Annotated in this window: 105 protein-coding genes (2 of these 105 running past the window's edge); 51 read left to right on the top strand and 54 right to left on the bottom strand. The window is 61.6% G+C overall.

The window, feature by feature from the left end:
* From AD665_RS05450 to AD665_RS05425, 6 genes are all read left to right on the top strand, one after another.
* Positions 1-389 carry the 3' portion of a hypothetical protein gene (locus AD665_RS05450; protein ID WP_024780196.1) on the top strand. 58 nt of this gene lie to the left of the window's left edge, so the window shows 389 of its 447 coding nt (coding positions 59-447); its start codon lies off the left edge, out of view; the stop codon is at positions 387-389.
* A gap of 1 nt (position 390) precedes the next feature.
* Positions 391-969, top strand: coding sequence for a hypothetical protein (locus AD665_RS05445; RefSeq protein ID WP_024780195.1), 579 nt, complete (start codon positions 391-393; stop codon positions 967-969).
* 65 nt (positions 970-1,034) lie between these two features.
* Positions 1,035-2,033, top strand: coding sequence for a hypothetical protein (locus AD665_RS05440; protein WP_024780194.1), 999 nt, complete (start codon positions 1,035-1,037; stop codon positions 2,031-2,033).
* A 66-nt stretch (positions 2,034-2,099) separates the two neighbouring features.
* Positions 2,100-2,780, top strand: a complete 681-nt coding sequence (locus tag AD665_RS05435) for a C39 family peptidase (RefSeq protein WP_024780193.1) — start codon at positions 2,100-2,102, stop codon at positions 2,778-2,780.
* Between the two features lie 60 nt (positions 2,781-2,840).
* Positions 2,841-3,587 (top strand): hypothetical protein, encoded by a 747-nt coding sequence (locus tag AD665_RS05430; RefSeq protein ID WP_053191281.1) that lies wholly within the window; start codon positions 2,841-2,843, stop codon positions 3,585-3,587.
* 187 nt (positions 3,588-3,774) lie between these two features.
* Positions 3,775-5,058 carry a transporter gene (locus tag AD665_RS05425; protein WP_024780191.1) on the top strand — a complete coding sequence of 428 codons (1,284 nt, stop codon included), beginning with the start codon at positions 3,775-3,777 and terminating at the stop codon, positions 5,056-5,058.
* Between the two features lie 130 nt (positions 5,059-5,188).
* Here the strand turns inward: AD665_RS05425 and AD665_RS05420 are convergent, their stop codons facing one another.
* Positions 5,189-6,514 (bottom strand): sigma-54 dependent transcriptional regulator, encoded by a 1,326-nt coding sequence (locus AD665_RS05420; protein WP_024780190.1) that lies wholly within the window; start codon positions 6,512-6,514, stop codon positions 5,189-5,191.
* Between the two features lie 340 nt (positions 6,515-6,854).
* Here AD665_RS05420 and AD665_RS05415 point away from each other — a divergent pair, with 340 nt between their 5' ends.
* The 3 genes from AD665_RS05415 (at position 6,855) to nhaB (ending at position 10,215) form a co-directional block, all read left to right on the top strand.
* Positions 6,855-7,121 carry a hypothetical protein gene (locus AD665_RS05415; RefSeq protein ID WP_024780189.1) on the top strand — a complete coding sequence of 89 codons (267 nt, stop codon included), beginning with the start codon at positions 6,855-6,857 and terminating at the stop codon, positions 7,119-7,121.
* A 199-nt stretch (positions 7,122-7,320) separates the two neighbouring features.
* A complete protein-coding gene (locus AD665_RS05410) occupies positions 7,321-8,610 on the top strand; it encodes a hypothetical protein (RefSeq protein ID WP_053191279.1) in 1,290 nt (429 codons plus the stop codon).
* Positions 8,611-8,712: 102 nt separating this feature from the next.
* Positions 8,713-10,215 carry a sodium/proton antiporter NhaB gene (gene nhaB / locus AD665_RS05405; RefSeq protein WP_024780187.1) on the top strand — a complete coding sequence of 501 codons (1,503 nt, stop codon included), beginning with the start codon at positions 8,713-8,715 and terminating at the stop codon, positions 10,213-10,215.
* A 69-nt stretch (positions 10,216-10,284) separates the two neighbouring features.
* Here nhaB and AD665_RS05400 read toward each other — a convergent pair whose 3' ends face one another.
* The 3 genes from AD665_RS05400 to gnd are packed head-to-tail and all read right to left on the bottom strand — an operon-like array spanning position 10,285 to position 13,624.
* Entirely contained in the window at positions 10,285-11,106 is an 822-nt protein-coding gene (locus AD665_RS05400; RefSeq protein WP_024780186.1) for a Cof-type HAD-IIB family hydrolase, read from the bottom strand.
* Positions 11,103-12,623 (bottom strand): glucose-6-phosphate dehydrogenase, encoded by a 1,521-nt coding sequence (gene zwf / locus AD665_RS05395; protein WP_053191276.1) that lies wholly within the window; start codon positions 12,621-12,623, stop codon positions 11,103-11,105. Before zwf ends, AD665_RS05400 begins: the two co-directional genes overlap by 4 nt.
* Positions 12,620-13,624 carry a phosphogluconate dehydrogenase (NAD(+)-dependent, decarboxylating) gene (gene gnd / locus AD665_RS05390; protein ID WP_268934872.1) on the bottom strand — a complete coding sequence of 335 codons (1,005 nt, stop codon included), beginning with the start codon at positions 13,622-13,624 and terminating at the stop codon, positions 12,620-12,622. Before gnd ends, zwf begins: the two co-directional genes overlap by 4 nt.
* A gap of 315 nt (positions 13,625-13,939) precedes the next feature.
* Between gnd and AD665_RS27565 the strand changes: the two genes are divergently transcribed.
* Entirely contained in the window at positions 13,940-14,113 is a 174-nt protein-coding gene (locus tag AD665_RS27565; RefSeq protein ID WP_162843604.1) for a DUF6026 family protein, read from the top strand.
* A gap of 305 nt (positions 14,114-14,418) precedes the next feature.
* Positions 14,419-16,158: a phosphoethanolamine transferase CptA gene (locus AD665_RS05385; RefSeq protein ID WP_024780183.1), complete on the top strand. Its 1,740-nt coding sequence runs from the start codon at positions 14,419-14,421 to the stop codon at positions 16,156-16,158.
* A 72-nt stretch (positions 16,159-16,230) separates the two neighbouring features.
* Here AD665_RS05385 and AD665_RS05380 read toward each other — a convergent pair whose 3' ends face one another.
* From AD665_RS05380 to AD665_RS05365, 4 genes are all read right to left on the bottom strand, one after another.
* A complete protein-coding gene (locus AD665_RS05380) occupies positions 16,231-16,725 on the bottom strand; it encodes a GNAT family N-acetyltransferase (protein WP_024780182.1) in 495 nt (164 codons plus the stop codon).
* 67 nt (positions 16,726-16,792) lie between these two features.
* On the bottom strand, positions 16,793-17,914 hold the full coding sequence (zapE, locus tag AD665_RS05375; protein WP_024780181.1) for a cell division protein ZapE: 1,122 nt from the start codon (positions 17,912-17,914) through the stop codon (positions 16,793-16,795).
* Between the two features lie 203 nt (positions 17,915-18,117).
* Positions 18,118-18,459, bottom strand: coding sequence for a nuclear transport factor 2 family protein (locus AD665_RS05370; protein ID WP_053191273.1), 342 nt, complete (start codon positions 18,457-18,459; stop codon positions 18,118-18,120).
* Positions 18,460-18,510: 51 nt separating this feature from the next.
* Complete coding sequence (locus tag AD665_RS05365; RefSeq protein WP_024780179.1) at positions 18,511-19,227, bottom strand: helix-turn-helix transcriptional regulator; 717 nt, start codon at positions 19,225-19,227, stop codon at positions 18,511-18,513.
* Between the two features lie 158 nt (positions 19,228-19,385).
* On the opposite strand from AD665_RS05365, the gene AD665_RS05360 reads away from it, so the two are divergent.
* Positions 19,386-19,856 (top strand): LEA/WHy family protein, encoded by a 471-nt coding sequence (locus tag AD665_RS05360; RefSeq protein WP_024780178.1) that lies wholly within the window; start codon positions 19,386-19,388, stop codon positions 19,854-19,856.
* Between the two features lies 1 nt (position 19,857).
* Here AD665_RS05360 and AD665_RS05355 read toward each other — a convergent pair whose 3' ends face one another.
* Positions 19,858-20,781 (bottom strand): carbon-nitrogen hydrolase family protein, encoded by a 924-nt coding sequence (locus AD665_RS05355; RefSeq protein WP_053191271.1) that lies wholly within the window; start codon positions 20,779-20,781, stop codon positions 19,858-19,860.
* An 86-nt stretch (positions 20,782-20,867) separates the two neighbouring features.
* Here AD665_RS05355 and AD665_RS05350 point away from each other — a divergent pair, with 86 nt between their 5' ends.
* Complete coding sequence (locus AD665_RS05350) at positions 20,868-21,776, top strand: LysR substrate-binding domain-containing protein (protein WP_053191269.1); 909 nt, start codon at positions 20,868-20,870, stop codon at positions 21,774-21,776.
* A 3-nt stretch (positions 21,777-21,779) separates the two neighbouring features.
* On the opposite strand, the gene AD665_RS05345 is transcribed toward AD665_RS05350, so the two are convergent.
* A complete protein-coding gene (locus AD665_RS05345; RefSeq protein WP_003181187.1) occupies positions 21,780-22,034 on the bottom strand; it encodes a hypothetical protein in 255 nt (84 codons plus the stop codon).
* A 162-nt stretch (positions 22,035-22,196) separates the two neighbouring features.
* Here AD665_RS05345 and AD665_RS05340 point away from each other — a divergent pair, with 162 nt between their 5' ends.
* A complete protein-coding gene (locus tag AD665_RS05340) occupies positions 22,197-22,514 on the top strand; it encodes an ElaB/YgaM/YqjD family protein (RefSeq protein WP_053191266.1) in 318 nt (105 codons plus the stop codon).
* A 151-nt stretch (positions 22,515-22,665) separates the two neighbouring features.
* On the opposite strand, the gene AD665_RS05335 is transcribed toward AD665_RS05340, so the two are convergent.
* Positions 22,666-23,697 carry an Ldh family oxidoreductase gene (locus AD665_RS05335; RefSeq protein ID WP_053191264.1) on the bottom strand — a complete coding sequence of 344 codons (1,032 nt, stop codon included), beginning with the start codon at positions 23,695-23,697 and terminating at the stop codon, positions 22,666-22,668.
* 217 nt (positions 23,698-23,914) lie between these two features.
* Between AD665_RS05335 and AD665_RS05330 the strand changes: the two genes are divergently transcribed.
* The gene (locus AD665_RS05330) at positions 23,915-28,729 is read left to right on the top strand and encodes a dermonecrotic toxin domain-containing protein (protein ID WP_053191263.1); all 4,815 of its coding nucleotides are present in this window, start codon (positions 23,915-23,917) and stop codon (positions 28,727-28,729) included.
* Between the two features lie 165 nt (positions 28,730-28,894).
* Positions 28,895-29,275, top strand: a complete 381-nt coding sequence (locus tag AD665_RS05325; RefSeq protein ID WP_024780172.1) for a fe2+ zn2+ uptake regulation protein — start codon at positions 28,895-28,897, stop codon at positions 29,273-29,275.
* Positions 29,276-29,278: 3 nt separating this feature from the next.
* Here the strand turns inward: AD665_RS05325 and AD665_RS05320 are convergent, their stop codons facing one another.
* Positions 29,279-29,467, bottom strand: coding sequence for a hypothetical protein (locus AD665_RS05320; protein WP_024780171.1), 189 nt, complete (start codon positions 29,465-29,467; stop codon positions 29,279-29,281).
* Between the two features lie 544 nt (positions 29,468-30,011).
* On the opposite strand from AD665_RS05320, the gene AD665_RS05315 reads away from it, so the two are divergent.
* The 6 genes from AD665_RS05315 (at position 30,012) to AD665_RS05290 (ending at position 39,182) form a co-directional block, all read left to right on the top strand.
* A complete protein-coding gene (locus AD665_RS05315) occupies positions 30,012-31,229 on the top strand; it encodes an MdfA family multidrug efflux MFS transporter (protein WP_053191261.1) in 1,218 nt (405 codons plus the stop codon).
* A gap of 28 nt (positions 31,230-31,257) precedes the next feature.
* Positions 31,258-32,385, top strand: coding sequence for a LuxE/PaaK family acyltransferase (locus tag AD665_RS05310; RefSeq protein ID WP_053191258.1), 1,128 nt, complete (start codon positions 31,258-31,260; stop codon positions 32,383-32,385).
* A 1-nt stretch (position 32,386) separates the two neighbouring features.
* The gene (locus tag AD665_RS05305; RefSeq protein ID WP_053191256.1) at positions 32,387-34,795 is read left to right on the top strand and encodes an acyl-CoA reductase; all 2,409 of its coding nucleotides are present in this window, start codon (positions 32,387-32,389) and stop codon (positions 34,793-34,795) included.
* Positions 34,796-34,849: 54 nt separating this feature from the next.
* Positions 34,850-36,124 (top strand): phenylacetate--CoA ligase family protein, encoded by a 1,275-nt coding sequence (locus AD665_RS05300; RefSeq protein ID WP_053191254.1) that lies wholly within the window; start codon positions 34,850-34,852, stop codon positions 36,122-36,124.
* Positions 36,121-37,065, top strand: a complete 945-nt coding sequence (locus AD665_RS05295) for a GNAT family N-acetyltransferase (protein ID WP_053191252.1) — start codon at positions 36,121-36,123, stop codon at positions 37,063-37,065. The genes AD665_RS05300 and AD665_RS05295 overlap by 4 nt, the downstream gene beginning before the upstream one ends.
* A 122-nt stretch (positions 37,066-37,187) precedes the next feature.
* On the top strand, positions 37,188-39,182 hold the full coding sequence (locus tag AD665_RS05290) for a methyl-accepting chemotaxis protein (RefSeq protein ID WP_024780165.1): 1,995 nt from the start codon (positions 37,188-37,190) through the stop codon (positions 39,180-39,182).
* Between the two features lie 234 nt (positions 39,183-39,416).
* Here AD665_RS05290 and AD665_RS05285 read toward each other — a convergent pair whose 3' ends face one another.
* On the bottom strand, positions 39,417-40,424 hold the full coding sequence (locus tag AD665_RS05285; RefSeq protein ID WP_053191250.1) for a hypothetical protein: 1,008 nt from the start codon (positions 40,422-40,424) through the stop codon (positions 39,417-39,419).
* A gap of 110 nt (positions 40,425-40,534) precedes the next feature.
* Here AD665_RS05285 and AD665_RS05280 point away from each other — a divergent pair, with 110 nt between their 5' ends.
* Positions 40,535-41,146, top strand: a complete 612-nt coding sequence (locus AD665_RS05280; protein WP_231995026.1) for a TetR/AcrR family transcriptional regulator — start codon at positions 40,535-40,537, stop codon at positions 41,144-41,146.
* 55 nt (positions 41,147-41,201) lie between these two features.
* On the opposite strand, the gene AD665_RS05275 is transcribed toward AD665_RS05280, so the two are convergent.
* The 4 genes from AD665_RS05275 to AD665_RS05260 form a co-directional block, all read right to left on the bottom strand.
* Positions 41,202-42,656: an amidase gene (locus AD665_RS05275; RefSeq protein ID WP_080686290.1), complete on the bottom strand. Its 1,455-nt coding sequence runs from the start codon at positions 42,654-42,656 to the stop codon at positions 41,202-41,204.
* A 12-nt stretch (positions 42,657-42,668) separates the two neighbouring features.
* A complete protein-coding gene (locus AD665_RS05270; RefSeq protein ID WP_053191246.1) occupies positions 42,669-43,943 on the bottom strand; it encodes an MFS transporter in 1,275 nt (424 codons plus the stop codon).
* 11 nt (positions 43,944-43,954) lie between these two features.
* Entirely contained in the window at positions 43,955-44,887 is a 933-nt protein-coding gene (locus tag AD665_RS05265; RefSeq protein WP_053191243.1) for a SphA family protein, read from the bottom strand.
* A gap of 71 nt (positions 44,888-44,958) precedes the next feature.
* The gene (locus AD665_RS05260) at positions 44,959-45,915 is read right to left on the bottom strand and encodes a helix-turn-helix domain-containing protein (RefSeq protein WP_024780961.1); all 957 of its coding nucleotides are present in this window, start codon (positions 45,913-45,915) and stop codon (positions 44,959-44,961) included.
* A 179-nt stretch (positions 45,916-46,094) separates the two neighbouring features.
* Between AD665_RS05260 and AD665_RS05255 the strand changes: the two genes are divergently transcribed.
* Positions 46,095-47,105, top strand: a complete 1,011-nt coding sequence (locus tag AD665_RS05255) for a GlxA family transcriptional regulator (protein WP_173668664.1) — start codon at positions 46,095-46,097, stop codon at positions 47,103-47,105.
* A 36-nt stretch (positions 47,106-47,141) separates the two neighbouring features.
* Here the strand turns inward: AD665_RS05255 and AD665_RS05250 are convergent, their stop codons facing one another.
* Positions 47,142-48,080 carry a LysR family transcriptional regulator gene (locus tag AD665_RS05250; RefSeq protein ID WP_053191241.1) on the bottom strand — a complete coding sequence of 313 codons (939 nt, stop codon included), beginning with the start codon at positions 48,078-48,080 and terminating at the stop codon, positions 47,142-47,144.
* 354 nt (positions 48,081-48,434) lie between these two features.
* Between AD665_RS05250 and AD665_RS05245 the strand changes: the two genes are divergently transcribed.
* From AD665_RS05245 to AD665_RS05235, 3 genes are all read left to right on the top strand, one after another.
* Positions 48,435-49,085 carry a response regulator transcription factor gene (locus AD665_RS05245; protein ID WP_053191239.1) on the top strand — a complete coding sequence of 217 codons (651 nt, stop codon included), beginning with the start codon at positions 48,435-48,437 and terminating at the stop codon, positions 49,083-49,085.
* Positions 49,086-49,185: 100 nt separating this feature from the next.
* Positions 49,186-49,563 (top strand): response regulator, encoded by a 378-nt coding sequence (locus AD665_RS05240; protein ID WP_024780965.1) that lies wholly within the window; start codon positions 49,186-49,188, stop codon positions 49,561-49,563.
* A gap of 550 nt (positions 49,564-50,113) precedes the next feature.
* A complete protein-coding gene (locus tag AD665_RS05235) occupies positions 50,114-51,316 on the top strand; it encodes an NAD(P)/FAD-dependent oxidoreductase (protein ID WP_024780966.1) in 1,203 nt (400 codons plus the stop codon).
* A 286-nt stretch (positions 51,317-51,602) separates the two neighbouring features.
* On the opposite strand, the gene AD665_RS05230 is transcribed toward AD665_RS05235, so the two are convergent.
* Positions 51,603-52,061, bottom strand: coding sequence for a metallophosphoesterase family protein (locus AD665_RS05230; RefSeq protein ID WP_053191237.1), 459 nt, complete (start codon positions 52,059-52,061; stop codon positions 51,603-51,605).
* Positions 52,062-52,183: 122 nt separating this feature from the next.
* On the opposite strand from AD665_RS05230, the gene AD665_RS05225 reads away from it, so the two are divergent.
* The 3 genes from AD665_RS05225 (at position 52,184) to AD665_RS05215 (ending at position 58,689) form a co-directional block, all read left to right on the top strand.
* Positions 52,184-53,752, top strand: a complete 1,569-nt coding sequence (locus AD665_RS05225; protein ID WP_024780968.1) for a sensor domain-containing diguanylate cyclase — start codon at positions 52,184-52,186, stop codon at positions 53,750-53,752.
* A gap of 120 nt (positions 53,753-53,872) precedes the next feature.
* Positions 53,873-55,873: a peptidase U32 family protein gene (locus AD665_RS05220; protein WP_053191235.1), complete on the top strand. Its 2,001-nt coding sequence runs from the start codon at positions 53,873-53,875 to the stop codon at positions 55,871-55,873.
* A gap of 1,076 nt (positions 55,874-56,949) precedes the next feature.
* Positions 56,950-58,689, top strand: coding sequence for a dipeptidase (locus AD665_RS05215; RefSeq protein ID WP_053191233.1), 1,740 nt, complete (start codon positions 56,950-56,952; stop codon positions 58,687-58,689).
* A gap of 158 nt (positions 58,690-58,847) precedes the next feature.
* Here the strand turns inward: AD665_RS05215 and AD665_RS05210 are convergent, their stop codons facing one another.
* A complete protein-coding gene (locus AD665_RS05210; RefSeq protein WP_033034908.1) occupies positions 58,848-59,075 on the bottom strand; it encodes a DUF3079 domain-containing protein in 228 nt (75 codons plus the stop codon).
* Between the two features lie 188 nt (positions 59,076-59,263).
* Here AD665_RS05210 and AD665_RS05205 point away from each other — a divergent pair, with 188 nt between their 5' ends.
* From AD665_RS05205 to AD665_RS05190, 4 genes are read left to right on the top strand one after another with little or no spacing between them, the layout of a single operon-like run.
* Complete coding sequence (locus AD665_RS05205) at positions 59,264-59,794, top strand: iron transporter (RefSeq protein WP_053191231.1); 531 nt, start codon at positions 59,264-59,266, stop codon at positions 59,792-59,794.
* 59 nt (positions 59,795-59,853) lie between these two features.
* Positions 59,854-60,156 carry a cupredoxin domain-containing protein gene (locus tag AD665_RS05200; protein WP_053191309.1) on the top strand — a complete coding sequence of 101 codons (303 nt, stop codon included), beginning with the start codon at positions 59,854-59,856 and terminating at the stop codon, positions 60,154-60,156.
* Positions 60,157-60,178: 22 nt separating this feature from the next.
* Entirely contained in the window at positions 60,179-61,033 is an 855-nt protein-coding gene (locus AD665_RS05195; RefSeq protein ID WP_053191229.1) for an FTR1 family iron permease, read from the top strand.
* The gene (locus AD665_RS05190) at positions 61,021-62,382 is read left to right on the top strand and encodes a 4Fe-4S binding protein (protein WP_053191227.1); all 1,362 of its coding nucleotides are present in this window, start codon (positions 61,021-61,023) and stop codon (positions 62,380-62,382) included. Before AD665_RS05195 ends, AD665_RS05190 begins: the two co-directional genes overlap by 13 nt.
* 273 nt (positions 62,383-62,655) lie before the next feature.
* Here AD665_RS05190 and AD665_RS05185 read toward each other — a convergent pair whose 3' ends face one another.
* From AD665_RS05185 to AD665_RS05130, 12 genes are all read right to left on the bottom strand, one after another.
* Positions 62,656-64,275 (bottom strand): methyl-accepting chemotaxis protein, encoded by a 1,620-nt coding sequence (locus AD665_RS05185; protein ID WP_053191225.1) that lies wholly within the window; start codon positions 64,273-64,275, stop codon positions 62,656-62,658.
* Between the two features lie 112 nt (positions 64,276-64,387).
* Positions 64,388-65,083, bottom strand: a complete 696-nt coding sequence (locus tag AD665_RS05180) for an anaerobic ribonucleoside-triphosphate reductase activating protein (protein WP_033034906.1) — start codon at positions 65,081-65,083, stop codon at positions 64,388-64,390.
* A complete protein-coding gene (nrdD, locus tag AD665_RS27990) occupies positions 65,080-65,241 on the bottom strand; it encodes an anaerobic ribonucleoside-triphosphate reductase (RefSeq protein ID WP_024780381.1) in 162 nt (53 codons plus the stop codon). The genes AD665_RS05180 and nrdD overlap by 4 nt, the downstream gene beginning before the upstream one ends.
* A 29-nt stretch (positions 65,242-65,270) precedes the next feature.
* Entirely contained in the window at positions 65,271-67,286 is a 2,016-nt protein-coding gene (locus AD665_RS05170) for a ribonucleoside triphosphate reductase (protein WP_053191224.1), read from the bottom strand.
* A 262-nt stretch (positions 67,287-67,548) separates the two neighbouring features.
* Positions 67,549-68,541 carry a GTP 3',8-cyclase MoaA gene (gene moaA, locus AD665_RS05165; RefSeq protein WP_053191222.1) on the bottom strand — a complete coding sequence of 331 codons (993 nt, stop codon included), beginning with the start codon at positions 68,539-68,541 and terminating at the stop codon, positions 67,549-67,551.
* Between the two features lie 25 nt (positions 68,542-68,566).
* Positions 68,567-69,511, bottom strand: a complete 945-nt coding sequence (locus AD665_RS05160; RefSeq protein ID WP_053191220.1) for a peptidylprolyl isomerase — start codon at positions 69,509-69,511, stop codon at positions 68,567-68,569.
* A 10-nt stretch (positions 69,512-69,521) separates the two neighbouring features.
* On the bottom strand, positions 69,522-70,202 hold the full coding sequence (gene narI, locus AD665_RS05155) for a respiratory nitrate reductase subunit gamma (RefSeq protein ID WP_024776635.1): 681 nt from the start codon (positions 70,200-70,202) through the stop codon (positions 69,522-69,524).
* A complete protein-coding gene (narJ, locus tag AD665_RS05150) occupies positions 70,195-70,950 on the bottom strand; it encodes a nitrate reductase molybdenum cofactor assembly chaperone (protein WP_024776634.1) in 756 nt (251 codons plus the stop codon). Before narJ ends, narI begins: the two co-directional genes overlap by 8 nt.
* 2 nt (positions 70,951-70,952) lie before the next feature.
* Entirely contained in the window at positions 70,953-72,488 is a 1,536-nt protein-coding gene (narH, locus tag AD665_RS05145; protein ID WP_053191219.1) for a nitrate reductase subunit beta, read from the bottom strand.
* Positions 72,489-72,498: 10 nt separating this feature from the next.
* Positions 72,499-76,266 (bottom strand): nitrate reductase subunit alpha, encoded by a 3,768-nt coding sequence (locus AD665_RS05140; protein WP_024776632.1) that lies wholly within the window; start codon positions 76,264-76,266, stop codon positions 72,499-72,501.
* 226 nt (positions 76,267-76,492) lie between these two features.
* Entirely contained in the window at positions 76,493-77,890 is a 1,398-nt protein-coding gene (locus AD665_RS05135; RefSeq protein ID WP_024776631.1) for a NarK family nitrate/nitrite MFS transporter, read from the bottom strand.
* Positions 77,868-79,169, bottom strand: a complete 1,302-nt coding sequence (locus tag AD665_RS05130; protein ID WP_392397226.1) for an MFS transporter — start codon at positions 79,167-79,169, stop codon at positions 77,868-77,870. Before AD665_RS05130 ends, AD665_RS05135 begins: the two co-directional genes overlap by 23 nt.
* Before the next feature lie 304 nt (positions 79,170-79,473).
* On the opposite strand from AD665_RS05130, the gene AD665_RS05125 reads away from it, so the two are divergent.
* The 3 genes from AD665_RS05125 (at position 79,474) to AD665_RS05115 (ending at position 83,032) form a co-directional block, all read left to right on the top strand.
* Positions 79,474-81,273 carry a HAMP domain-containing protein gene (locus tag AD665_RS05125; protein ID WP_053191215.1) on the top strand — a complete coding sequence of 600 codons (1,800 nt, stop codon included), beginning with the start codon at positions 79,474-79,476 and terminating at the stop codon, positions 81,271-81,273.
* Positions 81,270-81,917, top strand: coding sequence for a two-component system response regulator NarL (gene narL / locus AD665_RS05120; RefSeq protein WP_033034064.1), 648 nt, complete (start codon positions 81,270-81,272; stop codon positions 81,915-81,917). Before AD665_RS05125 ends, narL begins: the two co-directional genes overlap by 4 nt.
* 437 nt (positions 81,918-82,354) lie before the next feature.
* Positions 82,355-83,032, top strand: coding sequence for a Crp/Fnr family transcriptional regulator (locus AD665_RS05115; protein WP_053191213.1), 678 nt, complete (start codon positions 82,355-82,357; stop codon positions 83,030-83,032).
* An 82-nt stretch (positions 83,033-83,114) separates the two neighbouring features.
* On the opposite strand, the gene AD665_RS05110 is transcribed toward AD665_RS05115, so the two are convergent.
* The 8 genes from AD665_RS05110 to norR all read right to left on the bottom strand — a co-directional run bounded on the left by AD665_RS05110 (position 83,115) and on the right by norR (position 90,190).
* Complete coding sequence (locus tag AD665_RS05110) at positions 83,115-83,489, bottom strand: putative zinc-binding protein (protein ID WP_053191211.1); 375 nt, start codon at positions 83,487-83,489, stop codon at positions 83,115-83,117.
* A gap of 1 nt (position 83,490) precedes the next feature.
* Positions 83,491-83,964 carry a ubiquinone anaerobic biosynthesis accessory factor UbiT gene (gene ubiT / locus AD665_RS05105; RefSeq protein ID WP_024776625.1) on the bottom strand — a complete coding sequence of 158 codons (474 nt, stop codon included), beginning with the start codon at positions 83,962-83,964 and terminating at the stop codon, positions 83,491-83,493.
* On the bottom strand, positions 83,958-84,848 hold the full coding sequence (locus tag AD665_RS05100; protein ID WP_053191209.1) for a U32 family peptidase: 891 nt from the start codon (positions 84,846-84,848) through the stop codon (positions 83,958-83,960). The genes ubiT and AD665_RS05100 overlap by 7 nt, the downstream gene beginning before the upstream one ends.
* A 10-nt stretch (positions 84,849-84,858) precedes the next feature.
* Positions 84,859-85,854 carry a ubiquinone anaerobic biosynthesis protein UbiU gene (gene ubiU / locus AD665_RS05095; protein WP_024776623.1) on the bottom strand — a complete coding sequence of 332 codons (996 nt, stop codon included), beginning with the start codon at positions 85,852-85,854 and terminating at the stop codon, positions 84,859-84,861.
* Positions 85,855-85,935: 81 nt separating this feature from the next.
* The gene (locus AD665_RS05090) at positions 85,936-87,138 is read right to left on the bottom strand and encodes a molybdopterin molybdotransferase MoeA (RefSeq protein ID WP_033034062.1); all 1,203 of its coding nucleotides are present in this window, start codon (positions 87,136-87,138) and stop codon (positions 85,936-85,938) included.
* Positions 87,139-87,179: 41 nt separating this feature from the next.
* Entirely contained in the window at positions 87,180-87,734 is a 555-nt protein-coding gene (moaB, locus tag AD665_RS05085) for a molybdenum cofactor biosynthesis protein B (protein ID WP_024776621.1), read from the bottom strand.
* Between the two features lie 88 nt (positions 87,735-87,822).
* Complete coding sequence (gene pdxH, locus AD665_RS05080) at positions 87,823-88,470, bottom strand: pyridoxamine 5'-phosphate oxidase (protein ID WP_024776620.1); 648 nt, start codon at positions 88,468-88,470, stop codon at positions 87,823-87,825.
* Positions 88,471-88,657: 187 nt separating this feature from the next.
* Complete coding sequence (gene norR, locus AD665_RS05075) at positions 88,658-90,190, bottom strand: nitric oxide reductase transcriptional regulator NorR (protein ID WP_024779149.1); 1,533 nt, start codon at positions 90,188-90,190, stop codon at positions 88,658-88,660.
* A 160-nt stretch (positions 90,191-90,350) separates the two neighbouring features.
* Between norR and ytfE the strand changes: the two genes are divergently transcribed.
* Positions 90,351-91,028 (top strand): iron-sulfur cluster repair protein YtfE, encoded by a 678-nt coding sequence (gene ytfE / locus AD665_RS05070; protein WP_024779148.1) that lies wholly within the window; start codon positions 90,351-90,353, stop codon positions 91,026-91,028.
* 127 nt (positions 91,029-91,155) lie between these two features.
* On the opposite strand, the gene AD665_RS05065 is transcribed toward ytfE, so the two are convergent.
* Positions 91,156-91,596 (bottom strand): hypothetical protein, encoded by a 441-nt coding sequence (locus tag AD665_RS05065; protein WP_053191207.1) that lies wholly within the window; start codon positions 91,594-91,596, stop codon positions 91,156-91,158.
* A 22-nt stretch (positions 91,597-91,618) separates the two neighbouring features.
* Positions 91,619-92,809: an NnrS family protein gene (locus AD665_RS05060; protein ID WP_053191205.1), complete on the bottom strand. Its 1,191-nt coding sequence runs from the start codon at positions 92,807-92,809 to the stop codon at positions 91,619-91,621.
* A 573-nt stretch (positions 92,810-93,382) separates the two neighbouring features.
* On the opposite strand from AD665_RS05060, the gene AD665_RS05055 reads away from it, so the two are divergent.
* Both AD665_RS05055 and AD665_RS05050 read left to right on the top strand, forming a co-directional pair.
* Positions 93,383-94,066, top strand: a complete 684-nt coding sequence (locus tag AD665_RS05055) for a Crp/Fnr family transcriptional regulator (protein ID WP_024779145.1) — start codon at positions 93,383-93,385, stop codon at positions 94,064-94,066.
* The gene (locus tag AD665_RS05050; RefSeq protein ID WP_053191203.1) at positions 94,063-94,263 is read left to right on the top strand and encodes a hypothetical protein; all 201 of its coding nucleotides are present in this window, start codon (positions 94,063-94,065) and stop codon (positions 94,261-94,263) included. The genes AD665_RS05055 and AD665_RS05050 overlap by 4 nt, the downstream gene beginning before the upstream one ends.
* An 11-nt stretch (positions 94,264-94,274) precedes the next feature.
* On the opposite strand, the gene AD665_RS05045 is transcribed toward AD665_RS05050, so the two are convergent.
* The 6 genes from AD665_RS05045 to AD665_RS05020 form a co-directional block, all read right to left on the bottom strand.
* The gene (locus AD665_RS05045) at positions 94,275-96,113 is read right to left on the bottom strand and encodes a nitric oxide reductase activation protein NorD (RefSeq protein WP_024779143.1); all 1,839 of its coding nucleotides are present in this window, start codon (positions 96,111-96,113) and stop codon (positions 94,275-94,277) included.
* A 77-nt stretch (positions 96,114-96,190) separates the two neighbouring features.
* A complete protein-coding gene (locus AD665_RS05040) occupies positions 96,191-97,618 on the bottom strand; it encodes a cbb3-type cytochrome c oxidase subunit I (RefSeq protein WP_053191201.1) in 1,428 nt (475 codons plus the stop codon).
* A 3-nt stretch (positions 97,619-97,621) separates the two neighbouring features.
* Complete coding sequence (locus AD665_RS05035; RefSeq protein WP_053191199.1) at positions 97,622-98,062, bottom strand: c-type cytochrome; 441 nt, start codon at positions 98,060-98,062, stop codon at positions 97,622-97,624.
* A gap of 236 nt (positions 98,063-98,298) precedes the next feature.
* Positions 98,299-98,556, bottom strand: coding sequence for a cytochrome C oxidase subunit IV family protein (locus AD665_RS05030; RefSeq protein ID WP_024779140.1), 258 nt, complete (start codon positions 98,554-98,556; stop codon positions 98,299-98,301).
* A gap of 12 nt (positions 98,557-98,568) precedes the next feature.
* The gene (locus AD665_RS05025; RefSeq protein WP_024779139.1) at positions 98,569-99,153 is read right to left on the bottom strand and encodes a cytochrome c oxidase subunit 3 family protein; all 585 of its coding nucleotides are present in this window, start codon (positions 99,151-99,153) and stop codon (positions 98,569-98,571) included.
* Positions 99,137-99,940: a CbbQ/NirQ/NorQ/GpvN family protein gene (locus AD665_RS05020; RefSeq protein WP_053191197.1), complete on the bottom strand. Its 804-nt coding sequence runs from the start codon at positions 99,938-99,940 to the stop codon at positions 99,137-99,139. The genes AD665_RS05025 and AD665_RS05020 overlap by 17 nt, the downstream gene beginning before the upstream one ends.
* A 198-nt stretch (positions 99,941-100,138) precedes the next feature.
* On the opposite strand from AD665_RS05020, the gene AD665_RS05015 reads away from it, so the two are divergent.
* The 11 genes from AD665_RS05015 (at position 100,139) to AD665_RS04965 (ending at position 109,527) form a co-directional block, all read left to right on the top strand.
* Positions 100,139-101,818: a cytochrome D1 domain-containing protein gene (locus AD665_RS05015; RefSeq protein ID WP_024779137.1), complete on the top strand. Its 1,680-nt coding sequence runs from the start codon at positions 100,139-100,141 to the stop codon at positions 101,816-101,818.
* A gap of 24 nt (positions 101,819-101,842) precedes the next feature.
* The gene (locus AD665_RS05010; RefSeq protein ID WP_024779136.1) at positions 101,843-102,154 is read left to right on the top strand and encodes a c-type cytochrome; all 312 of its coding nucleotides are present in this window, start codon (positions 101,843-101,845) and stop codon (positions 102,152-102,154) included.
* A gap of 262 nt (positions 102,155-102,416) precedes the next feature.
* Positions 102,417-102,746 (top strand): c-type cytochrome, encoded by a 330-nt coding sequence (locus AD665_RS05005; RefSeq protein ID WP_053191195.1) that lies wholly within the window; start codon positions 102,417-102,419, stop codon positions 102,744-102,746.
* Positions 102,743-103,921, top strand: coding sequence for a cytochrome D1 domain-containing protein (locus AD665_RS05000; protein ID WP_053191193.1), 1,179 nt, complete (start codon positions 102,743-102,745; stop codon positions 103,919-103,921). Before AD665_RS05005 ends, AD665_RS05000 begins: the two co-directional genes overlap by 4 nt.
* Positions 103,922-103,923: 2 nt before the next feature.
* Entirely contained in the window at positions 103,924-104,382 is a 459-nt protein-coding gene (locus tag AD665_RS04995) for an Lrp/AsnC family transcriptional regulator (protein ID WP_053191191.1), read from the top strand.
* Entirely contained in the window at positions 104,379-104,891 is a 513-nt protein-coding gene (gene ahbB, locus AD665_RS04990; protein ID WP_053191189.1) for a siroheme decarboxylase subunit beta, read from the top strand. Before AD665_RS04995 ends, ahbB (AD665_RS04990) begins: the two co-directional genes overlap by 4 nt.
* Positions 104,884-105,327, top strand: coding sequence for an Lrp/AsnC family transcriptional regulator (locus AD665_RS04985; RefSeq protein WP_024779131.1), 444 nt, complete (start codon positions 104,884-104,886; stop codon positions 105,325-105,327). Before ahbB (AD665_RS04990) ends, AD665_RS04985 begins: the two co-directional genes overlap by 8 nt.
* A complete protein-coding gene (gene ahbB, locus AD665_RS04980) occupies positions 105,302-105,835 on the top strand; it encodes a siroheme decarboxylase subunit beta (protein ID WP_024779130.1) in 534 nt (177 codons plus the stop codon). Before AD665_RS04985 ends, ahbB (AD665_RS04980) begins: the two co-directional genes overlap by 26 nt.
* 152 nt (positions 105,836-105,987) lie before the next feature.
* Complete coding sequence (gene nirJ / locus AD665_RS04975; RefSeq protein ID WP_024779129.1) at positions 105,988-107,169, top strand: heme d1 biosynthesis radical SAM protein NirJ; 1,182 nt, start codon at positions 105,988-105,990, stop codon at positions 107,167-107,169.
* 25 nt (positions 107,170-107,194) lie between these two features.
* Positions 107,195-108,034: a uroporphyrinogen-III C-methyltransferase gene (gene cobA / locus AD665_RS04970; RefSeq protein WP_053191187.1), complete on the top strand. Its 840-nt coding sequence runs from the start codon at positions 107,195-107,197 to the stop codon at positions 108,032-108,034.
* A complete protein-coding gene (locus AD665_RS04965) occupies positions 108,031-109,527 on the top strand; it encodes a nitrite reductase (RefSeq protein WP_053191185.1) in 1,497 nt (498 codons plus the stop codon). Before cobA ends, AD665_RS04965 begins: the two co-directional genes overlap by 4 nt.
* Before the next feature lie 81 nt (positions 109,528-109,608).
* Here the strand turns inward: AD665_RS04965 and AD665_RS04960 are convergent, their stop codons facing one another.
* The 6 genes in view from AD665_RS04960 to nosR are tightly spaced (at most 52 nt apart) and all read right to left on the bottom strand, a layout consistent with a single transcriptional unit that may run on beyond the window.
* Positions 109,609-110,136, bottom strand: a complete 528-nt coding sequence (locus AD665_RS04960; RefSeq protein ID WP_053191183.1) for a nitrous oxide reductase accessory protein NosL — start codon at positions 110,134-110,136, stop codon at positions 109,609-109,611.
* Positions 110,137-110,167: 31 nt separating this feature from the next.
* Complete coding sequence (locus AD665_RS04955) at positions 110,168-110,998, bottom strand: ABC transporter permease (protein WP_053191182.1); 831 nt, start codon at positions 110,996-110,998, stop codon at positions 110,168-110,170.
* Entirely contained in the window at positions 110,995-111,912 is a 918-nt protein-coding gene (locus AD665_RS04950) for an ABC transporter ATP-binding protein (RefSeq protein WP_053191179.1), read from the bottom strand. Before AD665_RS04950 ends, AD665_RS04955 begins: the two co-directional genes overlap by 4 nt.
* A complete protein-coding gene (locus AD665_RS04945; RefSeq protein ID WP_053191177.1) occupies positions 111,909-113,228 on the bottom strand; it encodes a nitrous oxide reductase family maturation protein NosD in 1,320 nt (439 codons plus the stop codon). Before AD665_RS04945 ends, AD665_RS04950 begins: the two co-directional genes overlap by 4 nt.
* A gap of 26 nt (positions 113,229-113,254) precedes the next feature.
* Entirely contained in the window at positions 113,255-115,174 is a 1,920-nt protein-coding gene (nosZ, locus tag AD665_RS04940; RefSeq protein ID WP_053191176.1) for a TAT-dependent nitrous-oxide reductase, read from the bottom strand.
* Positions 115,175-115,226: 52 nt separating this feature from the next.
* Positions 115,227-115,343 carry the 3' portion of a transcriptional regulator NosR gene (gene nosR / locus AD665_RS04935; protein WP_053191175.1) on the bottom strand. Its footprint extends 2,058 nt past the window's final position, so only the last 117 of its 2,175 coding nucleotides appear in the window; its start codon lies off the right edge, out of view; the stop codon is at positions 115,227-115,229.

The following is a 115,343-nucleotide window of genomic DNA, read 5'->3' as shown; positions in this document are numbered from 1 at the left end:
CGCTGCTCAGCCTGCCAGTACAGGCCGAAGGCAACGGCGTCATCGTCCTCAACCGGGACGTACAGCCCGTCCATATCGGTCGCAACGGTGGTAAGGACCCCTACCCGACCACCGTCAACGCCAACCCTTCCGATCGAATCAGCCAGGCGACCATCAGCACCGAATTGAGCGACGGCGAATTTGCCAGCGTCGCCAGCGGCTCGTCGATCCGCAACACCCTCAATACAAATACCAGCGTGCAAGGCCTGAATGTCGTGACCAACCCCAACGGCATGCCCGGCATGAACGCCGGCCACGGTGGCGGCAGCGGAGGTGCGATCTCAGGCACCATCAACCGCTCGCTGAGTTCCGGCCTGGCGCCGCTGGGTCGTCTGGCTGGAGGTCGCTGACATGAGAGCGACCCTGTTCCTGCTCGCCCTGCTCGGCTCATCCACGGTATTCGCCGATCCAGGTGTGGCGGTGGTCAGTAGCGCCAACCTGCAGGATTCCGGCAGCCGTTATACCGGCAACTTCAACATCAACCAGGCGGCGGGCGACCGAACCCAGCAAACCAACGCTCGGGCCATCGCCATCGGCACCGGAGCCCAGGCCAGCACCCATGTGCACCAGCGGTTGGACACCCCTGCCGATTCCTCCATGAACGCGACCGCCCGCATCGGCGGCAGCTCTTTCAGCAACGGCAACGGTGTGCTGGGCGTCAACCAGTCCGCCGGGGCCAACAATCAGATGGCCAATGTCATGCGGGTGGGCATCAGCGCCCAGCCGCAGAGCATTGACGACAGCGCGCTTTCTCAACAGAACGTGGCGTTGTTACCGAACTCAGGAGCAACTGGCACCCCAACCGGCAGCCGCCAGGTCGTCACCGGCGACCAGGCCTTCACCGGCAGCCGAGGGGTAATCCAGGTGAACCAGAGTGCCGGGGTGGGGAACCGTATGGCCAACACCCTGAGCATCCGGGTTGCAGACTGACCCGGGCAGTAAACCCATAAGAAAGTACCGACACACTTAACCAACGACACGCAAGGAGAAACACCATGAAACCAACAATGGCACTTAAACCATTGGTTTTCGCTCTCGCCGCTGTGATGGCAATGGCCGCACAGGCCGGTGGAAACGATAACAATCACGGCAACGGGCATGGTCATGGCAATGGCAACCATGGCAGCCATGACCCCCAAGGCCCGACGCTGGATCAACTGCTCTCCATCAGCGCCGGTGCTGGGGCTACGGTGCTGGATGAGCAGAACAGCGACGGCAACGTGGTGACCAACCAGGCCACCAAAAACACCGCTGAAGCCAAGGACTCACTCAATGGCAGCAACGGTAACATGGGCGCCAACGTCGCGGCCGGCGACGGTAACCAGCAAGACAACGCGGCCGCCCTGGCGACTGCAGACGAAAGCTTCATCTTCGGTTCGGCCGTGTCCATGTCCAGTGCCACCCAAGTCAATAACAACAACTACGTCAAAAACAACTCGACTCAAAACAACGCCTCGCTCACCAACGCGGGCAACAACGGCTCCGGCAACATCGGCATCAACGTGACAGCCGGCAATTTCAACCAACAGAAAAACAACCTGGCCATCGCCGTATCAGGTGGCCGTGTTGCACAAGCCTCGGCCGCAGCCGACCAGACCTCCACCGGCCTGGTGGTGGACAACAAGGGCGTGAAGACCTACAAGACCGACACCCTCACCAGCACCTATGAAGCCTCCGGCACATTCAAGGCCAAAGGCACCGGCACCGCCGAAGACGACAACCATGGCGGCTGGGACAACAAAGGTGGCTATGGCGGCGGTCATGATGACGACAAGTTCAAGTTCTCCGCCGTGGGCACTTTCGAACTGGCCGGCAGCAACACCCAGCAAGTGCTGACCCGCGATGGCTGGAAAAACCCAGTGATCAACAACGCCACCATGAACAACTCCATGAACGGCTTCTCCGGCAACGGCGGCGCCAACGTGTCGGCGGGCGTGGGCAACCAACAGAGCAACTCGCTGTCCATCGCTGCTGGCTGCAAGGCCTGCATGTAACTGCGCATGAAATGGGGCCCCGGCAACGGGGCTTCTTTTCCTGGGTTTCCACAAGGCGTATCGATCATGCGTGCGACTGCTCTTTCCCTGCTGCTTTGCATGGCTTGTGTCACCGAAGCTGCGCAAATGCCGGTCGCTGCCCTGCCCGGCGGCATGCTGGTCTACAAGCCGGTACAAAGCGTGCGCGAGCGCAAGTTCAGCGACATCGTCGAGCAGAAAACCGATTTCAGCTGCGGTGCCGCCGCGCTGGCCACGGTACTGCGCCAGGCCTATTGGCTTGATGTCGATGAAGAGCATGTCATCAAGGGCATGCTGGTCAATGCCGACCAGAACCTCGTACGTACCCAGGGCTTTTCCATGCTGGACATGAAGCGCTACGTGGAAAGCATCGGCATGCGCGCCCGAGGCTATCGGATACCGCCAGAAAAGCTCGAAGCCGTGACGATTCCGGTGGTGGTCCTGATGGAAATACGTGGCTACAAGCACTTCGTGGTATTGCAGCGGGCCGACAAGCAATGGGTCTACATCGGCGACCCGGTACTGGGGCACAAGCGCTACGCCCACGACGATTTCGTCAAAGGCTGGAACGGCATCGTCTTCGCCATCGTCGGTCCAGGCTACGACAAGACCAACGCACTACGCAGTCCTCCGCAGCCGTTGACGGCACGTAACAAGCTGGACGGGTTCAACCCGGTCAAGGATGCGGAACTGATGGATTTCGGTTTCATCCAGAGCGACTTTTTTTAAGTCGCCGACCTACTGCCAACGATTAAGTACACAAGGAGCAGGATGCTCCGGGAGCGGGACATGAAAACGTCACACTGGCTGTCGCTGGCCTGTTTGGTCGCGACCGCGTCGGGCTATGCCCATGCCGGATTCAAACCCATCGAAATCAAGGACCAGGAGCTCGCCGAGCTGCGTGGTCGTTATGTCATGCCCGGGCGGGTCATCAGCTTCGGCATCGTCATGAGCAGTACCTGGCGCAACGCCAGCGGTGACCTGATCGGCGCGAGCAGCTCCATGCAGATCCAGGCCTCCACCGTCAAACCCGAGTTTTACGTTTCCACCATCAAGCAGACCGGCAACGGCAGCGCTCCGGAACAGGGCAGCGGCAACATTACCGGTGGTGCAGGTCTTGGGACGAGCCAGGGCGTGACCCAGAGCGTACGCGCTGCCGGCGACGGCAATACCGCCTACAACAATGTCAGCATCAACGTGAAGGAAAGCCACCAGCCCCCCGCCCTCGTTCCTTCCCAAGGGCAGTTACTGACTAGCGGCCAGACCATCAGCGGCAGCAACGCCGCCGGAAGCGTCGCCGTAACCGCTACCGGCAGCGGTATACGGATGGCGATCCAGGCCAGTCACAACCAGGGCAGCGCCCTGCAGCAAGTCGCCCAGGGTGGCCTTTTGCAAAATACCCGCCTGCTGGGCAACAGCAACCTGGTCAACAACATGACCCAGCTCAATGTAGTACTCAACAACAACGGCCCCAGTGCCGGGGCGCTGGACTGCAACCTGACGCAGCTGCGCGGCCTGCGCAACCTCGGGTATTGAACTAGGCTCTGTACGAAAAGTTTTGAGACGAAGGTCAGGCAAGACGAAAACAGCCGAGCAAGCGCAGTGTACTGGAGTACATGAGCATTCCGAGGCTGTTTTCAACGCAGCATGAACGAGTACCAAGGCTTTTCGTACAGAGCCTAAGCTGCTTTTCGACCACTGAGCAAATAGGGACGGCATTTTCATGTATCGATCCGTATCGTTGCGCGCTGTAATGTGTCTGAGCACCTTGTTCCCGGCAACCCTGCTGCAAGCGGCACCGGATGCGGACATCGAGGCATTGAAGCAGGAGCTGCTCGAGCTCAAGCAACGATACGAGGTCCAGCAGAAAGCCCTGGCGGTACTCGAACAACGGGTTCGCCAGGTGGAAGACCAGCCTGCCGCCCCACCGCCCAAGCGCCTGGTCAAATCCCCGGCCGACATGAAGGGTAACCAGAACGTGGCCGGCGGGGGCGCGGCAACGGCTGGAGGCAGCGGCTACGGGCAGTCCCTGGCGGACGACTCGCAGCCGGCCCAGAGCGTCTCCAACCTCTATGACGAGGCCAGCGGCTTCTTTGGCGGCGGCAAATTCAGCTTCGAGACCGGCGTGACCTATTCGCGCTACGACACCCGGCAACTGATCCTCAATGGTTTCCTGGCCCTGGATTCGATTTTCCTGGGCAACATCAACCTGGACCGGATCAAGGCCGACACCTGGACGCTGGACCTCACCGGCCGCTACAACTTCGACAATCGCTGGCAGTTCGACCTCAATGTGCCGGTGGTCTACCGGGAATCCACGTACCAGTCCGGCGGGGCCAATAACGGGGCGGCCGGTGTTACCAGCGAAGAAACCGTCACCCGCGACCCCACCATTGGCGATGTCAATTTCGGCGTTGCCTACAAGTTCATGGACGAATCGATCAACACCCCCGACGCGGTGGTGACCCTGCGCGTCAAAGCCCCTACCGGCAAGGATCCATTCGGGATCAAGCTGCGCCAGTCCCCGAACAACACCAACCTGTTCGTACCTGAGGATCTGCCCACCGGCAATGGCGTGTGGTCGATCACTCCCGGGCTTTCCCTGGTCAAGACCTTCGACCCGGCCGTGCTGTTCGGCACGCTGGCCTACACCCATAACTTCGAAGAGTCGTTCGACGACATCAGCTCCACCGTCAACCAGAAGGTGCCGGGCAAGGTGCGGATCGGCGACAGCTTCCAGATCGGCGCAGGCCTGGCCTTCGCATTGAACGAAAAAATGAGCATGTCGTTCTCGGTCTCAGACCTGATCCAGAAGAAAAGCAAACTCAAGCAGGACGGCGGGGATTGGGAGTCAGTGGTCTCCAGTGATGCCAATGCCGGCTACTTCAACATCGGCATGACCGTCGCCGCCTCCGACAACCTGACCATCGTGCCCAACCTGTCCATCGGATTGACCGACGATGCGCCGGACTTCAGCTTCAGCCTCAAGTTTCCGTATTACTTCTAGCCCAGGACGGGCACCTTGTGGGAGCGAGCCTGCTCGCGATAGCGGTGGATCTGTCACGAAAGAGGTGCCTGCGCTACCGTCATCGCGAGCAGGCTCGCTCCCACAGGTTGCAACCTTGCTTCAGGATGATTCAGCGAATCTGATGCTTGTGCAGCAGACGATAGAACGTTGGCCGGGACACACCCAGCACCCGGGCCGCGACGCTCAGGTTATCACTGTGGCGGTTGAGTACATCGCTCAGTGCCTGGCGCTCGGCGCGGGTCTTGTAGTCTTCAAGGGTGCCCATCGGTGCCGCGATCCCATGGGGACTGGCCAGGCCAAGATCGCGGGCTTCGATCTGCCGTCCCTCGGCCAGCACCAGGCCGCGTCGGACACGATTGGCCAGTTCCCGGACATTGCCCGGCCAGTCGTGCATGCCCATCGCCACCAGCGCATCCTCGCTGAAGCTGCGGGGCCGGCGGCCGGTTTCCTGGCTGTAGAGATGGGAAAAGTGACTGGCGAGCATCGACAAGTCGCCGTGGCGTTCACGCAGAGGCGCCATCACCACTTGCAACACGTTCAGGCGATAGTACAGATCTTCGCGAAACAGCCGCTGCTCGATGGCCGCCTCCAGATCCACATGAGTGGCCGCCAGTACCCGGACATCGACTGCAATCGGCTGGCTGCCACCGACCCGCTCGATATGTTTTTCCTGCAGGAAACGCAGCAGATTGGCCTGCAGCTCCAGCGGCAGATCACCAATCTCATCCAGAAACAGAGTCCCGCCGTGGGCCGCTTCGATGCGTCCGATCTTGCGCTGGTGAGCGCCAGTGAACGCTCCTTTCTCGTGGCCGAACAATTCGGACTGGATCAGATGTTCGGGAATGGCGCCACAGTTGATGGCAATGAACGGCTTATTGCGACGCAGGGACTGTGAATGCAGCGTGTGCGCCACCAACTCCTTGCCGGTACCGCTCTCGCCACGGATCAAAACCGGCGACTCGGTGGGCGCCAATTTACTCAGCAACTTGCGCAACTCGCGAATTGGCCGACTGTCGCCTAGCAGTTCATGTTCGGGCAGTTGGACATGAACCGAGCCCTGCCCACGCAGACGCGCCATGCCAAACGCCCGACCCAGTGTCACCTGGACCCGTGATACATCGAAGGGCAGCGTATGGAAGTCAAAAAACCATTCGCAGACAAAATCACCCACATTCTTCAGACGCAGCACTTCCTGGTTGAGCACCGCGATCCACTCGGTACCGCTACGGCTGATCAATTCCTTGACCGCTTCCGGGCGTTCCAGATGAAAAGGCTGCAACCTCAAAAGGCCTACGTCGCACGTTCGATCGCCGGCATGTTCCAGAGAGCAACTCTCTACCGCCCAACCAATGGTGCGTAACCCCGGCAACAGACGATGGCAATCATCGCAGGGATCAACCACGAGCAGACGACGTGACGTACTGGCTTCGACCATGACTGATCCTTGGCGCCAAAAATAGGAAATATGATTAGAAACAGTCGTTTGGCGAACCTGCATGTAACAGTAGCAAGAAGTTGACACACCCTTGTATCAATTGATTATTGGAATCATCTGAAAGTGGTTATAAGCCAGCGTATCGTTAGTTGCCCGGCCGAAAATCTTTCACGATGCTTTCAAACAAAAGCCTCTTTGCCGGGTCTGAAAGAAAATCGAAATTTATTCAAGAATTGTGTGACCTGAACCACGGTCCGGAACATCAGTACAAGTAACCCGCCGCACGGTCCGCCCAACCGACGGCAGATCATCTGATTGGGCACTTTTATGAGAGAACGCCATGAACGCCCCGCTCCGTATCAACGAAGCTCTTTTGATTGCCGACCGCGCATTTAAACCTTTCCAGTGCGTGGCCTGGGCCCCTCAAGATGGCAACGGCGAATTGAGCCTGACCGTCGTCGACCGCACCAATACTCATATTGGCCGCACTCAGATTCCAAGCAGTGCCTATACCGATCCAGTCCAACTGGCGAATCTGTTGAAACAGGCCCGAGCCGAACTGAGCCAGGAAGGCTACAAGTTGCAGTCCTGGTCCATGCCTGAATAAACATCCTCTTTTTTCGTATACAGTCCGAGCCTGTATTGATAGCAGGCTTGGTACTGAGTCGAAAAGTCATTGCTCTGGCACGATCCGCAGCTGTTTGTTCGAGGTCTGGCAGTTGTGCGCTGCCACATTCAGGGATTGAATGTTGCCCTCATGCAGTCATCGCCCCTCCGGGCCGGTCGACGCGCAAGGAGAGGCATGCATGCTCAATCAATTCGCGCCTGAGCTTCCAGCGGCAGTGGTACACGCCGGCCAGCTGGATGCCGACTTTGCCAACAATGGCAAGGCAATGGTTCATTTCTCCGGCAGCACCTCCAGCCTGACCACCGGGCTGACCCTTGACCGTCTCGGAAAAATTCTGGTGGCAGCCAGGATCGAGACTTCGCTTGGCAGCCGGTTCGGGCTCGCACGGCTCAACCACGATGGCTCGACCGATCAGGGCTTTGGAATCGGTGGCTGTGTAGTCGGTTCTTTCGAGCACGGCTTCGAAGCAACAGCAGGCAAAGTGACTGAATTGCCCGACGGAAAGATTCTGTTATCCGGCCTGCATTATGAAAACGCTGACCGCACCCTCCCCGCCCTGGCTCTGTTCGATCAACAAGGCCGTCCTGTTTCTGGTTTCGGCAACGCCGGACAACAAGTGATCCGGATTGAAGGCAATCTCTCCCAAGGTCTGCGCGACCCCTGGCTGCCACCAGGCATGCAGGGCCTCGAAGCCAGCGACATGCGCGTGCAAACCGATGGCCGGATTCTCTTACTGGCCAACCATCATTATCAACGGTCCGACCATGTCGGCATCCTGATCCGACTGCTGCCGGACGGCGCACTGGACACTTCATTCAACCGAGGTGGTTTTGTCATGGTCCGGCGCCTGCTGAAAAACACCTGGCTGAGCTGTCTCACTGTCCAGGCCGACGGCAACATCGTGGTGGGTGGCGCCATCGATCTGCCTCAGCAAGGCTTGATGGTCCGTTATGATCCAAGCGGCAGACTCGATGATAGTTTCGGCGAGAACGGCTTCCTGTCCGTCTCGGCCAAAGAGCGCAGCGTGATGATCAATCAGATCGTTCAACATCAGAACGGTGATCTGCAGGCGTTCGGCGGCAGTCGCGACCCTATGCATTGCCTGTCCCTGAAGGTGCATCAGGACGGCAAGCCGGATCATCACTGCAACCAGGGGCAGTACAGGCTCCTGGAGATCGGACGCAACGCCAGTCAGTGGACCGCCGCCCAGGTTCAATCCGATGGCAAACTGGTGACTGCCGGAACCACCATCGGTGGTATCGAGACCGACTTCGTACTGGCCAGGCATCTGCCGGACGCCAGCCTCGACCCGACCTTCGGCCAGGGCAAAGGCTGGGTTCGCACGCGACTCGGCTACAGCCTGGACACCGCCACTTCTCTTGCGGTACAGGTCAACGGAAAAATCCTTGTGGGAGGCCATTCCCTCTTCGGTACCCACCGTGCCATGGTGGCTCGGTATTGGGCCTGACTTGGCAAATATCGACCGCGATTAAAGCGGTATGAATTCCTACGCTTGATATTCCGCATTGCTTACGGCAATTTGCGCGCTTCTAAATAAAAGGAGCAGCCGATGTCCGGTTCCATGACTCAGGCTTTCGCCCACAACTTCCTTGGGCACTCACCGCGCTGGTACAAGGCGTGCATCGTCACCTTCCTGATCATCAATGCCCTGGTACTCTGGACCCTCGGCCCGGTTGTGGCGGGCTGGATGCTGGTCGTGGAGTTCATCTTCACTCTTGCCATGGCCCTCAAGTGCTATCCATTGATGCCCGGCGGGCTGTTGATGATCGAGGCCCTGGCAATGGGCATGACCACTCCCAAGGCGCTGTACGATGAGTTAGTGCACAATTTCCCGGTGATCCTGCTGCTGATGTTCATGGTGGCCGGGATCTACTTCATGAAGGATCTGCTGCTCTTCCTGTTCTCCCGCCTTCTATTGGGCGTCCGCTCCAAGACACTGCTGGCCCTGCTGTTCTGCTTCCTCGCTGCGTTTCTGTCGGCCTTTCTCGATGCATTGACCGTCACGGCGGTGATCATCAGCGCCGCGGTGGGTTTCTACTCGGTTTATCACCGCGTGGCTTCGGGGAATGACCCCCGCCAGGACGCCAGCGTCGATGAAGACCACGCCCTGGCTTCATTGCACCATCAGGATCTGAATCAGTTCCGGGCATTTTTGCGCAGCCTGTTGATGCATGGCGTCGTCGGTACCGCGCTGGGTGGGGTATGCACCTTGGTGGGCGAGCCGCAGAACCTGCTGATCGGTCATGAAATGGACTGGCACTTCGTGGAATTCTTCCTGGAAGTCGCTCCCGTCTCGCTGCCGGTACTGGTGGCCGGGCTGGTGACTTGCATGGCACTGGAAAAGCTGCGCTGGTTCGGTTACGGCACGCTGCTGCCGGATAACGTTCGCGCCGTACTGGCCGACTACGCGGAGCAGGACAACCGCGAGCGCAACTCACGCCAACGCGCAGCCCTGGTTGTCCAGGGTATCGCCGCACTGATCCTGATCGTGGCCCTGGCCCTGCATGTCGCCGAGGTCGGCCTGATCGGCCTGGCGGTCATCGTACTGATCACCGCGTTCACCGGCATCACCGATGAGCACCGACTGGGCAACGCGTTCAAGGACGCGATGCCGTTCACCTCGCTGCTGGTGGTGTTCTTTGCGGTGGTGGCGGTGATTCACGATCAGCAGTTGTTCACGCCACTGATCCAATGGGTACTGGCCCTGCCCGCCGATCAGCAGCCCGGCATGCTGTTTATCGCCAACGGCCTGCTGTCGGCCATCAGCGACAACGTGTTCGTGGCAACCATCTACATCACCGAAGTGAAACAGGCCTTCATCTCCGGCCACATGAGCCGCGAACAGTTCGAGACCCTGGCGGTGGCGATCAATACCGGCACCAACCTGCCCAGCGTTGCCACGCCTAACGGTCAGGCCGCCTTCCTGTTCCTGCTGACCTCGGCCATTGCACCGCTGATTCGCCTGTCCTACGGTCGGATGGTGTGGATGGCCTTGCCCTATACCGTGGTAATGGGTGGCTTGGGGTGGTTTGCGGTGACGTATTGGCTGTAATGGAATAACCAGAGGCCTGCGCAGAACCTGTGGGAGCGGGCTTGCTCGCTCCCACAAAGGTCTGCGGGGTTATCGGGGCAGGATGTAGCGCTCGATCGCCAGCGCCGCGCCATCCTCGGTAACGGCTGCGGTGATCACATCGGCCTGGCGCCTGATCGCCTCCTCTGCCTGCCCCATGGCAATCGACAGGCCCGCGCGATGGAACATCGCCGGGTCATTGCCGCCGTCCCCCATGGCCGCCGTCTGCTCCAGCGGTACGCCCATGAATGCCGCCAGGGTCGACAGCGCCTCCCCCTTGTTGGCTTGTATCGCCGTAACGTCCAGGTAGATCGGTTGCGAACGAGACACCTGGGCCTGCCCCTTGAGCAGCGGATGCAGACGGGCCTCCAGTTCAACCAGAAGGCCGGTGTTGGCGCTGGTGGCGACGATCTTGTCGATGCGTTCCAGGTAGGGCTCGAAACTCTCGACTTCGAGAGGCGGATAACCCAGGCCACGGGTTTCCACCGGCACCATCGGCCCGTTGGCGTCAAGCACCAGCCAATGGTCATCTGCAAACACCCAGACCTCGATGCCGGGCTGGTCGGCGTACAGCGCCAGGGTCGTCAACGCTACCTCGGGTGGCAGGTAGTGCACGGCAAGGAAACTGCCGTCCGGATGCACCAGGGTGCCGCCGTTGAACGCCGCCGTGGGCAAGTCGACACCCAGGGCTTCGATCTGCTGCAGCATTGCCCGAGGTGGTCGGCCGGTAGCGAGACTGAACAACACGCCCGCCTCGCGCAGGGAACGAACGGCTTCAATCGTGCGCGGGTTGAGACTGTGGTCGGGCAGGAGCAGCGTGCCGTCCATGTCGCTGAGCAGAAAACGGATGGGGCGTTTCACTTGATCACTCATCCGAGGTCATGCCAGGCGCGACCATCGCGCGTCAGCAAGTCGTCTGCGGCCGCCGGGCCGTCTTCTCCGGCCTTGTAGGGCTGGACGGTCGCGTCCTGTTGCCAGGCATCGAGAAACGGCTGCACGGCACGCCAGCCATTCTCGATGTTGTCGGCGCGCTGGAACAACGTCTGATCGCCGGTGAGGCAATCGTAGATCAGGGTTTCGTAACCCGTGGATGGCTGCATTTCGAAGAAATCCTTGTAGGCGAAGCCCAACTCTATATTCGCCATGTCGAGGGCCGGCCCCGGCCGCTTGGCCAGCAGATCGAACCACATGCCTTCGTTGGGCTGGATCTGTATCTTCAGGTAGGTCGGTTGCAACTCCTCGACTTCGGTGTCGCGAAACTGTGCGTACGGCGCCGGCTTGAAACAAATGATGATTTCCGTGTCCCGAACGCTCATGCGTTTGCCGGTACGCAGATAAAACGGCACCCCCACCCAACGCCAGTTGTCGATCATGACCTTCAGCGCAACGTAGGTTTCGGTGCCGCTGTCGACCGCCACGTTGGCTTCCTGGCGGTAACCGTCCACCGGCTTGCCATCGATTGCACCGCCGGTGTACTGCCCACGTACCGAATTGGCGCGAGCCTGCTCCACCGACCAGGGCCGGATGGCCCCGACCACCTTGGCCTTCTCCCCCCGTACGGCGTCGGCACCGAAAGCAGCCGGCGGTTCCATGGCCACCATCGCCAGTAACTGGAACAGATGGTTGGGCACCATGTCCCGCAGGGCACCGGTGTGCTCGTAAAAACTGCCACGGGTTTCCACCCCCACGGTTTCGGCGGCGGTGATTTGCACGTGGTCGATGTAATGATTGTTCCAGAAAGCCTCGAACAAGCTGTTGGAGAAACGGCTGACCAGGATGTTCTGTACGGTTTCCTTGCCCAGGTAATGGTCGATCCGATAGATCTGCTTCTCGCTCATGACCTTGAGCAAGCAGGCATTGAGAGCTTCGGCGGTGTGCAGATCCGAGCCGAACGGCTTTTCGATCACCACCCGCCGAAAAGCATCAGCCTGCTCCTCAAGCAACCCGACCGCACCAAGGCGGCGGACCACTTCACTGAAAAAACGCGGCGCGGTCGCCAGGTAGAACACCGCATTGCCGGTACCACTGGCAGCGATCTTCGCCGCCAGTGCTGCATAGGTGCTGTCGTCGAGGAAGTCACCCTGCACGTAACTGATACCCTTGGCCAAGCGGGCCCACAGCAGCGGGTCGAGCGCACGGCTGGCATCGCCGCCCTTGCGCGCCGCTTCGTGACGGATGAAGTCCTCGAGTTTCCTGGCGAAGTCCACGTCGCTGATGGCGTTGTGATCAACGCCGATGATCTGCAGTCCATCTCCCAGCAACCCGTCACGGCTGAGGTGGTAGAGCGCTGGCATCAGCAGGCGCTTGACCAGGTCACCATGGGCACCGAACAGGAACAAGGTGGTCGGTGGTGCGGGTTCTGCCTTGGACTTCCTGCCGATCGAGGTCATTTTTTCGGCGTCTCCACATGGCCGCCGAAGCCGAAACGCATGGCGGACAGCATTTTATCACCGTAGGTGCTCTGCTGACGGGAACGGAAGCGGGCGAACAGCGAGCTGGACAACACTGGTACCGGCACCGCTTGCTCGATGGCCGCCTCGATGGTCCAGCGCCCTTCGCCGCTGTCGGCCACTTCACCGGAAAAGCCGTCCAGTTTCGGATCGCTTGCCAGGGCATCGGCGGTCAGGTCCAGCAACCAGGAAGAAACCACGCTGCCGCGCCGCCAGACTTCGGCGATATCGGCCAGGTTGAGATCGAAACGTTGCTCCGGCGGCAGGCTTTCGCTGGACTTGGTCTTGAGGATATCGAAGCCTTCGGCGAATGCCTGCATCATGCCGTACTCGATGCCGTTATGGATCATCTTCACGAAATGCCCGGAACCTGCCGGGCCAGCATGGATATAGCCACGCTCGGCGCGATCGTCGTCGGACTTGCGGTCACGGGTGCGGGGTATATCGCCAATGCCCGGCGCCAGGCTGTCGAACAGCGGATCCAGGCGCTTTACCACCTCGGCGTCGCCACCGATCATCATGCAATAACCACGTTCCAGGCCCCAGACGCCGCCGGAAGTGCCCACATCCATGTAGCTCAAGCCTTTTTCCGACAGCGCCTGGGCGCGACGGATATCATCCTTGTAATACGTGTTACCGCCATCGATGATCACATCGCCTGGCTCCAGCAGCTCGCTGAGGGCGTTGATGGTGTCTTCAGTTGGCGCGCCGGCCGGCAGCATGACCCAGACCGCCCGTGGCTTTTCCAGACCAGCCACCAGCGCCGGCAGGTCCGCCACGCCCGTGGCGCCTTCCTGGGCCAGGTTTTCGACGAACGCGACGTTGCGGTCATAGACCACCGTGGCGTGCCCATTGAGCATCAGGCGCCGCGCAATATTGCCGCCCATGCGGCCCAGTCCAATAATCCCGAGTTGCATGTGCTGATGCTCCCTACTACAAATAAAGGTAAGTCAAAGGTTTAGTGGCTTGTGTGGCTAATTCGTATACTCGACTTAACCGTACAGGCCACTCGCTTCGAAACGGTTTGGCTGCGACTAGTGGAGGTTAGTCCAGAGCCTTGCTGCATAGTTTCCGGTTAATTCGTGCGATCACAAGGGGGATAACGCTTCAATCCCGGTCGAAGGCACGGCGACCATGAAAAATAAAAAAGTTCCATTCACGAGCAAAAGAAATCAGAATCGGCGCCGATAGTAGAGGTGTCGACCAAAAAGCTGGCGACATCTCTATAGTTGATGTAGCCATTTGCGAGGTGAGCAATGGACCCAGTCGTTACCGCACGTCCTCCCCAAACCCTTTACGTGACCATTCGTCGCGACGAATTGCGCCTTCTCAAGGAAGAACGCGATCTGCTGCTCGATGAAGTGACCCAGCTGCGCATGCAGCTGCAGCACGCCCAACTCTCCCACCAGGGCCAGGCCCTGGCTCGATAACTGCCCCTTGGCGAAGCCTGCGATCTTTTGCTCTTGATCTCGCTCGAGACTCAAGTGTCGATGGAAAGATCGCAGCCTCGCTCCGCTCGGCAGCTCCTGCGACGATATTCTTGCACCCGGCAGGGATAATTCCCTTCACCTCACGTGCATTCGCGTCTGAACCACCAATCCATAACCGGAAACTCACAAAGTTTTCACAACGCTCCCAGGATACTCCCCGCCTTTAGGGTGCTCGGCGCATGCCTGGGGTTGCCATCCGGTGCCAACAGCTTCGTCGGTGTAGATAAAAAAGGCTGGAGCGCTTGATGAGTCTGTTCAAACGCAGCAAAACGACTGCGAAAGGTTTCGATTGGGCCGGGTTCGGCTGGCTGTTCCTGTTCTTCTGGTATTTCTCGGGTATTACTCAACTGCTTATCCTGTTGAGCGATACTTCCGGCTTCTCCGGGTTTCGCCAGGCATTCATCATGAGTGCGGTGTGGCTCGCGCCCATGCTGCTTTTTCCTGCCCGGACCCGCCTGCTCGCTGCGCTGATCGGTGTAGTGCTATGGGCCTGCTCCATGGCCAGCCTGGGTTATTTTTTCATCTATCAGCAGGAATTCTCCCAAAGCGTCATCTTCATCATGTTCGAATCGAACGTGGCTGAAGCCGGCGAATACATGACACAGTATTTTGCCTGGTGGATGGTACCGGCGTTCCTCGCTCATACCGCCGTGGCGTATTTCCTCTGGACGCGCCTGCGTCCGGTGTACCTGCCCCGTGGCCAGGCCCTGGTAGCGGCAATTGTGATCCTGGGTGCCGTCATCGGTTACCCGCTTGTCAAGCAAACCCAGCGCGTCGGCACCCTGGCCGGCGGCCTGGAGAAACTCGAAGACCGCATCGAGCCGGCCGTACCTTGGCAGATGCTGGTGGCGTACCGTCGTTACAGCGAGCAGTTGGCAAACATGCAAGGCATGTTGCACAGCGCCAGCAAGATCGAGCCACTGCGTAATCTCAAGGACACCATGGCCAACCAACCGGCGACCCTGGTGCTGGTGATCGGCGAGTCCACCAACCGTCAGCGCATGAGCCTGTATGGCTACCCGAGAGAAACCACGCCGGAGCTGGACAAACTCAAGGACCAACTGGCGCTCTTCGACAATGTGATTACGCCACGTCCGTACACCATCGAAGCGCTGCAACAGGTGCTGACATTCGCCGATGAGCAACATCCGGACCTGTACCTGACGACGCCTTCGCTGGTCAGCATGATGAAGCAGGCGGGCTACAAGACCTTCTGGATCACCAACCAGCAGACCATGACCAAGCGCAACACCATGCTCACGACGTTCTCCCAGCAGGCCGATGAGCAGGTGTACCTGAACAACAACCGCAATCAGAATGCTGCGCAGTACGATGGCGACGTAATTGCTCCATTCAACAAGGCGCTGGCCGATACTGCTCCGCGCAAGCTGATCGTGGTACATCTGCTCGGTACTCATATGAGCTACCAGTACCGGTACCCACCGACCTTCAACAAATTCACCGACCGTCAGGGCGCTCCGGCGGGCCTGCGCGACGATCAGGTTCCCACCTACAACAGTTACGACAATGCGGTGCTGTACAACGACTTCGTCGTCTCCAGCCTGATCAAGGACTACGCCAAGAGCAATCCCAACGGTTTTCTGTTGTACCTGTCGGACCACGGTGAAGATGTATTCGACTCAGCGGATCACGCCACCCTTGGCCGCAATGAAGGCAAGCCCACTGCGCCGATGTACACCATTCCTTTCATGGCCTGGGCCTCACCCCAGTGGCGCGAAACCCATGACTGGAACTTTGCCGGGGACCTGTCACGGCCTTACAGCAGCTCTCAGCTGATCCATACCTGGGCAGACCTGGCGGGCTTGAGTTTTGATGAGCTGGACCGCAGCAAGAGCCTGGTCAGCACCGACTTCCAGGCCCGACCACTGTTGATCGGCGATCCGTATCAACGCCAGCACAAGGCGCTGATCGACTTCAGCCTGATGCAGCCCAAGGCGCCGACGGCCAAGCTGGTGCAGCAGTAAAGTAACCGCGCAGCACCGAGTGTGGGAGCGGGCTTGCTCGCTCCCACAGGGGATCCGGTGCAATGGACATTGCTATAGGGGCTTGGTCCAGAACAGCATGCGGCCGTGGGCCGGGTCGAACATGCCGGCGGCGAAGCCGAACTTCGAATAGCTGGCCTGGGCCACGGCATTGCCTTCAAGCACCTCCAGGGTGATCTTGCAGCAACCGCGCTGGCGCGCGATGTCTTCGACTTTCTGCAGCATCTTCTGGCTCAGGCCCAGGCCGCGAAACGCCTTCATGACGGCGACATCATGAATATTCACCAGCGGACGGCAGGCAAAGGTCGAAAAACCTTCAAAACAATTGACCAGCCCCGCCGGCTCACCGTTGACGAAAGCCAGCACGCTGAACGCATGGGGACGCTTGGCCAGTTCTCCCGGCAGATGCAGCAGGACTTCTGCAGACAGCGACTGGCCGCCGCCCATGGGGTCCTCCGCATAGCCATTGAGCACGTGACAGATCGCTTCCGCGTGAACCGGATTGGTGTAGCTGGCTTGCAGTACGAGAACGTCCTTGGCTTCTTCCATGATCTTGCATCTCTCTTCGCGGGTACGGCGGATAGTACCGACGGATGGAACCGTCGGCGGGTACGGATCAGGCGGGCTGACCGAAACGTTGCATCTGCATTTCCTGGAGGCGACTGAGGGTACGGCGAAACGGGAATTGCAGATAGCCCTTGGTATACAACTGGTCCATCGCCACCTCGGCCGAAAGACAGAGCGGCACCTTGCGATCGTAGCATTCGTCGACCAGGGCAATGAAACGTCGCACACCGTCGTCGTGGACCGACAGTTGCGGCAGCTCTCGATCCCCCGCCTCGACCCGCTCGACACCATCTTCCGTACCGCGGGCAATACGCCCTTCTCGCTGCTCGGCACTCAGGCAGGGCACATCGCTGAGCAGAATGACCTTGTAGCGATCGCACAGCCCCATGAAATCCAGGGCCGAGAACGGCTGCTCGCACAGATCCGGGTAGCGGCTCCAAAGCACCGTATCGCTGGCCTTGACCGGCTCCAGGAGGCGATGACCGACAGTCACCGGGCCTCCGCTGGATTGCTGCCCTGCACTCAACCGTTCGAAGATCTCACCCAACGGGTCGGGTTGCCCGGCTCCCCTTAGCCAGTAACGCTGCTGCACCGCGCCAGGGTGTTGGCGATGATCCTGCCAGCCGTTCACCGGCACGACATGCATATGCTGCTTGATCGCGGTGATGGTCGGCAGGAACCGTTCGCGGTTGTGGCCGTTGGCATAGAGTTCTTCAGGCGGCAGGTTCGAGGTGCTCACTACCACCATGCCCAACTCGAACATGACCTGGAACAGGCGTCCAAGGATGATCGCATCGCCAATGTCGGTGACAAACAACTCATCGAAACACAGCACCCGCACTTCCCGGCTCAATTCCCTGGCCAGGGCCTGCAACGGGTCCGGCGTGCCTGTGAGCTGGAACGAACGCTGGTGCACCCAGGCCATGAAGTGATGGAAATGCTGACGACGGGCAGGAATCTGGAGGGTTTCATGGAAACGGTCCATCAGCCAGGTCTTGCCACGTCCCACGGGGCCCCAGAGATACACCCCCTTGATCGAGTTGCAGCCCTCACGCAATGCCTTGTGGCATTGCTCCAAGGTCATGATCGCCAACTCCTGGGCCTCATCCTGGACAAAACCGTGATGTTCAATGGCATGCTGCCATGCACTCAAGGGGGAGTCGAAAGTCATGCGGCCCGGGTCCGGAGGAGGAAGGGCCTGAGTATGCCATGCCAACAGCCCCCAGTGAGCGGCCCTACCCATGAATCAACTCGAACCCCTTGGCGAGTGGGGCCTGTAGGAGCTGTCGAGTGCAACGAGACTGCGATCCTTGCGCTGCCAATTGAATTCGGAGCGAAGGATCAGGATCAAGAGATCGCAGGCTTCGCCAGCTCCTACGTGGAGATATCCAGCCGGGTGATCTTCCCCTGCTCATCGAGCCGGAAGGTATACCGCAACTCCAGCGGACTGCCGGGGAAGGTCCCCGAGATCAGATTGTGAACCAGCACCTTGCCCGTGCGTTGCTGCACGTTGAGCACCTCAACCCGTGGCTGGAAGCGGCGGGAGGTATCTTCCATCCATTGGATGATGGCCTGGGTGCCAGCCCGATGCTGGCCTTCATCGAAGACATTGGCATCCTCGGCAAAAAAACGCGCCACCGCCGAGCTGTCACGGGCATTGGCAGCCTCGATGTAGCCAGCGATGGCCGGGGCCAGGGAAGAGACGGGATTTGACATGGTATGGCTCCTTGTTTTATCGAACTGGCACCATGCTAGAACAACCCCATGTCAGTTCTTGTCAGGAGTGAAGCGCCCGTTTTCGTCCAGTTTCATCGACTTCATCCAGGCCCGCAGCAAGTCGCTGCGCCTGCCGGGATAGCGCTCACCCTGCTCGGTAGCGGAGGCAATCCGGTCGGTGCGGAAAGTCCGATAGGCACCCCGCAGTTCGCACCAGGCCACCACTACCCGCGCCTCGTTGAAAAAACCCAGGGCAAGAGGCCAGACCAGCCGCTGGCTTGGGGTATTGTTCACGTCGGCGTAATCGATGTGCAGTTTCGCCTGGGTGCGGATGGCCTGGCGATATACGTTCAGTTCCACCGTATTCTGCGGGTACCCATAGCCTGGCGGCCCGGGCAACACCGTGGGATTGCGCAAGGCATCCCGCACGTCGGGGGCCAACACCGCGGCGACCTTCGCCAGGGCGTCGGCGGCAGCCTTGCCCAGCACCTCATCGCCGCGCTGATCCACGTAGCGCAAGCCCAGTACAATGGCCTCGATTTCATCCGCGGTGAACATCAGCGGCGGCAGGAACAGGCCGCTGCGCAATACATAGCCGATGCCCGCCTCACCCTGAATCGGTGCCCCAAGAGCGGAAAGCTCGGCAATGTCGCGGTAGAGCGTGCGCTCGGATACCTTCAGCTCTGCCGCCAGTGTCGCGGCGGTGACCGGGCAGCGCTTGCCGCGCAAGACTTGCAACAAAGTGAGCAGCCGAGTGGTACGGGACACGATGGGCGATCCGAATGAAAAGTTGCTGCAGATTAGCAGACGCTGTTGTCAGAAACTGTCAGGAGCCCAGCGCCCATCTGGATCGAGAACAGGATGGACTTCGCGCGTCCTTGGGGTTGTGGGTTATCGTGACCAAAATTCACAGTGAGAGTACGCCCATGCGCAGAATTCCCGCCCTGTTCCTTTTACTGACACTGCTCAGCCTGAGCGCCTGCGCCCTCTTCCCGCATCGCGATCCCTTGAATATCAACGTAGTCGGCATCGACCCCTTGCCCAGCCAGGACCTGGAGATGCGTTTCGCCGTGAAGCTACGCCTGCAGAATCCCAACGAAACCGCCATCGAATACAACGGCGTGGCGCTGGACCTGGAGGTCAACGACCGCACTCTGGCGACCGGGGTCAGCGACCAGAGTGGCTCCATTCCGAGGTTTTCCGAAGCAATATTGAGCGTCCCCGTGAGCATTTCGGCATTCTCGGTGCTACGCCAGACCCTCGGCCTGAGCCAGGCCCAGGGTCTGGATAATCTGCCCTATGTGCTCAAGGGCAAACTCTCCGGGGGATTGTTCGGCACCATGCGCTTCATCGACCGCGGCACTCTCGACTTGCCGGAGTCCGCGACGACCTGGTAACTCATGCGGTGAACCGAACGCCTGGCCGGGCCCGCTCATCCACGACCAGTTCGAATACGTCCGGCCTGGCGTAATGACCGACCACGTCATAGTCATAACGTGCCCGTACCAGATCATCGGTGTCGATCTCGGCGGTCAACAACCCCGCCGCGTCTTTCAGCGGCCCGGCCAGCACATCCCCCATGGGGCCGATGATCACGCTGCCCCCCGCGATCAACGGACGGTCCGCCGGCCAGTGCTCGACATCGATGCCCAACGCCTGAGGCGAGGCCTGGACCTGACACGCACTAACCACGAAGCATCGCCCCTCATGGGCAATATGACGCATGGTCACCTGCCACATCTCCCGCTCATCCACCGTCGGCGCGCACCACACCTCCACGCCCTTGGCATACATCGCGGTGCGCAGCAGCGGCATCATGTTTTCCCAGCACACCGCCGCGCCGAGCCGACCGACCTGGCTATCGATAACAGGCAACGTCGAACCATCGCCCTTGCCCCAGATCAGCCGCTCGGTGCCGGTGGGCATCAACTTGCGATGCTTGGCCACCAGCCCCGCATCGGGTTCGAAATACAGCGCCGTGCAATACAGGGTACTGCCGGCATGTTCGATGACCCCCAGCACCAGACTGGCTCCCGTGCGCGCCGAAAGGCCGGCCAAGGCCTCGGTTTCGATACCCGGGACCTCGATGGCATTGGCAAAGTAGCGGGCGAATGCCTCACGCCCCTCCGGCAGGCGGTATCCCAGCCGGGTCCCGAACCCTTCTCCCTTGGGATAGCCACCCAACAGGGCTTCAGGCATCACCACCAGGCGCGCGCCGGCCTGGCTTATGGCGTCTTCGTAGGAAAGGATCTGCGCCAGTGTCTCGGCCTTGCCGCCAGGCAAGGAACCGATCTGCAGGGCAGCCACTATGGATTTAGGCATGGGTGTTGAACTCCTTGGTCATCAGGTGTTGCCGATTCTCAGGCGTCGACCGATCATGAATAAAGCCCCATGCATTGCTAAACGATATGAACAACATGAATATCACTGATATCGATCTGAATCTGCTCAAGACCTTCGAAGCCCTGCACGACGAATCCAGTGCCAGCCGCGCCGCTTTGCGCCTGGGGGTGACCCAGTCGGCCATCAGCGCGGCTTTGCGCAGGCTGCGCAATGTGTATGACGATCAACTGTTCGTGCGCACCGGTCGAGGCCTGGCACCAACCCTGCGGGCCAATCAACTCAAGCCAGTGATCAGCGATGCCTTGGACAAATGCCGCCAAAGTCTGGCGATGATTGATCCGGATACCACTCATTACGACGGCCGCTCGGTCATCGTCGGCCTGTCCGACGACTTCGAACTGGCCTATGGGCGCCGGCTGATCGAGGAAGTGGCGCGACGGGCGCCGGGGTTGCGCCTGATTTTCCGCCAGACCCACAGCCAGATCGTCGGTCGCAACCTGATGGAGCGAAATTTCGACCTGGCGATCACGGCGGGTGGTTTCACGGAACGGTTGCTCAGCCGCCTGGTATTGGGCGAAGGCGATTATGCCTGCCTGGCCGATCCGGACAGCCTGGAGGAGGGCCAGCAGACACTAAGTATGGAAGCGTTCGTGGGCCGCGAACATCTGCTGGTGTCATCGGGTGGTTTCATCGGCATCACCGACGAAGGACTGGCCGGGCTCGGCCTGAGCCGCAGGGTGTGTGCCTCGACCACGCATTTTGCCGCGCTACCGTTTCTGCTCAAGGGCAGCCGGGCCGTGGCGACCATTCCGGAGCATGCCGCGCGGAGCATCGCGGCACTCTGTGACCTGGCGTTGCTGCCCTGCCCCCTCGCCTTGCCACGTTATCCCATCGAACTGGGATGGCGCACCCACACCCAGGTGGATCCGGCAGTGGTCAAGGTTCGCGAGGCCATCGTCATGACCTTTTCGTGAGGTCTATTTGTTGGCGGCCATCAGCCGATTGACCTCACTGCGCACCATGTTGGCGTACTCCGGGGGCGACATGCCGTCCAGCTCGGCACGTACCCACTCAGCCCATTTGCCTTTGCGCTTTGAGCGTTCGCCAAACAACCGGGCAGCGTCGCCCTTGGCCTTGCCCAGGTTGTTCTGCCACAGCTCGAACAGTCGGGATTTTTCGTCTTCCAGTGCGGCACGCTCGGCCAGTGGTTTGTCAGCCAGATTGAAGCTCATGGAAATTACCTGTTGCATAAATAGGCGACATCTTACACCTTGAAGGGAAACGCCTTAACCATCATTTATGCTTGGCCATGCTGACACGGCCAGCCCCTCTGCAACTTTTGCACAAGCGCACCACTCCACTGTTCACGGTAATCATCAGTAAGGAGTAATTCGATGGCTCGTAGACCCACCGCGCAAGCGAACGGAGAGCAAATCAAGGATCAAGTGTTCAGTGAACTGAAGGCCTTGATCGAAGATTCGGAAAAACTGCTCAAAAGCAGCGACTCGCTGGTCGGTGAAGAGGCCGAGAACCTGCGGGGCCAGATCTCCCAGAAATTGCAGCAGGCCCTGGACTCGGTTGCCAGCGCACGGGAACGTACCCGGCCCATGGTCGATGCCACCGAACTCTACATCGGTGGCCATCCCTGGCAAACCGTGGCGATTTCCGCCGGTTTCGGGCTGGTGGTGGGCTTGCTGCTCGGACGGCGTTAAGCACCAAACCCGTGGGAGCAAAGCTTGCTCGCGATAGCGGCGGACCAGCCAATACAGTTCGACTGACTGGCCCCATCGCAAGCAAGCGTTGCCCCCAAGGCTTGTGGTTTAAAACCGACTGTTATCAGGCAACCATTCCTTCGCCTTCGGATTATATCCCCGCCAATTCCCGCAGCTGTTGCAATGTCTGCTCATCCAGCGCAATCCCATGCTGGTCGCAATGACTGCGTTCCCGATGCCGGCGATCTCCTGGTAACCGCCGCAACCCCACTCCCTGCATCTGCCGGACCAGCTCCTGGCTGCGCTCGGCGAAGTTCTGCCCGGCGGCCTTGCTCGGGTCAATCACGATCAGCAACTGCCCAGTCCATGGCGTCTTGGCCCCCGGATGGTTGTTCCAGTCGAACTCGAACGAGAAATTGCCGCCGGTCAGGGCCGCCGCCAGCAGCTCTACCATCATCGACAACGCCGATCCCTTGTGCCCGCCAAACGGCAACAGCGCTCCGCCTTCGAGAATCGCTTTTGGGTCACAGGTCGGTTGACCGAGGCTGTCCACCCCCATGCCTGGCGGCAACAACTCACCCTTGCGCGCGGCAATCTGCACGTCGCCATGGGCGATGGCGCTGGTGGCCAGGTCAAATACAATCGGCTCGCCGCCGGCCCGTGGCGCGGCGAAGGCAATGGGATTGGTACCGAACAACGGACGGTCAGCACCGTGGGGTACCACGCACGTCATGCTGTTGACCACGCTCAACGCCACCAGCCCTTCGTAGGCAAACGGCTCGACATCCGGCCAGAGGGCGGCGAAGTGATGGGAATTGCGGATAGCCAGCACGGCGATACCGGCGCTGCGCGCCTTCGCCACCAATAACGACCGCGCAGCAGCCAGGGCCGGCTGGGCAAAACCGTTTCCGGCGTCCACCCGGACGAAGCCCGATGCGACGTCTTCAACTACCGGCACAGCCTGGCCATTGACCCAGCCGCTGTTCAGCGTCGAGACATAGCCAGGAATACGAAATACCCCATGGCTGTGGGCACCGTCGCGCTCCGCGCGGGCGCAATTTTCAGCCAGGGTGCGGGCGACGTCGGCCGAGGTGCCATGGCGCAGGAAAATCTTCTCCAGCAGCCCCACCAGGGCATCTAAGGAAAGGGGGCCGGAACCGGCATGATCGGATAGCGCGGACATCTGAAGCTCCAGAATGATTGTTGGAGGTAGCCACAGTGAAGGAGGAACGACCCCGGATTAAACACTGCTTCAGCCGCGTACTGTCAATCTTTTCACCGCCGGCATGTTTGAAGCTTCGCGTGCGGTAACTATGTACCACCTTCCCCCCTTCATCGTTCTCTAGTCTGGCCGCTTCCATACATGTGCCGCCTCATGGCGCCTTGATCGAGAAGCAACGATGACCCGTGAGACCACGCCACTGCTATTGCCCGCCATCCTGAACGCCAACCGCCTGGACGAACTGAGCGCAACCCATGGATTGACGCAAACCGACCTCGACTGGTTGCGCCACGCAGCCCTGCCCAGCCACACGCTGCGCGCTGCGCAAACGCCATCAATGTGTGCCGAAACCATTCTGCTCCACGCCGGAGGCCAGGCCCCTATCCCGCTGGCCGGCTGTTTTACGCTGACAAGTTTGCCAGAAGCCGGCACCTCGCCCCCCAGGCCTGCGTTCCTCTACACCCCCCAGGGCGGGATCGAGAAATTCGACCGCCCGGAGGCACTGCAAACCCGGATCGATCAGATGCTCGCAACCCCTGCCGAGCGTGACGACCTGTTCCAGCTCCTGTCCATTTCCCAGCGTGCCGAACTGAACACCAGCATCGCTATCAGACAGTCCCGGCGCACCATGGACGCAGGTGTATCCAAGACCCAGGTCGAATCCATTGAGCACGCTCAACACCTCAATGCGCTGACCATGGTGAATGAGCTGATCAAACTGCCCTCACTGACCTCAATGCTTGACCAGGTATTGAATGAGGTCCTGGCGAACCTTGACCATCGACAGACCCGCATGGCAATCACCATCGATGCGGGGCTGGGCGATCCGACCATGGGCAAGGTGACCAACAACCTGTCACTGTCCGAGGCGGTTCTGCTGTACTTCCACCATCAGGGCCGGCCCGCCCGGCATGACGTCGATTTCATCCATCCGCACATCACCGTATCGCCCCACAACTCGCGGCAATGGGAGAGCCTGCTACGGGTCACCGCTGGAAACCTGATCCCCAAGCTCACCGATTGCATCAATGCCTATTGGAGCGCCCCCGGCCCGTTCCATCTCTCACGCCGGGCGCTGCTTGCGCAGGTTCTCAGCGATGCCCTGCGCGCAAGCATCCTGAGTAAACGGGAGCAAGGGCAACTGAGCGACGCACAAAGCCAGGAGCTGCTCCGAGTGTTCGGGTCATCCCGCCAGGACGAGACGCCGCTGTTCATCGAATCGATTCGTCTCTGGGAATATGAGCCACTCCATGTCGAGCTTGCCGGTTCACTGATGATCAGTGGCAAGGGGCATTACCTCTACCGACCCAGTCATGGGTTGCAGAAGGTCGACCATTACCGGGGGTTCAGGAACGCGCTGCTGGCTACGCCGACGAGCCTCGCAAGCAAGGAGGCACTCTATGACCTGCTCAGCCTGGATGAGCGCAACCGCTTTCTGCGCCTTGATGAACCACAAGTCTCAGGACGCTCAGTGACGTTGCCGGTATTCGAGTCCCTGGCGGATGCCATCATCGGCAAGCAGATCAGCAACCTTCGCTACGCCCTGGAAATGTCCCGCCAGGGTATCGTGGACATTCATGCCTTGGTCGACAAGGCGCTGGATATCCGTTCCTTGATCAACAACAACCTGCTGGAGCATGGAACCGAAGGACACTGGGGTACCCTGCCGGCTTTTTATGGCGACTCGCGGCCGTCCAACTTCATGGCCGATCAACTGACGAGGAAGATCAAGAGCTATACCTCTGTCGAAGAGGCTTTCAATACGCTGTTCGCCCAACTGCCGCTCTCCAACGAGATATCACTGCACAGCCGACTCAGAGCCCTGCTGCCTGAACTCAGCAACGTTTTTTCCCTGGGAATACGGGCTGAAGCCGAACTCAGGAAGCTAAACGGGACACTGCCGCCTGCCGCAGCCGATCTCATCAACAGTGTGTTTGCCTACGACGCCGATTATCCGAATCGTGAGCAGCGCATGGGGCTCAAAGGCTTTCGGCCCGATGCCTATTCACTGAGACTTGCCTACACCATGGAGGGCAGCACAGCCTCCTTGTCCCTCGCCAATTGCTTTTTCCTGAGCGAGCGCGGAGGGCTGGATACGCCCTACTCGGGCCTGGGCGTCCTCTGGACGCCAACCGACGGCCTGCAGGTTTTCCCCTCCGTCGACGCCGCTACGAAACAATTGAACCGAAACCTGCTCGACTCCCGCAGACGCTTTGGCCTGCTCGCTGGCCTGCCCTCCACCCAGCGCAAGCCCCACGGGCGCTATCAGCTCGAGGCCTTTGAGTTGATCGAGGACAACGTGTTGCTCGATCGGATGAACTCGTTCATCCGGTTGTTCGAGATCGAATACGGTTATCTGAAGACGTTGAAAACCCGGGACTGGCAATTGACCGGGGCTGCATTGGTTAAAAGCCTTGAAGCGCTACTGGACAAGGGGGCCCCCACCAATCTGACGCGTGCCAAACGCATCGCCCAGGCGGACTGGTGGCAACAGAAGCTGCCAGCCTGGCTCGGCATGGCCTCTCCCGAAGATCAGCGCCTGCATATCAATCTGCTTGAGCAATATCGAAACAGCGTCGTCAATGGCAAGGACTACCTGGACGATATCGAGCCCTTACAGGCCTATACGAGTAAAAAACTGAAAGCGCTGCTGGACGCACGCTTCACCGAAAAAGATCTGGACCCAGCGACCATTCAGATCACACCTGACCTCGCGCTGGCGGGGCCTCCCAGCTCCCTGAACGAGTTTGCCCTGAATCATATCGACGTCACTGAGAAAACCGGATTCAAGGTTTCCTCGACTTCCAGACGGAAGCTACCCGGCAGCTTGAATGAGACGGCGGTCAAACAGCTGCTGCTGTCATTGGATATTTCCACCTCATATAAACAACATGTACTGGACAAACTGTCCGGCTCGACGGCGGACGTTCAACAGAGAAAGCAGCGCTTCCGTCAACAACTACCCTGGCAACTGTTGCAATACGCCCACGCACGGTGCCTGCAGCAATACCTCTCCCCTTCAGCCTTCGACTTGATTCGCCAGGTGCTGGACATGCCGGACGCCATTGCCCGCCAGGCGGTGAAAGGCGCCAGCGCTCTGATTCGTCCGTTGGAACTGATAAAAACCGATGGCGCGGCGGCGATCAAGGCCCTGGGGCTTTACCTGATCGGGTCGAGCACCGATGCGAAAGCGCCCCAGGTCCTGTACGCCCCCTACCATACGGGCCCGACCTTCACCGAGTTCAAGAACGAGGCGAGTGTCGTGGACACCTTCAACAGGCCAGGGCCGCTACAGAACCTGTTGATCAGTCGCCTGCCCGTCAACCAGCGGAGCACGTTCAAAAACCTGTTCAGTTCCACCATCGGACAGCTCTCGGAAATAACCCTGGCCTCGAATCCGGTCCGGACGAACATCCTCGATACGTTGTTCAATGACAATACCCATCTGATATCGGACCTGCTGACCACTCAAACAGATAGGAAACGTCAGTTCGACTGGGAAACCGTGCGGCATTTGCTCAGCGTCGGCACCAGATTCGTGAGCAGACAATTGCCGGGCAAACTGACTTTTTTCGAAACGCTGTGGGAAAGCTATAAGGACTTCGAGTCTTCCTCCGAAGCACTGCAGCAGCATGAGTGGAAAACCGGTCTGCATGATTTCATTGCCGGGGCCGCAGAAATGGTGTCACTCGGTTTCCTGAATCGGGAGGATACGTTCGGGCTGCTCGACCCCATCGGCCCTGTCGCGCAAGACTCCCCTGCGCCCCCGATCCATTGGGAGCGCATCGCTTCCACAGCCCCGCTCCGAACCAACCTGCAAGCCTTCGAAGCCAGGGGCGTAAGCCTCCAGAATCTACAAGAGAACCTTACTGACGGGACCTACAGGGCCACAGGCTCCGGCAAGCTCTATGTCAGCCTTGTCGGTAAAGTCTTTCAGGTGGCGAGGGCCAATCAGGTCTGGCGCGTTGTCCATGACAAGGGAGAGGGACCGATACTGAGGAGATTGCCTGAAAGCCAGGAGTGGGCAATTGACCCTCAACGCCAGACCATTCGTTACGGCAAGGTGATGTCGACGCTTGCGAACGCGTACAGCGATTACAAAGCCGCAGACACACTGAATATCGAAGCCCGGGGCATGGCTCAGATACGCAGGAAATACCCCCTCCATGCCAATGTCATTGTGCAGGCACTGGAGACAGCCAGGTATTACTCGCTCAATACGCTTCATAACCTCGACCAGGCCAGGCAACAGGTCTCATCGGGATCCCGGCTGGATACTTTCCTCAAGACCTTTTTCGGCGTCGATCAGGTCGATGCCAGCTTGATCGTCAAGCTACATGCCGCGGTTGCCCCGATATGCCAGGTACTGGCCGATCCTTCCTGGGAATCGCTGAACGAAAAACGCATCGTGATCGGCAACCTCAAGAACGCCGACGACACGGCCACTGCATTCGTGCTCGAACCCAATGCTTGCGGAAAAATCTACCTCACACAGTTTTTCTTCGACGTAGGGCTGGACTCGTACAAAGCCATCGTCCCCGACTCATTCAACGTCGACGCTCACGCCCAGGGAGCGACCCTGATCCACGAACTGACCCATCAGTTGATCGATACGCATGACATCGCTTATCTGGACGCGCTGTTGCCATTTCCCGACCTGATTTCGCAAGTCACTCATTACGGACGAACCCGGTATGACGCTCAGCAAGACCAGCAACTCAATGGGCTCTCGCTGACCACGCCACGCTCAAAGTTGTTCATGGGATGGGATAGCGCAGCCAGCACGTTCAAGAGCCTGGAACTACTCCCCGAGTCCAAGGCCACCGCCAAGGAAATCCTCAAGGTGACCGGCGCCCGGACCATGAGCGAGGCGCGCGATGTCTTTCTGAACCCCAACTCTGCAGACAAACGCATCGACATCATCCTTCGAAACGCCGACTCCCTGACCTTGCTCATCTGTGAGTTGGGACGCCAGCTCGATTCGCCCTCATGAACGAGATCGCCCCGGAGCGGAAGCAGAAAAAAACCTGTACTCGACCAATCACATCGGTTTAACGACATCCCGGCGAATTTTTCACATCACGGCCCGCATGATTGGCCGTTCCTCTTGAAGGAGCACGTGTGACTATTTCTGATCAGGCTGGTAAGGACCTTCTGCATGCAAAACGCGCAACTGCCCATGGAGAATAAGCCGGGGTCGAGCGGCGCCTCGGTGACGACCACGAATAACGTGCTCGCCAAAACGACGGAAAGGGGCAGCAACGAGCACATCAGGCGCCTGCTCAAGAGCTTCGGGCTCAGAACCAGCCTCATTCGCCTCAAGATCATCGACGTATTGCTCACGGCTACGGTGGAGAACCATTGCCTGGGCGTGCGGGGCGTGCACAGTCAGTTGCTGGAGCTGGACATTCCCTTGTCCTTCCTCAGCGTTCGCGAGGTGTTGAAGCGCCTGTGCAGCGAAGGCGTGGTGACGCTCAACCCCGATAAAAGCTATAGCCTGCACGCCAGGGCCATGGCCGTGCTCGCGGCCACGGAATGACGTTCAGGGCTTGACCTTGCGCCGCATCACACCGTTGATCACCACCACGATCACTGCCACGGCAATGGCGATGTATTGAAACAGTTGCTCGCTGATCATGCCTTTGTTCTGCATCCACGACAGTCCAAGCATGATCGCCAGGACCACGAGGACAATCAGAATCGAGTATTTCAAACGTTGCGAATGAGTCATTGCCTATTCCTGAATGTATCCGTTCTGTATCCGTTCACTGGCCAAGTGCCTACCCGGTTTCAGGGACAAGCGGCAGCTTACGGGGTCCCATGGTACAGCCCAGAGAGCGCTGTCGCGCAACTCCGGTGTTCAACCATGAGGATTTTATTTATGTTTCGTCGCATGTCACTGCTGCTGCCGCTGTTATCGATCCTGACGCTGAGCGGCTGTCTCTTCTTCCCACCAGGCAACAGCCATGGGGAAGGACCGGGTCATCCTGGTGGGCCTGGTTTCAACCTGCACCGCTAGGCACTTTCCCCTGTCCCGATGTTGCAGTATCTGGCGCGGGCAATCCATGCACAGATTGCTCCTACTCGTCGGGTTAGAAATCACTTACTTCTACACAGAATAAATGTCCGCTTTTGCGGACATTTTCTTACAAGCAGCAGGCATGTTTTTACCGTTAACTACGGGGAAGTCCTTCTTTCAACCGTTATCGCCCCCCACGTATTCTCGAATAAGAGGCGCTCACCTCTTTACTCAAATAAACGTTGGGAATGAAAACTTGCTGACAACTTTCTCGCCTGGACGATTGACAGGTTTTTGCCTGGCTATCGCACTCTTTGAATTATTAACTTACATGGCCAGCGACTTGGTCATGCCCGCCATGCTCGCCGTTACCGAAGAACTCGGGGCCCCGGCGGATCAGATTCCCTACGCGTTCAATCTCTATCTGCTGGGTGGCATCCTGCTGCCATGGTTGATCGGGCCATTGTCGGATCGCCATGGGCGTCGTCCGTTCATGCTTGTTGGTTGCGCCGGGTTCGCGCTGGCTTGTGCAGCGACGACCCAGGTCACCCATATGCAGGGTTTCAACGGCCTTCGCCTGCTCCAGGGCATGGGTCTGGGCTTCGTCATTGCGGTCAGCTATCCCGCCATACAGGACATGTTCAACGAGTCGGATGCCGTGAAAATCATGGCGCTGTTGGGCAACCTCGCTCTCCTGTCGCCCTTGCTGGGCCCCTTGCTGGGTGGGTTGTTGCTGCAATGGCTATCCTGGCGCGAGCTGTTTGTGCTGCTGGCCGGCCTCGGGACAGTATGCTGGCTGGCGCTCTGGGGATTCATGCCGCGTCACCCGAGGCCGGGCAGCCAACAGCCCTCTCCTGTTCCTTTCGAACTGCGTGCACTGATCAAGCGATATGGCGCCTTGCTCGGCCATCGCGGATTCATGGCCGCCAGCGTCGCACTGGGGCTGATGAGCCTGCCTCTGATCGCCTGGATCGGCCTGTCGCCCCTGCTGCTGATAGAGGGACAGGGCATTTCTCCACTGGTTTATGGGCTCTGGCAGATCCCGGTTTTTGCAGCCGTGATCCTTGGCAATCTCCTGCTCAATGCTTTGGTGGAACGGGTCGGCGTACGCGGCGTGGTCCGCTGCTGCCTATGGCCCCTGTGTGCCGGCCTGCTCGCCTTGGTCACCGCCAGTCAATTCAACCTCTGCTTGCCGGTGCTGGTCGGCGGTCTTTCGTTGTACGCCCTCGGCCTAGGCCTGGGCAACGCGGCGCTGTATCGACTGGCGTTGTTTGCCAGCGACGACAGCAAAGGGTTGGTTTCGGCCATGGTCGGGATGATCTCCATCGCCGTGATGAGCGCTGCCGGTTCGCTGCTGGCGTTACTGGGCGCGGGCAACAGTCTGGAGTCCTTTGCCTTGATGGCTGGTATCGCCGGGCTCAGTTGTCCTGTTGCGTTGTGGCTGTTCATGTCGCGACCGGTCGCTCCTGTTTGATTTTTTCCGCCCCAGAGGAAAGTCTCCGATGATCCATTTTCCCCACGCCGATACGCTATGTGCATCGCCCCATCCCTATAGCCCCGAGTCGATACCCGCGGGGCTGTTCGATCGCGCCATGGCCGAGATCAGCCTGTTCCATAGTCACCACACCCCTGGCTACGAAGACTGGCTCAACGCAAACGGGCTCGCTGTCGAGGACCTGGAACATCTGACAGACTGGTCGCGCCTGCCGCCCATCTACGCCAACTACTTCAAGCAACGCTTGCTGATCAGCCCTACGGGCGAGGAGGCCCTGGAGCTCACTTCCTCCGGCACCGGCGGCCAGAAAAGTCGCATGCGCTATGACGAACGCAGCATGGCGGCAGCCCAGGGGATGGTGGCGCGCATCTTCGATCATTACGGCTGGTCCACGCCGGACAGACCCTGCAACTACCTGCTGCTCAGCCATGAACCCGAGCCGGATAATCGACTGGGGACAGCCTATACCGATCAATTCCTGTGCCGCTTCGCCCCGGTCAATAGCCTTACCTACGCCTTGCGACACACCGGCAACGGTCATGAGTTCGACGTTTTCGGCGTCATCCGCGCCCTGCTGGGATTCGCCGAGCAAGGTCTGCCCGTGCGAATTTTCGGCTTTCCGGCGCTGCTCTGGCACGTCCTGGAGCGCATGCGCGAAAGTCGCATCCCGAATCTGACGCTCGCGCCTGATTCCCTGGTGTTCCTGGGTGGCGGCTGGAAGAAACGGGCGGCCCAGGAAATCCCCCGCCGTCAGGTCTACCAGCGCATTACCCGACAACTGGGCATCGAAACCCATCGGTGCCGCGACGGTTATGGCGCCGTCGAGCATGCCGTGCCCTACATCGAATGTGCCCATCATCGATTTCATGTACCGGTCTATTCGAAAGTCTTCGTCCGTCACCCCTCGAACTTCAACGTGCAGCCATTCGGCGAGGCCGGATTGCTGTCGTTCGTTTCGCCCTATATCTCCTCCAGTCCCGCCCATGCTGTGGTGATGAGCGATCTGGCCACCCTGCACCCCGCCGACTGTGAATGCGGTTCGAGCACCCAGTGGTTCGAGCTGCATGGACGTGCCGGCACCAGCGCCGGGCGAAGCTGCGCCATGGCTGCCGCTGAACTGATCAAGGAGCATTGATATGTACCTCATCAACGGCCAACTCCATGAGAGCCTGACACTCGACCAGACCCTGGGACGCCTGCAAGCCCAATTGCCCGCCCTCCTGGCTTCGGCGCCCTCGAACGACAACGTGCTCGACTGCGCCGAGGCATTCGCCCAATGGCTGCGCGCGGGACGGGAGGCGTTCCTCGACGAGGAACAACGCCAGGCACTGATCGCATTCTGCGGCCGCGAGCACCTGAGTTTGAAACTTGCACGGGAGCTGGGACCGGATCCTCGCTCGCTGCGGCGCATTGACTATAGCGATGGCCCCTTTGAAAGCTGGCAGCCCTTGGGCCTGGTGGTGCATGTCACGCCGAGCAACGCACCGCTGCTGGCGTTCTGCGCAGCTCTGGAAAGCCTGCTGGCGGGCAATATCAACTGGATACGCCCGAGCACACGGGATGGGGAATTGACGGCGCGCCTGCTGGCGGCTTTTCTGGCGTGCGACAGCAGTGGCCGGCTCTGCGATTACCTGGCGGTGCTGCCGGTTTCCCACCATGACAGCCAGCGCCTTTTCGCCCTCGCGCAAGGTGTCAGCGCCTGGGGTGGCGAGACGGCGCTCAAGGCCCTGCGCGAACAGGTCCCAAGTGGGTGCCGCTGGATCGACTGGGGGCATCGCGTCAGCTTCGCCTATATCACGCCTCGCGCCGCCACTCCCCAGGCACTGGATCGCCTGGTGGATGAAGTCTGCCGCCTCGACCAGCAAGCCTGCTCCAGCCCGCAATGGCTGTTGGTCGACACGGACGAACCCGTCGTGATGGAGCAAGTGGGCGGTGCCCTGGCCGCCGCATTCGAGCGAAGGGCCGGACGGTGGCCAGCACTGACGCTCACCACGGCCGAAGCCTGTGAGATCACCACCCGAACGGCACTCGCCCGCCTGGACCAGAGTTTCGCGGGACATTCAGGCCAGGTCTGGCCCGGTGATGGCTGGCGCATCCTCTGGGAACATCATCGCAACCTGGCGCCGTCGCCGTTGTTCCGCACGCTGCTGCTGCGGCCTGTCCCCCAAGCGTCGTTGACCGAGACGCTGCTGCCCTGGCGTAACGTATTGCAAAGCTGCGCACTCATCTGTGAACCGGAGCAGGCGCCAGGACTGACCCGGCGTTTGATAGCCGCCGGCGTGTCCCGGGTCTCGGCAACCCGTGAAATCCAGCAGGGTTATGACGGCGAGCCTCATGACGGCGTTTACGCACTGCAACGCCTGAGCAGGCGGGTGTCGGTCGGCCTTGAGTCCCATGTCGCGCGTCATCGTGTCACCCTGGACACTGCTCCAGCACCGATATCGGTGAGTCCTTCCACGCCGATCATGGACAAGGCAGGCTTCATGTCCCTGCCCATCGGCCCCGAGGCGCAACTGTTCTTCCGTTCCGGCGGCAGCAGCGGCGAGCCTGTGCTGTCGTGCTACAGCTATCGCGATTTTAACCGCCACATGCGTGCCGCCGCCGACGGACTGCGTGCGGCCGGCCTGGACCCCGCGCACGACCGGGTGATGAACCTGTTCTACGGGGGCAACCTCTACGGCGGTTTTTTCAGCTTCTCGAAAATACTTGAACAGATGGGGGTCGTGCATTACCCCATGGGCGCACCAACAGACGAGGCGTTCGATGAAATTGCCCGGATGATCGTCGCCCATGGCGTCAACACACTGATCGGCATGCCGAGCACGCTGCACCGCCTGTTCTCCAGCCAAAGGCAAACCCTTCAAGGCTACGGCGGTGTGTGCAAGATCCTGTTGGGTGGCGAGCACCTGGGACAAGCCACTCGGCAATTGTTCCTGGCTTGCGGTGTCACGAGCATTCGCTCGGCCCTGTACGGCAGCGTGGACGCCGGCCCCCTTGGCCATGCCTGCGCCGCGAGCGAAGATGGCGTGTTCCATCTGATGGACGATATTCAACACCTGGAAATCATCGATCTGGATCGAGATGCATCGGTCGCCCCTGGGAAAATCGGTCGCCTGCTGTTCACTTCCCGACAGCGCCAGGTGCAACCTCTCCAACGCTACGACGTCGGCGATTGCGGACGCTGGATGTCAGGCCCTTGCCCTTGTGGCCTGGAGTCGCCCAGGTTCGAGCTGCGACAGCGCCATGGCCGCGTGCTGCGTGTGGCCACGGAATCCGTCAATACCCGGGAACTGGTCGAGTTGGCCCAGGTGCCCATTCAAATCGTCCTCGATCACGACAGCGGCGGCTATGAGCGGATGCTTATCCGCGCCGACGGCGAAGCCGAAACGGTACGGCGCAGGGTCCTGGTACTGCAGCCGCTGTGCGCATCAGTCGATGCCGCACTGCTGATACTGGAAGTCCAACGCTGTGCGCCCGAATGTTTCGAACAATCCAGACACAGCGGCAAGGTCCCGCTGGTGATTGATAACAGACGCCCCGACTGACAGCCCTTCGCCTGCGCCTTATCCAGCGAACTTCATAGCCCGAGAGCCCCCCTGATGAGCCCTTCCTTTCCATCTGAACAATGGCTTGGCCATATTCGCCTGCATTCAAAGTATTACCAGAAACACTGGACGCATTTACCTGCGCAAGGCAGCGCTTTTGAGGACCTGCCGATTGTCGACGCCAGCGATTACTGGCGCGGCAGTCATGACCTGGACACCTGGGAGGTATTGACCGGGCCCGTCACGGACGCACTGATCTATAAAACCGGTGGCACCACCAGCCAGGGGAAGCTGTCGGTGTACACCCATAAGGAATGGCAGCGGATGCTCGATTGCTTCGCACGCGATCTGTCCACCCAGCTTGAAACAGGCGATCGAATTGCCAATCTGTTCTTTTCGGGGGACCTGTATGCGAGCTTCCTGTTTATTCATGGTGCTCTCTGCCGGGTTGATCTCCCGATTACCGAGTTCCCCTTCACCGGGTCGATCGATCCCGATGTGCTGGCCGATGCCGTCGCCGCACACCGCATCAATGTACTGGCGGGCGTACCGGCCCATCTGCTGGCCATTGCCAGCCATCTGAACCGGCAGGGGCGAACGCTGCCCGGTATCAGCACCGTGCTGTTCGGCGGCGAGCATTTGTTCGAGTTCCAACTTCCGCTGTTGAGAAAAGCCTTCCCCCAGGCACGCTTCGCGTCCATCGGTTATGCCAGCGTGGACGCCGGGCTGGTGGGGGCCAGCACACTTGATTGCTTGCTCGGCGAGCACCGCGTATTCGACGAGCAGACCCGAGTAGAGATCATCGACGAAGTGAGCGGCGAGGTCATCGAGGCCTGCGATCGCCCCGGCGACCTGGTGGTGACCAACTTCACCCGGACCCTGATGCCGATGGTGCGCTATCCAGTGGGTGATCGGGCCTGCTGGCGCGAGCCTGTCGGCACCCCTCGGCGCAAGTTCGAACTGGCCGGGCGTAGCGCGCAGAGCCAGCGCGTGCGGGTCGGCGTGGCGTCGCTGTTCCCGCAACACATTGGCGAGATCATCCAGAGCATTGGCGGCGAACTTCAATGGCAACTGATCATCGAGCCCGTCGAAAAAAATGATCGTGTGGTGCTCAAATGGGTACCCGACGATCCGTCGGACATCTGCGAACCACTGTCCCAGGTGCTGAAATTCGCGTTGATCCAGCAGCACCCGGGCATTGATCAACTCAACCTGCAAGTGCAAGCCTGCCAGGCGCAGGACTTGGAGCGCCATCCACGCTCCGGCAAGCACCTGCAGGTCATCGACCGTCGGGTCTATGGCCCGATGGCAGCGAGACGCCCCGGATGAGTGCGTTGGTCATCAGGACATTCAGGCCCGCCGATGCCGTCGGCACCAGCGAACTGTTCCGACGGGTATACGGCGATCACTACGTTTCGCCGGACGTCTACGTGCCCCACATGATTTGCCAGCAAAACCAGCATCGACACTGGTTTTCCATGGTTGCCGTGATAGGGGACCGAGTGGTTGGCCACGCCGCGTTGTGCCGCCCTGCCGCGAACCGGGAGGACGCTGAACTGGCGCTGGTGGCAGTGGACCCGGCGCTGCAAGGCAGTCAGATCGCGACCCGTCTGGGCTGGCAACTATTGGATCGTTGTGAAGGTCTTGGCCTCGTCAGGCTCTCCATCAAACAGGTCACCAGCCACCCCTACAGCCAACGACTGGCACAACGACTCGGTTTCCATGGTATCGGGCTGATGCCCGACCATGTGCCCTCGCCGTTCGTCCCGGACCAAGCCGAGACCATTGTGATCGGCTGCCAGTTGATGGGCGGCCATCAACGGCCGTTACCGGCCGTGCACTGGCCTGCCCCATGCCAATGGCTGATGGCGCCCTTGGTTTCACAGTTCGGCACCACGTTTGACGACATACCCGACCCGATGCAGCCTCTGCAAATCAGCTCATTACCTGGGCGTGTCGACGTTGTCGCCGGACACATGAGCAAACATCTGGCCAGGCAGCTGCAACGCTTGCCGGTCCACTGGTCGATCGCGCTACGACTCGGACTGCGCCAACAGTTCCCCGAGGATTACCGGCGGTTGATGGCTGCAGGATTCATTTTTACCGGTCTGATGCCCGTCGAAGGCGAGCTGAACTGGCAGGTGCTGTTTCACCGTGGTGCGTTGACTCGTCCGCTCGACCTGCATGCGGGACCGATGCAACGACTGCACGATGAACTGCAACTCCATACGCAGAACTGGAGAGGCACGCGGTCCAGCTCGGCAGCGTGACGGGCAACGGTGGCGACGAACGGTAATCCTCGCCAAGCGTGCGACATTCAAGCGCTTGGGTGAGGCGCCGATACAGATACGTCTACCGCCCCGAAACATGCCTTCGAGCAAGGAACTGTCCAATGCCCTCATTTCGCACCATTCAGGCTCGCTACACGCTGTTCCTGATCTTGTTCATCCTGGTGTTGTCCATCCTGACCGTCGTTGGCATCAGCTATCTGGTCGCGCCCAAGCTGCGCCAGACCGAAGAGCAAGTGGCGCTCAATCGCATCGGCGAAGTCGCCGAGCAGATCCAGGGCGAGCTGAACAAAGTGCAGGCTCAGCAACGCAGCATCACCCAGACCATTCCGTTGCTCGACAGCGACGCCATCGACAAGGTGCTCCCGGGCCTGGTGGATCAATACGGCGAACCGAAAGTCTTCGGTGGCGGGATCTGGCCGCTGCCCAACCAGCGAGCCGAAGGACGCAACAAGTTCAGCACTTTCTGGCACCGCGACGGCTCCGGCAAACTGGTGGTCAATACGTTCTGGAACAGCGACGCCGCGCCGAACTACTATGAACAACCCTGGCACAAAGGCGGCATGGCCACCCCACCCGGCAAATGCGCCTGGGCCGCCGCCTATAAAGATGACGCCAGCGCCGAACCACGCACCAACTGCGCCATGGCCATCCAGAAAAACGGCGTGCCTTATGGTGTATCCACCATCGACGTGACCCTGGGATTCTTCAATGACCTGGTGGCGCGCAAGGAAGCCGACCTGAACGCCGAAATGCTGATTGTCGAAGCCGACGGCAAGATCATCAGCAACAGCTCGCGCATCAGCGGTCCTATCGTGCTCAAGAACATCAGCGAACTGGCGGCCACTTCGCCGTTTGCCGCTCAGGTCAAGGCGGGCCTGGATCACCGCGACCAGCCGTTGCAGCGGGTCGAGTTCGATAACAAGGGCGAAGCCAGCACCTTCTTCATGCGCCCCATCGAAGGCACGCCCTGGTTCCTCGCCACCGCCCTGCCAACCCGCCTGATCACCGCCCAGCGCGATGACGTACTGAGCACCCTCAGCCTGCTGCAGATCCCGATGGTCATCCTTCTGGTGCTGATGCAGTTGTACGCAATCCGCCAACTGACCGGCCGCATGAAGGTACTCAAGGGCAACATCGATGCGTTGTCCACCGGCGATGCAGACCTGACTCGGCGCATCACCATCCGTGCCGAGGACGAACTGGGAGCGATCGGTCATTCGGTCAACCGCTTCATCATCTACTTGCAAGACATGATCAGTGAAGTCACCCAGGCAACTGGCGCCATGGCGTCGAGCCTCGACAACCTGCAGCGGACCTCGGCCCATACCAGCGAGATCCTGATGCGCCACGCCTCGGAAACCGACCAGACCGTGACGGCCATTACCCAGATGAGCTCCACGGCCGAAAGCGTGGCCCAGAACGCCGCCGAAACGGCTGCGTTCACCCAGCGCGCCAACGAACATGCCGACCGCTCTCGCGTCGTGGTGGGTGAGGCTTCCAACAGCGTGGTGGCGTTGATCGATGAAGTTGCCAGCGCCACCCGCAAGGTCGAGAGCATGCAGCAGGATGCGCAACGCATCACCGAGATCCTCGGTGTGATCGGTGCCATCGCCGGACAGACCAACCTGCTGGCACTCAACGCCGCCATCGAAGCCGCCCGGGCCGGCGAGCAAGGCCGCGGCTTTGCAGTGGTGGCCGACGAGGTACGTGCCCTCGCCGCCCGCACCCAGGCCAGCACCTCGGAAATCAACGAAATGCTGACCCGCCTGACCCAGGGCGTAAGTTCATCGGTTTCAGCGATGGAAAATACCCAGGCCAGTTGTCAGTCGGCTGCCGACGCGACCTCCCGGGTCAACACCGGCCTGGATGAAATGGCCGGCTCCGTCGGCCAGATCAACAGCCTGAGCACGCAGATCGCCACCGCCGCCGAACAACAGAGCGCCGTGACCGAGGAAATCAACCGCAGCATGGTGCAGATCCGCCATATGGTGGAGGAGTTGGTGGAAGGCGGATTGGCGAGCGAAAACAACACCCGGCAACTGCTGGAAGCCAACAGTCGGGTGAATGCAATCATGGGGCGGTTCAAGCTTCGCTGAGAACTGCGGCCACGCTGCTCGCGGGCGAGCCCCGGCCAGCGTGGTCTCCTCGAGGGAGCGAGCTTGCTCGCGATGGCGGAGGGTCTGTCACACAACTGCGGACTGTACCGCCGCCTTCGCGGGCAAGCCCGGCTCCCACAGGGGTGGGCGGCGTATGCAGGTGCTGCGTACACCCCGAACCCAATGTGTGGGCCTTGCTCGCGAAGACGGCGCATTGGTCGCCGGGAGACTGAATCATGACACCGTCAGCTCGCGCAACACGCCCCCCTCCTGTTCCAGGCGTTGTTGATACGTCGTCGCGTTCAGCAATTGATAAGGAAAATAAAGGCCCGGCGCGGTAGGTGGCTGTCCGTCCAGGCCGAGCAGCCGTTCAAGGAGCAACGCGACACTGAGGCCGGTCAGCGGTGCCGTGCCCGCTGGGTGGACGAGTGCGTGACGTGTACGCAAAGCTTCGCCCTTCTGGTCCTCGCCGACCAGTTCGATGATGATCTCTGTCGACAGGGGTCCACCCTGGCGCCGGGTCGAGCTCAGCCCGATGGCCATGTCGAATTGGACATTGGGCGCGCCCGTGGCGGCCGCCAACCCGACGACGTCGATGGAGGAAAACCCGCCGGCTTCGATGTCCCTGCCATCCACCGCGCGGAAGCTGGCCTTGGCCGCATCCCCTTCCCGCCAGACATATACCCCCTCGCGCCGTGTCAGGGCGGCGGGGAGCATCCTGTTCAAGTGTTCGAAGTCGGTCGCGACCGTCGGGCCTCCCGTGTCCTGCTCATCGATCAACGCGCTGATCCTGATGTCATGCACACGGCTGAAGGCCTCGGCCACCCTCAGCGTCGATACCGTCGTGGCGCCGACCATCCATTCGTACCCGAGGACGATGGGCGCGGCATCGGGCCGGTGCATGTACGTCGCAATTTCCGGTGCGATCTCGAAAATGCCGGAGGATATGCTGAGGTGTGGCACGCCACGCTTTTGGGCGTAACGCAGTCCCGCAAGTGCGTGATCCATGTAGAAAACCACGACGCCGCTGACAGCACGGTCGCCGAGCCCCAGGTCACTTGCAAAGGCATCGATCGATACGCCCTGAGCGTTGCCGAGCTGTTCTGCGGCCCGTTGGGCCTTAGTGAGATCGCGGCCACCGATCAGCAGCGGTACGCCGGGATGGGCGGCGCGCAGTGCCTGGGCAGTATGATGGCCGATGGCGCCAGAGCCGCCCATGAACAGGATAGGATCAAGAGTCATGGTATGTTCTCCTTGGGTTGGGAACGAAACCTACTATTAGTAGGAATAAACATCCCGAACATACACCTCGCTACCTACCATTAGTAGGTTTATTTATTTGGAGCGACGAAGTGCAAACAGACATCGAGTCCCCAAGCACGTCGTCCGCCCGCAGGCTTTCAAAAGCCGAGCGGCGGCGGCAGTTGCTGGATACCGCCTTGCTGGTCGTGCGCGAGGAAGGCGCCGACCGCTTGACCCTGGGGCATCTGGCGGTGCGCGCAGGTGTGTCCAAGCCGGTGGTCTACGATCATTTTGGTACCCGATCGGGCCTGCTGATCGAGCTCTATAAATGGATCGATACCGAGCGGGTCAACGCGTTCCGTGACGCGATGGCAGGCACCGAGCGGTCCCTGGAAGAAACCGCGCAGGTGCTCGCCAGTGCCTATATCCAATGCGCGGCAGACAACACCGACGAGTTCTTTGCGGTGGGTGCGGCGCTGGCGGGAAGCAACGAAAAAGCCGCGGTTTTCCAGGAGCTGCTGGATAATTGCGTGCAAATGTTCACCAGTGTGCTCAAGCCCCATACCGCGCTGCCCGCGACCGAACTGGAACGGCGTTGTACCGGCCTGGTCGGTGCGGGAGAAGCGCTTGCGGGGGCCTTGGTGCGCGGTCGGTATGACAAGGACGAAATGACCCAAGCATTCGCGGCGCTTATCCGCGGCGTTTTACGGGAAGCTGATTGATGTCCCCCATAGCTGGCGGACATCCCCAGCAAACCCTGCCTCTATCCAGTCAAACTCACCAACAAGCATTCACCGCCGGCATACGCCCCCGCCACGGCTGTGCACGCTCCAGTTGCGCAGCCAGGGCCAGCAACGTGCCCTCCTCACCAAAGCGTCCGGCAAAGTGCGCCCCCATTGGCAGGCCTCTGGCACTCCAGGACAACGGTACCGACATCGCCGGTTGACCGCTGGCATTGAACAGGGCCGTGAAGGGCGAGTAGCTGTGGTAGCGCTCGATCAACTGATCAAGACTCAAGCACACGTCCTGAATGTCCAGCTCGCCAATCTGTGCCGGTTCGCGGGTCAGGACTGGAGTGAGGATCAGGTCGTAATCCTGCATGAACATCGCCAGTTGCCGGCCCAGGGCGTGTATCCACTCCACTGCGGCCGCGTACTGGGCGCCACTGACATTGCCCTTGTCCCGCAGGATGATCCGGGTGCGCACTTCCAGCTCTTCGGCCTGGACCGCGAAGCCGCGCATCTGGCCCAACAGATCGACGTAGTGACGGGTGCTTGCACCGATGATGGTGAACACCTGGTCGAGAAATTCCGGCAACACCACCGGCAGGCTCACCGGCTCGACACGATGCCCCAAGGACTCGCACAACCGTGCCGCCTCGCCCACCGCTCGCAAGCTTTCAGGCGACGTCGGCCAGGGGCCGAGCTGCTCGACCAGGGCGATACGCAGCGGTTTCGGATCGCGCTGCACTGCGGTCACATAAGGCAGCGCCTGCATCGGTGCTGCATAGGGTGCGCCGAGGTCGATCCCGGCAGTCGCGTCCAACAACGCGGCGCTGTCACGCACTGACAAGGTAATCGCATGGGGCGTGCCCATCCCCGCCCAGCCCTCACCGACAATCGGCCCCGACGGCAGCAGGCCACGGCTGGGCTTGAGGCCGAATACGCCACAACAGGACGCCGGCACCCGCAACGAACCACCGCCATCGTTGCCATGGGCGAACGGCACCACCCGGGCCGCCACCAACGCCGCAGCACCACCGCTGGAGCCTCCGGCACTGTAATCGGTGTTCCAGGGGTTGCGAGTCGCGCCGAAACGCGTGGACTCGGTGGAGTACGACGTACCGAACTCCGGCGACGTGCTGGTGCCGACCAACTGGCACCCTGCCCGCCGCAAACGCGTCACGACTTCCGCCTCGAAATCCGCCCGAGCGCTTCCCAGGGAGCGGGAGCCATTGGTCATCGCCGCCCCGTTGACCGGCGAAAACAGATCCTTGATCAACGTCGGCACGCCGGCCAACGGGCCCTGTCCCGTTTGAGCCATATCCGCTTGCGCCCGCGCCGAGTCGTACAGCCGCTCGGCCACGGCATTGAGTTGCGGCTCGACCCGCTCCAGGCGCTCGATGGCCACCTCGAGCAATTCGCCAGGCCGGACCTCGCCGCGCCGGACCCACTCGGCCAGCCCCACGGCGTCTTCGCGATCCATCAACTGGTGGATGTCTTGCATACTCATGCTTCGGATTCCTTATTCATGACGATTGGCGTGAGCCGGGCGTGTTGAATCGACAGTGCTCGCCTGGACGTGGCCTCGGGTGCGCAAGCCGGCAATCACCCAAAGCAGTGCCGCGGCAAGGCCGGCGAAGGCCATCCATTGAATGGCGTGGCGCAGGTCTCCGGCGAAGGCAGTCACGGCAGCCACCACCAGCGGACTGACGAACTGGCCGATGTAGAGAAACGAGGTGAACCCGCCCAACCCCCGGCCGCGGGTGCTGGCGGTCAAGGCGTTCATCACCGGCGCCATCACATTCGGCACCAGCAACCCGGAACCCAGCCCCTGGATGAAAACCGCCACCAGTACCGCGTTGTAGCTCTGCCCACGCATCAGCAGCCATAGCCCCAGACTGATGAGGCCCAGCAGCAAGGCGTTGCAGCCGGCGATACCCAAGCGGCGACGCAACAACGGCCACATCAACGAACCACCCAGGGTCGCCAACAGGCTCAGGCCCGCCGCCAGGCCAATCATCGTGCTCGACGTAATGCCCAGGCTGACCAGCAGCATCGGTGCCTGGACCGGCACGACGAACGTCAGGACCATGCCGCCCAGAATCATCAGGTAGCCGACCACCAACTGCCGCACCGCTACCCTGCTCGGACCCGTCTCATCAGCCGGCTGCTGAACCGCCTTGTGCCTGGCCAGCGGAGGTTCCCACAGTACCTTCAGCATCGCTGGCACCAGCAGCAATGGCAGGAGATAGAGCAGGAACGGTGAACGCCAGGTGTGCTCCCCCAGCGCCCCGCCCACGACGAAGAACAGCGCGCCTACCAGGCCGATCGTCACTACCTGCCGGTTGACGTAGCGCAAGCGCTCCTCGCCGTGCCAATAGTCGGCGATCAGGGTGGCGCAGCAGGTCATGACGGCCGCTTCGGTGCAGCCGAACAGCAGCCTTGTGCCGACAATCGCAGGCAGGCTGTCGAGCAGCGCCGGTAACGCGCCGAGCAAGGCATAAAACAAGGTGGCAAGCACCAGCAACGTCTTGCGCCCGACGCGGTCAGCCAACCAACCGGCCAGCGGCGCACACAAGGCAATCGCCAGGGCCGGCCCGGTGACCGCCAACGGCACGAGCAAATCGGCACGGGGCTCGACGGGACCGAATTCGGCGCCCAACCGAGGCAGGATCGGCGCGACCATGACCGAGCCCATGATGGTCAGGCTGCTGCCCAGCATCAGCACCAGGCCCTCGCGCCGGCCAGCCTGGCGTGACGGGGTTGCGGCCGTTGAAACGGAACTTGATTGGTTCATGGCGAGCCCCTTCAGAAACTTTGAGAGATGCGCAACGCCGCGGTGTAGCCCTCGGCGCGGTTACGCGCGTCGAACTCCTTGTAGACGTGCAGCCAGACCGGTGGAATACCGGGCTTGAAGTAACTCACCGCCGGCCCGACGGCCATCACCCGGGCGCGATTGCCACTCTCCAGTCCCGGTGCATCGTCATCGGTGAACTGGCGGTAGTAGTAGCCGCCCACCCCCACCGTCCAGGGCCCGGCGTGCTGGCCCACGGCAAACTCGTGGCGGTACTCGACGCCGTTCTTGTAGTCGGTGGCGTTGTTGCGGGTGTTCACGTCGACCTCGAAGCTTGAAGACACTTCAAAGCCGCTATCCGAGAGGTAGGTGGCGTTGACGATCGGTGAGAACGTCCAGTGGTTGAGCCCCGGTGAAATCAGACGATTCTTGTCGTAGTCGCCCGTGGGTGCCTGGATCTGGAACTGGGTGTTGACGAACAGATTCGGCGACAGGGTCCATTGCAGGATCACCGGCAGGAACTGCACGTCCGCCAGGCGAAACGGATCGGCCTGAAGGTCCAGCGGGCCGACGGGGGTCTGCACCTGTACCGAGGCGTCCATCTTGAAGAATGGCACCACGGTGCCGAAGCCATACTTGGCGCCCAACACGGTGCAATCGGTCATGCGCATGTAAGCGACGCCGATGGACAGTACGTCCAGGGAGAAATTGTTGTCCGCCGAGTTCCCGTGGCGGTCTTTCTGCACATTGGCTGAGTAAAACGCCGTGCGCAGGCCGACGGTCCCGAAGGGCGTGGCCGGCGGCATCATGCCTGCGCCGAAGTCATAAACCCCGACCGCCGTGGTCGGCGCGCCGTTTTCGGTGCCATGGGCAGCGGCGCAGAGGCCGAGCATCCCCAGGGTCAACCAGGTAAAGCGCAAGACGTTTGTTTTCTTGTTGTGATTCATCGAATGCCCCTTCCGACCATATGGTGGTGGGGTCATCCTAGGGAGCAGGCTGCATCAGCCGTTATCCGTTTTCAGCACAGATGCGTACGACGCAGGGTTTGCGAAGGGGTTTCGCCGAACAGGACCCGATAGTCGCTGGAAAACCGGCTCAGATGCCAGAACCCCCAACGTGCGGCCACCTCCTGCACGCCCTGGACCTGATCGCCATTGCGCAACTCACGGCGCACGGCATTGAGGCGCAACGCCCGCAAATAGGCCACAGGATTGATGCCCAGAGTCTCCTGGAAGCAATACTGCAATTTGCGCCGGCTGGCACCGATGTGGTTGCACAGGTCAAGGATCGACAGCGGCTCGTCAACATGGGCCAGCGCGTACTCCCGAGCCCGGTCGACCATGCGTTTGCGCGCCGTGGGGCTGAGGGGCGGCGCCTCATCCGGAGCCACCAGCTCCAGCATATGCAGCATCACCGTATCCCGCAGGCCACGGCGGATCGATTCATAGCCCAGTAATGAGTCCCGCCCCTGGTCGCTTTCCAACTCTGCGAACAAGGCCGCCAACTCAGCCGGCAGCGTCGAATCGCCGAGGCGGTAACACTTGGGAAGATCGGTAATTCGAAAACGACTGCCCTGCCGCTCCAGCACATGGGCCAACGCCTGCTCGTCGATGGCGACACCCAGCACATCCAGATGCTGGGGCGTGCGCAACTCAGGCAGATTGTGCCCTCGGGCCACCAACAGGCTGGGCTCGAGAATCGGATGTCCGGAGCAAAAGACCGGGCCGTCCGCGACCAACGGCATGCTGAAGGTGATGGCTCCTTCCCAGGCCGTCCCATGCTTGGTCATGGCCTGATTAGAGCGGTCGCGCACCAATTGCATCCAGTCGGAACGGAATTCGATCAACTCGCCTTCAAAACGTCCCGGGGTCAACTGGTCGTAACAGACCTGCCAACCGCCCATGTTCCGGGCATGCTCGTCGATGTCGACGGTGCGGAACCGATTGACCGGCGATACGATGTTGTTCTTATTCATTGACCCGACCTTCATCGATTCCTGGGCTTATGGGCGATAAATCAGGCAAGTTCCATTCCGTCTCCCAAGCGAGTCGGGCAATTGTGCCGAAAACGGATAATTGGCCAGGAATGGACCCGCTGCCGGTGTATAAAGCAGAATGAACCGACCTTTTGAACCTCCACGCCACCATGAACGAAATGCCCCGTGACATCGACCTCGCGACCCGGTCTATCACCCAACCACGCACGCTGGTTTTCCTGGCCTACCCGAAAATGGGCCTGTTGGACCTGACTGGGGCCCAGACGGTTTTCTGGGCGGCAACCAAAGCCATGGCCGAACGCGACCTGCCCGGCTACGCGATGCATACCGCCAGCCTCGCGGGTGGGTTGATGCGAACCGCCGAGGGCCTGGTCGTGGAGACCTGCTGCCTGCGGCAGTTCGACGACGTCCTGATCGACACGCTGATCGTCCCAGGCGCGCCCGACATCCGTCAGGCGATGATCGATTGCGTCGACCTGGTCGATTGGCTGCGCCATGCCTCGGTCAAGGCCCGACGCACCGCATCGGTGTGCAGCGGCACGTTCCTGATGGCCCAGGCCGGCTTGCTGGACGGACGGCGCGCCGCGACCCACTGGGCCATGTGCGACATGCTCAAGAGTGGTTTTCCGGCCGTGGAAGTGGACCTGGACGCGATTTTCATCCAGCAGGACCACGTGTGGACCTCTGCAGGTGTCAGCGCCGGCATCGACATGGCCCTCGCGCTGGTGGAAGCCGACTGCGGTCGCGAGGTCGCCCTGCAGGTGGCCCGCGAGCTGGTGGTGTTCCTCAAGCGCCCCGGTGGCCAGGCGCAGTTCAGCCAGCTGTTGCAACTGCAAACCCGGGACAGCGCCGGCTTCGATGAGTTGCACCTCTGGATTGCCGAGCACCTGGGCGACGACAATCTGACCATCGAACGGCTGGCCCGTCAGGCGCGAATGAGCCCGCGCAATTTTACCCGGGTCTACAAGCGCCAGACCGGGCGAACCCCGGCCAAGGCCATCGAGTTGTTCCGTCTGGAAGCTGCGCGAAGACTGCTGGAAGATTCTCAACGCAACATCGACCAGATCGCCCGGTCGTGCGGCTTCGGTGATGAAGAGCGGATGCGCAATACGTTCCAGCGCCACCTTTCGATTTCACCTAGGGATTACCGCAGGCGATTTTCCCGCTGACAGGGACTCACCTGCCCCCTCGCCACCGCGAAGCCATCAAGCCACCTTCCTGGAGTCCTGATGCTCAGCGCGCTCGACTACGAACGCGCTGCAACGGGAGCGCAGCCAGCATTCCCCCGGATCATTGTGAGAAGCACCACCCCAGACCATCGACAGCGCGTGCTCGGGCAAGCGAATCGGCGCCGGCTCGGCCCTCAAGCCTGCAGCCACCGCCATGGCCTGGGCGACATAGTCCGGCACGATGGCGATCATGTCGCTGTGGGCCAACAGTACGGGCAAGGCGCTGAACTGTGGCACGGTCAGCACCACCCGACGCTGGCGTCCGATCAGGCTCAAGGCACGATCAGAATCATCGATGACATTACCCATGGACGACACCACTGCGTGGGGTCGTTGGCAGAACTCGTCCAGGGACAACTCGCCGGGCTGCAAATCGGCCCGCAGCAGCATCGGCCGAATCCGACGCAAGTCCTTGCGCCGAGCATTGGCTGGCAACTCCAGGGTGTGGCTGATGCCGAGGGTGATCTCCCCGCTGATCAGCATTTGGGACATCTGCCACTGATCGGCCCGGCGCACCACCAATGTCGTTCCCGGTGCCTCGACCCGCAGGCGGCGCAGCAGATCCGGCAGCAACGCGTATTCAACGTCATCGGACAGTCCGACATGAAAGGTCGCCTCACTGGTGCCTGGGTCGAACGCCTGGCAGCGACTCAGGGCAGCGGCAATACCATCCAGTGCCGGGCTCAGGTTGGAAAATATCTCCTGGGCCCGTGACGTCGGCTCCATCAACCGGCCCGAACGAATGAACAAGGGATCGTCGAACATCAGTCGCAGGCGTGCCAGTGCACTGCTGATCGTCGGTTGACCGAGAAACAGCTTCTCACCGACACGACTGACATTTCGCTCATGCATCAGGGTCTCGAAGACAACCAGCAGATTGATGTCAGCACGACGCAGGTCATTTCTGTTCATCATAGTAGCCGTCCCAGGCGCAAGGCCTTTGATTCAAGAATGGACAGAATCATCGCCGGCCCTTTCATCGAGACGTACCGGCGACGGTATGCCTGGCAGGTTATGCCTGCGGCCACACGCTTGTCTGTTGTACCTGGGGACGACCCACTCAACCTTTAGGCAAGCCCACCGATACTTCGGTATGCAGCGCTCAAGGGTCGGTGGCGGAATTTCAGGGTTTTATGTCCTACTTGGTGGTAAGCGGCACTTTTAAAATGCAACGACTTCCATGACCGTAGGATACGAGCACTGCTCAAGGCACTTCGTTCAGTTTCACGCCGCCCCTCTCACTTGCACATGATTCGTTTCGGAAACCCAATGACGCCCACCCATTCCAGCTGCCAGTCCGTCAACGACGAGCCGCTCGTCTATATCGTCGATGACGACCAACCGCTGCGCGAGGCACTCGGCTGCCTGTTACGTTCCATTGGCCTGCAGGTCGCATTGTTCGGCTCGGTTACCGAGTTCATGCAACACCCTCGCCCCGACTTGCCCAGTTGCCTGTTGCTTGACGTACGGCTGCGAGGCACCAGCGGCCTGGACTTCCAGCAGCAACTGGCAACGACCAGTATCAACCTGCCAATTGTGTTCATGACCGGCTACGGTGATATCGCCATGACGGTAAAGGCCATGAAAGCCGGCGCGGTGGATTTCCTGAGCAAACCCTTCCGGGAGCAGGACCTGATCGATGCGGTATCCGCCGCCCTCCAGCAGGATCGGCTGCGTCGCGAGTCTGACCGTAGCCGTCAGGAGCTCCAGGACTGTTACACCACCCTGACGGTCCGGGAACGACAGGTAATGGCCCTGGCCGTGTCGGGCTTGATGAACAAACAGATCGCCGGGGAAATCGGCCTGAGTGAAATCACGGTCAAGATCCACCGGGGCCAGGCCATGCGCAAAATGCGTGCGCGCTCGTTCGCCGATCTGGTCCGCATGGCCCAGGCGCTGGAGCTGCATCGCGCCGGGTGAAAGTTCATACCCAGGTATAACTTGGCGGGGTGGCAGGACAAGGTATCTTGCAGGGAAGACGGGGCCTTTATGGCGACCTGACATCACCCTCGGTATCTAAATGTCCAATACCGCAATTATTTCAGTGGTCGATGATGATGAGTCCGTTCGAATCGCATTGGACGGCCTCTTGCGCTCCAGCGGCTATACCGTCCGAACGTATGCCAACGCGTCGGATTTCTTGTCCTCCAGCGGCCCCGAACAGACCGCCTGCCTGATCTCGGATATTACGATGCCCGGCATGAGCGGCATCCAGATGTATAACGAACTGGCCGCCCAAGGCATTCATATCCCGGTGATCTTCATCACCGGCCATCTCGCCCCGATGCCCCCGGTCAGGGCTGGCGCAGCGGAGCCGGTGGCATTCTTTCCCAAGCCGTTTCGCTGCGCTGAATTGATCGCCAGTATCGAATCGGTGCTCAATCGGCCAGTCGACTGAATCAACCTACCCGCCGCGCCAACCACAACTCCCCTGTGGGAGCCTGCTCGCGATAGCGCTGGGTCAGCTTGCATCCATGTCGAATGTACCGCCGTCATCGCGGGCAAGCCCCAATGCCAGTCAGTTAAGGATCAAACCGCACAAACCCTGTGGGAGCAAAGCTTGCTCGCGATTGCGGTAAGTCAGTCAGCAACAATGTTGACTGATCTGTCGCTATCGCGAGCAAGCTTTGCTCCCACAGGTCTGTGGCTTAACTGATCGGCATTAGGGCAAGCCCGGCTCCCACAGATTCCGCGTGGTTCATGAAAACAGCGTCCAACCGCCAATCCTCTCGCCCATCGCTCTAACACCTTCGTATAGATCCTTCATACCCAGACATGCCCCCGCTGACCTTATGTAGAAGTGTCGGACGCCGAGCCGACGAATACCATTTCCTACAGCGAACCGAAGCTGAATGCATGAAGCCACGCACGTTCGGGTACTTCGCGACACGGTCACGCTGAAACAGCTGAACAATTCAACGTATCGATTTTGTCTTCGGGAGCACATCATGAAACAGCATATTCTGGTAATTGGCGCAGGTTTCGGTGGGGTATGGAGCGCGTTGAGCGCAGCCCGTCTGTTGGACCAGCATGATCGCAACGATGTGCAGATCACTGTCCTGGCGCCCCAGGCGGAACTGCGGATCCGGCCACGTTTCTATGAGCCGGACGTCCATACGATGAAGGCCCCGTTGGACGAGTTGTTCAACGCGGTCGGGGTGAACTTCGTGCAAGGCTCGGCGGATAGCGTCGATGCCGATCTCAAGCAGGTGGGCTATCGCGACGCCTCCGGCGCCCAAGGCACGCTGAACTATGATCGACTGGTGCTTGCCGCCGGCAGCCAACTGATGCGCCGCGAGTTCAACGGCGTCGTCGAGCATGCCTTCGACGTCGATGAAATCGAGCAGGCAACCCGTCTTGAAGCTCATATCAAGTCCCTCGCAAACCTGCCGGAGAGCCCTGCCCGCAACACCGTGGTGGTGGCCGGCGGCGGTTTTACCGGGATCGAAACCGCAACCGAAATGCCCGCCCGCCTGCGCGCCGCCTTGGGCGAACAGGCCAACGTCCGCGTTATCGTCGTCGACCGCGCACCAGAGATCGGCGCTTCCCTGGGCGAAGGCATCCGTCCTTCCCTGATCGAAGCGTCGGCTCACCTGGGCATCGAATGGATCCTCAACGCCTCGGTCGAATCCGTGGATGCCAGCGGCGTCACCCTGTCGAACGGCCAGCGCATCGAGTCCAACACCGTGGTCTGGACCGTGGGTTTCCGTGCCAGTCCGTTGACTGAACACGTACCCGGCACCCGGGATCGCCAGGGCCGCTTGCACGTCGACGGCAATCTGAAGGTATTGGGCCAGGACCACATCTTCGCCGCCGGTGACGTGGCCTATGCCGCCACCGACACCGTGGGCAACTACGCGGCGATGTCCTGCCAGCACGCAATCGCCCTGGGCCGCTATGCCGGCAATAACGTCGCCGCCGACCTGCTGGGCGTGGCACCGATGACCTACAGCCAACCCAAGTACGTGACCTGCCTGGACCTGGGAGCCTGGGGTGCGGTGTACACCGAAGGTTGGGATCGTCAGCTCAAACTGGTGGGTCAGGAAGCCAAGAGCCTGAAGAACCAGATCAACTCGATATGGATCTACCCGCCTGCCGCCGACCGCGCAACAGCCCTGGCATCGGCTGACCCATCGATTCCGGTGGCGTGATTTCATTTTCCGACTCCGGCCAGGTCCCTCCTTTCTGAGCCGGTTTTTCCCAGACACCCGCCGTTGATAGTTAGGCGGGTGTTTTTCTTGTCTGCCCAGCCTGAGTAAGGCACTCGTGGTGAACATGGATTTACTGTGTGCGAGCCCGCTCGCGAAGGCGGTGGCTCAGCTTACGACAATCTGGGCATCCTCAGACTCATCCACCGACGCCCTCCTCAATGCAGATCGAACACATCGCCGTGAGGCAGCACCTGGTAGCGCGGCTGCAGAGGTCAACGTCGTACCATCACTCCAGTAACGAGACGATCCGCGGCTCGATCGAACCTGCACTCACCTCAAGCAACCCCAGCGTCACCGGCAACTTGAAACGCCGCCGGCCGGCACTACCGGGGTTCATGTACAAGCGCTCACCGCGCCATTCAATACCTGGCTTGTGGGAGTGCCCCGTGATGACCACCTTCACACCCGGGTCGAGCGCAGCGGGCACATCGGCAATGTCATGCACCAGCAGGACCTGCCACCCACACAAATCGAATTGCAGACTATCGGCAAGGTACCCGGCCCAATCGGCATCGAGGTCGTTATTGCCACGCACCACGTGCAGCGGAGCAATGGACGCCAGTTGTTCGAGGATCCCCGAGCTGCCGATGTCGCCGCCGTGAATGATCCGCTCACACCCCGCAAGCGCGGCAAGCGCTTCGGGACGGAGCAATCCGTGGGTATCGGAAATGACGCCGACTTTCATGAGAGTCTCCCACACTGTGTCTGCACCGACGCCTGCTTCGTCGCAACTGGCTAACGTGCTGGAATTGAATAAGATAGGCTGCGCAGCCATAGTGCGCAGACTTGTCGTAAAAGGAAATATTGATGCTGGGACGCAAACGGCCGGAGCCCAAGAGCGAAAGCTCCGTCGAGGACTTCGACCCCCAGGCTGCGCGGCCAGGCGCGGCATTGAGGCTTACCATCAGTTTCATGCTGGTGGTGGTGATAGCCTTCCTGTCCGTTGAAGGCTGGAGAACATGGCGTGACTACCGTGCTGCATTTTCGGCCGCCCGCGATTCGGTGACGAACCTGGCGCGGGCGACAGCCCAACACGCCGAAGACACCATCCGCCAGGTGGACGTAGTCACCGCCGCACTCGCCGAACGGGTGGAAGGTGACGGGATCGAGAACATCGATATCTCGCGCATCCACAAGCTGCTGGTGCAGCAGTCCGCCATCATCCCGCAGTTGCACGGACTGTTTATCTACGGGCCCGACGGACAATGGGTGGTCACTGACAAGGAGACGATCCCGGAGCCGGCGAACAACGCCGACCGTGATTATTTCCAGTATCACCGCACCCATGCGGATCGAAACGTGCGCATCGGCGAGGTCATCAGGAGCCGGTCCACCAATGATCTGGTCATTCCCATCTCCCGACGCCTGAACAACCCCGACGGTTCGTTCGCCGGCGTACTGCTCGGAACGGTCAAGGTCAGCTATTTCGTGGACTACTATGGCGACTTCAAGATCGATGACAAGGGCGCCCTGGTCCTGGCCATGCGCGACGGTACCGTTCTGGTCCGGCGCCCCTTCGTCGAGACAGTGATCGGCAAGAGCCTGGTCAATAGCGTGATCTTCAAGAACTTCCTGCCGACGTCGAACCAGGGCACCGCCGAAGCCCGTGCGGTGATCGACGACACCGAACGCCTGTATGGCTACCGTGCCCTGACCACGTACCCGTTGGTGGTGGAAGCCGGCCTGTCCCGGGACTCCATCACTGCGCCCTGGCGTCGCGATCTGCTCAAGACCGGGTTCGTGCTGGTTTTCCTGATCGTCATCCTGCTCGGCTTCGGGCTCATCGTGTTGAGCCAACTGCGCTACCGGATGAGCATGGAAAAGCAGATCCGTCATGCGCACCAGAGCATGCGGGACATGGCGCTGTCCGACAGCCTGACCGGGCTGGGCAATCGCAGGAAGCTGGACCTTGCCCTGGCCGATGAGCTGCGCCTGGCCAGGCGTCAGGGCTCCTCCCTGGCGTTGATCATGCTCGATGTCGATTACTTCAAGCGCTTCAACGACAAGTACGGACACGCCGCCGGGGATGAGTGCCTGCGGGCAATTGCCGGGGCGATCCAGGGCGCGGTCAAGCGGCCGGGCGACCTGGCGGTCAGGTACGGCGGCGAAGAATTCACCGTTCTGCTGCCCAATACCGACAGCACGGGTGCCAGCAAGATCGCCCAGGAAATCCTCGACGCCATCAGGGCGCTGGACATCGAACATGTCGATCATCCATTGGGCATCGTCACGGCCAGCGCCGGCATCACCACCAGCCAGCCGGGCACGGTGGATGTGACGCCCGCCATGCTGATAAAAGCCGCCGACGCCTTTTTGTACCTGGCCAAGAACACCGGGCGGAACCGCTGGTGCAGCGCCAGCGCAACATCGGGTTGATCCTTGTACGGGACAGCCGTGCATCGGTCCGGAACGCGCAAATCCAAGTCCACAGGTGCCGGCAAGGCGCCTGGCAGCTACAATGGCCGCTTCGACCGTGACCAGCCTGACTAAAAACACATGTCCTTGCCCAAACATCATCTCGAATTGCTCAGCCCTGCCCGCGACGTGACCATCGCCCGCGAGGCCATCTTGCATGGCGCCGACGCCGTGTATATCGGTGGCCCGAGTTTCGGCGCGCGTCACAACGCCTGCAACGAGGTGGGCGATATTGCCCGGCTGGTGGAGTTCGCCCATCGCTACCACGCCCGGGTGTTCACCACGATCAACACCATCCTGCACGACAACGAACTGGAGCCGGCCCGCCAGCTGATCCATCAGTTGTACGATGCAGGTGTCGATGCATTGATCGTCCAGGACCTGGGGGTGATGGAGCTGGACATCCCGCCGATCGAGCTGCACGCCAGCACCCAGACCGACATCCGTACCCTCGCCCGGGCCAAGTTCCTCGATCAGGCCGGTTTTTCGCAATTGGTGCTGGCCCGCGAGCTGAACCTGCAGGAAATCCGCGCCATCGCCGACGAAACCGATGCCGCCATCGAATTTTTCATCCACGGCGCGCTGTGCGTGGCGTTCTCCGGCCAGTGCAATATCTCCCATGCCCAGAATGGGCGCAGCGCCAACCGTGGCGACTGCTCCCAGGCCTGCCGCCTGCCCTACACCCTCAAGGACGACCAGGGCCGGGTCGTCGCCTACGAAAAACACCTGCTGTCGATGAAGGACAATAACCAGAGCGCCAACATCCGCGCCCTGGTGGAAGCCGGCGTGCGCTCGTTCAAGATCGAGGGGCGCTACAAGGACATGGGCTATGTGAAGAACATCACCGCCTACTACCGCCAGCGCCTGGACGACGTCCTCGAAGACCGCCCCGACCTGGCCCGCGCGTCCAGCGGTCGTACCGCGCACTTCTTCGTGCCCGACCCGGACAAGACCTTCCACCGTGGCAGCACCGACTACTTCGTCAGCGAGCGCAAGATCGACATCGGTGCCTTCGACTCACCGACCTTCACCGGCGTGCCGGTGGGCGTGGTGGAAAAAGTCGGCAAGCGCGACCTGCAGGTCGTGACCTTCGATCCGTTGTCCAACGGCGACGGCCTGAACGTGCTGGTCAAGCGTGAAGTGGTGGGCTTCCGGGCCAACATTACCGAGCCGAAAGGCGAGTTCGAAGAAGACGGCCAGAAGCGCTACCGCTACCGCGTCGAGCCGAACGAGATGCCGGCGGGCATGTACCAGTTGCGCCCCAACCACCCGTTGAGCCGCAACCTGGACCATAACTGGCAGCAAGCCCTGCTCAAGACCTCATCCGAGCGCCGTGTCGGCCTGGCGTGGGTCGCGCGCCTGCGCGAAGAACACCTGGAACTGACGGCCACCAGCGAAGAAGGCATCAGTGCCAGCGTCGCCCTGGCCGGACCGTTCGGCGTGGCCAACAAGCCGGAGCAGGCCCTGGAGCAATTGCACGACCTGCTCGGCCAACTGGGCACCACCGAATACCACGCCACCGCCATCGAGCTGGATGCGCCCCAGGCGTTCTTCATTCCCAACTCGCAGCTCAAGGCCCTGCGTCGCGAAGCCATCGAAGCCCTGACCGCCGCCCGCATCAAAGCTCACCCCCGCGGTGGCCGCAAGGCCGAGACCAGTCCGCCGCCGGTGTACCCGGAGTCGCACTTGTCGTTCCTGGCCAACGTCTACAACCAGAAGGCCCGGGACTTCTATCATCGCCATGGCGTCAAGCTGATCGACGCGGCGTTCGAGGCTCACGAAGAAACCGGTGAAGTGCCGGTAATGATCACCAAGCACTGCCTGCGCTTCTCGTTCAATCTCTGCCCCAAGCAGGCCAAGGGCGTCACCGGCGTACGCACCAAGGTCGCGCCGATGCAGCTCATCCACGGGGATGAAGTCCTGACATTGAAGTTCGACTGCAAACCCTGCGAGATGCACGTGGTCGGCAAGATCAAGGGTCACATCCTCGACCTGCCGTTGCCGGGCAGCACCGCTCAGCCGGTGGTCGGTCACATCAGCCCAGAAGATCTGCTCAAGACCATCCCCCGCGCCCCGCATTAAGCAACACCGTAATGGCCTGTGGGAGCGGGCTTGCTCGCGAAAGCGGTGGATCTGTCACTGAAATGCTGACTGGACCGCCGTCATCGCGGGCAAGCCCGGCTCCCACAGGTCAGGTGGCATATGCAAAGACCGCATACACCCTGAATCCTCTGTGGGAGCGAGCCTGCTCGCGATAGCGGTGGGTCTGTCACGCAGAGGTTGAATGTACTGCCGTCATCGCGGGCAAGCCTGGCTCCCACAAGATCAGGTGGTGAATGCAAAGACCGCATACACCCTGAGTCCTCTGTGGGAGCGAGCCTGCTCGCGATAGCGGTGGGTCTGTCACGCAGAGGTTGAATGTACCGCCGTCATCGCGGGCAAGCCCGGCTCCCACAAGGTCAGGTGGCATATGCAAAGACCGCATACACCCTGAATCCTCTGTGGGAGCGAGCCTGCTCGCGATAGCGGTGGGTCTGTCACGCAGAGGTTGAATGTACCACCGTCATCGCGGGCAAGCCCGGCTCCCACAAGGTCAGGTGGCATATGCAAAGACCGCATACACCCTGAGTCCTCTGTGGGAGCGAGCCTGCTCGCGATAGCGGTGGGTCTGTCACGCAGAGGTTGAATGTACTGCCGTCATCGCGGGCAAGCCTGGCTCCCACAAGGTCAGGTGGCATATGCAAAGACCGCATACACCCTGAGTCCTCTGTGGGAGCGAGCCTGCTCGCGATAGCGGTGGGTCTGTCACGCAGAGGTTGAATGTACCGCCGTCATCGCGGGCAAGCCCGGCTCCCACAAGGTCAGGTGGCATATGCAAAGGCTGCGGACGCCGCCAATCCAATGTGGGAGCGGGCTTGCTCGCGATAGCGGTGGGTCAGCTTGCACTGATGTTGCATGGACGGCCGTCATCGCGAGCAGGCTCGCACAGTGGCGCTGCCCGCCTGGTTGTTTTTCATTTCTGCGCCGTTTTTGCTTGAGTGTGCGACAAATCCACTTCATAGGCTCCCTGCCCGCTGAGCAGCAGTGTTAGGTTGCGTAGTTGTTTCGCCAATGAAACATCTTCTCTCAACTCCTCTGCAAAGGAATGCCCCCCAGCAATGGACTTCTCGCTCAAGCACCTGGCTGTGACCACCCTGCTGCTGTCCAGCTTCGCAACGTTCTCCGCGCCAGCGTTCGCCAACATCACCGCACAGCAGAGCGCAACGCTCGTCAAAACCCTCGCTGACACTTCGGTCACAGACTTCAGGCAATTTCTGGGCAATGTGGCCAAGAGCGACCTGGCCAAAACGGCTGGCCTGGGCCCGGCCATCAGTGCCTTTCTCGACAACAACCCCCTTTCGTCCGAACAGCAGAATGAAATCCATCGTCTGCTGGGCATCTACGCGCGAGTGAAATACGGCAACGCAGCCACCGAAACCCTGAAAGAGCTGGTGGCAATCCCGACCTTTCGCAAAGACGGCGTGGCTCAGCACGAGAATCCCGAATTCCTCAAGATCGCCGACAAGATCAAGAGCCTCGCCCAGGCCTTCAACCTGAACTTCCGCAACGTCGACAACCGTGTCTATGAAATTTCCCTGCCGGGCAGTGGCGACGAAGTCGTAGGCATCCACGCCCATGCCGATGTGGTGCCGGTGACGCCGGAAAACTGGGTGCTGAAGGACGGCACACGGCTCGATCCGTTCAAAGTCACCCTGGTGGGAGACCGCATGTACGGCCGGGGTACCGAGGACGACAAAAACGGTATCGTCGTAGCGCTCTATGCCATGAAGATCATCAAGGAAGAGAAGCTGCCGCTGGCGAGGAGTTTCAAGCTGCTGGTGGACACCACCGAGGAAACCACCGGTGACGCGATCCCCTACTACTTCGAACACAATCCGACGCCGAATTACAACCTGGCACTGGATGGCGGCTACCCTGTCGTGATTGCTGAGAAAGGCTACGGCACGGTCATGGCGAACTTCCCCCGCCGTCCTGCACAAGGCAAAGGCGCCGAAATCACAGCACTGACTGGTGGCCTGGCAACCAACCAGATTCCATCGACATCGGTGGCCACCTTCGTCGCTGACAAGCCTGCCGAACTGGCCGCCAGCCTGCTCAAGGCCGGTACCGATTATGCCAAGCGCAACGGCGGCAACTTCGAGGTCGCCAGCAAGGTCGTCGACAAGGGGGTCCAACTGACCTTTACCGGTGTTTCCGCTCATTCGTCAGAACCCGAAACAGGCGTGAACCCGGTGGCACGGATGTTGGTCTTCATCAACGGCCTCGAGGGCCAGGTGGTGCTCAAGCACAACCACATCACCGACGCCGCCCGCTACGCCGCCGACAACTGGGGCCTGGACTACCTGGGCAAACAATTGGAAATTGGCTTCTCCGATGCATTCATGGGCCCGTTGACCGCCTCACCGACCTATGTCGGGATGGATGACAAGACCTTCAAGCTCGCCGTCAACCTGCGCGTTCCAGTCGGCAAGTCCACCGAAGCGCTCAAGACTGAGATTGCCGATAAACTGGCGGCATGGAGCAAGAAGTCCCACGTAGCGGTGGCCTTCGATTATTCCATCGATGATCCGATGTACCGCAACCCCGAGGGCGAATGGGTCAAGGCGCTGCTGGCAGTGGCCACCGAGAACCTGGGCATGGAACACAAATATGGCACCTCCGCAGGCGCCACGTCGGTCCACGATCTGCCCAACGGCGTGCAGTTCGGTCTCGCAATGCCCGACGTCAAATACACCGGGCATAACGACAACGAGTTCAAGACGGTCGAGCAGTTCATGTTGGACTTGCAGATCGTGACCGAGATGATGGGGCGGATCGGGCAGATGCCGAAGCTCTGAGCACACCTGCCGGCCAGGTAGTTCCAGGCTGGCAGGTTTTAATGTGGCGAGGGGGATTTATCGAAACGTCGCACCGCCCCGCTCGGTTGCGCAGCGACCGCAAGATTTTGGGGCCGCTGCGCAGCCCAGCGGGATTAATCCCCTCGCCACAGAGCGTTTTATTCCTTCAGGGAACTGGCGCTCGGGTCCACGACCTTTCCTGTTATGTCAGTCAATTCCAATCCCCACTCCCCATGCAGGTACCAATCCTCCCCGATCATCTCAGCCGGATGCATGGTCCGGTCGGCGCCGTTGCCACAGGCCAGGGCGTTCGACGCGCAGTAACGGTCGCAGCCCCAGCAGATGCGTTCAGGGTGTTTGGGACTTACGGGAAAGGGCTTGGCCATGGGAACCCCGCTGACAGATGGGTGTAGCTGCACCCTACCGCGCCAGTCCCGTACAGCCCTTGATTTCGATCAAGAGCCTTCCTCTCATCGCTTTCATGGAATCACGCTGAAAATTGACAATAATCATTATTATTCGCAGCAAAGCTCCCTAGACTCCGGCCAACTCTTACGTTGTCCAGGAAGCCATCATGCGCACACTTGTACCTCTGTCTCTCGCCCTCCTTGTTCTCACGCCGCTGGCCCAGGCCAAGGAATACCCCATCGGCGAACCACAACAGTGCCCGGGACTGGAAGTCGGTGCGGTGTACCTGCAACCGATTGAAATGGCCCCAGCCGGCATGATGCGCGCCACCGCCGATTCCGATGTCCACCTGGAAGCCGACATCCGCGCCACGGCGGACAACCAGCAAGGTTTCCAGGAAGGCAGCTTCGTACCCTACCTCAACGTGTCGTTCCGGCTGAAAAAACAGGGCACCGACACCGAACTCAAGGGTGACTTCCACGCCATGGTCGCCAATGACGGACCCCACTATGGCGACAACGTGAAGCTGCTCGGCCCGGGCAAATATCAACTGACCTTCACCGTCCTGCCCCCAGGCGGTCATGGCTCACTTGGTCGTCATACCGATAAGGAAACCGGCGTCGCGCCGTGGTTCGAACGTTGTGAGTTGCATTACGAATTCGTCTACGCCGGGATCGGCAAGAAAGGCGGGTATTGAAGGTGGCCCGTCGAACCTGCGGGCAGCCAGCCACAAGGCATGGACGCTTGGCCTGGCTGATGCTGGCGAGCGTGCTGCCTTCAATGGCCCAGGCCGAGTTGCCAACCTATGAACTGAGCATCCGCGACGGACATTTCACCCCACCGCTGTTGGAAGTAGCGGCCGGGCAGCGCTTCAAGATCGTACTGAACAACATCGGCCAGGGCCCGGCAGAGTTCGAGAGCACACCGTTGCGAGTGGAAAAAGTGCTGTCGCCGGGGGTCACCACCTTTGTCGTGATTCACCCGCTGCGTCCGGGACGCTATCCGTTTTTCGATGAATTCAATCCGCAACTGCCCGAGGGCGGCATCCTGGCCCAGTGATCGGTCAGCAGGAGGCGTTTGCATGACTCAATCGATGTTTATTGTCTGGCGCGAAAGCGTCGAGGCATTGTTAGTGCTCGGGATTCTCCAGGCCTGGGTCAGCCGTCAGCAACAGACCCGGCCGTTACTGCGCTACGTATGGAGCGGCGCGGCCCTGGGCCTGCTGCTTTCGACCGGGCTGGCTGGTCTGATCCTGCTGGCCGGCGAGGCCATGAGCGGCGCGGCCAACGAATGGTTCCAGGCCTCGCTGGCGCTGGTCGCCAGTGTGCTGATCGTGCAGATGGTGGGCTGGATGCACCGCAACGCCAGCACGCTCAAGCAGGAGCTGACCCGCCACGCCGATCAGCGCCTGAGCCGCCAGGGTGGCCTGGGACTGCTGGTCCTGGCGCTGCTGGCCGTCAGCCGCGAAGGCAGCGAAACCGTGGTGTTCCTGTATGGCGCCGGTGCTCGCTTGCACGGGTCGCAACTGGGCTTGTTTGCCGTTGGCGCGGTGGCTGGGCTGGTGCTGGCGCTGCTGACCGTTTCCTTGCTGCACAGCAGTCGACGGGTCATCTCATGGCCACGTTTCTTTGCTATCAGCGAAGCGATTCTTTTGCTGCTTGGAGCGGCGTTGCTGGTCAGCGGCATCGAGCGGATCGGCGGGCAGTTGCTGGCGATGGACTGGCCTGAGGCAGTGTATCGCGGCATTGGTGACGCGTTGTGGGACAGCAGCGCGATCCTGGATGACGGTCATGGGTTCGGTGGTTTCCTCGCTGATTTTGCCGGGTATCGCGCGAGTCCCGGCGCGCTGACGTTGCTGGCGTGGATCGGCTATTGGCTGGCAGTCGTCGGCTGGCTGCGGCCCCGCAAGGAGGAACCCCTGCCATGCCCGACCTGAATGCCTGGCTCCAGCGCCTGGGTGACGGCATGCGACGCCACGGCGCGACCATTCGCGCCATGCAATGGGCGGTGGTGCTGTTTTATGGGGTGCTGCTGGTGGTACCTGCATTCCTGTCCTTGCCGAACAGTCAGGCGCGCCTGTTCGATAACCTCACGTTGCTTGCGCAGTTTCTGTTCTGGGGCCTCTGGTGGCCCTTCGTGTTGCTGTCGATCGTGCTGTTCGGCCGGCTCTGGTGTGGTGTGTTGTGTCCCGAAGGTGCCTTGAGCGAATGGGCCAGCCGATACGGCAAAGGCCTGGGCATGCCCCGAGGCTTGCGCTGGGCCGGCTGGCCGACCGTGGCGTTCTGCCTGACCACAATCTATGGCCAACTCGTCAGCGTCTATGACTATGCCCAGGCTGCGCTGTTGATCCTGGGCGGCTCGACCATCGCGGCAGTGATCGTCGGCTTGTTGTTCGCCCGGGGCAAACGGGTGTGGTGCCGCTACTTGTGCCCGGTCAGCGGTGTCTTCGCCCTGCTCGCCCGCCTGGCGCCAGTGCATTTTCAGGTGGACGAACAACGCTGGCTGGAAAACCCGACGCCCCGTCGACCACCGCCCAATTGCGCACCGTTGCTGGACATTCGTCGCATGCGAAGCGCCGCCGACTGCCATGCCTGCGGTCGCTGCAGCGGCCAGCGTGACGCCGTCCGCCTGATCGCCCGTTCCAGCAACCAGGAAATCCTCCGTTCGACACCGAACAGCGTCTCGCCGTGGGATGTGCGCTTGCTGTTGTTCGGCGTCATAGGCCTGGCCATGGGGGCTTTTCAGTGGACCGTCAGTCCGTGGTTCATCGCCTTGAAACAGAACCTGGCCCAGTGGCTGGTGACCCATGACGTGCTCTGGCCCCTTCAGGACAACGCGCCCTGGTGGCTGCTGACGCACTATCCGCAACTCAATGACAGTTTCAGCTGGCTCGATGGGTTTTGCATCCTCGCCTACCTGGGCATGAGTGCCTTGCTGCTGGGTGGCTCGTTGACGCTGCTGATACGTCTGGCGGCGAAAATATCGGGGGATACTGCACACTATTGGCCCTTGGCCATCACCTTGACGCCTCTTGGTGGTGCAGGACTTTTTCTCGGCTTGTCGGCCACTACGGTGAAGCTGTTGCGCTATGAAGGGTTCTTACTCGAATGGGTGCAGCCAGCCCGGGCCGCGATTTTGCTGGCGGCGATGGCCTGGAGTCTGTGGCTGGGTTGGAAACGCTTGGAACAGATGCCCCCGGTTCGACGATTGCCCGCCATGGCATGCCTGGCATCGGCCTGCGGCTTGGCGGGGTATGGGTGGTGGTTGCAGTTCTGGGGGTGGTGATCCCGCAAGACTGTGTATACGCCGCCAAACCCGTGGGAGCGAGCCTGCTCGCGATGACGCCGGCACATCCAACATCATCCTGGACTGACCCACCGCTATCGCGAGCAGGCTCGCTCCCACATGGGGTTTGCGGCGTACACAGCATCCCGTACAACGCAAAACCTGTAGGAGCGAGCCTGCTCGCGATGACGCCGGCACATCCAACATCTTCCTGGACTGCCCCACCGCTATCGCGAGCAGGCTCGCTCCCACATACCTTTCACCCCGACTCGACTACACCTTGAACCGCGCCACCGTCTCATGCAGTGAGCCGGCCATCTGCGCCAGGTCCTGGCCGGCCGTGTCGGTATGCCGTGCCCCCAGCAGCACCTGCTCCGACAGGTTGCGAATGCCCACCAGGTTGCGATCCACCTCCCGGGCTACCAGGGCTTGTTGTTCCGTGGCACTGGCGATCATCAAGTTGCGCTCGTTGATTTGCGAAATGGAGCGAGCGATTTCATCCAGGGCGTCACCGGAGCGCTGGGCGACCTGCAAGGTGGCCTGTACCCGCTCGCTGCTGCTTTGCATGGCCGTCACGGCGTGCCCGCTGTCCTGGCGGATGTTGCCGATCATGTCCTCGATTTCACGGGTCGAGTCCTGAGTACGATGGGCCAGCGCGCGGACTTCGTCGGCCACCACCGCGAAGCCACGCCCGGCATCACCGGCCCGGGCGGCTTCGATGGCGGCGTTCAGGGCCAGGAGATTGGTCTGTTCGGCGATGCCGCGGATCACGTCCAGCACCGAACTGATGTCCTCGACCCGCCCTGCCAACTGCTGGATGCGCGCCGAAGTGTCCGTCACACCGTCCGCCAACGCCGAAATGGAAGCGACCGTTTGCTGAACCTGTTCACGGCCACGCTGGGCGGTCTGCTCGGAGACCCGCGAGGCTTCGCTGGTGCTCACGGCGTTGCGCGCCACCTCGTCCACCGCCGCCGTCATCTGGTTCACCGCCGCCGCAGCCTGCTCGATCTCCATGCCCTGCAACTGCAGCGTGCTATTGGTCTGGCTGCTCACCGCACTCAGCTCTTCGGATGAACTGGCCACCCGGTCTACCGAGGCCGCAATGTGACGGACCATGGTGTTGAGGCTCTGCTGCATGTCGTGCATGTTGCTCATCACACTGTCGTTGGCGCCGACGCCCACCGGTACCCGAATCGTGAGGTCACCCTGGGCGATGTGGCTCAGCACCCGTGCGGCATCATCGGGTTCACCGCCCAACGGACGGGTCACGCTGCGGGTTACCAGTATCGCCACGGTACTCACCAGGGCCAGGCAAGCCAGGACCAGTGTCAACATGTTGCGCCGCGCGTCGCTGTAGCGCGCCTGGGCCAGGCGCTCACGCTCGACAAAGAGCTTTCCCTGCATCGCCATCAGCCCTTCCAGGCTTTTGTACACCTCAAGCTCGGCCGGGATCACACCCTGCCTGAGTTGCGTCAGCGCATCATCCATCGCGCCCTGGCGGATCAATGCCTGCACCTGGACGAACGCGGCCACGTAAGCCTCTCGATGCTTCTTCAGTTCGGCAAAAGCTGCCTTGCCTTCGGGTTGAAACAACAGCGGCTCCAGCGTCGCGAAGGCCTCGGTGATGCGTTGCCGCGTGGCATCGATGGATTGCTGCACCTGGGTGTTGTTCTTGTCGATCAGCAAGTCCCGGGTATTCCTGGCGTTATCGCGCACACCTGTGGCGATCACCATGATCGGGTCGATCTTCGGCCAATCCTGCCTGACGATCTGCTCGGCCTGGTCGCGCAACACAGCCAGGTCGTGCAAGGCGTACAACGCCAGGGCGATCAAGGCCAGTGGCGCGATGGCAAAGCCGATCACGATACGCTGGGCGGTGGTGAGTCTGGTCATATCAAATGCTCCCTGTTCAACTACCTGCCGATCCGGCAGCGCATTTGAAAACCTCGGAAAAAAGAGTGGCCCGGTCATCCCGGGCCGCGGTGTCGTGCGTCCCGACAGCGGTTCAGCTGCGCAAAACGAATGACGGGAACAATTCGCGCAGGGCAGCCCACAGTTCGGGCTGCAAGGCGTGTGCCGAAACGCTGGAGAGGTGCGGGTCGAGCATCCGGGCGGTGCGCACCAGTTGCACGGCGAACCGGGTGACACCCCGTTCGCTCAGGCGTCGGGCCAGGGTCAACAGCCGTTCGGGGTCGAACAGATGCCAATGCACCGTGGTGCGACACTCGTAATCCACGCCGCTGTCCAGCAGATGGTCGAGGCTGCGCCAGTTGGCCGTGCCACTGCCCTCGACCCGGGTCACGTCCAGGGCATCTCCGGGCAGCGCCTTGACGTCGAAGCCCACCCAGTCGGCTTGCCTGATCACCTTGGCGAACGCCGTCGGCTTGATACCGGCGCTGTGCAGGCCGATGCGAAAACCCAACTGCCGTACCTCCTCCATGGCCGAGGGCAGGCCGTCCTGCAAGGTCGGCTCACCGCCGCTGAACACCACGGCGTCGAGCAGATCCTGGCGGCGCTGCAGAAACGCCAGAACCCGACACCAATCCACTTCCTCGTTGCCACGTGGCGGGATCAGTTGCGGGTTATGGCAATAACGACAACGCCAGGCGCAGCCCTGGCAAAACAGTACGCAGGCCAGTTGGCCCGGATAATCGAGGGTGGTCAGGGGCACCATGCCCCCGACCCGCAGCACTCGACTCATGGACGCCCGGCCGCGCGTTCAGTGAAATGCACCCGCTCGCGGTGCTCGGATTGCTTGCCAGGATTGAACGCTGCCACCGGGCGGTGATACCCCATCACCCGAGTCCAGACTTCACAACGTTGGCGCTGGGCCAGTGGACGATTGCTCGATTCATTCATGGTGAAACTCCTTGCGGTGGATGATCGGATCAGTGAACGCTGCGTGCCTGCTGCTGTTGCAGCAACAACGCCTCGTCACATTTGGGACAGAACTCGTGTTCACCGGCCAGGTAGCCGTGCACCGGGCAGATGGAAAACGTCGGCGTGACCGTCAGGTACGGCAGCCGGAAGCGCCCCAGGGCCTTGCGCACCAATTGCTTGCAGGCCTGGGTGGAAGAAATCTGTTCGGCCATGTACAGGTGCAACACGGTGCCACCGGTGTACTTGCATTGCAGTTGGTCTTGCAGCTCCAGGGCCTCGAACGGATCGTCGGTAAACCCCACCGGCAGTTGCGAAGAGTTGGTGTAGTACGGCGCAACCGGGCTGCCGGCCTGCAGGATATCGGGGTAGCGCTTGAGGTCTTCCTTGGCGAAACGATAGGTGGTGCCTTCGGCCGGCGTGGCTTCCAGGTTATAGAGGTGGCCGGTTTCCTCCTGGAAACGCAGCAGCGTCGCCCGCACGTGATCCAGCAACCGCAATGCGAACTCGCGCCCCTGCTCGGTGTGCAGCCCTTGTTGGTCGTCGGTGAAGTTGCGCAGCATTTCGTGCAGGCCGTTCACGCCGATGGTGGAAAAGTGATTGCGCAAGGTACCCAGGTAACGCTTGGTGTAGGGATACAGGCCGGCATCCATGTGGTGCTGGATCACCTTGCGCTTGACCTCCAGGCTTTCTTTCGCCAGTTCCATCAGGGTATCGAGACGCTGCAACAGTGCGCTGGTGTTGCCCTTGTACAGGTAGCCCAGCCGTGCGCAGTTGATCGTCACCACCCCCAGCGAGCCGGTCTGCTCCGCCGAACCGAACAAGCCACCACCGCGCTTGAGCAGCTCGCGCACATCCAGTTGCAAGCGGCAGCACATTGACCGCACCTGGTTGGGTTGCATATCCGAGTTGAGGAAATTCTGGAAGTACGGCAAGCCGTAGCGGGCGGTCATTTCGAACAGGCGGTCGGCGTTTTCACTGTCCCATGGAAAATCGTGGGTGATGTTGTAGGTCGGGATCGGGAAGGTGAACACCCGCCCTTTCGCATCGCCGGCCTGCATCACCTCAATGTAGGCACGATTGATCAGCTCCATTTCCGCTTGCAGGTCGCCATAGGCGAACGGCATCTCTTCGCCGCCGATGATCGGAATCTGCTCACGCAGATCCTGCGGGCAGACCCAATCGAACGTCAGGTTGGTAAACGGCGTTTGCGTGCCCCAGCGCGATGGGACGTTGAGGTTGTAGATGAACTCCTGCAACGACTGGCGGACCTCGTCGTAGTTGAGCCGGTCCTTGCGCACGTAGGGCGCCAAATAGGTATCGAATGAGCTGAAGGCCTGGGCCCCGGCCCATTCGTTCTGCAGGGTGCCAAGAAAATTCACCATCTGCCCCAGGGCGCTGCTCAAATGCTTGGGCGGTCCGGCCTCGACCCGCCCCGGCACGCCATTGAGGCCTTCGTGCAACAGCGTGCGCAAGGACCAGCCGGCACAGTAGCCCGCGAGCATGTCCAAGTCATGGATGTGCAAGTCGGCCTCGCGGTGCGCCTCGCCGATGGCCTGGCTGTAGACTTCGTCGAGCCAATAGTTGGCGGTGACCTTGCCGGACACGTTGAGGATCAACCCGCCGAGGGAATAACCCTGGTTGGCGTTGGCCTGCACACGCCAGTCTTCACGGTCGAGGTATTCGTTCATCGAGGTCGCGACTTCCACCAGGGTGCGACGATCCCGGCGCAGGCGTCCGTGTTGCTCGCGATAAACGATGTAGGCACGCATGGCGAGGAAGAAACCGGCATCCATCAGCACCCGCTCGACCCGGTCCTGGATCTGCTCGACGTTCAATCGCGACTGCCCTTCCAACCGGGCAAGCACGGCTTTGAGCAGCTCTTCGGCTTCGGCCTCGGCATACTCGCTGGTGGCCTTGCCGGCAGCGATCAGCGCCTGACGAATCTTGTCCGCATCAAAGGCGACCACACTGCCGTCGCGCTTGTGCAGGCGGTTGCACCCTACTGAGATCAACGTGCTTTGCATTTGGGCTCCAGACACTACATATAGACTCTTTAAGTTCATAAAACACAATATGCAGTGGAGAGTACGGGTTGAAGGCTGGTTTGCAATTGACTGATGTCAAGAATCGGGGGAGTCAATTGGTAGGGATGTGACTGGGCTGCCGTCATCGCGAGCAGGCTCGCTCCCACAGGGGACTTGGGTGAACACAGATCTCGCAATCAACCCAAACCCAATGTGGGAGCGAGCCTGCTCGCGATAGCGCCAGCACAGGCAACGATGCTCCTCACCCCCCACTCATGTTCATGAACCGCACGATCTGCACCTCCCCATCCGGGTTGAAGTCGTGGCGCAGGGGCTTGCCGCGCAAGGCGTGTTGCACCGCCTGGATCACCGGCTGATCATCCAGCGGATAGCGCCGCAACAGGCCACGTAGGTCGAGGGAGTTCTCTTGCCCAAGGCACAGCAGCAAGCGCCCTTCAACGGTCATGCGTACCCGGTTGCAACTGGCGCAGAAGTTGTGGGTGTTCGGCGAAATGAAGCCGATCCGGGTTGCACAATGCTGCTCCAGGCGTACATAGCGCGCCGGCCCGCCGCTGTTCTCGGCACTGTCGAGCAATCGGTGATGACGGGCGATCACGGCCCGCACCTCGTCACTGGAACAGAACGACTCACCCCGGGAACGCCCTACTTCTCCCAACGGCATTTCCTCGATGAAGCTGATATCAATGCGCTGCTCGATGGCGTATTGCACCAACGCCGGCACCTCATCGAAATTGCGCCCTTTCATCACCACGCAGTTGAGCTTGACCCGCTCGAACCCGGCCGTCTTCGCCGCTTCAATGCCCGCCAGCACCTGGTCGAGGTTGCCGTTACGGGTGATGGCCCGAAAGCGTTCCCCGTCCAGGCTGTCGAGGCTGATGTTCATGCGCTTGACACCAGCGTCGACCAGCGGCCGGGCCAACCGCCCCAGCTGCGAGCCGTTGCTGGTCATCACCAGCTCCCGCAGGCCGGGCAATGCCGCGATGTCGCGGCACAACCCGACGATGCCCGGGCGAATCAACGGCTCGCCGCCGGTCAGGCGGATCTTCTTCACCCCCAGGCCGACGAACAGCCGCGCCAACCGCTGGAGCTCTTCCAGGGTCAATACCTGCTGGCGCGGCAGGAAGGTCATGTTCTTCGCCATGCAATACACACAACGAAAATCACAACGATCGGTCACCGACATCCGCAAATAATCGATCTGGCGCCCAAATCCATCCTGCAGCACAGCGTTCATGAATGCCCCCTGTTCGAAGCGATGCTCACTGCACCAACGGCGAGTCGGCGCCCTGAAGATGAATGCCACGGATGTCCGCCGCACCGATCAGGGTTTGCAGGTACTGCACCAGGGCTTTCTGCCAGACGCCCTGCTGCAACTGAGTGCGGATCGCCGTCGCCACCGCCTCGTAAGGCAACGGCTGGCCGTCGATACGCTGGTCGATGCTGATCACGTGCCAGCCATAGCGACTCTCCAGCGGTTTTCCGCACAATCCCGCCGGCAGGGCAAACAACTGGCGCTCCAGCTCGGGCACGGTCTGCCCCTTGCTGATCTGCCCCAGCGACCCGCCCTGCTCCTTGGACGGACAAGCCGAATGCATCCGGGCCAGATCGGCGAAGCTGCCCGGGGCCTGGTCCAGTCTTTCCAGCAGCAGCTCGGCCTGGACATGCGCGAGGCTGCGACCCTCGGCGTCGTCCGGCGCGCATTCGAGCAGGATATGCCGCACTGCCAGCAGCGGTGCGCTGTGAAAGCGCGCCCGGTTGCTTTCGTAGTAGCGCAAGCAGGTCGCCTCGTCGCATTGCGGCACCTGCACTTCGCGCTCGAGCAGCAGCCGCGTCGCCGCCTCCTCCTCGTTTTCACCGGCACCGACCTGCAGGGACAAGCCCAGCTCGGTAATGCGTTGCTGGAGCAACTCCCGAATCACCAGAGCCCGCGCCGCCTGATAGACCGCATCCTCACGGCTTCGCGCCGGGTGATACTGCAGCTCCTGGGCCATCGCCTGCGGGGTGATCGAGACCCCGTTGACGCTGATGATCGGCCACTCCTGCTCACTGCTGGCGATCAACTGCGGCGGCGCTTGCTCAACCGCCACCGGCTCGAACTGCACCGCCCCCAGGGGCGCGACGTCCGCCACGGGCGCCGCTTTTGCCGAAGAACCACAGCCGCCGCTGCCGCCGTTACCACCACCACATCCGCATCCACTGGCCATGATCGCCTCCTCAGAATTTCTGCCGAACGATTTGATAACGCCGTCCCAGGTACCAGACCGGCGCACTGACGATGTGCACCAGGCGGGTGAACGGAAACAGCACGAACAGGGTCAGGCCCAGCAGCACATGGAGCTTGTAGACCAGGCCCACCGGCGCAATCGACGTGGCAGCGTCAACCGGACGCAACAACACAGTGTTCTGCGCCCAGTCGGCCAGCATCACCATCACCGAACCGTCCATGTGGGCAGTGGAGGCAACGATGGTCATCAGCCCCAGTACCAACTGCACCAGCAATACCACCAACACCAGGATGTCCGAGGTATTGGACGTAGCGCGAACCCGCGGGTCGCTCAAGCGCCGGTTTAGCAGCATCAGCAAACCGATCAGGCCCAGTGCGCCGAAGAAGCCACCGGACACCATCGCCAACAACTGCTTGTTCTCGGTGCTCAGGACATGGTGGTAGACCGCCGACGGCGTCAGCAGGCCCACGAAGTGGCCGGCCAGCACGAACAGCACGCCGACGTGGAACAGGTTGCTCGCCACCCGCATGCCGCGGTTGCTCAGCATCTGGCTGGAGCCGGCTTTCCAGGTGTATTGGGCCAGGTCGAACCGCGCCCAGCTACCGATCAGGCAGATCGCCAGGGCGACATAGGGGTACACCCCGAACAACAACAAATCCCACTTAGACATTGCCCACCTCCCCGGCCGGCGCAGCGGCCCGCCCTTCATGCTGAAAATCCACCCAATGCAACGGCACCGCACTTTCTTCCCGGGACCTACCCGGCGCGCTCGGCAGCGAACTGCAACGGTCCTGCTGTTCGGCCTTCATGAAATCCACCGCCTCTTCCTCCCAGACCCGGTCCAGTGCTTCGAGGGAGTCATCCCGTGGCTCGGCCTTCACTTGCTCACGCAACTCGGCGACCGCGCCCTGGGGTTCGGCCCCGGCGATCTGCAGCAAGGCCCGGAAGCAACTGGCGTAGGCGCTTTCACGCTCATCCAGGCGCGCGGCGAGCAAGGCCAGCAGGTGTGCGACATCCGCCAGACCCTCGCGGGCCTCGAGGTCCTCACGGGTGGAGAGATATTCCAGGTACAACGGGATGTAGTCGGGAAGCTCCTTCACGCCGATGGCGAAACCGGCCGCTTCGTACTGGGCCATCATGTCCACCATGGCCTGGCCCCGGTCGCGGGACTCGCCGTGGACATGTTCGAACAGCAACAGCGACAGCGAACGTCCACGGCCGAACAACGCGCCGTAGTGTTCCTGGCCGTCCATCAGGTCTTTGCCGCAGATCACCTCCAACAATTCGAACAATCCGGCACGCTGGTTTGGGCTGATTTCCCGGGCCTGAAGAATCGCTTGTTCCAACTCGTCACGACCGGCTACCAGGGTTTCGGTCGGGTAGTCGAGCAGCAACGAAATCACCTTGAGAATGCGCATGCTCATTCCTCCCACAACTGCACGGTCTTGATCACGTCACGACGGTTGGCCTTCTTGCCGCCAAACATGTTGGTGTCGGAGCTGCCGCTGCAACCGCTGCCGAAACTGAAGCCGCACCCGGAACGCTCGGCGAACGCATCGCTCATGGCGTCTTCGCGGTGGGCACTCGGCACGACGAAGCGGTCTTCGTAGTTGGCGATGGCCAGGTAGCGGTACATCTCCTCGACCTGGTTCACGCTCAAGCCGACATCGGCCAGCACTTGCAGGTCCTTCACGCCGTCCACCTGTTCGGAGCGCTTGTAGGCACGCATCGCCAGCAGACGCTTGAGGGCCAGCTTGACCGGCTTTTCATCGCCGGCGGTCAGCAGGTTGGCCAGGTAGCGCAGCGGGATCCGCAGGCTGTCGACGTCCGGGATCACCCCGTTCATGCCCACGGTGCCGGCGGCGGCAGCGTTCTGGATCGGCGACAGTGGCGGTACGTACCAGACCATCGGCAAGGTGCGGTATTCCGGGTGCAGAGGCAGCGCAAGCTTCCAATCCACGGCCATCTTGTAGACCGGCGAGCGTTGCGCCGAATCGATCACCGACTGTGGCACGCCATCGGCCAGGGCCTGGCGAATCACCGCCGGGTCGTTCGGGTCGAGGAAGATCTCCAGTTGCTCCTCGTACAGGTCCTGTTCGTTGGCGGTGCTCGCCACTTCGCTGATGCGGTCGGCGTCATACAGCAATACGCCGAGGTAGCGAATCCGGCCGACGCAGGTCTCCGCACAGACCGTTGGCATCCCGGCTTCGATGCGCGGGTAGCAGAAGATGCATTTTTCCGACTTGCCGCTCTTCCAGTTGAAATAGATCTTCTTGTACGGGCAGCCGCTGATGCACATGCGCCAGCCGCGGCATTTTTCCTGGTCGATCAGGACGATGCCGTCCTCTTCGCGCTTGTAGATCGCACCGCTCGGGCAGGACGCCGCGCATGCCGGGTTCAGGCAGTGCTCGCACAGGCGCGGCAGGTACATCATGAAGGTGTTTTCGTACTCGCCGTAGATGTCCGCCTGGATCTTGTCGAAGTTCTTGTCCTTGCGCCGCTTGGCGAATTCGGTGCCGAGGATTTCCTCCCAGTTCGGGCCCCACTCGATCTCCATGCGCTTGCCGGAAACCACTGAACGCGGCCGCGCGGTTGGCTGGTGCTCGCCCAGGGGCGCGGTGTGCAGATGCTGGTAATCGAAGTCGAACGGCTCGTAATAGTCGTCCAGGCCCGGCAGGTCCGGGTTGGCGAAGATATTCGCCAACACGCGGAATTTGCCGCCGATGCGTGGGTTGATCGAGCCGTCGGCATTGCGGACCCAGCCACCCTTCCATTTGTCCTGGTTTTCCCATTCCTTGGGGTAGCCGATGCCGGGCTTGGTCTCGACGTTGTTGAACCAGGCGTATTCCATGCCTTCACGGCTGGTCCAGACGTTCTTGCAGGTGATCGAACAGGTGTGGCAACCGATGCATTTGTCCAGGTTCAGGACCATGCCGATCTGTGAACGAATCTTCATTTCAATCTCCTCAATCCAGCTCAGTCGGCAAGGGACGCGGCAGGTCATCGCCGCTGGAACCGTCGAGCCAGTCGACCTTGGCCATCTTGCGCACCACGACGAATTCGTCGCGGTTGCAACCGACCGTGCCGTAATAGTTGAAGCCGTAGGCCTGCTGGGCGTAGCCACCGATCATGTGGGTGGGCTTGAGCACCACGCGGGTCACCGAGTTGTGGTGGCCGCCACGGGTTTTGGTGGTTTCCGAACCGGGCACGTTCACGATCCGTTCCTGCGCGTGGTACATCATCACCATGCCCTCCTTGACCCGCTGGCTGACCACCGCCCGGGCGGTCAGCGCACCGTTGGCGTTGAAGCACTCGACCCAATCGTTGTCCTCGATGCCGGCGCGCCCGGCGTCGATCTCCGAGAGCCAGATGATCGGCCCGCCTCGGCTCAAGGTGAGCATCAGCAAGTTGTCGGTATAGGTGCTGTGGATGCCCCACTTCTGGTGCGGCGTGATCCAGTTGAGGACAATCTCGGTCTCGCCGTTGCTGCGCTTGCCCTTCACCCCTTCGATAGTCCGGGTGTTGACCGGTGGCCGGTAGCTCATCAGCTGCTCGCCGAACGCCTGCATCCATGGGTGATCCTGGTAGAACTGCTGGCGGCCAGTGATGGTGCGCCATGGGATCGACTCGTGAACGTTGGTGTAGCCGGCGTTGTAGCTCACGTGATCGTCTTCCAGGCCAGACCAGGTCGGGCTGGAAATGATCTTGCGCGGCTGGGCCTGGATGTCGCGGAAGCGGATTGCCTCGTGCTCCTTGGACACCGCCAGGTGGCTGTGGTCGATGCCGGTGAACTCCGACAGCGCCGCCCAGGCCTTGACCGCTACGTGGCCATTGGTTTCCGGGGCCAGGGACAGGATCACTTCGGCGGCGTCGATGGCGCTGTCGATTTTTGGCCGGCCCTGGCTGATACCGGCGTCCACTTCGTGGTGGTTCAGCTCGCCGAGGAATTTCACCTCGGTGTCGGTGTTCCAGTTGATGCCCTTGCCGCCATTACCGAGCTTCTCGAGCATCGGACCCAGGGAGGTGAATTGCTTGTAGATGTTCGGGTAGTCGCGTTCCACCACTTGCAGGTTCGGGGCGTTCTTGCCCGGTTGCGGGGCCACCCCGGCAGTTTTCCAGTCGGTGCCGCCAAACGGCTGGGCCAACTCACCGACGCTGTCGTGCATCAACGGGACGGTGACCAGGTCCTTCTCGACACCCAGGTGTCCGACCGACATGGCCGAGAACGCCTTGGCGATGCCCTTGTAGATTTCCCAGTCCGAACGCGACTCCCAGGCCGGATCGATGGCCGCCGACAACGGGTGGATGAACGGGTGCATGTCCGAGGTATTCATGTCGTCTTTTTCGTACCAGGTAGCGGTCGGCAAGACGATGTCGGAGTACACGCAGGTCGAGGACATGCGGAAGTCCAGGGTGGTCACCAGATCGAGTTTGCCGATGGCGCCTTCGTCGACCCATTCGGCCTCGGTCGGCTTGCAGTCACCGACCTGGCCGATATCTTCGTTCATCACGCCGTTCCTGGTACCGAGCAGGTACTTGAGCATGTACTCGTGGCCCTTGCCCGAAGAACCCAACAGGTTGGAGCGCCAGATGAACATGTTGCGCGGGAAGTTCACCGGGTTGTCGGGCTGCTCGCAGGCGAAGCGCAGCGAGCCGTCCTGCCAGGACTTGACCACGTAGTCCTTGGGTTCCATGCCCGCGGCAGCGGCGTCGCGGCAGATGTGCAGCGGGTTGGTGTTGAGCTGCGGCGCACTGGGCAACCAACCGGCGCGTTCGGCGCGGATGTTGTAGTCCAGGGCATGCTCGGGGAACTGCGATTTGTCCGCCAGGGGCGAGAGCACATCGTGCATGCTCATCTTCTCGTGGCGCCATTGGGAGCTGTGGCCGTAGAAGAAACTGGTGCCGTTCATCTGCCGCGAAGGTCGGTTCCAGTCCAGGCCGAAGGCCAGGGGCAGCCAGCCGCACTGCGGACGGAGTTTTTCCTGGCCTACATAGTGAGCCCAGCCGCCGCCGGTCTGACCGATGCAACCGCAGAGCATGAGCATGTTGATCAGCCCGCGGTAGTTCATGTCCATGTGGTACCAGTGGTTCATCGCCGCACCGACGATGATCATCGAACGCCCGCGGGTCTTGTCGGCGTTGTCGGCGAATTCACGGGCGATCTGGATCGCCTTCTCGCGGCTGACACCGGTGATCTGCTCCTGCCAGGCCGGGGTACCAGGCACCGAGGCGTCGTTGTAGTCCTTGGCTACGTTGGCGCCGCCCAGGCCACGGTCGATCGCCAGGTTGGCCGCCGACAGGTCGAATACAGTGGCGACTTTGGCCACGCTGCCGTCGGCCAGCACCACGCTGTGCACCGGCACCCGGCGGAACTGCACCGCGTCACCGGCCACGTGCTGGAAGTATTCCTGGGTTTCACCGGCGAAGTACGGAAAGGCCACTTCGGCCACATCGCCGCCGATCAGGCTCAGCTTCAGGTCGATCTCACGCCCCTCGCCGCCTTCACGGGGCAGGATGTTCCACTTGCCTTTCTCACCCCAGCGATAGCCGATGGAGCCTTGAGGCGACACCAGCTCGCCGGCCGCATCGAGGGCGATGGTTTTCCACTCGGGGTTGTTGTCCTGGCCAAGGTTATCGGTCAGATCGCTGGCCCGCAGGAAGCGATCCGGCTGGTAACCCGAACCCGGCGCAGCACCGAGCATCGGCTTGAGCATCACCAGCACCGGCAAGTCGGTGTAGCGCTTGGCGTAGTCGGTGAAATAGGCGCTGGGCTTGTCCAGGTGAAATTCCTTGAAGATCACATGGTTGAACGCCTGGGCCAGCGCAGCGTCGGTGCCCTGCTTGGGGTTGAGCCACAGGTCGGTGAGCTTGGCGACTTCCGAATAGTCCGGAGTGATCGCCACGGTCTTGGTGCCCTTGTAACGTACCTCGGTAAAGAAGTGCGCGTCGGGAGTACGGGTCTGCGGGACGTTGGAGCCCCAGGCAATAATGTAGTTGGAGTTGTACCAGTCGGCCGATTCAGGCACGTCGGTCTGCTCGCCCCAGACCATCGGCGAGGCCGGTGGCAAGTCGCAGTACCAGTCATAGAAGCTCAGGCAAACGCCACCGATCAGCGACAGGTAGCGCGCACCGGCAGCGTAGCTGACCATCGACATGGCCGGGATCGGCGAGAAGCCCACCACCCGGTCAGGGCCGTGTTGCTTGACGGTATAGACGTTGGCCGCGGCGATGATTTCGTTGACTTCTTCCCAGTTGGAGCGGATGAAGCCACCCATGCCGCGCTTGCTTTTATACGAGTCGGCCTTGGCCTTGTTTTCGACGATACTGGCCCAGGCCTCCACCGGCGGCAGGGTCTGACGGGCGTCACGCCACAGCTTGAGCAATGGCTTGCGTACCTTCGGGTATTTGAGCCGGTTGGCGCTGTAGATGTACCAGCTGTAGCTCGCGCCGCGAGGGCAGCCGCGTGGCTCGTGGTTGGGCAGGTCGTTGCGGGTGCGCGGGTAGTCGGTCTGCTGGGTTTCCCAGGTGATCAGGCCGTTCTTGACGTAGATTTTCCACGAACACGAGCCGGTGCAGTTCACCCCATGGGTGGAGCGCACGATCTTGTCGTACTGCCAGCGGGAACGATAGACGTTCTCCCAGTCCCGGGACTCCTTGCGGGTCTCGCCATGCCCCTCGGAAAACTCGCCTTGCTTGCGGTTGAAGAACCGCAGTTGATCCAGTAAATGACTCACAATGTCTTTCCTCTCAGGCTTGCTCCGCGGGGTCTGCGCCCCGCCCACGCACTGGTGGCCTGTGTGGCTAATTAGCGCACTCAATTTCGGCGCCAGGACTCGTCAAGCTGCGTTGCCATTCCTCGCCGTAGCGGGCTACGACTCGTCATGGCGCCTTGCCCGACGAGTCCTGACACTCGAACTTGAGCACGCTAATTAACCGTACAGGCCACTGTTTGAATTCGTCTTAGCAGGGAGTCGCGGCGCCCTTGCGCGCGTACCACCACCAGGTCACCACGATGCAGCTCAGGTAGAAGCCGACGAACATGTAGAAGGCCATCTCCGGGCCGCCGGTCAGGGCCATCGAAGTGCCGAAGGACTTGGGAATGAAGAACGCACCGAAGGCACCCATGGCCGAGCTGAAACCCAACACCGCGGCCGATTCCTTGCCGGCGTTCTTGAGTGCTTGCTCACGCAGCTCGGGCTTCTTGCCCAGGGCGGCTTTCTCGTGAAGGGTGCGGAAGATCACCGGGATCATGCGGAAGGTGGAACCGTTGCCCACGCCGGTGGTGATGAACAGCAACATGAACATGCCCAGGAAGCCGTAGAAGCTGCCACCCTGGCCACCTTGCGGCAGGAAGTGCAGGACGCCGAACACCATCGCGATCATCAGCACGAAGTTCCACAAGGTGACTTTCGCGCCACCGAGCTTGTCCGCCAGCCAGCCACCCAACGGCCGTACCAGCGCCCCCACCAGGGGGCCGAGGAAGGCAAACTTGAGCGCAATGACGTCGGGGAACGAGGTCTTGATCAGCAGTGGAAACGCGGCAGAGAAACCGATGAACGAGCCGAACGTGGCCAGGTACAGCCAGCACATCAGCCAGTTGTGCTTGCGCTTGAAAATCACCGCCTGCTCGCTGAACGAAGCACGGGCACTGGATAGGTCGTTCATGCCGAACCAGGCAATCAGCGTCACAGCGAGGATGAACGGCACCCAGATGAAGCCGGCGTTCTGCAGCCACAACGAACTGCCGTCGGCCAGCACCTGGGGTTGACCGCCCATGAAGCCGAACACCCCGAAGGAAATCACCAGCGGCACGCTGAACTGCATCACCGACACGCCCAGGTTGCCCAGGCCGGCGTTCAACCCCAGGGCGGTGCCCTGCTGGGACTTGGGATAGAAGAAGCTGATGTTGGACATGCTCGAGGCGAAGTTGCCACCACCAAAACCGCAGAGCAGCGCGATCAGCACGAACACGCTGTAGGGCGTGGTCGGATTCTGTACGGCGAAGCCCATCCACAGCGCAGGTATCAGCAGCGACGCGGTGCTCAGGGCGGTCCAGCGCCGTCCGCCGAAGATCGGCACCATGAACGAGTAAAACACCCGCAAGGTCGCGCCGGACAGACCCGGCAGTGCCGCCAGCCAGAACAACTGGTCGGTACTGAAGCTGAAACCGATGGCATTCAGGCGCACGATCACCGTGCTCCAGACCATCCACACCGCGAAGGCCAGCAGCAGCGCCGGGATCGAGATCCACAGGTTGCGGCGTGCGGTCTGTTTGCCACTGCGGCCCCAGAAGGCCGGGTCTTCCGGGCGCCAGTCATGAATGACCGGGCCTTTGTCAGGCGTTTGCAGAACGGACATGTTCTTCTCCTTGGGCAATGCTGGAAAACGGGGGTTGGCTGGCTAGCGGTTGCTTACCCAGCAGCGGGCGCTTGCGCATTTCGCTGAGGTACATCCAGATCAGGGAGACCCAGACCACGCCGTACAGCAACATGAAGCAGGACGAGCGCACGCCGGTGAGGTCCACCAGGGCACCGAACAGGATCGGCAGAACGAAGCCGCCCAGGCCGCCGGCCAGACCGACGATGCCGGATACCGCGCCCATGTTTTTCGGGTAGTCGTTGGCGATATATTTGAAGACCGAGGCCTTGCCGAACGCGAAGGCAATGCCCATCACGAACAGCAGCACGGTGAACAGCGTGGCATTGAGGCCGATGTGAAAGTCGACGAGGCCGTTGACGGTGTGCACTTGCAGTTGGGTCTGGGGGTAGGACAGCAGGAACAGGCAGATCCAGCTCACCCACAACACCCACCAGGTCACGCTCTGGGCGCCCCAGCGATCCGACATCCAGCCACCGACGGCACGCAGTACGCCACCTGGCAGGGAAAAACACGCGGCCAGCAGCGCTGCGCTTTGCAGGCTGAAACCGTATTCCTGCACGTAGTATTTGGTCATCCACAGGGCCAGGGCCACGTAGCCACCAAACACGATCGAGTAGTACTGGCAGTAGCGCCAGACGGCCGGTTCTTTCAATGCCTTGAGTTGTTCGCGCAGGCCCGTGCCACTGACGCTGCGGTGCTCTTTCTTCTCACTGGTAAGGAACCAGAACAGCAACGCGGTAATGAACAGAATGGCGCTGAACACTTTCGGCACCAAGTGCCAGGTGCCCAGGGCGATCAGGGCCGGCGCCAGGAACTTGGTGAGCGCGGAACCGGCGTTGCCGGCACCGAACACGCCCATGGCGAAGCCCTGGTTCTGTTTGTCGAACCATTTGGCGACGTAGGCAACGCCGACCGAAAACGAACCACCGGCCAGGCCGACGAACAGGCCCAGCACCAGGAATTGCCAGAACTCGGAAGCCAGGGTGATCAGGTACAGCGGCAACACGCAGGACAGCATCAACACAAAGAACACGATCCGTCCGCCAAAGCGATCGGTCAGAATCCCCAGGGGCAGGCGCACCAGCGAACCGGTCAGTACCGGGGTGGCGGCCAGCAGGCCGAACTGGGTTTCGTTGAGGGCCAGCATCTCCTTGATCGGAACGCCCAGCACGGCAAACATCATCCAGACCATGAAGCAGACGGTGAAGGCCAGGGTACTCATCCCCAGTACCAGCCCTTGTTGCACTTGCGCTCGCATCACGACGCTCCCATCAATTGGATGAGCGCAGACTAGTGACGGCTATCCCGCAAAAACTTGACGTGAGTCAAAGAGCCATCAACGCGTATAGACCTATGCTTGGCCCATCTACCTCCAAGGAGGTAGTTCCTGATATTGATACAACCCTTTATTTATCAATGTCTTGAACGAATTGGCCAAAGCTTTTACAGAAACGGAACGGCCAACAACTCTTTAGAGGTAGTGCGCCCGGATCGGCTGCAACACCCCTTGATCCGGGATGTCCCATGTTCGCTTTACAGATATTTTTGCCGGACCAGCCGAGATGATGGGCTGGCTGCGCAGTTCCCTGCCCGCGCGAGCCGGAGTGGCGGTGATCCTGATCGCCATCCTGGCGTTGGCCAGTTCCCTGAGCGCTGGATTGATCGCCTGGTTCAGCCAGGGCGACGCGGCAGCGATCAACACGGCCGGTTCGGTGCGCATGGAGACCTACCACCTGAGCTGGAAGCTGGCAGCCGCTGCCACCGATGACATCCCGACGATCATCGACAGTCTGCAGCAACGCCTCGATAGTCCTGCGCTTCGCGCCGTGCTGGAGGACGGCCCGACAACCGCCCTGCACCAGAGTTATCGCGATCTCCTGCAACGCTGGAACCAGACACTGCGTCCTGCCGTCGAGCGCGGCGACTCGGCCGTCTTCCAGACCAACGCGGATTCCTTCGTCGCGCAACTGGACCAGTTCGTCAACCTGTTGCAACGCCAGAGCGAACACAAGCAGGGCTGGCAACAGACGATCCAGGGCATGGCGTTGTTCAGCACCATGATCATCCTGCTCATCGGCCTGTACGAACTGCAATACAGCGTGGTCACACCGTTGCAGGAACTGGTGGTCGCAACCCAGCGCTTTCGCCGTGGTGAATTCGATGTGCGGGTCAATCATCAGTCCGAAGATGAGCTGGGCCAATTGGCAACCAGCTTCAATACCATGGCCGAAACCATCGAGCAGTCCCACCGCACCCTGGAAGATCAGGTTCGACACAAGACCCTGAATCTGCAACGTGCCAACGCCGCATTGGAATTGCTGTACCAGAGCAGCCGCAGCCTGGCCACGCGCCAGGCCAATGCCCAAGGCCTGGACGAGTTGATCCAGCGCTTCCAGCAAAAGCTGCCAGGCCTGCGCCTGTCGCTGTGCCTGCAAGGACAATTGCAGGCTCCCGCCCGGCAACTGCTGGCCATTCATGGCGCCAACAATCGCGAAGTCTGCGCCAGCAGCGATTGCGCCACTTGCCAGAAACATGGGGTTGCGCAACCACTGACGTTCAGCATCAGCAACCAGGGCAATGAACTGGGAGAACTCAAGGCATACTTTGTCGACGGCCACGCGGCACAACCCTGGGAGACCGCACTGATCCAGGCCCTGGCCAACCTCATCGGCACCTCCCTGTCCCTCAAGCGCCAACGCGAGCAGGACCATCGCCTGCTGCTGCTTGACGAACGCACGATCATTGCCAGGGAGTTGCATGACTCACTGGCCCAGGCCTTGTCCTACATGAAGCTGCAAGTCAGCCGCATGCAGACTCTGTTGCGCCGCGGCGAACCGGTGCAGACCCTGGAAACCGTCACTGGCGAGCTGCGCGAAGGGCTCAACAACGCCTACCGCCAGTTACGCGAGTTGCTGACCACGTTTCGCTTGCAGATCCACGACGATGGCCTGGTGGAGGAGCTCAAGGACACCGCCGAAGAGTTTTCCTCCCGCGGGGATTTCCAGGTGCACCTGTTCATCGACACCCTGGCCTTCGAGCTGTCGGCCAGCGAGCAGATCCACATCCTGCAGATCACCCGCGAAGCCTTGTCCAACTGCCTGCGCCATGCCCATGCCGAGAATGCCTGGTTGCAGTTGCGCCAGGAAGGCGAGACGGTGCAACTGTCGATCGATGACGATGGCCGTGGTTTCAGCGGTCAGGTGGACCAGCGCGAACACCATGGCCTGAACATCATGAACGAACGGGCCCGCAGCCTGCGCGGGCAGCTGCAGATCCTCTCCAGAACTCCCCAGGGCACCCGTATCCAGGTGCGTTTCCAACCGGAATTCCTGGGCCAATACTCCGAAGGCATCGCACCATGAACGCCCCTCTGCGCCACACCCTGCTGCTGGTCGACGACCATCCGATGATGCGTCACGGGATCCGCCAGATACTCGAACTGGAAGACGACTTGCTGGTTGTCGGCGAAGCCAACCATGGCGAGGAAGCCCTGGCGCTGATCGAGCCGCTCAAGCCCGATCTGGTACTGCTGGACAACAACATGCCGCAGATGAACGGCATCGAGACCCTGCGTCGGCTGCGGGCCATGCACTACAGCGGCAAGGTGCTGCTGTTCACGGTGTCCGACGCCGAGGACGACATCCGCGACGCCCTGCGCCTGGACGCCAACGGCTACCTGCTCAAGGACATGGAACCCGAATTGCTGATCCAGTACATCCGCGACGCCCTGGGCGGGGCCCTGGTGATCAGCCCCGGCCTGACCCGCGTCATGGCCCAGGCCCTGCGCTCCCCACCGCGCCAACCCGAAGTGGAACTGACCGAACGCGAACGCCAGGTACTCAAGACCATCGCCAGCGGCTACAGCAACAAAGTCATCGGGCACAAACTGGGCATCACCGAAGGCACGGTCAAGGTCCACGTCAAGAACCTGCTGCACAAGCTCGGCTTGCGCTCGCGGGTCGAGGCGGCGGTCTGGGCGATGGAGCATCTGCGCGGAGCCGGTTGAATCAGCTCCCCCACCTAGTGCTTGCAGGCAGTGTGTCTGACACAGATCCCCTGTGAGCGAGCCCTGCTCGCGATGGCGTCAGCACAGCCAACATCCCCGCAAGCTGACACACCGCTATCGCGAGCAGGCTCGCTCCCACAGGAGTGTCTGGTGTCTGTTGGCATTGCGTCCGACATAGATCCCCTGTGGGAGCCGGGCTTGCCCGCGATGCCGTCAGCACATCCAAGATCACAGCAAGCTGACACACCGCCATCGCGAGCAGGCTCGCTCCCACAGTGGTTCCTGGTTCCTGGTGTCTGCTGGCTTTGTGTCTGGCACTGATCACATTGTGGGGATTCGGAGCAAGTGCACGAGCCATCCCTCTTCAGAGGTAGGCCTGCCGAGGCATAGGCCGGCGGCGCGCGGGGTTCTACCATGACGGCACGCGGAGGTACGCCATGCTGACTCACCCTTCCATCATTCTAATGTTGCGTCGTCACCACTTGTTCAGCCACCTGCCGGAGCACGTCTTCGAAGACGTGTGCAACCTGGCCGTGCTCAAGCGCCTGGAGTGCAACGGTACGCTCATGCACCAGGGCGACCCGGCCAAGCGGTTTTTCCTGCTGATCAGCGGCCAGGTCAAGCTGTTCCGGGTCACCGGCGAGGGCCAGGAAAACCTGGTGGAGATCATCCAGCCCGGCCAGACTTTTGCCGAAGCGCTGCTGTTCAGCCAGGCCCGTTGCTATCCGGTGAGCGCAGCAGCGCTCAAGGACAGTGTGTTGGTGAGTATCGAAGGCACCCATTATCGCAAGGCACTTGAAGATCAGCCCAAGGTCTGCCTGGCGATTCTGGCGAGCATGAGCGTGCACTTGCACCAGCGGCTCAAGGACATCGACAACCTGACCCTGGCCAGCGCCAGCCGGCGTGTCATCAATTTCCTGCTGCAGGAACGCGATCCCCGCGACGGCCAGCTTGTGCTGCAAGTGTCCAAGCGCCTGGTGGCCTCCAAACTGGGAATCCAGCCGGAAACCTTCTCGCGCATTCTCCATCGTCTGGTGGACGGCGGCCTGATCGCCATGGAGCGGCGCAACATTCGTATCCTGGCCGAGGATGCGCTGGTGGATTACCAGCAATAGCGCGGCACGGTGGCAAGGGGATTTATCCCCTCACCACAAGGCCTGCGGTGATCGCAGGCCCCACAGGATGTTAGTGGCCCCTTTAATCTGCGCTCGGCACCCCGACAATCGGTACGAGGTACTCGAACAACACATCCCCCTCATCTTCCGTGCAATCAACCCCATACCGCTTGCGCAAGCCCAACTGACTCAGGATCACATGCACATCCGCCTTCAACGCGTGCTGCTGCAAGCAGCCCTGCACGCATTGCAAGGGACAGCCATCCAAGGCAATGATCCGCCGCCCCGAGCGCGCCTTGTTGACCAGCGCCGCGACATGCCCACCCACTCCGACAATGCAGGACATCTCGGCCAGTCCTGCGCGGTCCAGGCGCAGGGCGACGGTATTGGCCAACTGCGCGACGTTGGAGCAACCGGAGCAGGAGTACACCAGAGGCAAATCATCAGGAGCCTTCATCTCATCCCACCGTCGCCACGCCTTTCCCCGCCCGCTCCAGGTTGCGCCACAACCATGGCGGCAACACATCAGGGTCGAGGCTGTCGATCAGGTTCTTCAGCGCCAGACCCAATTCGGTATCGCCTTCGATGACCAGCCGTCGCCGGAAGAACAACGTATCGGGGTCCTCCTGACGACTGGCCAGCAACAGGAACTCACGCCAGTTGCCGCTGATGGTGACCTGGGCTTCGGCCCGCTCGGCAATGCGCAGCCCCCCGCGCCCCAGCGTCAGGTACCAGCGCAAACCCAGGTCAGGCACTCGCAGGCACAGCCAGCGATCACGCAACACATCGAACCCGCCATCGCGCAACGGTTCGGCCAGGCACCGATTGAGCGCCTGCTGCAACGCCAGGCGTTGCACCACGAACGGTACCTTGCCGAGCAGCGGCAGCACGCGGTCGGCACCTTTGAGCATCCATTTCTTCGGACTCAACACAACCCGGCCTCCTCTACTTTCAGCATGCCGGCATGGCCGTGCCAGTAACCGTTACACCCTTCGACAAACAGCGGCGGCGCCTCGCCCTGGCGAACCCGGTCGAAGGCACTGACCACTTCAGCCATGCCCTGGGCTCTCGGGCTCAGGCGCAGCAAGTCGGCACCGCAAGCCTGCAAGGCGCTGTAATCGGCGAGCAGGTTGCTTACCTCGCCAGACATCGTCTGGATGCCATTGAGGGTGAATAATTGCTGACCTTCCTGACTGCTCAGCGCCAGACCGTCGGGGTAGTTGATGCAACAGAACTGGCAGTCGTCCTTGGGCCGGTTTTCTGCCCGGGCGGTAAAGCAGCGCGCCGAGTAAGCCAGGGGCAAATGTCCATAAGCGAAGATTTCCACCTCGGGTAATTCGCGATCCATTTCCCGCACTTGTTCCAGTACATCGCTGATCAGAGCCGCCGAGCACTCCACCGGCGGCACCCAGCGGATCATGCCGCTGTCGAGTAACTGCGCCAGGGAATGACCGTTGTACAGATTCAGCGCCGGACCACCGACAAAAGGCAGTTTGCGTTCGGCCAGCAATTGCACGGCGCCCATGTCGTTGGCTTCCACCAGCAACTGGCCGTTGTCGCACAGGCGACGCAACGTGGAAAACTCCGAGGCCGCCTCGATCAGCGTCAGGCTCGACAGCACGATCTGTGCCTGGCTGCACGCCTGTAGTTCGCGCGCCAATCCCAGCCATTGATCCAGGGAGAATGCCCGGCGTTTGGAACACACCGTTTCCCCCAGGTAGATCACATCCAGCGGCAATGCCGACATCTCGGCGTAGAAATTTCCCAATTGTGTTCTGTCCCAATAGAACAGGACTGGTCCCAGGCTGAGTTTCATCTGGCCTCCCTCATTGCCATGATCGATGGTAGGCGCCCAGGGTGGTCTGGCTGCCTTCCGACAGGCCGGCCAGCACCTGGCGCCATTCTTCGCGCACACGGAAACGCTGCGGCGCGGCGCGGTGTGCATCCAGCGCGGCGCGCCAGACCCGGGTCACTTGTTCCACATAGGCCGGGCTGCGCTGGCGGCCTTCGATTTTCACCGCCTCGACGCCGATGGCTGTCAGCTCCGGCAACAGGTCCAGGGTGTCCAGGCTGGTGGGCTCTTCCAGCGCATGGAAGCGCTTGCCGCCGACCAGGAAACGGCCTTTGCACAAGGTCGGGTAACCGGCTGATTCCTGTGGGGTGTAGCGGTCGATCAGCACTTCGCTCAAGCGGGCACTCAGCCCCTCGGCGTCTTCGCTCCAGCGCACGGCCTTCGCCGGCGAGCAGACGCCACAGAGGTTCGGTGATTCACCGGTGATGTAAGACGATAAGTGGCAACGCCCCTCGGCCATGATGCACAGGCTGCCGAAGCCGAAGACCTCGATGGGCACCGGGCTGCCCGCCGCCACCTGCCGGACCTGGGCCAGGGACAGCACCCGAGGCAACACCGCACGGCGGATGCCATAGCGTTGGGCGTAGAACGCCAGCGCGGCGGCGTGGGTCGCCGAGCCTTGGACGGACAGGTGCAGCGCCAGGTCCGGATGCCGCTGGCTGGCGTAGCCGAGCACGCCGGGGTCGGCGGCGATCAGGGCATCCACACCGAAATCGGCGGCACGATCCACCGCCCGTTGCCAGCGCTCCCAACCCTTGGGCTGCGGGTAGGTATTGACGGCGACGTAGAGTTTGCGTTGATGCTGGCGGATGTGTGCGACAGCCGCGTCGAACTGTTTGTCGTCCATGTTCAGCCCGGCGAAATGCCGGGCATTGGTGTCATCGCGAAAGCCGACATAGACGGCATCGGCGCCTTGGCGCACCGCCGCTTTGAGGGCAGGCAGATTCCCTGCCGGGCAAACCAGTTGCATGGGGCATCCTCGTGAGAAAACCTGGGGCGCCGCCAGTCTAGCCAGTCGTCAGCCGGCGACCTTGACGGCAGTCAATTGCCGTCAATGCATCAGTTCGGCAAACGGCAGGTACATCACCCGGTCGTGCTTGTGCACCTGCGCCTCGCACTCCACCACCGCCAAACCATCGGCCCAGCAGGCGGCGGTCAACATGGCCGAGCTCTGCTGCGGATGCAGTACCACACACAGATGACCTTCGGCATCTGGCACCAATCGGGCTCGCAGGTACTGGCGGCGACGATTGCGCTGCAACCAGTCGAAACCTGCCGGCAAGTGCAAAGGAACGGGCAGCACCTGATCCATGCCCTGGGCGCGGAACAGGAAAGGTCGCACCACCACCAACGCCGTGATCAGCGCCGCCGACGGGTTACCCGGCAGCCCGATCCAGGGTGTACCGGCCACCTCGCCGAAGGCCAGGGGTTTGCCCGGTTGTATCGCCAGGCGCCAGAGGTCGATGCTACCGAGGCGCTCGATGGCTTGCTTGAGATGATCTTCCTCGCCCACGGAGACGCCGCCGGAGGTCAGCAGCACATCGCAGTCGGCGGCCGCCAGGCTCAGTGCCTGCTGACTGGCCTGGAGTCGATCGGGCATGACGCCAAAGTCATGCACCTCGAAACCCCAGCCGCGCAACAACGCGGCGATGCTACGGCGATTGCTGTTATAGATCTGCCCTGGCGCCAAGGGCTCACCCGGCTCACGCAGTTCGTCGCCGCTGCTGAGCAGGACAACCCGCAATGGACGATAGACCTCCACCTCAGCGATCCCGGCGCCGGCCAGCAGCCCCAACTCCTGGGCCCGCAAGCGAGTACCGACCTTGAACAAGCGCTCGCCTCGACGCAGCTCTTCACCCTCCTTGCGCACGTGGTCCCCTTGCTTGGCCGACGGCAACCAGACCCGCTCGCCCTCCATCCGGCAACTCTCCTGGGGCACCACGGTGTCGGCACCCGGCGGCAGTGGTGCGCCGGTGAAGATCCGTACCGCCTGCCCTTCCCGCAACGGCTCACCCGGTCCATCGCCAGCGGCGATTCGTCCGCTCAACGCCAGGTATCCCCCAGTGGGAGACAGATCGGCGGCCCGCAGCGCATAACCGTCCATGGCGCTGTTGTCCCAGGCAGGCAGGTTCATGGGACAAAGGACATCGCCAGCCAATACACGGCCCAGGGCCTGGTCCAGGCCAATCCGTTGGATCGGTGGTGGCAGTGGCGCCTGGTCGAGCAGATGACGAATGGCCTCATCCACCGGCATCAAGGTTGCGCTGTCGCACGCCGTTCCACACCCCCGGCCGCTCACGAGCGCGCCTCGCAGGCCACCGGCACGACGCCCGCCTGGGGCTTGAGGTGAGGCGTGAAATTGCACGGACCGGTGCGACTGTCCAACTGCCCGACCAGGATCTGTGTCCAACCGGTCCGGCAAGCGCCCGGCGAACCCGGCAGACAGCACACCAGCACGCCGTTGCTCATACCGGCCAATGCGCGGGATTGCAGGCTGGACATGCCGATCTCCGCCAGCGAGACCTGGCGGAACAATTCGCCAAAGCCGTCCACCTGCTTGTCCAGCAACGGCGCCACCGCTTGAGGGGTGTTATCGCGGGCAGTGAAACCGGTGCCGCCGGTCATCACTACCACCTGCACCTTGGGGTCGGCGATCCACTGCGAGACCTGGGCGCGGATCTGGTAGATGTCGTCTTTCACCTGCCCCCGGTCGATCAGCACGTGACCGGCTGTTTGCAGCAGATCGACGAGGGTCTGGCCGGAAGTATCGGTGTCGAAGGTACGGGTATCGCTGATGGTAAGCACCGCAATGTTCAGCGGTTGAAAGAGGCGTTGCGTCAGATGGGCCATGATCAGCCGTCCTGTCAGAAAAGATGGCCCAGCCTGAACCGCAATCGTTGCCGGGCCTATTCCTCCATGGAGGTACCTCCCCTGGTGCTCAGGGCGCCAGTCGGCTGCGCTGCCATCCACCATCCAGCCGGCGATAGTCGAGACGGTCATGCAAGCGATCGGCGCGGCCCTGCCAGAACTCCAGTCGCTCGGGTTGCAGACAATAGCCGCCCCAATGCCTGGGACGCGGCACCGGTTGATCGGCGAAGCGTTGTTCGGCAAGCACGAGCAAGCTCTCCAACGCAGCACGATTGTCCAGCGGTCGGCTTTGCGGCGACGCCCAGGCCCCGAGCTGGCTGGCCAGTGGGCGTGAGTGGAAATAGGCATCCGACAGTGCGGGGTCGAGTCGGCGGACGTGCCCCTCAATGCGCACCTGGCGCTCCAGACCCGGCCAGAAGAACGTCATCGCCGCCCAGGGATTGACTGCCAGGTCCTGGCCCTTGCCACTGCTGTAATTACCGAAAAAAGTGAAGCCGTCTCCACCGAACCCCTTGAGCAACAGCACCCGGGCATGCGGGCGGCCCTGATCGTCCACGGTGGACAGCACCATGCTATTGGCCTCGACCGGAGGGCTTTCGGTTTCCCGGGCCTGTTGCATCCATAGCCCGAACAGCGCCAGCGGATCGTCGGAGGCATGGGCTTCGTCCAGGCCATCGCGGATGTACTGGCGACGCATGTTTGCCAGAGACAGGGGCATGAGAGTGATCTCCACAAGGGTTTGGCCCAGTGTGGGTGCTATGACGTGGGCCGACCTTGATCGTCGTCAATGCGGGTTCCTGTGGTGATCTTGCCGACGCCATCGCGAGCAGGCTCGCTCCCACAGGATTTGCGCTGGACCTGTGGGAGCGAGCCTGCTCGCGATGGCAGCAACTCGGTCCACTGCCCTACTTGAGCCCCAACCGCCGCGCCAATTTATGCAGGTTGCTCGGATCGACCTCCAGCAGCCGCGCCGCGCCGGCCCAGTTCTGACCGCAGCGATCCAGGGCCTGGAGAATCGCCTGGCGCTGGCACGCGTCGACGGTCTCGCTCAAGGGCTGGAGCGGCGCCTCGAGCGATTCCGCAGGCTCCTCAAGCATGGCTCGTGCGCTGGATGCGCCAGCACTGACGTCAAGGTCCAGCACCTGCGGCTCCAAGGTCATGATCAAGCTGCGACTGGCGCCCCGGCTCAGCGCCTTCAGTGCCGCACGGCTGATCACATGCTCCAGCTCCCGCACGTTGCCCGGCCAGCTATACGCCAGCAGCGCCTGCTCGGCGGCAGGAGACAGGCGCAAGCCGCGCAAGCCCAGTCGCGTGCGGTTCAGTTCGAGAAAATGCCCCGCCAGCATCAGCACATCGTGGCCGCGCTCGCGCAGCGGCGGAATCGGCACCGGGTAGACCGAGAGCCGATGATACAGGTCAGCGCGAAACAGCCCGTCGCGAATGCTGTCGGGCAGATGGCGGTTGGTGGCGGCGATGATCCGCACATCGACGTGCAGTGGCTTGTCCGCGCCCAGGCGCTGGATCTCGCCGTTTTGCAGCGTGCGCAGCAACTTGGCCTGCACGCTGAGCGGCAACTCGCCGACCTCATCGAGAAACAGCGTGCCACCATTGGCCGCGTCGAAACGCCCGGCGCGGTCGGTCGTTGCCCCGGAAAACGCACCTTTGACGTGACCGAACAACTCGCTTTCCGCCAGGGATTCCGGCAACGCCGCGCAATTGACCTGAATCAGCGGCTTGTGGCCGCGTCGGGACAGCCTGTGCAAGCGCCGGGCGAACAGTTCCTTGCCGACCCCGGTTTCCCCCAACAGCAACACCGGGAGCTCGGAATCGGCCAGTACATCCAGTTCGTTGAGCAACTGCTGCAGGCCCTCGCTGCGACCGAGAATCTCGCCCTCTTCGACGGGCAGGTGCAGGCCCGGCGAATCGCTGCGCGAAGCCCGCAGACTGCGGTTCTCCTGCTCCAGCCGGGTCACCCGCACCGCCGCCTCGATCTGCAGGGTGCAACGCTTGAGTTCCTCGCGGGCACGGCTGTCGAAGGTGCCGGCGTGCAACGCATCCAGGGTGATCGCCCCCCAGAGGCGCCCTTCCACATACAGGCTCACCCCCATGCAGTCGTGTACCGGCAGCGGTTCGCCGACGTGGTGATCGAGCAGGCCGTCATAAGGGTCCGGTAACCGGCTGTCGGGCTCGAACCAGGTGGGCTCGCGCGATGCCATGATTGCCGCGAGGCGCGGATGCCGGGCAATCACGAAGCGACGGCCCAGCGCCTCATGGACCAGGCCGACGGTCGCCACGGGCCTGAGACTGTCATCGTCCAGGCGCAGCAATCCCACGGCACCACAGTTGAAGTATTCGCGCAGGGTCTGCACCAGACGCTGCAACCGCACGGCATTGGGCAGCTCGACGATCAGGTCGGCGGCCAGGCTTTCACGCAGCATGGTAGTGATGACCCTCCAGGGTTGGTTTAACCCTTTCCAGCCAGGGTTGGAATCACCCGGCTATAAAATAAATGTGTTCAATATCAGCCAGTTAAAAATGGCATGCTGACTGCAAAGCTGAATCATCTGTCCCTACCGGGATTCAACCCAAGGAAACATGATGAGCCTCGAACTGCTGGAACAAAGCCTGGGCCAATTGGCCTGCGACATTCCCGGTGCCACCCGTACCTTCCATCACTACAGCCTCGACTTCTGTTGCGGCGGGCAAAAGACCCTGCGTGAAGCCGCGCTTGGCAAAGGCTTGAACCCGCTGCTGATCGCCGACGCCCTCAAGACGCTGCAGGCCGCCGGAGAACTGGGCCATGACTGGCGCGACGAACCCCAGGCCCTGCTGATCGCCCACATCCTGGAACGCTACCACGCTCGCCACCGCGAACAACTTCCGGAACTGATCCGCCTGGCCCGCCGCGTCGAACAAGTGCATGGTGCCCGAGCCAGTTGCCCGAACGGCTTGGCCGATCACCTCCAGGATCTGTATCAGGAACTCGAAGGCCATATGCTCAAGGAAGAACAGGTGCTGTTCCCGATGTTGCAACAGGGCCTGGGCGAACGGGCCTCGGCACCGATCCAGGTGCTGCGCTACGAACACGACCAGCACGGCGAAGCCCTGGAAACCATGCTCGCCCTGACCGACCAGATCACCCCACCCGCCGACGCCTGCAACACCTGGCGCGCCCTGTATCGCGGCCTGGTAGAACTACGTGACGACCTGATGCAACACATCCACCTGGAGAACAACGTGTTGTTCGTCAAGGCGATGAGCCCTTCCAACCACTAGCCACCATTCCCTGTGGGAGCGAGCCTGCTCGCGATAGCGGAAGGTCAGTCAGCACTGAGCCAACTGACCCACCGCTATCGCGAGCAGGCTCGCTCCCACAGAGGAATCCTCCACTACCCGCGTTTAGTCAGAACTGCCAGTAGAACATCCCCTTCGCCAACACAACGATCACCAGCATATGCCCGAGGATGCTGCGCCGCAGCCAGCATGCCCGGAACGGACCCAGGCGACCGCGCTTGAGCCAGTAGGCCAGCAGCAGGTAATGCCCGATGATGCTCAGGGCCAGCAGGATCTTCAGGCTCAACAACAGTCCGAAGCTGCTGTCCAGTGGATGGCTCAAAGCCCCCCGATGCTGCCACGCCAAGCCGACGCCGGCACCATATAGCAACAGCACCACACCATGCAGCACGTGACGCGAGCGCTGAGCGATGGCCTGGTCGGCGGCGTCCCGTGTGCCTTGGGCCAACGGTCGGCGAGCGGTGTGCCAGATGCAGACCTCGAAGAACAGCGTGCCGATGAAAGCAATGGCCGCCAACAGATGCGTGACCAGCAAGACCCCATACATCATCGATCGTCTCCGTTCATTCGGGTCATCCCGGATGCCCATCCACCCGAGCCTGCCAGAGCATCGGTCCATAACGCCAAGCATAGAGCCCGAATGCCAATGTCCAACACAGCCCCGCCAGCCACAAACCGCCCAACGGCAACACCAGCACCAGCAACACTCGACTCAAACACGCGAGATTGAGCAGGATGAACGCCAGGGTCATGCCCTTCGGCGGCTCCAGCGGGCGCCCGGTGTGGCCGAGGCTGACGCGGGCGATCATCGCCAGGATCAGCCCAGCCATGGCACCGATGGTCAGGCTGTGCACCGCCAGGCTCGGGTTCAGCGGCGCGCCGAAATGCCACAGCGCCATACCCAGGCACGCCAGTGCCAGCCAGGCGTACGCCAAGTGCAACGACCACAGCAGCGGCACCCGCCACAAGTCCCGATCATGCCAACGGATCAATCGAATCCCATGCCCCGTCGCCAGGGCGGCAAACAACAGGCCGGTCCAGGCGTTGGCCGACAACGCCACCCCACCGGCATAGAGCAGCGCCACCAGGGCCGAGCCGCCCAACAGCAATCGGTCCAGCCACGGCCAGGGCGCAACGCCCTCGACGCGACCCAGTCCACGCTGGGTAAAGAACGGAATCACTCGTCCGCCGATCAACCCCATCATCGCCGCCACCAGCCACAAGCCGGTAAGCACGCTTTGCCGTTGCATGCCGTCATCGTGTTGAACCAGGCCGTACACGGACAACCCATCGGCCGCAGCCAAAAACAGCAAGACCAGCACAATCGGGTAGTTGCGCTTTTGCCGCACGCGCCATAGCGTAACGCCCATCAACGCGGCCACTGCCAGGGCGAACCCCATTTCCAATGTCGCCAGCAACGGCCAGGGGGCATCGACCAACCAGGCCAGCCGCGCCCCCAGCCACACCAGTGCCAACGCCGCCAGACGCTTGCCGCTGAGCCCCGGAGAGCCCGTCCAGGTCTGCACCGCCGTCAGCAGGAACCCGGCGATAATCGCCAGGCCGAAGCCGAACAGCAGCTCATGACGGTGCCAAGCCAACCAGCCACCCGCCGGTTGCCAGGCCGACAACCGCCCGGTAAACACCGTCAGCCACAACGGTACGACACACAACGCAAGCCCACAGCCGGCGAGGAAAAACGGCCGGAACGCCAGGCGCCATAACGGCAGGATGGCCATGGCCTTGCGACGGTCAAGCACTTGCATACTTCACTCCTTAACCTCTCCCGGGACTGGCCATGGGCGAGATTGACAATCAGATCCGAATGATCGGCGATCGGCGCTGACGGGGCTTGTCTCAGATCAAGCAAGTCCACCAGCAGTCCGCCTCGAACCGGGACTTGCAAGGGGCTTGCCGAAACCGCACCAAGCGCGTGCCCCCTTCTAAAGAACAACCCTCTTACCCCTGTGGGAGCGAGCCTGCTCGCGATAGCGGCCCGGCGATTGGCATCGAGTCGACTGACACATCGCTATCGCGAGCAGGCTCGCTCCCACAGGACGCCAGGGTATTTATGACCGTTTCGTGGTTATTTTTACCCGGTAAAGCCGAGGTAGTTTTGACCCTGGTCAATGAAAACCGCCGAAGCACAAGGGCCGCAAGCATGGCCCGGCTCTTGCTCAGGCACGGCATAACCCTTTGCCGAGAACGTCCATGAAACATGTCGTCCTGCCGCTCACCTGGTTCTTCCTGCTCTCCTGCGTCGTGGCGCTGGCCAGCGGCCTGTCCCTGAACCTCGTCTGATCTCCATCAATTTTCCCGTTACCACAAGGATCCACGCCATGGTGCTCCACCGCGTCCATCACCAGATTCTGCGCAGTCATCATCTGTTCGAACCACTCAACGACGAACAGCTCAACGAACTGATGAGTTCCAGCCAACTGCTGAATATCGACAAGGGCGACCCGCTGTTTCGCCAGGGTGAACCGGCACAGGCGTTTTACTTCGTGATTGCCGGAGCAGTGAAAATCTATCGACTGACCCCGGACGGCCAGGAGAAAGTGTTCGAGGTGATTGGCGAGCGCCAGACGTTCGCCGAAGCCATGATGCTGATGGACACCCCCAACTACGTCGCGTCCGCCGATGCTGTCGGCCCGACCCAGTTGTATCGCCTCTCCAATGCCACCTACATGCGGCTTTTGCAAAGCAATAGCCGACTGACCTTTGCTTTGCTCGGCAAGCTCTGCGTGCGCCTGCACCAGCGGGTCAACGAGATCGAAACCTTGTCGCTGAAAAACGCCACCCACCGCGTGGTGCGCTACCTGTTGACGCAATTGGTTCGCCTGCAGACCGTGGACAGCCAGTTCGAGCTGCCGATGGCCAAGCAGCTGATTGCCGGGCACCTGTCCATCCAGCCGGAAACCTTCTCGCGGATTATCCGGCGCTTGATCGATGAAAAAATCATCACCCAGGATGGCCGCCAGATCGCCATTCTCGACCGTCTGCGCCTGGAACAGTTCGAATGAGCGCCCAGGCCACTTGCCTGTATTGCCAACAGGCCAGCCCGGCGAATGAACCCGAATGTCGCCAGTGCGGCATGCCCCTGCCGGACAGCACTGCACTGGCCGCGGAGCGTCGGTTGCGACGTTTCACCTGGTTTTGTGTCGGCCTGACGATCTTCTGCATCGTCATGTTCTTCTGGTTGCCCCGCGACATGCTCTGAAGATTGAAGTTCTAATCCTGGGTCAGTTGTCGGTACAACTGCGGCAGACGCAGCGGCAGTTGTTCGGGCTGGCGGATCAAGGTGTAGCCGTTGGCACCGAACATGTACGGCAGATAATCCCCCGCTTCGCGATCGATGGTGATGCAAAACGGCGTCAATCCCTGGCGCCTCGCTTCCAGCACGGCCTGGCGGGTGTCTTCCACACCGTAGCGTCCTTCGTAGAGGTCCAGGTCGTTGGGCTTGCCATCGCTGAGCAGCAACAGCAGCTTGCGCCGCCGCTTGCAGCCCGCCAGCCGTTGCGTGGCTTGACGGATCGCCGCCCCCATGCGCGTGTAATAGCCCGGTTTGAGTTCCTGGATACGACCACGGGTGTGGTCGTCATAGCGCTGGTTGAATGCCTTGAGTTCATGCATCCGCACGTGATGGCGCCGCAACGATGAGAACCCGTACAGCGCGAAGTCGTCCCCCAGTACCGACAGGGTTTCACCGAACAGCAGCAAGCTGTCGCGAATCACATCAATCACCCGATGCTCGTCGTTGAGGTGGGCGTCGGTGGACATCGACAGATCGGCCAGCAACAGGCAGGCCAGGTCGCGGCGGGTCTGGCGCTGCTCGATGAACAGGCCGCGTTCGCTGCATTGGCCGTGCTGGCGCTCGACATGGAAATCCAGCCAAGCCTGCAAGTCCAACTCCGAGCCCTGGGTTTGCTGGTGCAACCATTGTCGGTCGTTGCGCAGATGTTCGAACTGGCGACGCAAGCGCTGGGCCGGCGTTCGCAGGCGTGACGGCAGGGGCTGGGGCTGGCAATCCCTGGGAATGAAGGTCTGCAGGCTGACGAAATCGTCCTGCAGGTGCCGCTTTCGATAGTCCCATTCCGGCAGCAGGATGCCCTCGCCCAACGGGACGTCGTCCACATCCGCCGGCGGCAGATCCAGGTGCAGTTTCAACCCGCCGCCCTTGCGCAACCGGGTACGTGACAGGGTCAACTGGTCCAGGTCTTCGGCGACCCGCGCCGCGTCCAGGTCCTCGCTGTCATCGGACCAGCGATCCAGATCCACGTGCTCGGTCCAACTGAACAGATTCTCCAGGCGAACGATCAGCAGCCCACCGTCACGGGTGGTTTCGTCGATCCGCTCGGCGCGTTTGCGTCCGCCCTGCTGCTCACCCGGCGGGGTCGCCAGGTATTGCTCGGATTCCTCAAGGTCGGCGGCCTGGGGATTGCCCAGGTGCCGGGGTGGATACAGCCACAACGGCAACGGCCAGGCCGCCCGTTCGCTGCGTGGAAAATGCTCGACACTGCCTGGGTCACGCAGGGCCTGGCAAAGGGCACGTTCCAACAAGGCTTCGTCCGGGTTCAGCGACGCCGGATCGGGACGCAGGGACAGGTGCGCTTCCACCAGCCGCCGATAGCGTGGACGCAGCGCCGGGTAGCGCCGCAACACGGCTTGGGTCCAACGCTGATTGTCCCGTCCCCAGTGTTTCATCGGTCCCGATTGCGCGGCCAGCAAGGCCAGCCAGCGATACAGCTCCTCGTTCAACCCGGTATCGGGAAACGCCGCCAGGCTCGCGGGCAGACGCAGATGGTCAGCATCGCACCAGGCCAGGGGCATTTGTTTGCAGGTGCCGGCGATCTGCTGGAGCAGGTTGCGGCGCAACAGCAGGTCGCGATCACTGACCGCCTCCACACCCTGGTGACGAGCGCCGCCGGTGGCGTGAAACAGCACCTGCAGGGATCGTTGCCGATGACTCAGCTCGACCCGGGCTTCGGGAAAGTCGGCACTGGCACGCCGGGTGATGAAGCGGTGCCAGACACTGCCGACCCACTCTTCCAGCTCAAGGGTGAATGCCATGGTTGTCCTCCTCTTTGTGGCGAGGGGATTTATCCTCTCGCCACAAATCATGGGTCGGCTTCAGTTGTTGTGATCACTCACGACGACACCGCCACTGCCGGAATGCGTTGAGCCGCACGCCCGCGCTGCCTGTAGCTCAACAGATAGCAGAGCAATCCCAGCAGGAAGCCAACGCCGCTGACCAGCCGTGCCCAGAACAGTGGACGCAAGTGATCGGTCGTGGCCATGAACGGCAACGCACTGCCATCCGTCGCCCAGCGTTGCAACCACACCTGGACAACACCGGCCGCGGTGAGGAACAAGGTGATCATCACCATCGACAAGGTCATCAGCCAGAAGCCCCATATTTCCAGGCGCTGGGAGCGCTCGTCCGCCGCCTCGCCCAAACCTCGCAAACGTGGCATGGCGTAGCTGATCAATGTCATCACGATCATCGCGTAGGCCCCGTAGAAAGCCAGGTGACCGTGGGCCGCCGTCAGCTGCGAACCATGGGTGTAGTAGTTGACCGGTGCCAGGGTATGCAGGAAACCCCACACACCCGCGCCGAAGAACGCGGTGACGGTGGTGCCCTTGGCCCACAAGGTGGCGGCGCGGTTCGGGTGCTGCCGGCGGCGGTTTCTCACCATGCTGAACGCGAAGATCACCATCGCCAGGAACGGCAGCGGCTCCATCGCCGAGAAGATCGAACCCACCCACAACCAGACCTCGGGTGCGCCGATCCAGAAGAAGTGGTGACCGGTACCGATGATGCCGGTGATCAAGGCCATGGCGATGATCACGTAGAGCCATTTCTCCACCACTTCCCGGTCCACGCCGGTGACCTTGATCAGCACGAAGGCCAGCATCGCGCCCATGATCAGTTCCCAGACGCCTTCGACCCACAGGTGCACCACCCACCACCAGTAGAATTTGTCACGGGCCAGGTTTTCCGGGTTGTAGAAGGAAAACAGGAAGAACACCGCCAGACCTATCAGGCCAGTCATCATCACCATGCTGACGGTGGTCTTGCGCCCTTTGAGCAGAGTCATGCCGATGTTGTAGAGAAACCCCAGGCACACCACCACGATGCCCATCTTGGTAATGGTCGGCTGCTCCAGGAACTCGCGCCCCATGGTTGGCAGCAGGTCGTTGCCGGTGATCCTGGCCAAGGTGGCGTAAGGCACCGAGAGGTAACCCAGGATGGTCAGTACCCCGGCCGCGGCGAATACCCAGAACAGCACCCGCGCCAGCATCGGGCTGTGCAACTCGCGGTCGGCCTCCTCCGGTATCAGGTAGTACGCCGCGCCCATGAAGCCGAACAGCAGCCAGACAATCAGCAGGTTGGTGTGGACCATGCGGGCCACGTTGAAAGGGATCAGCGGGAACAGGAAGTCGCCGACCACGTATTGCAGCCCCATGATCAAACCGAATAACACCTGCCCCAGGAACAGCATCAGGGCAAACACGAAGTAGGGTTTGGCGACGGCCTGCGAGGCGAATTTCAGATGCGGATTAGCCATGCTCATCTCTCAGCCCTCCTTGTTTGGCGGCCAGCCATTGGTATTGATCTTCGAACTCCACTTGAGGAACTCGGCGATGTCGTCGACCTCCTGCTCGCTCAGGTGGAACTGCGGCATGGCCCGGCGTCCGGGTACCCCCAGGGGCTGCATTTTCATCCAGGCCTGCAGGAACGGCTTGAAGGCTTCCTCGCCGCCACGGCGGTTGATCACGTTGCCCAGCTCCGGCGCAAAATATGCCCCCTCGCCCAGCAGCGTGTGGCAGCCGATGCAGTTGTTGCGCTCCCAGACGCCCTTGCCGCGTATCACCGATTCGGTCAGTTGCGCCTGGTTGCTGCGCTCCGGAAAGGTCTGTTCCGTGTGGTAGGTCAGAGCCAGGAATATCAGGAAAAAGAACACGCTTCCCCCGAAGTAAATATTCCTGGCCATGCCTTTGGTGAAGGTATCTGACATGGTCACTTCCTCATTGCTTGGCGTGTCCATTCTAGGAAGCGAGGGGTCTGGAACCGCTTGATGGCGATCAAGAATCTCCGATGGTTTTAGTGGGTTGTTCCGGGTAGATGAGCTTAATCGTTTTGATCGTTCCCACGCTCCTGCGTGGGAACGCCGTCAGGGACGCTCCGCGTTCCGCTTTTGGAAGGTGACGCAGAGCGTCACGGGATGCATTCCCACGCAGAGCGTGGGAACGATCAGCTCGTGAAAGAGATGACGATCCCTATAACGGTTGCCAACACCACCGCCCAACTCAACACCAGCCGCCGCCACAATCGCGGCGCATGGCGCAGCTCCATGAAGCCGTCGGCGATCAGCCAGGCCTTGGTGACCGCCACGCTGAGCAGGGCGACGGATACGACAGCGGAACCGGTGACCTGGCCCAGGGCAACGGTGCCGCCGCTCAGCACGGCCAGTGCCATCCAGCAAAGAATCAGAACAAGGGAATTCGACACGAGCGCCTCAGCTCAATCCAGGATGTAGACCAGTGGAAACAGCAGCACCCACACCAGGTCCACCATGTGCCAATACAACACGCCGGACTCAAGGCCACTGTACTGCCGGGATCCATAGCGCCGTCGCCGACAGCCATCGGCCAGCCAGCCGAGGATCACCATGCCGAGCAGCACGTGCAGGAAATGGAACGCGGTAAGAATCCAGTACAGAGTGAAGAAGGTGTTGTGCTCCAGACCCAGGCCGCTTGCCGAGAGATGGGCATATTCGGTGAGCTTGATGCCCACATAGCTCGACGCAAACAGCAACGCCACACACAAGAACAACGCACCCCGGCGCGGTTGATCCAGCTTGACCTGCTCCAGGGCCAGCGCGGCGAACAGCCCGGCGGTCAGCAGGCTTAGAGTCATCGCCAGCCCCGTGGAGCGCTCCAGCAACTGCCGGCCTTCGCTGAAGATTTGCGGATACAACGCCTGGGCGACGATGAAGGCCAGCATCAGCAGCGCGAACACCGAGAGCTCGGCGAGGATGAAAAACCACATTGCCAGATCCCCCGGCAAACGCCGGGGCATGACTGTGGTTTCAGCCGAAGTGGACATCGACCACATCCATCAATGCGGCGACGGTTTGCGGATCGTCGCTCAACGGCTCGGCCAGACACGCCAGGCACGCCTGGCGCGGATCCACGCCGGAGCCGATCATGCGCGCCGCGAAAATAAGCAGCCGAGTCGAGGCGACTTCCTCCAGGTCATGCTGATCGAGCCGGCGCAGAGCCTGGCCCAGGCGCACCACCTGGGCGGCCAGGTCCAGGTTCACGCCCGCCTCACGGGCAACGATACGCTCTTCATCGGCCACGGCCGGATAACCGAAACGCATCGCCACGAAACGCTGGCGAGTGCTGGGCTTCATGCCCTTGAGCAGATTCTGGTAACCGGGGTTGTAAGACACCACCAGCATGAAGGATGGCGGTGCCTGGAGCACCTCGCCGGTGCGTTCCAGATACAACTGCCGGCGATCGTCGGCCAGTGGGTGCAGCACGACCGCCGTGTCCTGGCGCGCCTCGACCACTTCGTCCAGATAGCAGATGCCGCCCTCGCGCACCGCCCGGGTCAATGGCCCATCCTGCCACCAGGTGCCCTGCGCGCCGATCAGGTGGCGGCCCACCAGGTCGGCGGCGCTCAGGTCATCGTGGCACGCCACGGTGTAGAGCGGCAGCTTCAGGCGGTGCGCCATGTGCTGGACGAAACGGGTCTTGCCGCAGCCCGTCGGGCCTTTGATCAGCACCGGCATGCCGTGACGCCAGGCCTGCTCGAACAGCGCCGGCTCGTTGTCCTGGGGTTGATAGAAGGGCTCGTCCAGATGTGCGGAGACATGGCTTGGGTTCATGGCGTGACCTGCTCGAACAATGCAATTGCCGGCCACGCTACGGGGCCCTGCGACAACCTGGCAAGGCGCTCGGCGGGCAAACTTGATCGACGTCAAGCGAGTAATCACTGACCAGGGAATAGCCTTGCACCGCACCCGGAACCTGCGCGCCGAACATCCATTAGCGCGCAGCGCGGGTCATGCCTGAGGAGAAATGGAATGCTGATCAGCCACAAAAAAACGTGGGTCCTGAGGGTCACGGCGCTATGTACGGCGCTGGCGGTACCCCACGCCTTCGCCGACCAACCCGCCGCCCCGGAGCAACCGCGCATGGTCAAGACCGAAGGCGCGCCGGATCTGAGCCAGGCCGACTTCGATGCGGCCAAGCAAATCTACTTCCAGCGCTGCGCCGGCTGTCACGGCGTCCTGCGCAAGGGCGCCACCGGCAAGCCGCTGACCCCGGACATCACCCAGGCACGCGGCCAGGCCTACCTGGAAGCGCTGATCACATACGGCTCGGCCGCCGGCATGCCCAACTGGGGCACCTCCAACGCGCTGACCAAAGACCAGATCACAACGATGGCCAAGTTCATCCAGCACACCCCGCCGACACCACCGGAATGGGGCATGGCCGAGACCCTCAAGACCTGGAAGCTGCTGGTCAAGCCTGAGGACCGGCCGACCCGACAGCTCAACAGCCTCAACCTGCAGAACCTGTTCTCGGTGACCCTGCGCGACGACGGCAAGATCGCCCTGGTGGACGGTGACAGCAAAAAGATCGTCAAACTGATCGACACCGGTTATGCGGTACACATCTCGCGAATCTCGGCGTCGGGGCGCTACCTGCTGGTGATTGGCCGGGACGCCAGAATCGACATGATCGACCTGTGGCCGAAGGAACCGACCAAGGTCGCGGAGATCAAGGTGGGGATCGAAGCCCGCTCGGTGGAAACCTCCAAGTTCAAGGGCTACGAAGACAAATACACCATCGCCGGTTCCTACTGGCCGCCGCAGTTCACCATCATGGACGGCGAGACCCTGGAGCCGAAGCGGATCGTCTCGACCCGCGGCATGACTGTCGACACCCAGCAGTACCACCCCGAGCCACGTGTGGCAGCCATCATCGCCTCTCACGAATGGCCTGAGTTCATCGTCAACGTCAAGGAAACCGGCAAGGTGATGCTGGTCAATTACCAGGACATCAAGAACCTCACCATCACCAGCATCGACGCCGCGCCATTCCTCCATGATGGCGGTTGGGACAGCAGTCATCGCTACTTCATGACGGCGGCCAACAACTCCAACAAGGTAGCGGTGATCGATTCCAAGGAGCGCAAGCTCACCGCCCTGGTGGACGTCGGCAAGACTCCGCATCCCGGGCGCGGCGCCAACTTCAACCATCCGCTGTACGGGCCGGTCTGGGCCACCAGCCACCTGGGCGATGCCGGGGTGTCGATGATCGGCACCGACCCGGTCAAGCATCCGCAATATGCCTGGAAACAGGTCGGCTCGCTCCAGGGCCAGGGCGGCGGTTCGCTGTTCATAAAGACTCACCCGCAATCCCGCCATCTGTATGTCGACACCACCTTGAGCCCCGACGCCAAGCTCAGTCAGTCGGTGGCGGTATTCGACATCGACAAGCTCGACGCCGGCTACACCGTGCTGCCGATCGCCGAGTACGCAGGCATCAAGAAAGGCGCCTTGCGGGTGGTGCAGCCTGAATACAACAAGGCCGGTGACGAAGTCTGGTTTTCGGTCTGGAGTGGCCAGGAAGACGAGTCGGCGCTGGTAGTGATCGACGACAAGACCCTCAAGGTCAAGAACGTGATCAAGGACAAGCGCCTGATCACCCCGACCGGAAAATTCAACGTCTACAACACCCAACATGACATCTATTGAGCTCCATCAATAAGAGGAAAAACCATGAGACCTATTCTGATCGCGCTGGCACTGACCGCCGTCTCCAGCATGCAACCGGCGCTGGCCGAAGACGGCCCGACACTGTTCAAGAGCAAACCCTGCTCGGCCTGTCACTCCATCGACACCAAGGTGGTAGGCCCGGCCTTCAAGGACGTCGCGGCGAAAAATGCCAACGTCCCCGGGGCACAGGAAATGCTCGCCAAGCACATCAAGGAAGGTACGCAAGGCAACTGGGGACCGATGCCGATGCCGGCCAACCCGGTGACCGAAGAGGAAGCCAAGATCCTCGCGGCGTGGGTGTTGAGCCTTAAATAACCCTGCGAGAGACACTTTGTAGCAAGTGGATCTGTGACAAGTGGACCTGTGGCGAGGGGATTTATCCCCGCTGGGCTGCGAAGCAGCCCCAAAACCTGATATCGCAGTGTGTCAGGCTGATGAGTGCCGCTTTTTGGTGGGGCTGCTTCGCAGCCCAGCGGGGATAAATCCCCTCGCCACAAATCAATCCCTTAGCCACAGATAAATCCCCTAGCCACAGATAATCGTTGTTGCTCGCACCCTTTCAATCCAGGAGGACGTCATGGAACGACATCGCGCTGCAACCTGTATGACGGCCCTGCTCCTGACCTTTTCTGCCTGTGCGCTGGCTGCCCCCGCCCCCCAGCGCCAAGCCCAATTGCAACACCTTCTGGACCAGGACTGCGGCGCCTGTCATGGCCTGTACCTGACCGGCGGCCTCGGCCCACCCCTGACCCGGGCCGCCCTGGCCGGAAAACCCCGCGACAACCTCATCGCCACCGTCACCCAAGGACGACCCGGCAGTGCCATGCCCGGCTGGGCGCCGCTGCTCGGGCCTGACGACATTCGCTGGTTGGTGGACCGGCTCCTGCAAGGAAAAACCGCCCCATGATCCGTTCCCTCCTGTCATATACAGCCGCCGTACTGTTGCTGTCGGCCTGCGCACAGACACCACTGCGCGGCACCGGCGACCTCGGCGTGGTGGTGGAGCGCGCCAGCGGCAGTGTGCAGATCATCGAAAGCGACAACCACACCGTCCTCGGTCGCGTCGAGGGGCTGGGCGACCTCTCCCACGCGTCAATGGTGTTCTCCCGCGACCAGCGTTATGCCTATGTGTTCGGCCGTGATGGCGGCTTGAGCAAGGTCGATCTGCTGACCAAGCGGATCGAGCGGCGCATCCTCCAGGGTGGCAACAGCATTGGCGGTGCGATCAGCCAGGACGGCAAGCTGATCGCCGTCTCCAACTACGAACCCGGCGGCGTCAAGGTGTTCGATGCCCGGACCCTGGAACAGGTCGCCGACATTCCGGCCACAGCGTTGCCGGACGGCGACAAGCGCTCCCGGGTGGTCGGCCTGGTGGATGCACCGGGACAGCGCTTCGTGTTCAGCCTGTTCGATACCGGCGAAATCTGGACCGCCGACTTCAGCCAGGGCCCGGTACCACGCATCGAGCGTTTCACCACCATCGGCCAACAACCCTATGACGCGTTGATTACCCCCGAGGGCCGCTATTACATGGCGGGCCTGTTCGGTGAGGACGGTATGGCACAGCTCGACCTTTGGCATCCGGAACGCGGTGTGAAGCGCGTACTGGGACATTACGGACGCGGCCAGGCCCGGCTCCCGGTGTACAAGATGCCCCATCTGGAAGGCTGGGCCATGGCCGATCGACAGGCCTTCGTGCCCGCCGTCGGCCATCACCAGGTGCTGGTGATGGATGCTCGCGACTGGCGGCAGACCGACGCTATCGCCGTGGCTGGCCAGCCGGTGTTTGTCACGGCGCGCCCGGACGGGCGGCAGCTGTGGGTCAACTTCGCTTATCCGGACAACGACCGGGTCCAGGTCATCGACACCCAGACCCACGCCATCGTGGCTGATCTGCGGCCAGGGCCTGCGGTGCTGCACATGGAGTTCACCGCTCGGGGCGACCAGGTGTGGCTATCGGTTCGGGATGGCAACGAGGTCCAGGTCTGGGATTCCTACCGGCTCGAACGCCTGGACACCCTGCCCGCCCTCAGCCCCAGTGGCATTTTCTTCAGCAGCCGCGCGCACAAACCGGGGTACTGAGCATGATCGCGAATTCACTGGCCCGTCGCCTGATCGATCGTTTCCAGCACGGCCTGCCGCTGTGCGCCGAGCCCTATCGGGCAATGGCCTATGCCCTCGGTTGCACCGAAGCCCAGGTCCTTGACTGTCTGCAACACCTGCAAGTGGCCGGCACCGTGTACCGGGTCGGCCCGGTGTTCGAACACACCCGGGCCGGTGCCAGCACCCTGGCGGCCCTCGCCGTGCCCGAGGACCGCTTGCAGCAGGTAGCCGCCCGCGTCAGCCAGTATCCGGAGGTCAATCACAACTATGCCCGAGAACATCGCTACAACCTGTGGTTCGTCCTCACCGGCCCCGACCGCGCCCACTTGGAAAACATTCTTCGGGAGCTGGAGAACGATACCGGCCTGACGCCGCTGGACCTGCCCATGCTCACAGCCTATCGCATCAACCTGGGTTTTGCCTTGGAGACCACCCTATGAACAAGCCCCTGAGCGAACAACAGTCGTTGGCGTTGCGCCGTCTCCTGGAGAGCGGTCTGCCCCTGACCTCGCGTCCCTTCCAGACCCTGGCCGAGCAGATCGACGCCAGCGAACAACACGTGCTCAACCAGATACGCCAATGGCAAGAACAAGGCCTTTTCCGTCGGGTAGGCCTGGTGGTCAACCACCGAGCCTTGGGCTTCGCCGCCAACGCCATGCTGGTGCTGGATGTGCCGGACGCCTTGGTCGATGAGGTTGGTCGCCGCCTCGGCAAAGCCCCGGGAATCAGCCTGTGCTACCAACGGCCGCGGCGCCTGCCCCAGTGGCAGTACAACCTGTTCTGCATGATCCACGGTCGCCAGCGTGACCGCGTCGAGGCCCAGGTCCAGGCATTGCTGGCCGAGCATCTGCTGGACGACCTGCCCCACCAGTTGCTGTTCAGCACCCACCTGTTCAAGCAGTGCGGCGCACGCTTCACCCCGCCGGCAGGAGCCCGTCTCGATGGATGACCTGGACCGACGCCTGATCAATCGCCTGCAACTGGGCCTGCCGCTGGTCCGCCAGCCCTGGCAGGCATTGGCCCTTGAGCTGGACAGCAGCAGCGCAGAACTGCTCGACCGGCTGCACGAATTGCTCAACGACGGCATGCTCACCCGTTTCGGCCCGATGTTCGATGTCGACCGTCTGGGCGGTGCGTTCACCCTGGCGGCACTGGCAGTGCCCGAGGTTCGTTTCGAGACCGTCGCCGAGCTGCTCGCGGCGATGCCCGAGGTGGCCCACAACTACCGTCGCGAACATCACCTGAACATGTGGTTCGTGTTGGCCTGTGCCAGTGAACAGGCCATCAACGACAGCCTGCTGCGCATCGAGCGCCTGACCGGCCTGGTGCCGCTGAACCTGCCCAAGGAGGAGACTTACCATGTCGGCCTGTATTTCCCCGTCTGAACCATCGCTGCAAGCGCCACCGCGGTTGAATGAAACGTCTCTGGCGCGACGACTGGTCGAACTGACCCAGGAAGGCCTGCCACTGCTGGAAGACCCGTGGGCCTGGCTCGCGGAACAACTGGAGCTGAGTGTGGAATCCACCCTCGACCTGCTCAAACGTCTGCAAGCCGAAGGTGCCATCCGCCGCATCGCCGCCGTTCCCAACCACTACCGGCTGGGCTATCGCCACAACGGCATGACGGTCTGGGACGTCGCTGACGCCGACATGCCGCGCCTGGGTTCGCTGCTGGGCGCGCAGTCCTTCGTCAGCCACTGCTACCGGCGCCCGCGCAGGCCTGGCTGGCGCTACAACCTGTTCGCCATGGTCCACGGCCGCAGCCGTGCGCAAATCGACAGCTACCGCGACCACTTGCGCTACCTGCTGGGAGACGCCTGCGCCGCCGACGACATGCTGGTGAGCAGCCGAATCCTGAAGAAAACCGGCCTGCGCCTGATGCCAGTCAGTTGAACCACGACCTGTAGGAGCAAAGCTTGCTCGCGATTGGGGCAAGTCAGTCGATCGCTATTGGCTGTTCCACCGCTATCGCGAGCAAGCTTTGCTCCTACAGGTTTGTGCACTGAGCCCATAGATCGAGAACTCGTGTATCGGAAGGAGCGACCATGTTGAGGATCAGCCACTACCTTCGTGCCCTGGCCGGCCAGTGCCCCCCTCCACGCATCGCACCTGCGGGCAGCAGCCGGGCGCCGGTGGTGATCTGGAACCTGCTCAGGCGCTGCAACCTGACCTGCAAGCACTGTTATGCCACTTCGGCCGACAGCGTGTTTCGCGATGAGCTGGACACTGCGGCCGCGCTCAAAGTCATCGACGATCTGCATGACGCCGGCGTACGCATACTGATCCTGTCCGGTGGAGAGCCGCTGCTGCGCGAGGACCTGTTCCAGCTCAGCGCCCATGCTCGTGACAAAGGCTTTTTTCTCGCCCTGTCCACGAACGGCACGCTGATCGATCCGAGCAATATCGAGCAAATCCGGGCAGCGAACTTCGACTACGTCGGCATCAGCATCGATGGCCTGGAGGCAACCCATGATGCCTTCCGCCAGCTCAAGGGCAGCTTCACCCGCTCCATGGCGGCCATCCAGCTCTGTCGTGAGCAAGGGATCCGGGTCGGACTGCGTACCACCCTGACCCAACAGAACCATGCCCAGCTACCCCGGCTTCTGGACCTGATGAATGAGTACGACGTGCAGAAGTTCTATCTGTCGCACCTCAATTACAGCGGAAGGGGCAAGCGCAGCCGCAAGCTCGACGCCCATCAACAGATGAGTCGCGAGGCCATGACCACGATCTTCGAGCGGGCCTGGAGCGACATCGAACAGGGGCGCGAAAGTGATTTCGTCAGCGGCAACAACGACGCCGATGCAATCCTGCTGCTGCAATGGATCGCCCATCGTCAGCCCCATCGTTATGTCGAACTGGAACAGATGCTGCGAGCCTGGGGCGGCAATGCCTCTGGCAGCGGCATCGCCAATATCGACAACACTGGCGAGGTCCACCCCGACACCTACTGGTGGCAGCACTCGGTAGGCAATGTCCGCCAGACGCCGTTCAAGACCCTCTGGCTGGACCGCCCCGAAGCGCTACTGCTGAAACTGCGCGAGCATCCGCGAGCCGTCAGCGGTCGCTGCGGACAATGCCGCTGGCTGGCGATCTGCAACGGCAACACCCGCACCCGTGCCTGGGCCGATGGCGACCTGTGGGGCCAGGACCCCGGCTGCCATCTCAGCGACGAGGAAATTGGCCTGGACGCGATCCCAAGCGTGGCGATGCCTTGCACCCAATAACCTGAGTTCGAATCAAGGAAATCTCATGCTCGCCCCCCTCGCTTTACCCGCTGCGCTGCAATCTCCCTTCAGGCCGGGCGAAGTCGCCCTGGTCGGCGCCGGCCCCGGTGACCCCGGTTTACTGACGCTGCGTGCCTGGAGCCTGTTGACGCAGGCCGATGCGGTGGTCTACGACCGCCTGATCAGCCCGCAATTGCTGAGCCTGATCCCATTACCGTGCGCCCGGCATTACGTCGGCAAGGCTGCCGGCTGCCACAGCCTGCCCCAACCGCAGATCAACGAACTACTCGCCGATCTCGCCGACCAGGGCCAACGGGTGGTCCGGCTCAAGGGTGGCGATCCGTTCATTTTCGGCCGTGGCGCGGAGGAGCTGGAATACCTGCTGGCCCGAGGCGTCGATTGCCAGGTGGTACCCGGCATCACCGCCGCGGCCGGTTGCAGTGCCTACGCCGGCATCCCCTTGACCCATCGCGACCTGGTCAACTCCTGTCGCTTCATCACCGGCCATTTGCAGCGTGAAGGCGATCTGAACCTGCCATGGCAAAGCCTGGCGGATGCAAGCCAGACCCTGGTGTTCTACATGGGGCTGTCAAACCTGAGCACCATCGCTGCGCGGCTGATGGAGGCAGGCCTGGAGGCCGACACCCCGGCGGCATTGGTCAGCAATGGCACCCGCCCTGACCAGCAGGTGTTGCGCGGCACCCTCGCACAACTGCCGGAGATGGCAAAGAGCTGCGCCGAAGGCCTGCCGACCCTGACGGTGATCGGTCAGGTGGTCGGGCTGTTCGCCCACCAACCGCTGCATCATCCGGCGCGCCTGTTGCCAATACCCGCCCGTCCTCGGCTAGCTAAGGTGGCGCCATGAAGCGCTGGTGGGTGATGCCGTTGATGTGGGTCGGCGCGGCCCACGGCAGCGTGGCCGGCGGGCCAGACGTGGAACAGGCCGAGCGCGATTACCAGCAGCACTGCCAACAGTGTCACGGCGTCAATCGCATCGGCGGTGCCGGACCCGCGCTGTTGCCCCAGAGCCTGAGCCGGATCAAACCTGACGAAATCCGCCAGGTGATCGAAAACGGTCGCCCGGCCAGCCAGATGGCGGCGTTCGGCGCGGTGCTCGAGCCTGCGCGGATCGACGGCCTGACTCTATATCTCCAGCGTCCGCTCGCCGTCGAACCGACCTGGAGCGAAGACGACATCCGCCACAGTCACCACGTGTTGGCGGATGTCGCCAGCCTGCCCGATAAACCCCAGCACAACGCCGACCCGTTGAACCTGTTCGTGGTGGTGGAAGCCGGTGACCATCATGTCGACATCGTCGATGGCGATCGCTTCGAGGTGCTGGCCCGCTTCGCCTCGCATTTTGCCGTGCATGGCGGGCCGAAATTTTCGCCTGACGGGCGCTTCGTCTACCTGGCGTCCCGGGACGGCTGGATCAGCCTCTATGACTTGCACAACCTCAAGTTGATCGCCGAGGTGCGCGCCGGGCTCAATACCCGCAACCTGGCGGTGAGCAAGGATGGTCGCTGGGTGCTGGTTGGCAACTACCTGCCCGGCAATCTCGCGGTGCTGGATGCCCGGGATCTGTCGCTGGTGAAGATGATCGACACCGTGGGTCGCGATGGCCAGGCCTCGCGGGTCAGCGCGGTCTACACCGCCCCGCCGCGCAACAGTTTCATCGTCGCCTTGAAGGATGTGAAGGAAGTCTGGGAGCTGTCCACCGGTCCCGAGCCGGACTTCGTACCGAGGCGTATCGCGGTCCAGGACCAACTGGATGATTTTTCCTTCTCGCCCGATTACCGCCAGTTGCTTGCCACTTCCCGCCAGGCCCAGGGCGGACAGGTGATCGACCTGGACACTGGCCGCGTGGTGACCGACATCGCCTTGCCGGGGATGCCTCATCTGGGCTCGGGCACTTATTGGAAACGCGACGGGCGCTGGCTGTTCGCGACCCCCAACATCAGCAAGGGACTGGTATCGGTAATCGACCTCGGCACCTGGAAGGTCATCAAGCAGATACCGACCCTCGGGCCGGGCTTCTTCCTGCGCAGCCATGTCAATTCCCGCTACGCCTGGACCGATGTGTTCTTTGCCCAGGGCAACGATGCCATTCACCTGATCGACAAACAGACCCTGGAAATCGCCCACACCCTGCGGCCCATGCCCGGCAAGACCGCCGCCCATGTCGAGTTCACCCGTGACGGCCGTCATCTGCTGCTGAGCATCTGGGACACGGACGGTGCACTGATCGTGTATGACAGCAACACACTCGAGGAAATCAAACGCCTGCCCATGAACAAACCATCGGGCAAGTACAACGTCGGCAACAAGATCGAGTTTGTCGAAGGTACATCCCACTGAACAGTGGCGATTCGGTAGCGAGTCACTCAGGTACTGACAGTGTGCTTATTGTGGCGAGGGGATAAATCCCCTCGCCACGGGTCAGTGGCTCATCGGTGACATCGCCGCAGCCTGCCCCAGCAGCGTCTGGTCGATCTCCTCCAGGCGAAGTACCCGGCCGCCGGTCTCGGTGGCGAGTCTCTGTGCCGCCTGGGCATCGGAAAACGAGGCCAATACGACGCCCATTGCGCCCTTGAGCCCCGTGCCGATGACGAAATAAGCAGTCCGGGCATCGATCAGGTGCGCATCGTCTGGCGTGTTCCAATGGCTGCGGCCCATGTCATGGACGAGCAGCTTTACGTCGGCCCGATGGTTTTCCGGCTGCAGCCACCAACCCAGCATTTCCGCCGGAGAACAGAATTTCTTGACCCCAGCGGCGCTGACCGCCGCGCCCTTGGGTCCGGGAAAGTCGTTGATGACCATGCCACACACATGGCATTCGTCACCGGGGTGAAAAGCCAGCGCCGCTTCTGTGGCCGGCGGCGCCCCGGCCTTGTCACAAGCCACCAGCGCCAGACACACCAGCACCCCGGCAAAAAGGCGACCTGCCTTGATATACGCCCTGTTCATTGTTGCTTACTCCCTTATCCAGATCAGAAATTCATGGGCAACGGCGATTGAACAACCGATAGGCCAGCCATAACGGCACGACCATCCATGCCCCCAGGCACAGCCAAAGCAATGGCCCCGAGACCGGCAAGTCGCTTCCGAGCGTCAGCACGGCGGCACCGCTGGGGGCGGAGTCGAACCCGGACAGATTGATCAGCCGATACACATCAGTCGGATTGAACAGCAGCAGCCACGGCAGCAAGTCCGGGCTGAAGCGCCCTTCGCTCAACACCAGGAGCGCCAGCAACACCAGGTCGAATACCAGCACGAAGAAAAACCACACCCCCAGCGCCAGGCCGGCCGCAGTGGACTTTTCCGCGGAAAGGCAACTCAACACATAGGCCAGCCCCAGGAAAACCCAGCCCAGCAGCGTGCTGGACAACATGAAGCGGCCAAACGCCCAGAGCAGCAGGCTCAGCTCCACATCGTCCACCAGCAGGGCGATGGCGAGCATCGCGCAGCCGAAGCCAATCAACGTCGCCAGCGTCAGGATCAAACCATGCCCCACGAACTTGCCCAACAGCAGTTGGCCGCGTCCCAACGGGTAAGTCAGCAACAACAGCAAGGTCCCGCTTTCGTCCTCGCCGACTATCGCGTCATACGCCAACAGCAACGCAATCAGCGGCATCAGGAACGTCGCCAGGCTGGACAGGCTCGCCACTGTTGCCGGTACCGAGGTAAAACCCACTTGACCGGACGCCGCCGCCCCCAGCCAGGCGATACCGATGGCCAGGACCGCGAACAGCAGGCTGATCGCCAACAACCAACGGTTGCGCAGGCCATCGCTGAACTCCTTGCGCGCCATGCTCCAGATCGGGTTCATTGACTGGCCTCCTCGGCTGCCGCGCGGTTCATGAAGTGACGGTACAGATCCTCCAGGGATGGCGGCTTGACTTCGACATCCGTCGGGTTGTGTTGCGCCAGCAACTGACGCAGCAAGGCCAGCTTGCTGCCGTCCGGCGCGGACACCTGCAATCCCTCGGCTCCCCACCCTTGGGTGACATGCCCCTCGCTGCGCCAGTGCTGTTGCAGCTGGCTGGCCCGTGCCAGGCCCGACGCACGAATCACGGTCGGCAGACCCGCGTCCTTGCGCAGCCGCGCCAGGCTGCCCAGGGCCAGGAGACGTCCCCGGGTCAGGATCGCCGCACGGTTGATGTGCGCCTCGACGCCCGGCAAGACATGGGAGCAGAGAATGATGCTGGTGCCCTGCCAGCGCAGACGATCGAGCAACTGATAGAGATCCTGGGTAGCGATAGGGTCCAGGCCCACGGTGGGTTCGTCCAGCAGCAACAGGCGCGGTTGGCCGAGCAAGGCCTGGGCCAGGCCCAGCCGCTGGCGCATGCCCTTGGAATAGGTCCGCACCCTTCGCCGTGCCGCCTCCGTCAGGCCCACTTCTTCCAGCAGACGCTCCACCTGTTCCGGCGCGGCGCCCTTGAGCCGGGCGAAATGGCGCAAGGTTTCCAGCCCGCTCAGTTGCGGATAGAACATGACATTCTCCGGCAGGTAGCCGAGCAGCCGTCGCACATCAGGGTCACTGAGCTCGCGACCGAACACTCGCACCCGCCCTTCGCTGGGTCGCAGCAAACCGAGGATCAACTTCATGGTGGTGGTCTTGCCGGCACCGTTGTGCCCGAACAGGCCGAGCACTTCGCCCTGGGCCAGGTTCAGATTCAGCCCGCGCAACACGGCAACCTCACCATAGTGCTGGCTGACGTCTTCGATCTCGACGACGTTCAAGGCGCATCCTCCTCGGTTCTGTTGGGTTGCGGGACGAGGATCGGTGCCTCCATCAACGGATGGCTGTCCATCACCCCGGGGGATTTCGTCACCGGGAATGCCCGCTGTACCCAACGCAGCAGTTCGACCCCCGGGCTGTTCATCAGCAACCGTACCTGGGGGTACAGCCACAGCAGGCGGTCGACGTTGTCATTCGGCTCGTAGGCCACGTCCCCCAGGCCGTCGCCGTTGCGGTCCCAACCCAGGTAATCGCTCCAGTAATTGCCGCGTCCGTCCGCCGACCATTCCTGCAAGCGGGTGGCGACGTACTTGACCTGGCGCTGGTTGTGCACGAAGGCATTGTTGGCGATGCGGTTGTCCTCCGAACCGGCGGTCAGGTGGATGCCCACGGCGCTGCGCTCGAAATGATTGCCTTCGATGCGGTTGAACAGGGAGTTATAGATAAACAGGGCCTTGCCTTCGGCCCCGGCGATCATGGTGTCGCCAGTGGACCCGTCGCGCACGTCGGTGACGACGTTGTCGCGCAGGGTCGAATAAGTGATGTAGTTCATCAGGATCCCGTAGTTCTGGTCCTGTTCAGAGCGGTTGCCGATGACGGTCAGTTGACGGCTTTGCATCAAGGCATAGCCGGTACGGGTGCGACGGGTAACGTTGTCCAGCAGGCGGTTATCGTTGGCGAACATGTAATGCACGCCGTAGCGCAGGTCCTCCAGGACGTTGCCCTGGAGCAGGTTGCCATTGGAGGTATCGATGTAGATCCCGTCGCGGGTATCGCGCACCTTGTTGCCGATGACCCGGGCACCGTGAACTGCATACAAATGGATGCCGTTGCCCCGGTCCTGGGAGCGCAGGCTCGGATCGCCCTGGATGCGGTTGTCGATCAGGCTGACGTCCCGCGTGCCGTCGACCCAGATGCCGAAGCCCTGGCCCTGCATGCGGTTTCCCTGGATCACCGTTCGTTGGGCAACAGGCTGGATGAACACGGCGGCATCCATCGCCGTCAGGTCGTGGCCCCAGTTCACGAACGTGCACCCGCGAATCTGTACATCCGGCGCACGGATGATCAGCGCATTCCCCTCACCCAGGCCCTTGAACACAGCGTCCGGCGCACAGGTGAGGGTCATGGGTTGATCGACGCTGAACGATCCCTGGTACTGGCCCGCCGGCAGGTGCCATTGCCGGTCGCCCTCAGCCTGCAAGGGCAGATCGGTGACCGGTTGCGGCGCGGCGAACGCGCCACCCGATAACAGGCAGAGCGCCAGCGCGATGGCCGGTTGGCAAGCGAGGCCCTTGGGTGGCTGCTGTCTTCCGGCCATTGAGCTGTTCCTCTCGATCAGCCGACTCAGGCCTTTTCAACCAGCATGCGCCCGACCATTTCCATGTGCAGGGCGTGGCAGAACCAACTGCAGTAGTACCAATGCAGGCCCGCCTTGTCGGCGGTAAAGGTGATGGATGAGGTCTGCTGCGGGCTGATCTCCATGCCCACGCCGTGGTTGGTCATGACGAAACCGTGGGTGACGTCCTCAATCTGGTCGATGTTGGTGATCGTCACGGTAACCTCGTTGCCTTGCTTGACGGTGAACTCCGTCAGGCCATAGGCCGGCGCCATCGACGTCATGTACACCCGCACCTGGTTGCCGTCGCGGATGACCTTGTTGTCGGTTTCCAGGTTGATACCGTCCTTCTTGGCCAGCGCGACCGTGTCGGCAAAGAACGGATCGTTGCGGTTCCAGATTTTCTGGGTCTTGATCTGGTCGCGCCGGGCGAGGATGCAGTCGTGGGGTTCGGCGAACGCCGGGCCGTCGTGGACCAGCTTCATTTCATCGCCGGAAATGTCGATCAACTGGTCGTTCTCCGGGTGCAATGGCCCAGTGGGCAGGAAGCGGTCCTTGGAAAACTTGCACAGCACCACCAGCCACTTGCCGTCCGCCTCGCTGGTTTCGGTCAGGGACGCGTGGTTGTGGCCGGGTTGGTACTGCACGTCAAGCTTCTGCTTGATGTAATTGACCTTCTCGCCCTTGTAGGCGCGGATGGCCTCGTCCATGTTCCACTTCACCACCTGGCTGTCGATGAACAGCGTGGTATACGCATTACCACGTCCGTCGAAGGTGGTGTGCAACGGCCCCAGGCCCAGCTCCGGCTCCGCCACGATCACTTCCCGTGGGTCTTTGTAGCGGTCGTTGAACAGGTCATCCAGGCGGTCGATGGCGATCATCGACACCGTGGGCGACAGTTTGCCGTTGGCGATGAAATATTTGCCGTCGGGTGAGGTGTTGAGCCCGTGAGGGTTCTTCGGCACCGGGATATAGCGCGTAAATTCGGAATCCTTGCCATCGGTTTTACGACCGTCCACCACGGGCACCTTGGAGCCGTCCAGGGTGATGAACTTGCCGGCCTTGATCGCCGCCTCGATGCGCGGGATGTTGAACACCACTACCCAGTCGCGCTCGTTACGCATCATGCCGCCCAGGTCGTAGGCCTTCTCGGAGTTGTAGCAGGTGCTGGCGGCATATTTGCCGGTGTAGTCGGCGTCGGAGTTGTCCAGGTTGCCGTCAACGATGACCTGGAACGCCATCTCCATTTTCTCGGCGTCGACGGCGTTAAACATCGTGAAGCTGTTCTTGTCTTGAAGGTCGAACGTATGCCCATCGTTGGGATGCGGGATCACGAACTCGGCGTTGGCGAACACGTACTTCGTGTGGGGGACTTTTTGCAGGCGCAGACCGTGGATGGCCTGCACATTGGGCACGGTCAGGATCTTGTCGCACTTCATGATGTCCAGGCGAATGCGCGCGATCCGGGAGTTGGCCTTGTCATTGATGAACAGGTATTTGCCGTCGTACTTCCCGTCGGTCATGGAAATATGCGGGTGATGGCAGTCACCGTTTCGATACTTGGCGCTGTCGCCCAGGATGCGTTTGCTTTCGTTGGTCAGGCCCCAACCGGTAGCCGAGTCGACGTTGAAAACCGGGATGCGCATCAACTCGCGCATGGACGGCACCCCCAGCACCCGTACCTCGCCCTGGTGACCGCCACTCCAGAATCCATAGTATTCGTCCAGCTCGCCAGGGGCGACGTGAATCTTGGACTTGGCTTCCTTGGCCGCCGCGGCCCATGACTCACGGGTGAAGGTCCCGGCGCCCAGCGCCGAGGCACCGGCCAGCACCGCGCCGGTGACCGCTCCTGTGCCGAGAAAACTGCGCCGGCTCACGCCCCGCGGCTCCTCCACCACGTCTGACGGGTGTTTTGTTTTGTCGCTCATGCTGTGTGCTCCATCAAGAGTGAAACGGTCAAGGGACAGGCCAGTCGGGTGCTCAGGGCGCCGGCGTCACCTGCACCACGGGAATCAGTTGCGGATCGGTCACGGTCGACTTGCCACGCTTCCTGCGCTTGTTGATCAGCGGCGGGCATTTGTTTTCGTTGTGCCAGGT

This window comes from Pseudomonas corrugata, from assembly GCF_001269905.1.
GTDB classification, from domain to species: Bacteria; Pseudomonadota; Gammaproteobacteria; order Pseudomonadales; family Pseudomonadaceae; genus Aquipseudomonas; species Aquipseudomonas corrugata.
This window is presented reverse-complemented; position numbering and strand designations above follow the sequence as displayed.

Coding starts and splice junctions, on each gene's coding strand:
- AD665_RS05445 (WP_024780195.1), top strand. CDS start 391: ATGAGAGCGACCCTGTTCCTGCTCGCCCTGCTCGGCTCATCCACGGTA.
- AD665_RS05440 (WP_024780194.1), top strand. CDS start 1,035: ATGAAACCAACAATGGCACTTAAACCATTGGTTTTCGCTCTCGCCGCT.
- AD665_RS05435 (WP_024780193.1), top strand. CDS start 2,100: ATGCGTGCGACTGCTCTTTCCCTGCTGCTTTGCATGGCTTGTGTCACC.
- AD665_RS05430 (WP_053191281.1), top strand. CDS start 2,841: ATGAAAACGTCACACTGGCTGTCGCTGGCCTGTTTGGTCGCGACCGCG.
- AD665_RS05425 (WP_024780191.1), top strand. CDS start 3,775: ATGTATCGATCCGTATCGTTGCGCGCTGTAATGTGTCTGAGCACCTTG.
- AD665_RS05420 (WP_024780190.1), bottom strand. CDS start 6,514: ATGGTCGAAGCCAGTACGTCACGTCGTCTGCTCGTGGTTGATCCCTGC.
- AD665_RS05415 (WP_024780189.1), top strand. CDS start 6,855: ATGAACGCCCCGCTCCGTATCAACGAAGCTCTTTTGATTGCCGACCGC.
- AD665_RS05410 (WP_053191279.1), top strand. CDS start 7,321: ATGCTCAATCAATTCGCGCCTGAGCTTCCAGCGGCAGTGGTACACGCC.
- nhaB (WP_024780187.1), top strand. CDS start 8,713: ATGTCCGGTTCCATGACTCAGGCTTTCGCCCACAACTTCCTTGGGCAC.
- AD665_RS05400 (WP_024780186.1), bottom strand. CDS start 11,106: ATGAGTGATCAAGTGAAACGCCCCATCCGTTTTCTGCTCAGCGACATG.
- zwf (WP_053191276.1), bottom strand. CDS start 12,623: ATGACCTCGATCGGCAGGAAGTCCAAGGCAGAACCCGCACCACCGACC.
- AD665_RS27565 (WP_162843604.1), top strand. CDS start 13,940: ATGGACCCAGTCGTTACCGCACGTCCTCCCCAAACCCTTTACGTGACC.
- AD665_RS05385 (WP_024780183.1), top strand. CDS start 14,419: ATGAGTCTGTTCAAACGCAGCAAAACGACTGCGAAAGGTTTCGATTGG.
- AD665_RS05380 (WP_024780182.1), bottom strand. CDS start 16,725: ATGGAAGAAGCCAAGGACGTTCTCGTACTGCAAGCCAGCTACACCAAT.
- zapE (WP_024780181.1), bottom strand. CDS start 17,914: ATGACTTTCGACTCCCCCTTGAGTGCATGGCAGCATGCCATTGAACAT.
- AD665_RS05370 (WP_053191273.1), bottom strand. CDS start 18,459: ATGTCAAATCCCGTCTCTTCCCTGGCCCCGGCCATCGCTGGCTACATC.
- AD665_RS05360 (WP_024780178.1), top strand. CDS start 19,386: ATGCGCAGAATTCCCGCCCTGTTCCTTTTACTGACACTGCTCAGCCTG.
- AD665_RS05355 (WP_053191271.1), bottom strand. CDS start 20,781: ATGCCTAAATCCATAGTGGCTGCCCTGCAGATCGGTTCCTTGCCTGGC.
- AD665_RS05350 (WP_053191269.1), top strand. CDS start 20,868: ATGAACAACATGAATATCACTGATATCGATCTGAATCTGCTCAAGACC.
- AD665_RS05345 (WP_003181187.1), bottom strand. CDS start 22,034: ATGAGCTTCAATCTGGCTGACAAACCACTGGCCGAGCGTGCCGCACTG.
- AD665_RS05340 (WP_053191266.1), top strand. CDS start 22,197: ATGGCTCGTAGACCCACCGCGCAAGCGAACGGAGAGCAAATCAAGGAT.
- AD665_RS05335 (WP_053191264.1), bottom strand. CDS start 23,697: ATGTCCGCGCTATCCGATCATGCCGGTTCCGGCCCCCTTTCCTTAGAT.
- AD665_RS05330 (WP_053191263.1), top strand. CDS start 23,915: ATGACCCGTGAGACCACGCCACTGCTATTGCCCGCCATCCTGAACGCC.
- AD665_RS05325 (WP_024780172.1), top strand. CDS start 28,895: ATGCAAAACGCGCAACTGCCCATGGAGAATAAGCCGGGGTCGAGCGGC.
- AD665_RS05320 (WP_024780171.1), bottom strand. CDS start 29,467: ATGACTCATTCGCAACGTTTGAAATACTCGATTCTGATTGTCCTCGTG.
- AD665_RS05310 (WP_053191258.1), top strand. CDS start 31,258: ATGATCCATTTTCCCCACGCCGATACGCTATGTGCATCGCCCCATCCC.
- AD665_RS05305 (WP_053191256.1), top strand. CDS start 32,387: ATGTACCTCATCAACGGCCAACTCCATGAGAGCCTGACACTCGACCAG.
- AD665_RS05300 (WP_053191254.1), top strand. CDS start 34,850: ATGAGCCCTTCCTTTCCATCTGAACAATGGCTTGGCCATATTCGCCTG.
- AD665_RS05295 (WP_053191252.1), top strand. CDS start 36,121: ATGAGTGCGTTGGTCATCAGGACATTCAGGCCCGCCGATGCCGTCGGC.
- AD665_RS05290 (WP_024780165.1), top strand. CDS start 37,188: ATGCCCTCATTTCGCACCATTCAGGCTCGCTACACGCTGTTCCTGATC.
- AD665_RS05285 (WP_053191250.1), bottom strand. CDS start 40,424: ATGACTCTTGATCCTATCCTGTTCATGGGCGGCTCTGGCGCCATCGGC.
- AD665_RS05275 (WP_080686290.1), bottom strand. CDS start 42,656: ATGAGTATGCAAGACATCCACCAGTTGATGGATCGCGAAGACGCCGTG.
- AD665_RS05270 (WP_053191246.1), bottom strand. CDS start 43,943: ATGAACCAATCAAGTTCCGTTTCAACGGCCGCAACCCCGTCACGCCAG.
- AD665_RS05265 (WP_053191243.1), bottom strand. CDS start 44,887: ATGAATCACAACAAGAAAACAAACGTCTTGCGCTTTACCTGGTTGACC.
- AD665_RS05260 (WP_024780961.1), bottom strand. CDS start 45,915: ATGAATAAGAACAACATCGTATCGCCGGTCAATCGGTTCCGCACCGTC.
- AD665_RS05255 (WP_173668664.1), top strand. CDS start 46,095: ATGCCCCGTGACATCGACCTCGCGACCCGGTCTATCACCCAACCACGC.
- AD665_RS05250 (WP_053191241.1), bottom strand. CDS start 48,080: ATGATGAACAGAAATGACCTGCGTCGTGCTGACATCAATCTGCTGGTT.
- AD665_RS05245 (WP_053191239.1), top strand. CDS start 48,435: ATGACGCCCACCCATTCCAGCTGCCAGTCCGTCAACGACGAGCCGCTC.
- AD665_RS05240 (WP_024780965.1), top strand. CDS start 49,186: ATGTCCAATACCGCAATTATTTCAGTGGTCGATGATGATGAGTCCGTT.
- AD665_RS05235 (WP_024780966.1), top strand. CDS start 50,114: ATGAAACAGCATATTCTGGTAATTGGCGCAGGTTTCGGTGGGGTATGG.
- AD665_RS05230 (WP_053191237.1), bottom strand. CDS start 52,061: ATGAAAGTCGGCGTCATTTCCGATACCCACGGATTGCTCCGTCCCGAA.
- AD665_RS05225 (WP_024780968.1), top strand. CDS start 52,184: ATGCTGGGACGCAAACGGCCGGAGCCCAAGAGCGAAAGCTCCGTCGAG.
- AD665_RS05220 (WP_053191235.1), top strand. CDS start 53,873: ATGTCCTTGCCCAAACATCATCTCGAATTGCTCAGCCCTGCCCGCGAC.
- AD665_RS05215 (WP_053191233.1), top strand. CDS start 56,950: ATGGACTTCTCGCTCAAGCACCTGGCTGTGACCACCCTGCTGCTGTCC.
- AD665_RS05210 (WP_033034908.1), bottom strand. CDS start 59,075: ATGGCCAAGCCCTTTCCCGTAAGTCCCAAACACCCTGAACGCATCTGC.
- AD665_RS05205 (WP_053191231.1), top strand. CDS start 59,264: ATGCGCACACTTGTACCTCTGTCTCTCGCCCTCCTTGTTCTCACGCCG.
- AD665_RS05200 (WP_053191309.1), top strand. CDS start 59,854: ATGCTGGCGAGCGTGCTGCCTTCAATGGCCCAGGCCGAGTTGCCAACC.
- AD665_RS05195 (WP_053191229.1), top strand. CDS start 60,179: ATGACTCAATCGATGTTTATTGTCTGGCGCGAAAGCGTCGAGGCATTG.
- AD665_RS05190 (WP_053191227.1), top strand. CDS start 61,021: ATGCCCGACCTGAATGCCTGGCTCCAGCGCCTGGGTGACGGCATGCGA.
- AD665_RS05185 (WP_053191225.1), bottom strand. CDS start 64,275: ATGACCAGACTCACCACCGCCCAGCGTATCGTGATCGGCTTTGCCATC.
- AD665_RS05180 (WP_033034906.1), bottom strand. CDS start 65,083: ATGAGTCGAGTGCTGCGGGTCGGGGGCATGGTGCCCCTGACCACCCTC.
- nrdD (WP_024780381.1), bottom strand. CDS start 65,241: ATGAATGAATCGAGCAATCGTCCACTGGCCCAGCGCCAACGTTGTGAA.
- AD665_RS05170 (WP_053191224.1), bottom strand. CDS start 67,286: ATGCAAAGCACGTTGATCTCAGTAGGGTGCAACCGCCTGCACAAGCGC.
- moaA (WP_053191222.1), bottom strand. CDS start 68,541: ATGAACGCTGTGCTGCAGGATGGATTTGGGCGCCAGATCGATTATTTG.
- AD665_RS05160 (WP_053191220.1), bottom strand. CDS start 69,511: ATGGCCAGTGGATGCGGATGTGGTGGTGGTAACGGCGGCAGCGGCGGC.
- narI (WP_024776635.1), bottom strand. CDS start 70,202: ATGTCTAAGTGGGATTTGTTGTTGTTCGGGGTGTACCCCTATGTCGCC.
- narJ (WP_024776634.1), bottom strand. CDS start 70,950: ATGCGCATTCTCAAGGTGATTTCGTTGCTGCTCGACTACCCGACCGAA.
- narH (WP_053191219.1), bottom strand. CDS start 72,488: ATGAAGATTCGTTCACAGATCGGCATGGTCCTGAACCTGGACAAATGC.
- AD665_RS05135 (WP_024776631.1), bottom strand. CDS start 77,890: ATGTCCGTTCTGCAAACGCCTGACAAAGGCCCGGTCATTCATGACTGG.
- AD665_RS05130 (WP_392397226.1), bottom strand. CDS start 79,169: ATGCGAGCGCAAGTGCAACAAGGGCTGGTACTGGGGATGAGTACCCTG.
- AD665_RS05125 (WP_053191215.1), top strand. CDS start 79,474: ATGATGGGCTGGCTGCGCAGTTCCCTGCCCGCGCGAGCCGGAGTGGCG.
- narL (WP_033034064.1), top strand. CDS start 81,270: ATGAACGCCCCTCTGCGCCACACCCTGCTGCTGGTCGACGACCATCCG.
- AD665_RS05115 (WP_053191213.1), top strand. CDS start 82,355: ATGCTGACTCACCCTTCCATCATTCTAATGTTGCGTCGTCACCACTTG.
- AD665_RS05110 (WP_053191211.1), bottom strand. CDS start 83,489: ATGAAGGCTCCTGATGATTTGCCTCTGGTGTACTCCTGCTCCGGTTGC.
- AD665_RS05100 (WP_053191209.1), bottom strand. CDS start 84,848: ATGAAACTCAGCCTGGGACCAGTCCTGTTCTATTGGGACAGAACACAA.
- ubiU (WP_024776623.1), bottom strand. CDS start 85,854: ATGCAACTGGTTTGCCCGGCAGGGAATCTGCCTGCCCTCAAAGCGGCG.
- AD665_RS05090 (WP_033034062.1), bottom strand. CDS start 87,138: ATGCCGGTGGATGAGGCCATTCGTCATCTGCTCGACCAGGCGCCACTG.
- moaB (WP_024776621.1), bottom strand. CDS start 87,734: ATGGCCCATCTGACGCAACGCCTCTTTCAACCGCTGAACATTGCGGTG.
- pdxH (WP_024776620.1), bottom strand. CDS start 88,470: ATGCCCCTGTCTCTGGCAAACATGCGTCGCCAGTACATCCGCGATGGC.
- norR (WP_024779149.1), bottom strand. CDS start 90,190: ATGCTGCGTGAAAGCCTGGCCGCCGACCTGATCGTCGAGCTGCCCAAT.
- ytfE (WP_024779148.1), top strand. CDS start 90,351: ATGAGCCTCGAACTGCTGGAACAAAGCCTGGGCCAATTGGCCTGCGAC.
- AD665_RS05065 (WP_053191207.1), bottom strand. CDS start 91,596: ATGATGTATGGGGTCTTGCTGGTCACGCATCTGTTGGCGGCCATTGCT.
- AD665_RS05060 (WP_053191205.1), bottom strand. CDS start 92,809: ATGCAAGTGCTTGACCGTCGCAAGGCCATGGCCATCCTGCCGTTATGG.
- AD665_RS05055 (WP_024779145.1), top strand. CDS start 93,383: ATGGTGCTCCACCGCGTCCATCACCAGATTCTGCGCAGTCATCATCTG.
- AD665_RS05050 (WP_053191203.1), top strand. CDS start 94,063: ATGAGCGCCCAGGCCACTTGCCTGTATTGCCAACAGGCCAGCCCGGCG.
- AD665_RS05045 (WP_024779143.1), bottom strand. CDS start 96,113: ATGGCATTCACCCTTGAGCTGGAAGAGTGGGTCGGCAGTGTCTGGCAC.
- AD665_RS05040 (WP_053191201.1), bottom strand. CDS start 97,618: ATGAGCATGGCTAATCCGCATCTGAAATTCGCCTCGCAGGCCGTCGCC.
- AD665_RS05035 (WP_053191199.1), bottom strand. CDS start 98,062: ATGTCAGATACCTTCACCAAAGGCATGGCCAGGAATATTTACTTCGGG.
- AD665_RS05025 (WP_024779139.1), bottom strand. CDS start 99,153: ATGTCCACTTCGGCTGAAACCACAGTCATGCCCCGGCGTTTGCCGGGG.
- AD665_RS05020 (WP_053191197.1), bottom strand. CDS start 99,940: ATGAACCCAAGCCATGTCTCCGCACATCTGGACGAGCCCTTCTATCAA.
- AD665_RS05015 (WP_024779137.1), top strand. CDS start 100,139: ATGCTGATCAGCCACAAAAAAACGTGGGTCCTGAGGGTCACGGCGCTA.
- AD665_RS05010 (WP_024779136.1), top strand. CDS start 101,843: ATGAGACCTATTCTGATCGCGCTGGCACTGACCGCCGTCTCCAGCATG.
- AD665_RS05005 (WP_053191195.1), top strand. CDS start 102,417: ATGGAACGACATCGCGCTGCAACCTGTATGACGGCCCTGCTCCTGACC.
- AD665_RS05000 (WP_053191193.1), top strand. CDS start 102,743: ATGATCCGTTCCCTCCTGTCATATACAGCCGCCGTACTGTTGCTGTCG.
- AD665_RS04995 (WP_053191191.1), top strand. CDS start 103,924: ATGATCGCGAATTCACTGGCCCGTCGCCTGATCGATCGTTTCCAGCAC.
- ahbB (WP_053191189.1), top strand. CDS start 104,379: ATGAACAAGCCCCTGAGCGAACAACAGTCGTTGGCGTTGCGCCGTCTC.
- AD665_RS04985 (WP_024779131.1), top strand. CDS start 104,884: ATGGATGACCTGGACCGACGCCTGATCAATCGCCTGCAACTGGGCCTG.
- ahbB (WP_024779130.1), top strand. CDS start 105,302: ATGTCGGCCTGTATTTCCCCGTCTGAACCATCGCTGCAAGCGCCACCG.
- nirJ (WP_024779129.1), top strand. CDS start 105,988: ATGTTGAGGATCAGCCACTACCTTCGTGCCCTGGCCGGCCAGTGCCCC.
- cobA (WP_053191187.1), top strand. CDS start 107,195: ATGCTCGCCCCCCTCGCTTTACCCGCTGCGCTGCAATCTCCCTTCAGG.
- AD665_RS04965 (WP_053191185.1), top strand. CDS start 108,031: ATGAAGCGCTGGTGGGTGATGCCGTTGATGTGGGTCGGCGCGGCCCAC.
- AD665_RS04960 (WP_053191183.1), bottom strand. CDS start 110,136: ATGAACAGGGCGTATATCAAGGCAGGTCGCCTTTTTGCCGGGGTGCTG.
- AD665_RS04955 (WP_053191182.1), bottom strand. CDS start 110,998: ATGAACCCGATCTGGAGCATGGCGCGCAAGGAGTTCAGCGATGGCCTG.
- AD665_RS04945 (WP_053191177.1), bottom strand. CDS start 113,228: ATGGCCGGAAGACAGCAGCCACCCAAGGGCCTCGCTTGCCAACCGGCC.
- nosZ (WP_053191176.1), bottom strand. CDS start 115,174: ATGAGCGACAAAACAAAACACCCGTCAGACGTGGTGGAGGAGCCGCGG.